Here is a 112,146-nt window from a genome sequence, read left to right as displayed (position 1 = left end):
TCGGCCCCCATGAAGTTGATGTAGGTGAAGGCGACGACGAGCAGGACTGCGAGCAGTTTGTCGACGACCCCCGGCGTGATGACCCCGAAGAAGGTGAATCCGTGGCTCAGGGACGTTCCGTAGATGATGAATTCGAGCAAGAAGGCGCCGAAGGTCACGGCGTACAGGGAGGCGGCGACCGCGTGCGCGAACCAGCTCATCCACCCGGCGAAGAAGCCGTTCGGGTCGACCAGCGCCTCCTTGACCCAGAGGTACCCGCCACCGGCCTCCGGAAAGGCCGCTCCGAGTTCCGCGTACGAGACGGCGGTGAATAGTGCCACGAACCCGTTCAGGGCGAACGCCAGCACGAGCGCTGGGCCGGCGATACCGGCCGCGAAACCGGTGAGCGCGAAGACCCCCGCACCGATCATCGCGCCGACACCGATGAAGGTGATGTCGAAGAGGCTCATGTCGCGGGAGAGCTCCGTCGACACGCCGCCCGACTCGTCCCCGGTCCCCGCCGACGACACCTCAGACACGCGGACGCCCCCAAGGTAGGTGAATCCCGGCCGCCGAATCTGCCATACGTCCAACGCTTTTGGCGACCGTGTTATCTCTTTGGGAGGGTCCCAGGGCCGCGACGCCCCGACCCCCGCGGTACCACGACTCAAGGAAGCCTTATCCCTCGGCCCCGTCTACGGGGTATTGTAATGGCAAAAGGTACGGTTGACTTCTTCCACGAGCGGAAGGGTTACGGCTTTATCGCTACGGACGACGCAGACGACGACGTTTTCTTCCACATGGAGGACATCGACGGCCCCGACCTCGAAGAGGGCCAGGACGTTGAATTCGACATCGACGACGCCCCCAAGGGCCCGCGCGCCACCAATCTGACGCGCCAGTAAGTTCGTTTCGTCACAGTACAGTTCTCAGACTTCCCACGCTCCCAAAGCGTTCGCTGTGGGAGCGACCACGTTTTCATACCCCCGACCCAAGGGACTGGCATGACCGACCTCGATCTGGACCAGCGCCAACTCGATCGATACGCCCGTCACATCATCATGGACGGGATGGGGCCATCCGGACAGAAGGCCCTCCTCGACGCCGAGGTACTGGTCGTGGGCGCCGGTGGACTCGGCTCCCCCGTCATCCAGTACCTCGCGGCGGCCGGCGTGGGCACGTTGCACATCGTGGACGACGACGTCGTCGAGCGGTCGAACCTCCAGCGCCAGACCATCCATCGCGACGCGGACCAGGGACGGTCGAAGGTCGAATCCGCCGCCGAGTTCGTTCGCGGCTTGAATCCGGACGTCGAGGTCGTCACCCACGACGTCGAGTTCACCCCGAAGAACGCCGAGGCGTTCGTCGCCGACAAAGACTACGTCGTCGATTGCTCCGACAACTTCCGAACCCGATACATCGTCAACGACGCGTGCACGCTCGCGGGAGTCCCGTTCTCCCACGGCGCGGTCTTCCGCTACGAGGGGCAGGTCACGACCTTCGACGGTGGCGACGATTCGCCCTGTTATCGATGTCTCTTCCCGGAAGCCCCACCCGAGGGCACCGTCCCCGACTGCGCGACCGCCGGCGTCCTGGGAGCGGTCCCCGGCACCATCGGCACCATTCAGGCGACCGAGGTGACCAAGGGGATCATGGACGTGGGCGAGCGCCTGGATGGCCGACTCCTCTTTTACGACGCCGAACGCATGGAGTTCGACGAGATCGAGATCAAGCGCAATCCCGACTGTCCGGTCTGTGGCGACGACCCGGCGATCGACTCGGTCGCCGACGTCGAGTACGTCGATAGCTGCGCCATCGAGTGACCTACCCGTCGAGCCAGCCGTGTGACACCTGCCAGCCGGCGGCCGTCGGGTCCACCGATTCGATGGTCGGCAGGTGGATGTCGCGTTCCTGTTTCGTGACGACCCTGGTGTCGTAGTTCGTCGCCTCGTAGCCCGGCGTCTCCTCGCAGTCGGCGACAAATTGACGGTGGGCGTCCAGTCGCTCGCGGCTCCGTTCGCTGGCGAGGTGGCACACGTCTGCCTGCTTCGGGTCGAAGCCCTCGACGAGGTCGGCTTCGACCTCGACGCCCACCGACTGGCGAGCACTCGCCATCGCCGCGAGCGTCGTCGTCCCCGTCCCCCAGAACGGGTCGAGGACGGTGTCCCCCTGCACCGAGTACATGTTGATCAGTCGGTACGGGATCGCGAAGGGGAACGCCCCCGTCCGATCCCGTGGGCCGATGTCGAGGGCCTGTCGCTCGCCACGGACCTCCCAGACGTCGGAGAACCAGCGATTGCGTTCCTCCCAGAAGTAACTACTCCGGCCGCGGCGGTCGCTGTCGGGACGGCGCAGCCCGCCCTTCCTGGCCAGCAGGATGTATTCGTGCTCCAGTGTGACGTAGGCGTTCGGCGGGATGGTCCCCGAGCCCATGAACTTCGCCGCGCTGTTCGCGGGTTTCCGCCAGAGGACGTCCGGCAGTGGCGAGAGGCCGACGTCCTGAAGCGAAGAGAGCACCGTGGCGTGGTTCGGATACAGCTGGAAGTCGCCGTTCACCGTCCGCGTCGCGTCGCCGACGTTGATGGCGGCGATGCCGCCGGGCGAGAGGACTCGGGCGACTTCCCGCCAGCCTGCATCGAGGACCTCGTGCATCAGGTCGTAGGCCTGGGCACCGTCTTCCGCCGCGAGAGCGTCTCGGATGGCCGGATCCAGCGCGGAGAAGGTCTCGTCCCACATCTCGATCATCGGATACGGCGGCGACGTGACGACTAGCGCCACCGACTCGTCGGCGAGCGGCAGGTCGCGGGCGTCCCCCGCGACGACGTGATGGTTCGTCTCCACGTCAGAACTGATCCATGTCGACGAGCCGATCGGCGATCCGATACGCCCCGATCGCCGCGGCCGCATCCGGCTCCGCGGGGGCAACGGCATCGACGTCCCGGCCCAGTTCCTCGCCGAGTCGGGTCGCGAACTCGTCGACGATCCCCGGGATACAGGCCATCCCACCGGTAAGAACGACCTCACGATCGAGGGCGTGCCGATAGATCTTGACGGTATCGTTGGCCAACTCCGTCAGGAACACGTTAGCCACGTGGTCGACGACCTCGTCCAGGTAGTCGTCGATAGCGTCCGGGACACTCGTTTCGATCGTGTACTCGTACGTGCCGCCGCCGGGTTGCTGGATCACGTCGTCGAACGGTTCGTACTCGTCGAAACTGGCGTGGGCTTCCTTGTACTCGCGAGCGGTCTGGAGGTCGATGTTGACCCGTCCCTGTGTCTCCTCCTCGACGTTCGCGGCGATGGCCCGATCGACGGCCGTCCCGGTGACGGCCCCCGTCGTGTAGGAGGCGAGTTGCTCACCGCGACGGAACGCAGACGCCTCCAGGTTGGTCGATCCCATGTTGATCGCGACGAACGTCTCGTTGATCGCCTCGAGGTCGTCACCGAGAGCGGGCACCGCCCCGCAGAGCGATTCCGGATAGCTTCGGAGGCCATCACGGCCGATCGGACCGTCCTCGATGGCGGCTTCGAGTCGGTCGAGACCGGCGGGGTTGTCTATCGTCGGGACCGCCAGGACCACGGCGCTGTTCTCGGGGAGCGCGTGTGACTCGGCGAACTCGCGGAGATAGGTGCTCGTCTGGTTCGTCCCCTCGTCGTCCTCCGGGAGGCCAGACCGGAGCATGTACGTTACGCGATCCGGGTATTCGGCGGCAGCTTCCTCGCCGAAGACGACTTCCGTCTCCCCCGTGAGGGCGTCTTCGTACGTCGCGAGACACGTCAAGGCCTGATGCACCGTCGGCTGCTGGCCACCGGCTTCCGCCACGACGGTTCGCGTACTGCCGACCTTCACGCCGAGCGGTTCGACCGTTGGTTCCGCCGTCCCAGTATCCACTGACTCCAAATCGTCTTCGGACATGGACGTCTCTACCAATGGATCGCCCTTAACTGTAGGCGGTCACTCCCGACGACGAACCTGATGTCCCGGATAGTCGCGTTCGAAGCGGTCCTTGAGTTCCTGCTCGGAGAATTCGATGATGACGGGACGGCCGTGTGGACAGGAGAAGGGATTCTCGCAGTCGTCCAGACGGGAGAGCAAGGCGACGACGTCCCCGTCGGACAGCGACGTATTGCCGGTGATCGACGGATAACAGGCGAGATCGGAGATAAGCGCGTCGGCCGCCGAGTCGACGAGGTCGCGCTCGTCCGCTTCGAGGAACGACGCCAGCACGTCCCTGAGCAGCGACGGATCGAGAGCATCCGATAGCACGGCCGGAACGGCCTCGACGACCGCGGTCCGGTCGTCGCGATGGGCTTCGAATCCCACCGCGCGCAGGTCGACCAGGGCCTCGTCGAAGACGCTCGCCTCGTGGGCGGTGAGTGCCACCTCGACGGGCGACACCAGCGTCTGGGAGTCCCGCCGGGTCGCCAGTCGCTTCGCGAGGCGTTCGTAGTTGATGCGCTCGTCCGCCGCGTGCTGGTCGACGAGCACCAGTCCGTCGGGGGACTCGGCCACGACGTACGTGTCGTGGACCTGGCCGAGCACGCGAAGTGGCGGGAGGGTCTCGAAGTCCGTGGTCGATTCGACGTCGGTCAGCCCCGGGTGCTCGAGCGGTCCAGCGAACTTGCGGTCCGCATCGGCATCGCTCGACGGTGGCGCTGGGGCGGTGTCGGTGTCCGTCGTCGGGCCGTCCGGGGAACGATCGGTGGCGTCACCTACCGGTTCTCCCGTGGAGTCGGCGGCCGCCGTCGGCTGCCCCGCCCCAGCGTCACTGCTCGACCGCGTGGGGCCCCCTGACGCCGTATCGGATTCTGACCCCGTGATTCCGTTCGGCGAATCGCCCTCCCTGACGACGTTCTCGGGGTCGGTCGCCCCCGCCGTCGCCTCATCCGCCAGGTCGCCATCGTGGTGACCTTCCGGTCCCACTGGCGTCTCGTCAGGGGCAGAGCGGCCACGCGGTGCGCTACTCCGAACGAGTCCGTGGTCGAGGAGAGCGTCCTCGACGGCGTCTTCGATCGTCCCGTAGACGGCCGTCTCGTCGTCGAATCTGACTTCCATCTTCCGGGGGTGGACGTTCACGTCGACCGTCTCGGGTGGAACGTCCACGAACAGCGTTGCGAAGGGGTACCGGTCGGCGGCGAGCTGTTTGCCGTACGCCGAGACGACCGCCCCACGCAGATCGCCGTCCCTGACATACCGACCGTTGACGTACGTCGAGACGTACTCTCTGGCGCTCCGGGTGGTCTCGGGGTCGCTGACGTACCCCTCCACGGTAGCGACGGTCGTCTCGTGATCGACGGGGATCATCGATTCGGCGACCTCGCGCCCGTAGACGGCGAGCATCGCTTCGCGGACGTCACCCTGGCCGGTCGTGGCGAAGACGCGGTTGCCGTCGTGGGAGAGCGACACGGCGACCGAGGGGTTCGCGAGCGCGTATCGCGTGACCACCCGGTTGACGTGCGCGAACTCGGTGGCGTCGGTCTTGAGGTACTTCTCCCGCGCGGGCGTGTTGAAGAACAGGTCCTCGACGGTGACTGTCGTTCCCGGTGGCCGGCCCGCGGGACTGACCGATTCGACCTCGCCGCCGACCATCCGGAGTTCGGTACCGATGTCTGCACCGTCCTGTGGTCTCGTCGTCACGGTCATCCGAGAGACGGCGCCGATGGTATGCAGCGCTTCGCCGCGGAATCCAAGCGTCCCGACCCCGGCAGCCAGGTCGTCGATGTCTCGGATCTTGCTCGTGGTGTGCTGCTCGACCGCAGCACGAACGTCGGCCTCGCTCATCCCGCGACCATCGTCAGCCACCTCGATGCGGTCGGTTCCGTTTCCGGTCACCGAGACGTCGATCCGGTCGGCCCCGGCGTCGAGGCTGTTCTCGACGAGTTCCTTGACGACCGAGGCTGGACGTTCGACCACCTCGCCGGCCGCGATACGTTCGATCGTCCGGTCGTCGAGTCGGGTGATGTACTCGCTCATTGGAGTCGTCTCTTGAGGTCCTGGACCCGGGAGAGCACCTCCACGGGCGTGAGTTCGTTGATCGGCAAGTCGGCGAGTTCTTCGAGAACGGCCTCGCGCTCGGGATCGAGATACTCGTCGGTCTCCTCGGCGTCGTTGTCGCTCCCGCCGTTCGCGCTGAACTCCCCGGAGCCGAGGTCGAAGACCGCTTGCACCGGTTCGCCGCCGCCGCTGCCCTTCGCCTCGATGGCGTTGTCGGCACGGAGGGACTCCAGGACGCCGGACGCACGGTCGACGACGGGGTCGGGGACGCCAGCGAGGTCGGCGACGTGGATGCCGTAACTGCGGTCGGTCGGTCCATCGCGGACGGTCCGGAGGAAGGTCACGTCGCCGCCGCGTTCGTCCGCGGCGACGTGGACGTTGGCGACGTCCTCGAGGTGGTCGGCGAGGCGGGTCAACTCGTGGTAGTGGGTCGCGAAGAGCGTCTTCGCGCGCACCTCGTTGTGGAGGTACTCCGTCGCCGCCCAGGCGATGGAGATGCCGTCGTAGGTGGCGGTGCCGCGTCCGACCTCGTCCAGGATGACCAGCGAGTCCTCGGTCGCCGAGTGGAGGATGTTCGAGAGCTCCTGCATCTCCACCATGAACGTCGAGCGACCCTGGGCCAGTTCGTCCAGCGCGCCCACGCGGGTGAAGATGCCGTCGACGATGCCGACCGTCGCCGACCGGGCCGGAACGTAGCTGCCGACCTGTGCGAGCAGGACGATCAGCGCGGTCTGGCGCAGGTACGTCGACTTGCCCGACATGTTGGGGCCGGTGACGATGAGGAACCGTCTCCCCGCCGTGAATCGGGCGTCGTTCGGGACGAATTCGGTCGTCTGCTCGACGACCGGGTGGCGACCCGCCTCGACGTCTAACTCGCCGTCGTCCGTGACCACGGGGCGCGTCCAGTCGTTCTCGACGGCGTGGGTGGCCAGGCCGGCCAGGGCGTCGAGTTCGGCGATGGCGCGTCCCGCGTCCTGGAGGACATCGGCGACGGTGGCCACCCGATCGCGGAGTTCCTCGAAGAGTTCGTACTCCAGGTCGGCCCGTTCGTCCTCGATGCGGAGGATCCGGCGCTCTCGCTCGTCGAGTTCGTCGGTCGTGAACCGCTTCGAGTTCTTCAACGTCTTTATCTCGCGGTACTCTTCGGGGGCCTGCTCCGCCTCCGACTTGCCGATCTGGATGTAGTAGCCGTCGGTCTGGTTGCGGTCCACCTGGAGGTGGGTGATGCCCAGCCGGGACTTCTCCCGCGGAGCGAGGGAATCGAGCCAGTCGGTTGCCTCCTCGAACCCGTCGATGAGGGCGTCCAGATCGTCGTCGTAGCCGCGTTTGAACAGCCCGCCCTGCCTGAGCGTCTTCGGCGGATCCTCGACGAGAGCGTCGGCCAGTTCGTCTCGGACGTCCGCGAGCGCATCTCGGTCCGGGCGGTCGACGATGGCCCCGATCGGCGAAGTGGCGAGACTGGGGGTCGATTCGACCGCCTTGGCCACCTCGGGGAGCGTCGCGAGCGTGTCTCGCACGTGGAGCAGGTCGGTCGCATCCGCACTTCCATGGGCGATCTTGCTCGCGAGACGTTCGAGGTCGTAGGTGTCCGCGAGCGTGTCTCTGATGGAATCTCGGGCTAGTGCCGCCTGGGTGAAGGCGGTCACGGCCTCCTGCCGTCGATCGATCTCGTCGAGTGAGCGGCGTGGTCGCTGGAGCCACTCGCGGAGCAGTCGACCCCCCGCGCTGGTGACGGTGTGGTCGAGGGTCGAAAAGAGCGACCCGGACGCGTCGCCGTGCATCGTCTCCGTGAGTTCGAGGTTGCGCTGGGTGGTCGCGTCCAGCTCCACGTGGTCGTCCGCGCGGTAGGGCTGGAGACGAGTGAACGAACGACTCACGCCCAGACCGGTCTCGGCGACGTAATCGAGGGCCGCGCCCGCCGCGCGGACGGCGGGGCTTCCTGGCTCGATGCCGAGGCTGTGGAGCGCTTCCTCGCCGAACTGCTGCTCAAGGCGGTGGGTGGCGGCCCCGGGGGCGAACGCGTTCGCCTCGTGGAGGGTCACGGTCGCGTCGGTCCGCGAGCGGAGTGTCGAGACGGCCTCATCGTCCCCGCGGAGCAGCGGCCCCGGAAGGACCTCGACGGGGTCGAAGCGGTAGAGTTCCGTGTAGGCGTCTCCCGCGGTGGCTACCTGAGTGACGTGGAATCGGCCGGTGGTGACGTCGATGAACGCGAGCCCCCAGGCGTCATCGTCGTCACGGACGACGGTGGCCAGGTACTGGGCGCTCGCAGCAGTGGTTTCCAGGAGCGTCCCCGGCGTGACGACCCTGGACACCTCGCGTTCGTGACCGCCGTCGACCTCGAACTGGTCGGCGACGGCCACGCGATAGCCGCGCTCGACGAGCGCCTTGAGATACGGCGTGAGTTCCGAGACCGGGACGCCGGCCATCGGATACGAGGAACCGTGACTCGACTTCGTCGATAGCTGGAGATCGAGTTCCTCGGCGACCGTCTCGGCGTCCTCGGCGAAGAACTCGTAGAAATCGCCCACCTGCATCGCGAGGAGGTCGGCCGCCGCGTCGGCCTTCAACGAGAGAAATTCGTCGACGATGCCGGTCACGGCGCCCACCCCCGAGTCGGCCGGCCCGTCGATTGGGTCATACACGCTCCGACGCCACCGGCGGATAAAATCCCTGTGCTATCGCCGTTCGGGGGCGCCGTATCGCTGGCGGGCCCGCTCGTAGGCGGGCCAGAAAGGGTCTCGGTCGGGGGCCTCGATGGCCGTGCCGTTCGCGACGACGTCGTCTCCTCCGGTGACCCTGCCGACTTCGGCAGCCCGGATTCCGACTGCGTCGAGAGCGTCGAGCACGGTGTCGACGCCGGACGGCTTGACGGCCATCAGGACGGACCCTTCGCTACTCGAGACCCACGGGTCGAGGTCGAAGTACTCGCATAGTTCCAGCACGCCGTCCCCGATGGGGAAGCGTTCGCGCTCGACCGCGAGACCGACGTCGCTCGCGCTGGCCAGTTCGACGAGTGCGTTGTCGATGCCGCCTTCGGTCGCGTCGTGCATGGCAGTTACCGGGCCGGCGGCCGCGGCGGTGAGCGCGTCCTCGACCGGTGACAGTTCGTCGAAGCGTGCGCGAGCAGCGTCGAGGGTCGAAGCTGGGAGATCGAGTGCGTCACCGAAGACGGTCGAGAGCACGCCCGTCGTCTCGACAGCGGGTCCCTTGGTGACGACGAGGCGGTCGCCTGCGGATGCGCCGGTGGGGAGGACGAGATCCTCGGGCCGACCGACGGCGAGGCCGGTCGCACCCCCGATGGTCGGAAACGCGGTCCCCGCGTAGGCGCCGGTGTGGCCAGTGGCGACGGAGATACCGAGATCACGCGCCTCCCGGTCGAAGACCGACCAGATGGTCGCGAACGTCTCCTCGTCGGTCGAGGGTGGGAGGTTGAAGTCGACACTGAGGTGGGTCGGTTGGATGCCCGAGAGGGCGACGTCGCTCACCACGATGTGGAAGGCGAACCACGCCGCCCGCTCGAGGCCCAGATCGCGAAGGACGAACAACGGGTCCGTGGCGAGGGCGAGAACGTGCCCGCCGACGTCTATCACGCCGAAATCCGCCCCATGCGTCGGGCCGAGTCTGACGTCGTCACGGTCGGCACCCAGCCGTGACCCGATGTATTCGTCGAAGAACGCACGGTCGACTTTCCCCGGTTCCATGCTCGGGACATACGGAGGGATAGACTTGAGTGGGCCGATTCAACCCCGCCAACACCGTCGCCCGTTCGGGTCACACAAACGCCCTCGATACTCGGCGGCTATCGAAATATTCTGTCACTCCCCCCGGCTGGAAATATTTGCCCGAAGGAAACTATTAATACCATGTTCATTGTGAACAAGTACGAACATGGTACGTGAAACCTGGGGAACCCGTGTCGGGTTCATCCTCGCGGCAGTCGGAAGCGCAGTGGGTCTTGGAAACATCTGGCGGTTCCCGTTCCTCACCGGCGAGTCCGGTGGCGCAGCGTTCCTGTTCGTGTATCTCGCGTTCGTCGTCTTCATCGGATTGCCGGTGCTGATAGTGGAGTTCGTGATCGGTCGGCGTTCGAACCGGAACGTCATCGGCGCGTTCAAAGAGCTGGATAACCCGAACTGGCAGTTCGCGGGTTTCGTCGGCGCACTCGCAGGGTTCATCATCCTCTCGTACTACAGCGTCGTGGGCGGCTGGGTGATCCAGTACTTCGTGTCCTCGTTCACGGGCGCGTACGCAGGCGACGCCGCCGCGTACTTCGGTCAGGCCGCCACGGGGACGAACGCCATCGTGGCCCACGCCATCTTCATGGGCCTGGTGGCAGGCATCGTCGCCTTCGGTGTCCGTGACGGGCTCGAACGGGCCGCGAAGTTGATGGTGCCGTCGATCATCGCGTTGCTCGTCATTCTGGCGGGCTACGGGGCCACACTCTCCGGTTCGAGCGAGGCGTACGCCTACTACCTCTCGCCGAACCTCGATACCATCCTCTCGAATCTCGGCTCCATCGCCCCGGCCGCAGCGGGACAGGCGTTCTTTACCCTCTCGCTGGGGATGGGTGTGATGGTCACCTACGCGTCGTACATCAGCGAGGACCGCAGTCTCCTGCAAGACGCGGGAACCATCGTCGTGGTCGACACCAGCATCGCGTTCCTCGCCGGGCTGGTCGTCTTCCCGTTCCTGTTCACCCAGGGCGTCGAACCGGGTGCTGGCGGTGCTGGTGCGGTATTCATCAGCCTGGCTGCGGCGTTCTCCTCGCTGCCGGCGGGAGGCCTCATCGGCGCCGTCTTCTTCTTCACCCTCGGCATCGCCGCGCTAACGAGCGCCTTCTCCATCCTCGAGGTCGTCGTCTCCTACGTCATCGACACCTTCGACGTCGAACGGCGTAACGCGACCCTGGTCCTGGCCGTCATCATCTTCGCGGTCGGTATCCCGACGGCCATCGACCTGACCTGGCTCGACGTCTACGACAAGTTCGCCAACAACATCCTGCTCATCCTCGGCGGCCTGCTGATGTCGCTGTTCATCGGCTGGGTCTACGCGGACCAGGGTGTCGACGAACTTACCAAGGGCGGGCCCAGCAAAGGTCTCGCGACCGGGTGGCTCTGGGTCGTCCGTGTCGTCATTCCGGTCGTCCTGGCGTACACGCTGTACCTCGGCGCGACGGAGTACTGGGCGTTCCTGATGGAGACGTTCTAGTCCCGACGCCGTAACCGTTTTCGAGTGTTTTCGCGGTGGCCTTCGTGACCAGTGCCAGAGCCATCTATCGGTTTGGCGGAGGGCGGCTCCGGCGCCCAAGTCGAAATCCTTTTTTCCATGCTCGGCTTCCGTCTGGATGCGCCGCCTTAGCTCAGACTGGGAGAGCACTCGACTGAAGATCGAGCTGTCCCCGGTTCAAATCCGGGAGGCGGCACTTCTGCTGTGAGCTAGCGAGAACGCAGCGACCGAACCGCGAGCAGCAGGAATACCCGCTGCGGAAAGGAAACGCTCAGTGCCGAAAGCCGCTTTGCGTAATGAAATTGTCCGTCCATGACTGCGATATGGGCATTTCCTCACCAGGTTTCTAGGGGGTATCGGCACTGAGGTCCTTCTCAGGGGCCAAGGTTTCCTAAGGAACGTCTGTGTGGTCACAATGGATATCTGTACGTCGACCAAAGTGATATCACAATGGCCGAAGATGAAGCGAACGAAGGGCGAACGCGGGCCGAGCAGCGGGCGATCAACCTCATCGCCCGTGAAAAAGGCAGGGAGTACGCGGAGGAACACGCCCAGTTAATTATCGCGCAAGCGAAGCTCGTCGGAGACGCCTGAACACCGAAGAGCCGCGAGCCGTTCAGACGTTCGTGATCCGACAAGCGGCGCGAACCGACCATTCACACGTCCAGGTTTGCCAGCACGTGGGCCGCTCCGAATGGTGAGAATTGGCGATCGATCGGGACCGGTTCCAGAAACGAGACGGCAGTCGATCAGCCGAAACCGTTGCTCGGGAGCGCTCTCGCGGAGTCGGTCGAGCGTCCCTGGGCGATCAATCCGTGGATCCAGTTCCTCTGGATCAGCCTCGCCGGTGTCTTCGGCGGCTTCCTGGGCTGGTTCAACATCCAGATCACGTTCCCCACCGCGGAAGGATCGGGGGTGGAGAAGGCGCCCTGGGAGTGGTTCGGCATCGTCGCCACCGTCGTAATCGCCGTCCTCCTGTTCGCCCGCTATCACCCCTGGACGAGTCTGATGCAGGGAACGCCGACGCAGTTCGCTGCCTTCGTCGTCGTCATCGCTGCAGTCGTTCTCGGCGTCGGGGGGCAGGCAATTCGAACGGCCTCCTGAGAGCCCGAATCGTCGGTCTCTCCCACGTTCATTTCTCGGTCACGTCGACCCGTGGTCGAACTGGTCGAGCCGATCGGGCGTCTCCGCGACATCGGAGCTTCCCCACCCCGCCGCCGTCGGTTCCAACAAAAGAGTTCGAATTGGTCCTCCTGTCCAGCGGACCGACGGAGATGCAGTCCGCGTTCAGGACCCGATCCACCGGAACGGCGCGAACGGGTTGTTCATCCCGTTCGGCAGTTCATCGTTCGGCCACCTTCCACGACGACCCCGTACCGACCGTCCCCAGCACCACGAGACCAGTCCACGAGCGCGTCGCAGAGAATCTGAGCACTATCGGGGTACCGCATGCACAGGCGTGAAGAACAGCGAGGAACCGTGGACTCGGAACCAGTGCTCCCGCCACAATACCGCGCCTACCAACTGTTTCTCACGGGGTCCCGACCGACGTCTCCCCCACACCAGCTATCGGAGGAACGCTAAGCGAATCATACCGAGCGGCAGGCCGGCGGCCACGAGGCGACCGCCGCTTTCCAAGGAATGGTGACCGGTTGCGGTCCGAATTGGGACTGTAAGAAATCGTTTCAAACCCATTATTCCCGGGATAGAAGTGCTCTAACCCGTGATTTTGGGCAAAACAACGGTCAGTGTTTATCACTCGTCCAGTCCTGTGAACAAGCGTCCCGTACCCCGGGACAGACGACCAATGTACGAGCAAATGCCAGGCCAGCAGCCACCGCTATCGGGATTCGAACAGTCGGGCACACAGCCGAACCCACAGCAGGTACCGCTCGGCCAACAGCCACCGACTCGAGAACAATCGCTCAGCCAGCAGACGCCCCAGTTCGCGACCCAGTCACCGCCGCAGCAACGAATGGTGTCGACACTGGAAGCGCGTCCCCAGCAGACCTCGACCGAATACCTCCCGCAACGACAATCGACGCCGACACAGCCGGCCGCTCAGCAAGCACCGATCCAGCGCCAGCAACCGTCCCGCCAGGCGTCGACGCAGTCACAGCTGCCCGACCAATGGGCGACGGCCCCCCAACAGCAGGAGCAAGCGTTTGGACCGCAGCAAGCACACCAAACCCCGGTGCAGGGCCAGCAGCCTATCCAGCAGGCGCCAGTGCAGGGCCAGCAGCCCATCCAGCAGGCGCCAGTAGTGGGATGGTCCGAACAAGGACACGCGAGTCAACAGCCATCCGCGATGAATCCGCAGTTCACACAGCGCCCGGGCGAGTTCGGTCAGTACGGGGCCGGCCAAGCGTTCGAACGGCAAGCCCAGCCACGGGCACAGGAGATGCCGACTCGCCAGGCCGTCGAAATGGCCGAGACGCCGGTCATCGCGGAGGTTCTCGCGAGGCGCCTCGGGATGACCGGTGACCAACTGGCGCAGTATCTCCCACAACTCGCCCCGTTCGTCGGCGGTCAACAGCTGTCGGCGACCGGACAGTGGAGTTCCCCGTTCCAGGCCACAAGACCGCAAATCGGCCAGCAACCCAGCACGCTCCAGCCAATCAGCCACCAATGACGTGGAATCCGAACTGGCAACAGGATCCACGGTATTCCGGCTACGAACAGACGGGAACGACGACCGCCCAATCGACATCGGCCATCGGACCGTCGATGGCGTCGACGACTCCCGGTACCGTCCAGCAACCGCGTTACGGTAGCGTGACGAGCGAATCCGCGACGGCCGAATCGGCGATGCAGTACGTCCCACCAGCAGTTCCGCTCGTGGACATCGTCGATTCCCCGGACGAACTCGTGGTGTACGTCGATACACCTGGCTTCGAGGAGAAACACCTGGAAATCCACGCCGACGGGAACACGTTACACGTGAGCGGCGACCGCCACGAAGAACCCGTCGGGGATACCAGCGACGAGCAACTGGTACTCTCCGAACGACCGCTCAGAGTGGAACGCACGATTCCGCTGCCGATGCAGATCGATCCGGAGCAGGTTGTAGCGAAACACGAAAACGGCGTCTGTAACATCATCATCCCGAAAGACGAGCAAAATCAGCGCCACGAGATCGGATTCCAGTAGCTGACCGCACCCCCCCCCCCGGTGACGAGTTCCCCATATTTTTTGCCGGTGAGTGATCGATCGCCGCTCCAGCACCGACCGTCGGATATCGGGAATCCCACGTTCCACAGCGAGCCTACGCACAATCCTTTGAGACGTCTCACGGGACCCACTCTTGGTGATGGGACGACAGTTTCGTGGGGTTTGGGGCCGAAACTGTCTTGGTAGCCAGTACCTTATCGAGCGCAACGGTCGGCCGCCCGGTGTGACCGACCGCAGTAACCCATGACTACCGATACATATCGGCTCGTCACGGAACTCGTTCGCCCCGGCGATCACTTCGACGTGCCAGCAGGCGTCCAACCGGTCGTAGAAGCGAGTCAGCGACCGGGATTCGTTCGCATCACGTATCCCAAGCAGATGCGGGCCGTCCCCTTCGAAGACGCCTCCTCAGTGACCTTCGGCTGATATCACGTTCATCGCCGTTCGTCTGGAGTGTCGCTCCCGACGCAGTGACGACAACGTACTGGCGTCTCATCAGGTGGTACGTCCACCCGCAGCGAACTGAGCAACAGTGACCGAGTCGGCGACTGTCACCAATCGCTTTCGTGCAGTGGTTCCCGACTGATCCTCGCCTGCAGGGTCGCGATATCCTCGCGGCGCATCGACGACGCCGCGTCGAGTACGGCGAACACCTCATTTCGGGTGATCTTTACTCCGGTACTCGTCAGTGCGTCCCGCGGACGTCTTTCGAGTTCCCGCAGGGTGGCGACCGCGAGCAGGTAGGGAACGGCCCACGCGGCGAGGGTGTTCCCGGACCGGAGCGGCATCGCCTCGAGGTACGCGAGGCCGTCGTCGAGATATCCCCGGGCACGGCCGACCACCCGCTCGATCACCCGACCGACCCCCTCCTCGTTCGAGGGGTCGAGTATCTCGTCGGGATCGACCCCCTCCTCGTGGAGCCATTCTGCGGGGAGATAGACGTTGTCCTCCGCGGCGGCGTCCGCGCCCACGTCCTTCGCGATGTTGACGAGCTGGAGCAATCGACCAAAGCCCTCGGCGGTCCGTTCCATCGTGTGCAGGTGATCGGGGGCGACCGCCGCCCCGCCGAGGAGGTTCGTGATGAGCGTCCCGACGGTGCCGGCGACGAAATGGGAATACCGCTCGAGTTCGGCGTACTGCTGGATGCGGATTCCAGGACGGTCGGCGTAGCGCTCGAGGAAGGTCTCCATCCCGACGACCATCTCGCGGACGGACGGGCGGATGGCCGCCTGGGTCGACGCCTCGAAGGATGCGAAGGTCGCGAAGACCGTCGGAGTTCGCGAGACGACCTCCCAGTCGTCGTTGCGTTCCGCTTCCGGGGGGAGCCACTCGTCGACCGCCTCGTCGAAGGCCCGAATCGTCGTGTCGTCGGTCGGGTCGAGGGCCGCATCGAACCGACGCAGCAGTGAGCGCTGGGTCTCGGTGGGGATGTGATTCGCGTCTTCGATGGTGTCCGCGACACGGCAGAGGAGATAGCCCACGCTGATGTAATCGTCCATCGGGGCGTCCAGTTGGTCGACCGTGAGCGCGAAGGTCCGCGAGACGCCGCGAATCGCCTCGTGACAGTACGCCAGGTCGGGATCGGCCTGTGTGATCGATTGATTGGTTACCATCGCAGTGAAGCAGAATACGGCTGGAGGGGGGTCGGATCTCGGCCCCTGTCTCTGCGGCCCACGCGCCCGAGGGTCCGGGTCTCGTCCCCGGGGGCGACGCCGTGGCTATCGCGGAGGTCGGCGACCGTCACCGCCGTGTCCGTTTCGTCGTGAATCATCGGTTCGAATCCGACCCGAGAGGTCCTGTATACACAGTATCCGAAAGTAGATAAATAATTGGTGAACTGCGGCGGGACTCGCCGCGACGACCGTCGCCCCCGTCGAGAGAGCGACGCGGAGGACGACGGCTCATCCGGTGGATCCCCGATCGATGACCTCGACGGCCACCTCGTTCCGCCGGAGGAACGGTGGCGTCCACGGATCGTTGTATCGGAGCAGGAATGGCTCCCCGCGGGTCTCCACCCCAGCATCGTCGAGGGTCGTCAGGAGTGACCGCTCCCGTCGCTCGACCCGCCAACCCGGTGCATACCAGGAGAACCGCGTCACCGCAAGCCTCCGCGGTGGCTCGCCGACGAGTCGAACCGTCGGGTCCGTCGGGGCCGGCGCCGTCTCCAGGCGGTACTCCTCCGGCAGGTAGAACGCCATCCGATACGTGTCCCCGTCCCCGTCACTCCCCGAGCGAACCGGGGCGGTCATCGAAAGGGTCTCTCCACCATTTGTCGCAACGGGCGCCGTCATCGCGATCGACGCCGTTCGTTCGTTCGCCCCCGAGATGTACCGAAAGAGCCGACGGAAGGCCGTGATCTGATCCGGAGCCGTCGTCTCCACACGGACCGTCGCCGGATATCGCCGGAGTTCCACGCCGTCGAGTGCGCGAATCCGTTCGTACTGGATCGATTCCGCCGATCGGATCGAGTAGAGACCCCAGGCGGTCCAGGCGGCGAGCACCGCACCACCGCCGAGGATGGCGGCCTTCGAGGACGTTCGCATAGGAGTTGTTGGGTTTTCGACTAGTTAAACTGAGCGACCGGCCGATCGATCCCCTCCTCCCCCCGGTGAGACGGCCGAGCACGCTGGCGACCCGGGTGCGCAACTGGCCCACGCACATTCAAATGCGCTCGGAGCGTCTGGCCGGCACGTGCGTCGATCGGTCGGACGGGAGCGAGTGTCCGACGGCGGCGGACGCGTATCGTACAATGAACTGGGAACGGCTCCTCGTCTGGACGGTCGGTACCCTCCTCGTCGCCGCCAGCCTCGGCGTCGGCGTCGTCGGAACACCCTACGCCGCGACGCCGGACGAATTGCAGACGGTCGAGAAGAATCCGGCGGTCACGGTCTCCTCGCTGGGGGATGGCTACGTGCTCTCACCTGGAGCGGGGGCCGTCGAGCGGGACGGGGACACACCGACTGCGCTCGTGTTCTATCCCGGGGGGCGCGTGCACCCGAATGCCTACGTTCCGGTGCTTGCACCGGTCGTCGAACGGACCGGGGTGACGATCTTCATTCCGAAGCCACCGCTGTACCTGGCGGTCTTCGACGTCGACATGGCTGGTCAGATCATCACCGACCACCCCGAGATCGAGCAGTGGTTCGTCGGCGGTCACTCGCTCGGCGGCGCGATGGCGTGTCGCTACGTCGCTCGCAGTCCCGGCCAGGTGTCTGGGCTCGTACTCTTTGGCTCGTACTGCGACCGAGACGTCGGAGCGGCCGACGTCAGGGTGCTCTCCGTCCGGGGCGAGCGTGATGGGATCCTCGATGCGGAGTCCGCCCGGAACAACCGGGAGAACCTCCCGGCGGACGGGACGATCGAGGTGACCATCGAGGGGATGAATCACTCGCAGTTTGGCGGCTACGGCGGTCAGGCCGGTGACGCCCGGGCGACGATCCCGGACGAGGGTGCCCACGAAGCGCTGCAGGATGCACTCGTCGAGTTCCTCCGATCGAACGACGGCGAGGCCGTCGCCGGGTTCGCCTTCGGGCCCCTGGGCCGGGCTGACGGCGAGGGCAACGAGAGATAGCGAGGCGCGGACGTCCCCCCCCCCCGCAACCCGACTGGCCGGCCCGACACACCTGTTCTCACGCTACCATTTTGGCCGAGAAAAGCGTACTCGCCGGTATGTCCACAGCGACGACGCTCTCCGCGTCCATCCGGCCGACGACCCTGCTCGCACCCCTCGGTGTCTGGCTCGTCCTGGCGGTGCTGGCGATCGCCAACGGAATTTTCCGCGAGGTCCTCATCATCCCACGCTTCGGCGAGTACCCAGGGCACGTCGCGAGCACGGCGATGCTGGTCACCGTCATCCTCGTCGTCTCGTGGCTGTTCTTCGGGTGGACCGGTGTCGGGTACACCCGAGCCGAACTCATCGTCATCGGGCTGGTCTGGGTCGTTTTAACGGTCGGTTTCGAGTTTCTAGTCGGCTACGTGGAGGGGACGCCCGTCTCGGTGACCCTCGGCCAGTATAACGTCCTCGCCGGGCAGGTCTGGATCGTCGTCCCGATTGCCCTCTTCGTCGCCCCGCTGTTGTTCGGACGGTAGCTGTCACAGCGTTGGGCCATCGGTGACTGCGAAACAGCTACCGTCCCTGGACCCGACCGTCGAGCCATGGCCGACGACGTCATCAGAGCACTCCTGGGCGGGAACGAGCGCCACGTCGCTTCGCTCCCCGAGGGGTACTTCTCGGCGGTCCAGACGGCACAGCAACCACCGGTCGTCTCCGTCTGCTGTTCGGACTCCCGGGTTTCCCAGGAGGGGATGTGGGCGGTCGACGAACCGGGCTGGTTGTTCACCCCGAGTACGATCGGCAATCAGGTGTGGGATCGATACGAGAATGAAACGGTCGTCGATGGCAGCGTCCTGTATCCGATGGCGTACACCGATACCGAGGTGGCCGTAGTGGTCGGACATACCGGCTGTGGAGCGGTGACGGCCGCACTCGAGGCCGTCGAGGAAGGGGACCTCGACGCGCCGCCCGGGGTAAGGAAGTGGGTCGAGATGCTCGTCCCGGTCGTCGAGGCGGGACTGGACGACGACCGCGTCGACCCGGACCGGGCGACGAGCCTCGTCGACCAACTCGTCGAGTACAACGTGGACAGACAGGTGGCCTTCCTCCGTGAGAGCGACGACGTCCCGGACGCGGTGACCGTACTTGGGTTCGTCTACGACTTCCAGCGCGTCTACGGGGACGACGAGGGGCGGACGTACCTCGTCAATCTGGACGGTGAGACGGACCCCGAAACGATCCGAACGGCGATCCCAGACGCGTTCACCGATAGCGTTCGGCGACTGCTGAAATAATCGTGGGCCACGAACGCGGCGGTCATGAGAGCCCGACGACTATCTCCGAGACCGTCACGTGTACGGCGTCGGACGTCACCTCACAGGTGACCGCGTCCGCCGTTTCGGTGCAGTCGAGATCGTCGTTCGAGGTGAAGTACTGCTTCCAGACCCCCGCTCGTGGCGACTCGACGGTGAGCGTGACGTCCTGTGTGGTCGTGTTCGCGAACACTGCGTTATCGTCGACGCCATCTGCCCTGACGCGGACCGTGGCACCCCCGACGTTCGCCCCGTCGTCGTTTCGAGTCTGCACGATCCGAAGGACAGTTCGCGCTTCGCTCAACACGAGGTCGGGCTCCCGGATCATGACGGCGCCATCCGGGTCCGCCCGGATGACCGCACCGGCGGTGTAGACCAGTCGTGACCCGTCCGGTCCCTGGTAGACGATTGGATGAACGGTGACCGATTCGGCACCGCCGCCAGCGACGGCGACGGTGATGGTGACCGGGTCACCGACGAACACCTGTGCCTCGTCGGCGACCATCTCGACCTGCCGACTGGGCGCCCCCTCGTAGGCGACGTCGTCGATACCGTTCGCGAGCACCGCGAAGGCCTGCTCGGCGTTGTGCGACCGCTCGTAGTCGCGGGCGTCCTGGAGACCACCGAATCCGGCCACCGACGCGAGCGAGACGGTGGAAACGACCAGGGCGAACACGAGGACGAATCCGATCACCTCCGATTGGCCACGGTCAGCCATCGGCCACCTCCAGTGCAGTGACGTTCCCATCCGTCACTGCGGCGCGGATCACGACGGGACCGCCTTCGACCGTCGTCTCGGCGACCGGCGTCCGACTTCTGAAGGGCACCGTGACGGTGACCGCCGGATCGCTCGACCGGAGGACGAGTTCCCCCCTGTCCGCGCCGGTGGGCTCTATCGTGATCCGATACGGACTCCCGGCGACACGCTCGGGGAGGTCGACGGCGGCTACGACCTGTCCGTCCCCGTCGGCCGATCGGGCCACCCGTTCCGTGTCCGATAGCTCCCCGGCCAGATCGTTGCCGACGTCCAGGAACTCCGCGCGGATCGCTGTCGACTGTTGACCCTGGACGTAGTCCGTCGCGGCGACGAACAGGCCCGTCCCGAGGAGGGTCACGATACCGAGGACCAGCACGTAGTTCACCACGGCCGAGACGGCACGATCAGTCATCGAACTCCCCCGGAGCGATCCGGTGTTCCAGCGTCGTGTCGATCGTTCGGGAGGCGTAGGTCGTCTCCACGGTCGAATCGTAGATGGCTTTCGTCGCGGTGGGACCGCCGGCATCGCCATCCGCGTGGAACCCGTCTGTATCGAGTTCGCTCGGCCGCCGGTCGACGACGAGCGAGTAGGTCCCGACGGCGCTGTCACCGTTGTCGAATTCCACGGTGTACGGCCCGTCGACGTCGGCGAGCGCTTCGAGTGGCTCGCAGTCGGTGTCCGAGACCGTGGCCGCGGTGAGGTCGATACCGAAACGACCGTCTGGCCCGACCGGAACGGCGCACGACCCCTCGAGGCTCCCGTCACCGCTGTCGACCGAGACGACTGCCGGGTCGTCGTCGGTCCGGTAGACGAACACGCGGGCCGATTGGTCGTCGCCGTGGAGGGTGACGGTGAAGACGTCCTCGTTCTCGAGCTGAGTGACGGTCGGCGACGGAGTCGTGACTTCGACGAGTGACTCGTTGGACGGCGCCAGGCGAATGGCCCGAACGCGGTCGGCATCGCTCACGACCGTCCAGGTCTCGTTCCCGTCCACGTTAGTGAGGGGGCGAGAGGCATTGGTCTGGGCCAGTCTCGTGCCGTCGGTGGTGTCGACGACGGTCGCCCGCACCCAGGTCCCGTCGCGAGCGGTGTGACGGACGGCGAGGTCACTCCACGCATCGACACGCTTCTCCAGTGCGTCTTCGAGGTCGGAATACGAATCCTCGGTCCCCTGGTTCACGTGGTCCATGGCCGTGCCGATAGCGACCGCTGCGTCGGCCTGGAATCGGAGCGCGTTCGAACTCGCGTCGGTCGCCGTCCCATCCGGCCCGACGCCACCGGTGTCGACGGTCGCGTTGAGGGTCGCCGAGAGGACGACCAGGAGGACCGCGAGGCCGATAGCCGTGACGAAGAGGAGCTGTCCTCGCCGTCCATCGGGGCCCCGACCGTCGCCAGCGAGGACGTCCCGTTCGATCAGGACCGCCATACGGTCACCTCCACGCGGATCACGTTGTAGAGATCGCTGTCGGTGTCCACATTGGGGGCGAAAAACGCCGTCTCGGAGACCGTGACGTTGCGCTCTCGCCCGTCGAGACGAGTGAGCCTATCGTCGTCGTGAAGCGTCACGGTTCGGGCGACGCGGGTCGCCCCATCGTTGGGGGTCCCCTGGTCGACGAGTGCCGTGGTTCGGTACTCCCCCTCCGGAGTGAGGTACACGAGGTCGACGTTGTAGGCGACGCTCTCGGCGGAAAGCGTCCGATGCATCGTCTCGCCGAAGGCGGTCGGCGGGTCGCCGGTTACGTAGTATCCCTCCTCGGTGGCCCCGACGAAGCCCCCACTCGATTCGTTCCAGGCCAGCAATGCGCGTTTGGCAGCCCCGTTCGCCACCGTCGTGTCGAGGGCACCCGCGGCGACCGAAGCGCGTTGCACCGCCTCGTTGGTCGTGGACTCGCTCGGGCTGACCGGCGTCACTGCCGTTGCCTGGAGGGCGAACGCCAGACTCGCGACGAGCAGCACCGCAGCCAGGACCGCCTCGAGCGTGAACGCCTGTGCTCTGTCGTCCATCACGACCACACCTGTACGTGAACGATGGCTATCTGGTCGTCGACTAGCACCGTTCGCCGAGCAGTTCCGATGGTCGTACTCGACGCCGGTACCGAATCGCCGATCTGCAGGGCCTCGCCACCAGCGCTACAGGAGTGGACGTCCCCGCTCTCTCCACAGAGCACCTGCAGATCATCCTCGCCGTCGACCGGGCGACCCAGCGACACGGTGATCCCGTACCGCGAGTCGACGCCGGCGCGGTCGGCGAGGTCGGCGGGACCGTCGAAGAACGCCACCGTCTTCGTCTCGTTCAGTTCGCCGGGCTCGTCCACGCCGTCGGTGAGGTCGTCGACGACGGCGTCGGCCACCCGATCCGCGACCTGTCCCTCGGCCTGGTCCTGCGTGAACGGATCGACCATCCCCGGGACGAAGCCGAAGACGAACGCGACGGCGACGATGAACACCCCGATGGCCAGGACGAAATCGAGCGTCGTCTGGCCACGGCGGCCGTCCGTCGCTCGGTCGTCGGCAGGGCGATGGCTCCCGGGCACGTCAGCTCACCACCGTCCACACCACGAGGGCGACCGTCGAGAGGGCGACGACGTACTTCGCGCCCGCGAGGAGGCTGTTGTTCCGGAGGTAGCCGGCGCTGATGCCCGTGAGGACGGCCTGCAGCGAGATGGCGTGGAAGAACAGCAACGAGAGTTGGCCCGTGTCCACCGCGCCACCGAAGCCCAGCGACCCTCGGCCGCTCCCGTCGGTCAGGCCGGCCATGACGTCGATGAACTGTGTCTTGAGAATGACGAGGACGCCGAGCATCGCCACGAAGGTCATCACGATGATGGCGACCTGCATCCGTGTCCGGGACCGGCGCTCGCGATCCAGGTCGTCCTGGTTCTCGCTGGCGGTCGCGGCGGTCCGCAACACCGTGGTGATCTGACTGGACGCCTCCTGGGACTTACTGATGAGTTTCACGGTCCGCGCCAGCCGCGGGATGCGGTACCGGTTGTTGAACTCGACGAGCGACTCGCGCAGACTCATCCCGTAGTTGACGTTGTCGTACATCCCCTGAAGCTCCCGGGCGAGTTTCCCAGAGGAGGTCCGACCGACCGTCCCGATGGATTCGAGCAGGGTCATCCCGGTGTCGTTCACGCTGGCCAGCTTCCGGAGGTCGTCCGTCAGTGTCTCGAGGACCGCGGTGCGTGAGCGGACGTTCCACTCGTGGAACACCGCGAGTGGGAGGGCGATCACGTACAGCGGGGCGAACAGGTAGACGAACGTCCCCCAGATCGGCTGCCGGACCAGGCCGTTCCACGTCGTTGGTACCGCGTTCGTCGCCAGGAGCCCGCCGACCAGTGCGATCGTGGCGGGCACCGTAACGGCGAGCGTGTACAGCGGGTTGTCGCGGAAGAAGTGATGCGGTCGTTTCGCCACCTGCACCACGTCGTAGATCCGTTCCCGCTCGGCGATCCGGCCGAAGATGCGGTAGGTGCCGACGAAGGCTTCGATCAGGCCGCGGTTCCAGACGCCCGTCTCCGTCTCGGCTTCGAGCCACGCGTTCTCGCCCTCGGTCGAGATGGTACCCGTGCCGAATTCGTCACGCGTGACGGTGGCGACGAGCCCCAAAAAGAGGACCGCCGTTATCGGAATCAGCCCGTAGACGGCTACGAACAGGAGCGACGTGGAGAGTTCGCCGAGCAGCACCATCACGACGAAGACGATGATCAAGAGCAACGGGAACAACGAGATGGTGAGGTACATCTCCGCGAACAGTTCGAGGGTCTCGAGGACGTCCTCCTGTTCCTGTCTGGCCGTCCGCATGTGTTTTTCTTTCTGTTCTTCGAGGAACTCCGTCATGTCACCACCACTGTTGATGATCGAGAGCATGTCGATCAGGAACGCCTGCAGGCCGTCGCTGGGCGAGCTGTTCGCCTGCTTCCTGATCGCCGACCGGTAGTCCGTATCGAAGTACTCGGTCTCCTGGACGATGCTCCGGAACTCACGGGAGACCTCGCCGTAGGTGTCGTCGGCCTTCGCCATCTCCTGGATGACCTCTAGCTGGTTCATGCCACCGACCGAGAGCGCGTACATGTACGAGACGGCGTCCGGCAACAGCATGTTGATCTGCCGACGGCGATTGTACGACACCGAGTAGGGGTACGCCAGGAGTGCGCCGAACCCGCCGGCGAAGCCGAGGGTCCCGAAGACGACGCCGGTCGTGAGCACGAGCAGCGGGGTTCGCACGTTCGCGAAGAATGCGAGCAGCCCCTCGTTCTGTATCGAGACGCCGATGAGCGGGCCGGACAGGACGTTCGCGACGACGAACGCGAGGTACCCGAGGAAGGTCCCCACGAGCCACAGCGAGACGCCGGCCAGCAGTCCGACCGCCAGCGACTTCGAGAGGTAGACCTCCACCGGTGTCGACAGGCGCGCTTCGGCGAGTTTCCGTTCGAACTCCTCGGGTGGCGAACGGCCGTCGAACAGGCGGCGGTACAGCGGGTACCCGATATCGGCGAGGCTATCGACGTCAAGGGTCAACGCGGCCACCGGGACCCGATCGAAGACGCTGCGGGCCATCGCCTATGCCCCGTCCGGTTCGGAATCCGCGCTCTCGGCCTTGGTCACCTCGTTCGATTCGGTAGCCGCGGAATCCCCGTTCGTCTCACCGGCCGATTCGGTGTCCTCGAAGATGAATCGACCGCCGTCGGTCACCGATTCGCCCCGCGTCGCCGTGTCCAGGTCCACCCCCTCGAGGGCGGCGACGAGCGCCTTGGTGCGCGATTCCACTATCGGTGCACCGGCCGCCTCGAGGACCGCGGTCAGGTTGTGTTCGTTGATCTCTTCGCCCGTCTCGTTCAGGATGAGTGCTGCGAGTGCGTATTCCATTGGTCTACCTCCGTGGGTCGCTGGTCGATTCGTCGTCCGAGGTCGTCCCGGACGACGGGTCGTTCGTCTCGTCGTCGAGCATGTCGTCGAGTCGGTCGCGGTCGTCGAGCAGGTCCGCGAACAGGTCGCTGTCGTTCATGGTAGTGGATTCGTGATCGTCCGAGGTGGCCTGCGATGGGGGCTCTGCGTCGCTCCCGTTGCCGGCCACTGGTTCTGGTTCCGCTGGGTCGGTACTCGGTTCGACGACGACGTCCTCGGCTGGTCGCACGTCAGAGAGCGCACTCACGAGTGGACTCGGTTCGACCGTCTCGTACGCCGCGAGGAAGCGCTCCTCCGCCTCGGCGAGGACCTCGCGGACCTGACGGCGCATCTCCTCGTCGGCGGTGGGTCGAGGCACCAGGGCCTCCTTCTCCGGCTGGACGTCGATGCCGATGCTCTCCATCTCGCGCAGGTTCTCGAGGCTCCGCTCGAGCGATCCGCGTGCCATTAGCGCCAGGACCGTGTCCGGGTCCTTCATGAAGGCCTGCAGGGTGGCGGCGACCTGTGCGTACTCCGTGAGGTCGTTCTCGATCAAGTACGCGAGGACCGCCTTCCGCTTGGCCCGTTCCTCGTCGAGTCGCGCGTCGCTCCACCCCTGGTCGAAGGTGATGTCGTCGAGGGTGTTCGGAACGCCGTTCTGTCGGTGGCTGTCGGACTCGGGATGCCACTTGTAGACGTCCTGGACGTTGATCTCGTCGTTCTCGGCGTCGTAGTGGTTCACCTCGGTGATGGTCTTCGCCCGGCGGACCTTCCGGCCCTGTACCCGGGTCTGAGTCTGCACACAGACCAGGTCCACGCCGGTGAACATGGTCTTCGAGACGTTGATCGGGTCGGTCGTGAACCGCTTGAGGACCTCGCCGATGGAGTCCGCGTGGAACGTCGTCACCGTGGTGTGGCCGGTCGACATGACCTGGAAGAGCGTCCGCCCCTCCTCGCCCCGGACCTCGCCCATGGCGATGTACTCGGGGCGCTGGCGGAGCGCGGTCTCCAGCAGGTCGAACTCGTCGACGTTACCGGTGTCGTCGTCCGTAAACGAGGGGCGAGTAATCGAGGCGATCCAGTTGCGCTGGGGCAGCTCCACCTCCCGCGTGTCCTCGATGGAGACGATCTTGGTGTTCGACGGGATGAACAGCGAGGCGGCGTTCAGCGTCGTGGTCTTCCCCGAGGCGGTCCCGCCCGCGAAGATGATGCTCTTGTTGTTCTCGATGGCCAGCCAGAGGAACGCCATCTGGTCGAGCGAGAACGTGTTCCAGTTGATCAGGTCGATGGGCGTGAAGGGGACGTCGTTGAACTGCCGGATGGTGTAGTTCGTCCCGTGGTCCGAGACCTCCTCGCCGAGGGTCAACTGGGCTCGCGAGCCGTCGGGCAGGGTGGCGTCGACCTGGGGTCGCCGCTTGCTGATCCCCTTCCCGGAGCGCTGGGCGAGTTTGATGACGAAGTTGTCGAGTTGCGTTCGCCCGTGGCGGACGTTGGTGATGAGGTTCTCGTACTCGGTGTGGTAGACGAACACCGGCTGGTCGTAGCCGTCACAGGAGATGTCCTCGACGTTCACGTCGTGTTTGATGCCGTCGATCCGCTCGTACCCGATGAAATCCCGTATCAGGACGTGCAGCAACTTCTGTACCTGATACGGCGTGAGCGTCTCCGAGTCCTCCTCGACGACGACCGGTTCCGGCCGTGCCGCGATGCCGTCGAGGGGATTCGGCGGTTCCGGCGCCGGTTCGTCCCCGTCCCCGAGAACCGATTCGATGCGCTCGCGTACGTCCGCGAGAATGGACGTGGATTCACTCCGAAGGTCGTACCGGTCGAGCAACCCCTCGATCTCCCGTTCGAGCACCGCAGCTCGCTCCTCGGGCGTCGTCGCGATGCCGACCGCCTCGTCTGCGTTTCTGATGACGGTCCGGAGTTTCCCCGAGAGAAAATCGACGAGGTCGGCTTCGATCTCGTTGAGGTACGGCGTGACGAGGTAGTACTTCTCCTCGTTCTCCTTCGCCGAGTGAAAGATGATGACGAAGGCGTGCGGTTCGTTCACCCAGTAGCGCTCGACCTCCGTGAACTCGAGTTTCCGGTCCATCGAGACGGCCTTCTCCAGGTCGTAGCGGTTGACCAGGGTGGTCTCGCCCTCGGCCGAGGAGAAGAAGTCGTCCTCGTCGATGTCGGGGTTGACGTCGACCGTCCGCCGGTCCTCGAGTTCGAGCGTGGCCTCGGCCCGGTCTGCGAGGTCGTCGAGTCGCGCCTCGATCGACGCGGGCTCGAAGCCCAGTGCCTCGGCGGGGTCGAACTCGATCAACGCTCCATTCTCGTCTCGCGGCAGTCGGCCGTCGTCCTCGTAGAAGTACTCCCACTTGTAGTGCTCCCAGGTGTACTCGTCTTTGGTGACCGGCGTGCGCCAGATCCACTCCGCGAAGGCCGTCCAGACGGCCCTGGCACTGGAGCCGGTCTCCTCGAGTCGACGCGCGGTCGCGTCGGGGTGGAATCCGAGGACGTCCGTCGGATCGAACGCGACGGCCTCCCACGCGTCCCCCTCGGGAACCGGCACGTCCGGCTGCTCGGCTCGTCTGCCCTCGAGCCATCCCGCGGGTTCGTCCCGTTCCGCGGCCGCGCTGTAGAGCGCCTCGATTTCGTCTTCGTGGCCGTGCTCGCGCATGTAGGCGGCCCAGGTGTACTCCCCCAGGACCGCCGGCGGCGTCTCGTCCACCGGTGGCAGCAACGTCGGTCCGTCGCCGCCGGAGACCGGTCGGTCGCTTTTAGCCACTGTCACCCCTCCGTTGGTGTGCCTGTGCGTCCCCCGACGCGTCCGGTTCGTCCCTGGACACGTCGTCCCCCGTGTCGGGTGGGTCGCTCCGGTCGAGTGAACCCCCCGAGTGTGTGCGTCGTTGCATGTGTTTCACCCCGATACACGCCGCGCCGTCGATTGCCGTCCAGCCGGACGAACCGACGGTCGCTTCGGCGTGTCTACCGCTCCTATGGCGATTGTCGGCTTTGTTATGGACAGTATTCGGTACGTAGCTGGCAGGTAGCAGGCTCCTAGCACCTCGACGCCGGCCGTCGATCACTCGTGTTCCCCCCCCCGTCAGATCTCGTAGTGGACGACCCCCGCCGAACAGCCGAACGGACACGCCGCGTCCGGTCCGTCGAGAGTCGTGCCACATCGCCGACACTCGTGGACGACGACCCGGCCGTCCCCCCACGCGAGCATCCGTCCGAAGGTCGCTAACATCGCTTCTCCCCCCGTCCATGGCGCGGTGAGCCGGTCGAATGGCCCGCAAGGGTACGCCGATCGGTGGCCATGGTGGCCCCGACCTCCTGGCCGTCGACCCGGCACCGCACGCGCGTTGTGGTCGTCATTCCAGTTCGACGTCGATGGTGTTCTCCGTGACGTGGAGATACGTGATTCGGCCCTCGCCGGGATACTCGATGTACCCCGAAGAGGCGTTCTCGTTCACCGTATCCGAGGACTTGTCGTCGACGACGATGTCGAAGTCCATCCCGAGCTGGGCGAGGTAGTACCCGGTCAGGTCGCCGACCGGGGCCGACTCGTCGCAGTCGGGATCGTCGCACGTGGCCGCGAAGGTCCCCGGATCGCCCGAGATCTCAGTACCCCCCGACGGCGAGAAGTGCGTCAGGTGACTGCTGGACAGTTCGGTCTGCTCCAGTCTGGTCTCGCCCGTCAGGTTCGCCACGAGGCGGGTCTCGTCCGCCACGCCATCCCCGTCCCGGTCGGTACATTCCGACGTGAACGCGTCGTCGGCGTGCCAACCCTCGTAGGTGTCTCCGCCGGTCTCGCTATAGTACACCGTCGCATCGACGGTCTGGGTCTTACACGCTCCCTCGCCGTGGGCCCGTTTTCCCTGCCTGAGATGGACCTCGAACTGCTGGTCACCCTCCTCGGCGTACATCGACCACTGCAGGTTGTCGAACTGTGCCGCATCGGTATCGTCGGGAGCGAGATCCACGCTGAAGTTCCCGAGCGTCTCGGCCCCCGCGTAGCCACGAACCTCGATGGCCTCCCCCTCGTCGGGCATCTGGAAGGACCCGAGCGTGCCGTACGCGTAGAGGTCCAGATCCGCGGTCCGGTTCGCGTGGTCGACGGAGACCCGTCCCGTGGTGTGTTCGCGCCAGTACCTGGCCCAGCCGTCGTAGTACTCACCCCCGACCGTGACCGTGACGTGGCCGTAGCGAAGCGTATTCTGGTAGGGAACCCCGCTCGCGTAGGTGGCCGTTTCGTTCGGGAACACCGGTACCGTCCGATAATCTCCGTCACGAACCACCGCCCGAACGGCCCCCATCGCACTGTCACTCCCCTGGACGCGAACGACCGGGAATGTGAGTGTCTGATCGCGGTAGTTCATCGCCGGCTTGCTCACCATCACCGTCCCCGCTCCGTCGCTGCGCCAGACGCCCCCTCCCTGGTAGGCCAGCGTCGTCTCCCCCCGCTGGAGCCTGACGGCCCCGAGCGTCTCGTCGTAGATGACCTCGTCGTCATCGCCGTTCGCGTCGTGGTGGACGATGGTCATCCGACCCGCGTTCTCCTGGACGTCGACCCGGAAACCCTTCGTGTCACCGAAATCCGATCGCGCCATGGTCGACTCCCCCAGCGATACCTCGTCCGCGCGGGCGTCGAACTGGACCAGCGACCGCTCGACGTACGTGTCCTCGGCGGACCGCTGTGTCGAGTCGATCACGGACGCCCCCGCGGCGACGAGGGCGACGCTGGCGATGACGGTCACACCGATCAGGATGACGACCCCGATCGTCTCGGTCTGCGCCCGAGCCGGCGCTCCCCCGTCGCCGGTTTGCCGTTCTCTCCTCCCAGTTTCCTGTTCTGTCATTGGTCTGCGTCGACGCGACCGCTCGCGTCCCCTGAACCGAACGGCAGCCTCTCGCGGCCAACCGTTCACGTTCGGAATGGCTGAAAATCGGTACCTCACTCGATGGATTTACTCACTCAGGCGTCCGGGCCGACCCACTTCCCGAGTTGGCTGGTCTTGTCGCTGTCAGGGCTTTCCCAGACGAGACGAACCTTATCGTCATCGTAGACATCACCAATATCGATCTCCGTTCCCGTGGAAACCGAATCATTCACCCTATCCGACACTTCTATCGTATCGGTATTGTTCCCAGACACCCTGACCTCGAGTTGATCAGCGGCAATGGTCGCACCTCCCTCGTGCGTGATGGTGACGTTTTTGTCCGTGTCGTCGTAGTCGAAGTCGAAGCTCGCCTGCGGCGCACTCTCCATCCCACTCCCCATTCCGGTCACGAACGAGGCCACGACGCCTCCGATGATCACCGTCGCCGTGAGCATGAGCACGACGCCGATGACCGGGGAGACCGCGCGATCCTCATCCGAACCGAGGAATTGTTTCAGTTGCATGGTTTCGTATTGTGTTGCGACCGAACGGCACCCCCCACCCCGTCGCACGGGCCGGCCCCGACTCGGGGGCACCCGTCTCCGACAGCGGGTTCAGCTCGGTTGGGTCGTTCGGCACACTCTGTTCAGTGCGCCCCGATGGGTATTGTTAATCACAATATTCCCGCCGGTTAGTCGCTCTATTCTGGTAACTACTCCGACAATGGCTGGGAGCCGTCCCGGCAGTGAGCGAAGCGCTCCGGGCCGGGTCCCCGAACGGACGGTCGACTCGCTCGACAACCGCCGGAGGGGCCGGCGGCCTGTCCTGGCGTTCGCGGTCACGGGGTGACGATAGCAGGAGCAATCGGGAGTCGTATACAGTACACTCACACACGCGAGCGAGGGGTAATACGCGCCATAACAATACGCCGACAGGGCCTTTCTCCCATCGAGACCAGATGGAACGAGTTGCGTCGCCGACCGAAGCCGCTCGCCGGGGGGACCGCCGCGAGCCAGTCGCCGGAGGGCAGGGTCCATGACATCGATGATCGACCGACTACCGACGGGTATCGATTCGCTCGACCGGTTGCTGGACGGTGGGATCCCGCGTGGCAGTCTGGTCAAACTCGCGGCGCCGCCGAACAGTCAGGCCGAGATACTCATCCACGAGATGGTCGCCGCACGCCCGACGGTCTACCTCACGACGATGCGTCCGGCCCCCGCCGTCCGCGATTCCCTGGACCGGGCCGGCGTCCCGCCCGATGGCGTCGCCGTGAAGGAGTTCGGTCCGGCGTCATCGGCGCAGGCGGCAGCGGGGGCGCCGTCGATGCTCCGGGAGGCGATTGCCCTCATCGACGAGATTCCCCCGGAGACGACCGTCGTCGTCGACCCCGTGGACGTCTTCGAGTGGGCGGAGACCGACGACTACCTGGGGTTTCTGAACGACCTTTCTGGAGTCCTGACCCGGACGAACAGCATCGGGGTGCTCCACTGTCTGGACGGGCAGGCGGTGCCCGACCACCGGGACGTCACCGACTACGTCGCGGACATCGCCTTCCAGCTATCGGCAGACGTCACCGACGACGGTATCGACACGCGACTCTCGGTGCCGAAGTTCCGCGGGCGAAGCGCGCCCCAGGAGACGGTCAAACTGGACCTCTCCGGTGGCATCACCGTCGACCTGAGTCGGAATATCGCCTAAAGGTTCTCGAGTTCCCACCCGACGAAGGGCGCCTCGAGGTCGACGGCCAGCGCGTCGAGGACGTGCGCGAGACCGAGGTAGAGCCCGGAGAGCATGCCGATGCCGACGATGGTCGCCTCGTCGTAGTGGGCGGCGAGGCGTTCGTGGGTCTCGTCGTCGACGTCCTTCGCGACGAAGTGTTCGACGTACTCGACCAGCCGTGCGTGTTCGGGGTCGAGTTCGTCAAGGCGATCCATCGAGACCGCGAGGATGGTCTCCGGGGAGATGCCCTCGTCGAGGGCCACGCGGACGTGCTGGTGCCACTCGTAGCGCATATCGGTGTGGTAGGAGGTGGCCAGAATGACGAGTTCGCGTTCGACCGGTTCGAGGTCGCTGCCGTGCCAGACGGCCCCGCCGAAGTCGCGGAAGCCCTCGAGGATGGGGAGGTTCCGTCCGAGCGCGCGGTAGACGTTGAGCGTCCCGCCCTCGAGGTCGTGGTCGACGACGGCGTCGTCGGCGTCCGACAGGGAGTCGAGCAGCGAGCGTTTCTCGGGGGGCAGATCCGCGGGGTCGGCGAGCGTGATGCGTGCCATACGACCACATGACACTCGCCGGATATGACTGTAGGGGGTCACCAGGAGTGGGGGTCGGGATTCATGATGGCCCGGGACGAACGATTGGATAGGTGACAGCTATGGCCCCGACGACCCAGGTGACGATACCAACGGACGACGTGACGCTTCCTGGCGATCTGACGGTTCCCGAGGATCCAATCGGGCTCGTCGTCTTCGCCCACGGCAGCGGGAGTAGCCGGAAGAGCCCGCGCAACCAGTTCGTCGCCGAGCAACTCGTCAACCGGGGCCTCGCGACGCTGCTGTTCGACCTGCTGACCGAAGCCGAGGACCGAGACCGCGAGAACCGGTTCGACATCGCGTTGTTGACCGACCGGCTGGTCGCCGCCTCGGAGTGGGTCGACGATCGCGAGGATATCGGCCACCTGCCGACTGGCTACTTCGGGTCGAGTACCGGGGCGGCCGCGGCGCTGCGCGCGGCGGCCAGGCGACCGGAACGGGTCCAGGCGGTGGTCTCCCGGGGCGGGCGAGTGGACCTCGCCGAGGCGGCATACGGTTCGGTGACGGCACCGACGCGACTCGTGGTCGGCGGGGCCGACCGACAGGTGCTCGATCTAAATCGCGAGGCCGCGACGGCCCTGGCGTGCGAGACGGAGGTGACGGTCGTCGAGGGGGCCGGCCATCTCTTCGAGGGGGAGAGAGAACTCGAGGCCGTCGCCGACCACGCGGGCGAGTGGTTCGTCGAGCATCTCAGGCCCGATTGACGGGCGTCGTCATGCAGTGAAGGCCGCCCGCCCCGTTCGTCAAGGGACCCGTCGGGAGCCCCACCCCGTCTGGTACGATCGTCACGCCACGCTCTTTCATCGCTTCAATCGTCGGGTTGTTCTCGGGGCGGTAATCGCCCGACTCGTCCGGTTCGTACAGCGGAACGACCACACCGTCGTCGATGGCGACGAAGTTGGTGGGCCACCGTTCGGGGTGCGAAGCGGCGATCACGTCGTAGCCCTTCCGGTCGAGATACGTAGCGAGGGAGACGGTCTCGCGACGTTCGTAGCCACCCTCGGTGCGCCCGAAGACGTCGACGTCTGCGGCCCTCGCCAGCGTGGGAAAGGTGACGGCGAGTCCCTCCGCGGCGACGTTGACCCAGCCGAGCAGGTGCATCAACCGGGACGGTGCGTCGTGCTCGGCGGCGAGTGCGCGGTCTGCCTCGATGGGTGCGCGCACGAGGCCGACCTCGTCGTAGCCGACGGCACCGGCATCGAGGAGGGCCCGTCCGGCAGCGTAGCTCGTCCGGATGACGTGCTCCTCGCCGTCGACGACCCCGGACACGCCGAGCAGGGCGAACTCGCCGAGCGGCAGGAACTCGCCGCCCTCGATGGGGCCCGTCGACGCCCGATGGACGACATCGGCGCCGATTCCCTCCCAGGCGCGGTCGACGATGGAGACCTCTGGCTGGCGGACCGGTGAACGCATGGTACAGAGGATGGGGCCGCGGTCACCCAGGATGGTCGTGTCCCGCTGGAAGAAGATATTCGAGATGGGGCGCTCGACGTGGAGACTGGCCGGCGCAGCATCGCCCGGGCCGATGCGGGCACGGGCGAGGGCCAACTGAAGTTTCTCGTGAGGGTCGAGGGTCGCGAGGGTCGCACCCAGGTCGACGGCAGACTCGACGGTCGCATACTCCGCGACCAGGTCGTCGAGGGCGTCTGCCGCCGCGAGGTCGCCGGCGAGCGTGTGGACCGTGACGCCGTTGGCCGCCAGGACGTCGACGTACCGACGGTGCTGGCGTCGGGCCTGGTCGGGGGCGACCGGCGATTCGAACAGGTGCGAGGCCGGGTCGATCGCACCGCTCCAGATCTCCAGGCCGGGCTCGTGAACGCGGACCGACTGAAGGCGATCGAATTCGGCGGACGCGGAGAATCGTGTGGTCATAGCCTAACGGCGGGGGCGACGACCAAGGCTGTACTGGCCGTCAGCGCTGTTGCCACCAGCGGACGCCGAAGAGCACCGCGATGAGGGCGACCCCGACGATGGCGAGCGGGATGTACTCACCCGGGATGTCGGGGAGGCCACCCACCTCCGTCGTCGAGGAATCCGTGGTCGTAGGCTCGGTCGTCGCCGTGGTCTCCGTCTGTTCGGTCGTCTCGTCGCCCGGGGAGACGCCAGTCACCGTCGTCGAGGCGGAGATGGCATCGCCCTTGCTGACCGTGAACTCCTGTTCGCCGGCCTCGTCGATGGAGATGGTGGCTTCGCCCTCGTCGTTCGTGCGGGCGACGACCGAGTCGTCGAGTCGCACCACGGCGTCGGCGACCGGGTCGCCGTACTCGTCGGTGACCGTCACGCGGACCGTCTCACCGACCACGATCTGCTGGTTCGAACGCTCGACGGAGAGCGCGAACTCGCGGTCGACGTCGAAGTGGATGGTCCGTTCGGACTCGCGGACGGTGATCGTGCGTTCGACGGTGACGTAGCCGTCCTTGGAGACGGTGACCGCGGGTTGGGAGTTGACGGGAACGCTGATCTGCTGGGTGCCGTCGGACTGGGTGATGACGCTCCCCGCGCCCTCCACCTCGACGGTCGCACCCGAGACGCCTCGCGGTGGCTCGAAGTAGTCGTCGGTCACGTTGACGGTGAGGGGGACGGTCCCGCGCTCGATGGTGACCGTGGTCGTGGTGTCGTTGGTGATCGCGAGCTCGGTCTCGGTGGTGTAGTACCCGTTCTTGGAGACGGTGAGGTCGTAGGTGCCCGCCTCGATGGTGTCGGTCTCGACGTCGCCCCCAGCGGTCTCCGCGTCGAGGACCGTCTCGCCGTCCATCTCGAGGACGACTCGGGCAGCCTCGACCGGTCCGTCGTCGTCCTCGACGGCGATGGTCGCGTTCGCCTTCGCGGCGACCGTGACGTCGACCTCGCGTTCGCTCGCGTCGGTCACCTCGTAGGGACTGTTACGGACGTAGTCCTCGTGGGCCACCTCGATGGTCACGTCGGCCCCGTCGGGGACGTCGACGAACGCCTTCCCATTCGAGGCGGTCGTGGCGGTCGTCGACCCGTCGTCCCAGGTGGCGGTGAGGTCGGCACCGTCGACCGCGGCCCCGTCCGCCGTGGTGACCGAGACGGTAAGTGTGACTGTCGACTGTGCGCTCGCGACCCCCGCTCCCCCCATCGCCACGACGCTCGTGGCAACCAGCAGCGAGAGAAAGACCCCGATATATCTCATAAGGGCGGGTTAGTCGGCTCCACACTTAGTGATTCCCTCCTTATCTCGCGACACGCCCCCGAAGGGGACACGAGATGGGGGGAAAACGGTCGTCGAGAAATGTGATTCACCATACATCTAAGCCGGTGGCTCCCGTCAGTCCCGGTATGTCCACCACACCCTCCGCGCTCCGCTTGCTCCGCCACGCCACCCTGGTCGTCAGATACGGTGGGGCGACCGTCCTCGTCGACCCCATGCTGGCCGACGAGGGGTCGACGCCGCCCATCGAAAACAGCCCGAACGAGAAGCGAAACCCGCTCGTCCCGCTGCCGACGGTCGATCTGCGGGCTATCGACGCCGTCGCGGTGACCCACACCCACCGCGATCACTTCGACGAGGTCGCGATGGAGACCCTCCCCTCCGACCTGCCGCTGTTCTGCCAGCCGCCGGACGAGGAGACCATCGAGAAAGCGGGGTTCACCGACGTCCGCCCCGTCGAGGACAGCGTCGAGTGGGAGGGCATCACCATCACCCGGACGGGCGGTCGACACGGCCACGACGACCTCGCCGAGAAGATGGGACCGGTCTCGGGGTTCGTCTTCACGGCCGACGAGGAACCGTCGCTGTACGTGGCGGGGGATACGCGCTGGTGTGCAGAACTCTGTAACGCCTTCGCGACGCACACGCCCGACGTCATCGTCGTGAACGCCGGCGGGGCACGGTTCGACGAGGGCAAACCCATCACGATGACCGCGGCGGACGTCGAGCGGGTCTGTCGGGCGCGCCCGAACGCGACCGTGATCCCGGTACATATGGACGCCATCAATCACTGCCTGGAGTCGCGGGCGGACCTGGAACAGGCGCTCACCGAGGCCGGCGTCATCTCCCAGGTTGTCATCCCCGAGGACGGCGAGTGGGTACCGCTCGAGTGACGATACGAACCGGCCGGTCCCCTCCTCGGTGTCGAAATGGGGGGACGGCCGAAGGGCGATGTGGGGGAGGAATGGGGAGGAAGGGTCGACTCGACCCTTCGAACCGTCCACACGTAGTAATTGTCACTTAACCTTATAGTAGTTTCGTCTGACAGCCAGACGGCAGGCTTATACCGATGGTAACTGATTGACCAGCTAACACATGACCGACGAACCGGCGGCGGTCCTCCTGACGTGGTTCGACACGAATCGACGTGGCACTGTCGACGACGTCCTGCGGGACCGCGAGTGCGACAGGGAGACGGCCCTGGCCGGCCTCGAGACGCTGGTCGACCTCGACCTCGTGGCGGCCGAACCTCGGCGAGGCACCTACCGACTGACCGGACGCGGGCGCCACGTCGCGAGCCGGCTCGAATCCGCAGACGGCGACGGCGTCAGGGAGGTCGCCGCCGACGTGGGCCCACGGGGATCGGTCGTGGACGCCACCGCCGGGCCCTGAGCGGATTCGTCGACGTTTTCGGTCGTTCGAGTACGATCATCCTACCCGCACAGTACCTACGGTAGGAACATCTTACTGACCGCTGGTGGCAGACATCTGGATATGAAACAGACCGTTCGGTGGTCACACGGTACTCGAACGGGGGCCGGATATCGGCCAGTCGGTGGCCGATCCGTGATCGAAGACCGGACGGGTGTTGACCGATCGGTGGCGATACGTTGACCGATCGATGACCGGATTTCGACCGGTCGTCGCATCGACACCGCGGAACGTCGACCATGGCCACATTTTATCTACCGGTAGCATATACCTGTAGTATGGGCGTCGGAACGGGTCGGGAACGGAACCACGGGACGACACTGGTATGAAACTGGTCTACCCTACCGACTTCGAGATCCTGGGCTTTCTGGCCGAGGAGGGGCGGAACAACGCCGTGAACATCGCGGTCGGCCTGGACCGCGACCGGTCGTACATCAACACGCGCCTGCGCACGCTCGCGGACAAGGACCTCGTCGAGCGGGTCGGCCCGGCCGAGCGAAGCGGCCTCTACGAGATCAGCGAGCGCGGCGAGGCGGCGGTCGAGTACGAGGAGGCCTACCGCGCGGAGGACGTGGATTTCGATGCGGTCATCGAAGACGCTGTTGACGGAGAATGAAGGCAGGCGAGCCGATCCGGGAGACTACAAGGAAACCCTCGTATCGATGACCTCCGGTCCGTTGACGTAGAGAGACACGTCGACCGGCCCGGAGACGTCCTGGACTGCTTCGGGCGGTTCGTTCACCGTGACCACCGACTCGTCGTTCTCGTCGAATCCGAGATAGAGCGTGTCACCATCGGTCAGCGACCGGTCGAGGCCGGCACTGCCCCGCCGGCGCCCAGCCATCCCGTAGGAGACGTGGAGATTGGGATGGGTGCCACCGTCACCGCCGCTGACATCGACGCGGACGAACGAGCCGTCCTCGCCCGGGGCGACGTCGAAGTCGAATCCGTCCTCGCGCGCGATGGACACCCAGTCCGGCGCAGCGACGGTGGTCTCGCCCACCGAGTGAACGCGAAAGGTCCACTCGGTCATCCCGGAGCCGCGTTCCGGGTCGACGTATTCGAACTCGACGTCGAATTCGGCGATACGACCCTCGGGCGTGAAGGTGAGCCGGCCCGTGTAGGACTCGATGGATTCGTACTGGTGGGCCAGCCGGTCGGTCAGGGTGGCCTCGGTGGCTTCGGCGACGATCAGGGTCTGACCGTCCTCCTCGACGGCCTCCACCGGCTGATAGTCGCCGGCCCGGAGCTGGTCTTCCATGCGGTGAAGGCGAGACAGTTCGGCCAGCGAAGCCTCCTGTGGCCCCTGGAAGTAGGTCTCTCCACCGGCGACACGGATGTACCCTTCACCGTCTTCGTTCCAGATATCCTGCTGGGGGCCGCGCCCGACCTCCGTCTGGAGGAACCTGCCGTCCTCGTATCGAACCGTCCGTTCGAGGAGATCGCCGTGCTCGAGACGGGTGACGTCGATGGTCTGGGAGACGTCTGCGACGGCGCGCTCGTGGACCGCGAGGAGGTTCGCGCTGACCGACTCCTCGCTCACGCCCATCGGGAGCTCGAGGTCCTCGAGCGACGGCGCCGGTTCCGTCGTGGGCGCCGTCGTCGTGGTCTCAGTCGTCGTCTCGGTCGGCTCGTCGGCGTCGTCCGCGGAGCCACTGCAGCCGGCGAGTGCCGCGATACCGCCCGCCGCACCCGCGAGGACTGCGCGTCGTCCCATCGTCGTCTCGTTGGTATCTACCATCGGTAGTTCGTACGACGAGCGACGCGACAAATAATTCTTACTAGACGACAGGAACAGGCAATGCCATCACTGGGTGCGAGAACGCCACCCGCTCGGGCGCGGGAATCGCTCGCTCACTCGTCGAACATACTCTCGAAGACGCTCGGGCCGCGGTCGGCCACCACGACCAGTCCCTCGTCGTCCGCCCCGTGGAAGTGGACGACCAGCGCGTCCTCGCGGATCTCGACGGTGGTCTCGCGAGCGCCGAGGGCGTCCTGGCTGCGCTCGGTTGGCTGTTCGTCGCGGCGGCGGGCGCGGGTCGCCACCTCGTCGACGTGTGGGACGAGGTCCCGGTCGAGGAGGTCGTCGCGGACGTGCGCGAGGGCGACGTGGTCGGCGTCGTAGTAGAAGGCGATGCGGGCGTCGTCGCCCCAGCGGGTGAGGAGTTCGTCGAGGAGGACGTCGTAGGGCCGATCGAGGTCGGCCAGGCGGGTTCGCGATGGCATCTGCATGGCTCGGGGAACGTGCTGGAGGGGCTCTGTTACCCGGGTGCTTCGGCGGTATCGCTGGCTGAGAAGTGGGTAGGCTAGTCTTATGGATCCGGTAAGCGATTCCTAACGAATCTTCAGTCGAGAGGATAGTTTTAAGGTCGTTGGCAGATACCGGTGGTATATGTGAGCGGTATCGAGTGGCGATGTCACTCGACGATGCGGTGGGCGGAGTGGACGAACGCCGCTCGCATGAGAACACAAACACGACACAAACTATGACAGGACACAATAGACGGGCAAAATACGGATCAGTACTCGCCGTGGCGTTAACCGCGGTGATGGTGCTGTCGGTGTTTGCGGCACCAGCTGCGGCCGCGGCGATAGGCGAGATCGACACGGCAAATGCAACTTATACAGCTGATGAAGTTGAGGGTGATTACACAGACTTTGTAGAAGCGGAATTCAATCTAAATGGAACATATAACGATGGAGATAACATTACAGTCGAAATAGAAGATGACGGTAATGAATTTGACATTGAATATGCCGAGGTGAAAAGTACAGATCTAAAAACAGAGGGTCTCACTGGCGCTTCCACGGCCGATCTATCTGACCACAAGGTCAATATTACATTGAACTTAGACAGTGAGACAGATCTGTCTTCTACCGATGACAATGTAACTGTTGAATTCGGCGTAGAAGTCTCTGACAGTGCGAAAGACCAAGCGGCGAAATATTCAGATAAGCCAATTGCAAACGTAACCGCATCCGATGGTTCCAATGAGGACTTCGTTGGTCAGCCAGCGATCAATGCAACTATTAATCCCGCCGAAGCTACGAAGGTGTCAGCTAATTCCAACGCTGACAGCATTAATTACGAAGGTGGGGAAGCAACAATCGATGCGACAATCCAAGATACATATGGAAATACAGTCGACGATTGGGAAGGTGAACTGACTTACACGTTGACTGATCAGGTTACTGAATCTGAGTGGGACACGAAGTCGGTTGATGTCACCAGTGATGATAACGGAGTGGTTGGTGTCGTCGTCAACGAGAGCGGTGACGATGCGCTCAAATCGGGTGTCGGGGACTTCGAGGTGGAAGTCGACAACAGTTCGCTTGAGGCAGGAACGGACACGTTAGAGGTCCAGCCGAATACCGTTGACTTCAGTATAGCAGAGGATGAAACGGATGCTGGAACACCATCGACAGCAACGTTACAATTATTGAACACCAGTAGTGAGCCCATTGCAGATGAAAACATTTCGACAGCGCCGTCCAAAATTTCATTGACTGAGGATCCCGACGACGTATTAGAACGCCCTACACTATCGAATGATAGCGTAGATATTACCGATTCCGACGCGGAGATAAATTCAACGTATGGTGCGCCAACATCAACATTAACCGCACACGTTGAAAGCGGCTCGACGACGTTCGAATTCAACGCAACAACGGCTGGGGATTATAAACTCGAAGCGAGTGAAGTATTGTCGAAAGATGTTGGCACGTCAGATACGGTTAAAGTCCTCCACGTAGATGCTGACGATATCAAACTCTCAACCGTAGGTGAGGACGGCGATGAGATGGCATACAACGGTGGCTCGATCACCGCTGATGCCCAGGTCGTTGACAAATATGAGAATCCCGTTGGCCAGCATGCAGAGGGAACAAATATTGACCTGAAATTCACGCTCGAGACCACGAACGTTGACGAGCGGTCAACCCAGGTCTACACGACTGACATCGCTGGAACTACTTCCATCACAATCGCGAACGAGACTGGCGATATCCAGCCTGCGGTAGGTGCTGATAGTATCCGCGCCGAAGTGGTCGATGCGCGTGATACCAATCTTAACGGCGATGAAGTTGACAGCACGAGTGTGACGATCAAACCGGATTACGTGAACTTCGGCTTCGATGGATCACCCGGCGATTACACGGCTGGAACGAACGAGGCGTTCACGCTTCAGCTCAACGAGAGCAGTACGAACAATATCCCTGAAGAGGATATCGACGAATTCGATACTACCTTCACCCTCAGTACCGCTCCAGATGATCTTGAAAACTATCAAGACCCGAAAATCATTGCTTCGGATGGTACTGAACTTCAATTCAAGGGTGGCGAAGGAGCGGCCATCAAGGTGAAAACGGTTAGTAACGTTACGACAGCTGACCTCCGGGTTTACGCCACGGATGGAGCAAGCAACGACGAGTACCAAATCAAGGTCGAGGCGGACGAATTCGACTCATCCCATTCGACGAACCCCAAGGAGTTCAATTCCGCGGAATACGATCAGCTGAAAATCAGTAACGTCGATAATGACCTGATTGGTGTAGTCAAACAGGACGGTAATTCTGATGTTACTGTAGAGGTCACGGACAAATATTCGAACCCGGTTGTGGAAAAAGTGGACGTGAAACTCGTCGACGAAGACGGCACAGTCGTCGCTGAAAGCAATGAGGAGGCAACTACCAACTCCGGATCTGCTTCGATTTCGATTACTAGTTTGACCAGTGCGACTACATCGACAGGCGAGGTCACATTCAACGTCAGTCTGAATGCGTCGGCAGACCACTATGATACCGAATCGATCCGTCTGGTCCATGAGGCGTATGACCTCAATGAGGGGTATCAGCGCATGTCGCTACCCCAACCCGCAGAGGTCTACAGCCAGAACACGAACGACATTACCCGGTACGAAAATGTTGAAAATGATACCGGCTGGACCGACGTGACTGAATTCTACGATGCTGGCGTTCAGGATCAAGATGAGCGTCTCCACAGTGGTCTCTACGTAAGTGGTGAAAATAGCGACGCCAGAGTTGGCTTTGATTTCGTTGAGGATGATGAGCAGACCGTTTCAGCCGGTTCTGCCGAGTTGAAGGAAGGATGGAACTTCGTTGGAACGAACTACGACATCAGCACCGAGACTGACGTTGCTCTCGCTGACGACCTCGAAACGGTCGACGACATCGATGCTGATCGTAGTTCACAGGAAATCGTGAAAACTGGCGATCTCTCTACCACACTTGATGCCTCTGCGGGTGGCGACAATACGTCGGATCTCGTTGACAGTGTCGGGAGTACCGATGGTGAATATGGCACCTACTGGGTCTACATCGAGAACCCCGATGACCTAACCTCGAATGACAGGTCGTTAGTCGGGGCGACCTACAATCCTAACGATCGTTCTTTCCCAGTAGAATAAAGTAAACCTCCCAACACTTTAATTTATGAGCATGAAACGAATATCAAACGTTGTGGTGCTCCTAGTGGTTATTATAGTCGGAGTTGCCATGGCGATGAGTGGTGCTGCTATCGCACAGTCCGACGAACCGGGTGCACCGATATCGTTCTACGGCGAGGCCAGCTTCGCTGACGGTTCGTCACTGCAAGAGGGTACGACGATTGTCGCAGTGGTTGACGACGAAGAGGTTGTAGATTCGATAACCGTCGGAAGTGATGGAGTCTACGCCACTGATGATCCGGACTCCGAAAAGCTCCGGACTGACACGAATGCCGGCGACACCGTCAACTTCCACATTGAAGGTGTCGACGGACCAGTCGCAGAGGAAACTCACGACATCGGTGAGTCTGGAGTATTCGAACAAGACCTGACCTTCGCGGCTGAAGATGTAGCCGAATCAATCAACCTCGAGGTCGGTGGCGAATCGGGCTCAGTGACCCTTGAAGAGGGAAGCACCACTGATGCGACGGTCACCGCGACGTTCGCCGACGGCAGTAGCGAGGACGTCACTGACCAAGTGACATTGACGAGTAGCGATACCGATGTGGTGAGCATCGACGGTAGCTCCGTGAACGCCGATTCGACCGGAGATGCGACAGTCTCCACCGAGTACCAGGGCATCTCCGATAGCATCGATGTCAACGTTGAGGCTGAGCCAGATACCGGCGGTGGCGGCGGAGGCGGTCAACCAGCCGACGACGATGACGGCGAAGCCACCGACGGACCTCCATCCAAGTCCATCGCTCTCGCTGGCACCAACCCGACGGTGCGCATCGACGCTGGTCAGTCGATCTCGATGATCGGCTTCGGGAGCCAGGTCGAACTCACCGACACGGTCACCGTGACCGAAGTCACCGAGTCGCCATCACCGGCACCGCAGGGTGCAACCTTCGTCACTGGGGCGGAGATCACCTTCGGCTCGTCGAACGGCGAGGACGTCGACACCGTCCAGATGGGCGTCCAACAGACCCGTCTTGACGAACTCGGCGTCTCGTCGAACCAGCTGGTGCTCCACCACCTGAACGAAGACGGCGAGTGGGAGGCACTCGAGACCGAGGTCGTGAGCGAGGACAAGTTCGAAGTCGTCCTCGAGGCCCCCTCCGCGGGCTTCTCGACTTACGCGGTCTTCGCCCAGGAGGACGTGACGACCACCACCCAACAACCGACGACCACAGAAGCACCGACCACGACAGCAGCACCGACTACGACCGAAGATCCGACCACGACCGAAGCACCCGGTGATGACGGCCCCGGCGCCCTCCTCATCGGCGGTATCATCGTGGTCGTACTGGCGTTGATCGCGGCCCTCTACCTGGCGTTCGGCCGCGAATAACGACGACCATCCATTTTTTCGCGCGCGCATCATCACCAGTGGTGTCGCTATCGCGTAGGCTAATCTGGCGAGCGCGCTTCCCTCCCCCGAGCGAAGCCATTAACTAGCGGCTGCAATATACCACTGGAATTTACATGGACCGGATGATGCATCAACCTCGACTGCAAAGGGGCGACTAACCGTATGGACCACCGACGCACGCTCGTCGCGACGATCGCCGTCCTCGTTCTCGCCGTCGTCGCAGGGTGTGCAGGGGGGCCGGTCTCCGACGGCACTGGCGACGAGACCACTACCGTACGACCGACGCCGACCACGGAAGCGACGACCACCATGCCCGACGCCCTCGATAGTACCCTCGCTGGACTGGTCCAGGCCGACGACCGCGACGCGTACGCCGAGACCCACGACCTTGACTACGACGATGGCCGGGTAGCGGTCGTCGTGGAACTTCAGCCAGATGCCGAACTTCCCGAGGGCTACGATCTGAATGTTACGGCCCGCCACGACGAGTTGGTGCAGGCCTGGGTTCAAGTCGAGGACCTGCCGTCGCTCGCGAGTGAGGAGGAGGTCCGGTTCGTCCGACCGCCGCATACGCCGGAGGCCGACGGTCAGTCGGGGGTAAGTGGCTGATGAAGTGGCGACAGGCGTTCCTCGCCGTTCTTCTGGCCACCCTCGTCATCGGGTCGGGGTTCGCGGGGGCGACCGCGCTCGGTGCTCCGGCCCCAGCAACCGACCAGCAGCCCGCGAGCGTTGAGCAGGCGGTCACATATCCGGCCTCGGAGAACGTGACGGAATCGGAAAACGAGTCCAATTCGTCCGGCCCACCGGTTGGTGAGGACTGGGCACCACCGGAGGAGAAGGGGTCGTCCAACGTATCGAGCCAACTCCGCCGGCAACTCGATACGAATCAGAGTGACACAACAGTCGGCACCGATAGCGTTGGCGGCGATGGCCCCCCGTCGACTGTCGAGATCGTCGTCGAAGCATCGCCAGGGCAGGGCGACCGAGCCAGCGACGTCGTCACCAGGGCAGGCGGTGACGTGACCGCGAGACACGGCGATCTCGTCCAGGTTCGCGTGCCCGAATCCGCCGTTCAGGGCATCGCCACGTCGCCGGCGATCGAGTTCGCTCGGCTGCCCATCCGACCGAGCACGAACGAAGTGACGAGCGAGGGCGTCGCGGCGATGAACGCCGACTGGGCGCACGACCGGAACGTCACGGGAGAGGACGTCACCGTGGCCGTCATCGACCTCGAGGGGTTCAACCTGAAGAACGACGAAATCGGAGATCAGGTCGTCGATCACAAGGACTTCACTGGGAAGGGAATCGGTAACGGCACGAGTGGGCGACACGGGACCGCGGTCGCAGAACTCGTCGCCGACACCGCGCCCGACGCATCGCTCGTCACCCTCCGAGCGAGTTCGCTCGTGCAGTGGTACAATGCCGTCGACTACGTCCGCGAAGAGACCGACACCGACGTGGTCGTGATGTCGATGAGCTACTACGGTGTCGGGCCGCTCGACGGCACCAGCGAGATGAATCAGGACATCTCCAGTCTTCGCGACGATGGAATCCTCTGGGTCAACTCCGCCGGGAACGCCGCGAATGGTGAACACTGGAACGGCACGTGGAGCGATCCGAATGGAGATGGCTGGATGAACTTCACTGAGGACGACCAGTGGCTCCGCCTCGATTCCGGTACAGAAGCCGACATCGTCGTGAACTGGAACGACTGGGAGAATACGAACGAAGACTACGACCTGTACATCCTGGATGACAACGGGAATGTCGTCGGTGAATCGACGAATGCACAGAACGACGACCAGGACAAACCTATCGAATGGTACGTCAATACCTCAGTTGACGGGCCGCTCTATGTGGGCATCTACAACGCCGCCGCGAGCGGCAATTCTGACTTCGACATCTGGTTCCGGGGTGACCTGTCGCCGGAGTACTGGACCGCCCAGCGTTCGGTGACGAATCCTGGCGTCGGTCCTGACGCGCTTACGGTCGGTGCGGTCTATTACAGCGATTCCGAGATCGAGGCGTTCTCATCGCGTGGCCCGACGCGGGATGGGCGGTTAAAGCCCGACCTCGTCGCACCCGATGGAGTCGAGACGACCGCCTACGACGGTGCTTTCAAGGGAACCTCCGCTGCGGCACCACACGCGGCGGGAGTCGCCGCACTCCTCGTGGACGTCAACGAGACGATGTCCCCGACCGACATCGAGCGGGCGCTCCTCGACACCGCCATCCACGTCAACGGAACCGAACCCGACACCACCTACGGCCACGGGCTCGCCGATGCCGAGGGTGCCATACAGACCCAGCCGCCGGTCGCGACCCTCTCCACGACTGACGTGGACTACGGAACGGTCCATCTGACACGGAACGAGTCACGAAACGTCTCGATAGTGAACGACGGCGGGAGACCGCTGAACATCACCCAGACCGCGATCAGTGGAACCAACCCATCTGCGTTCACCGTTATGAGCGGTGCCAACGGGACCGTTCAACAGGGAGAAACCCACGACATCCAAGTCGAGTTCAACGCCTCCAGTAGAGGAGGACAATCGGCGACGCTCACCATCGACCACAACGGCACCGGCGATCAGCACTCGGTTTCGCTCGCTGGCGAGACCGTCGCACCGGACGTCTCGGTCACTCCATCCGAGGAGCTCGATTTTGGCACGATCTCACTCCGGGATGGTGAGGCGAACGAATCGGTAACGGTCGAGAACACCGGCTCGGCACCACTGAACGTCACCGACACGTCGGTCAACGGACCGAACGCGAGCGTGTTCTCGATCGAAACGGGCGGTGCAGAGACGCCCAGTGTCCTCGCGCCGGGTGAGACCGAGACGTACCAGGCGACCGCAACCATCGATTCGACCGGGGCGAAGACCGCACATCTCGAACTCGGCCACAACGTCTCCGACGCAGAAACCGTAAATCGGACGTTGAACGCGACGGGTGCGGATCTGCATGCACCCATCGTCACGAACGCCACGGCCAACGGCACCGACGACGACCCATCCATCGGCCGGTCGGATTCGGTGGCGATCGCCGTCCAGGCAGAAGACGAGAGCGGAGTCGATACCGTGACGGTGGACGCATCGGCCCTCGGTGCGGGGACGGTAACGCTGGAGGCACAGGCGAACACCTGGTACAATGCCACCGTTCCGGTCGACTCCAAGAACGCGACTGAGGGAACCCAGACGCTCCCGATAACCGCCACGGACGGACACGGCAACGCGAACGAAACCCAGACTGGCGAGATCGTCGTCGACCTGACCAACGCGAGCCTCGCTATCGAGACCCCGACCACCGACGCCGCACAGAACGAGACGGCGATCAACGTCACCGGCACGGCGGACGATTCCCTCTCCGGTGTCGACAGCGTCTCCGTCCAGATCGATGACGGGGCCTGGACCACCGCGACCTTGACCGGGTCGAACTGGTACCAGAACCACACGTCCCTCTCCGAGGGCACCTACACCGTTTCGGTCCGGGCGACCGACGAGGCCGGCAACGTCGGACCGGTCAAAACGCGAACCCTCACCATCGACCGAACCGCCCCCGTCATCGACGGAGCCTCCCTCGAATCCACGACAGACCTGCTTCCCGACGACGGCGTCCCCGCCTCCGTCACCGCGAGTGACGACGCCCTGTCCGTCTCGTCGGTGACCGTCGACGGGTCGGCGCTCGCAAAGGAGACGGACGCCTGGAACGGCACCGTGACGACGCGACCCGCCCTGGGCAGTCATACCGTGCCCGTCACCGTGACCGACCGGGCCGGGAACGAAAACGAGACCACGGTCAGCTATTCGGTCGGGCGCAACACGACCCTCTCGGCCATCGACGAGTCACGCTATCGCGCCACGCCGGACGACCCCGGCCTCGGGAACGCGACGATCAACGCGACGGTCGACATCGCGGGCGAGAATCTCACCGTCGGAACGGCCAGGAGAAATCCCACGGCCGATTCGGCCCCGAACGACACCGCGCTGGCGTACCCACAGATCGAGACGCCCGTCTCGAACGACGACATCGAGAACGCGTCGGTGGAGCTTCTCGTGAACAAGTCGAGAATCGACGACCAGTACGTACTCCCCGAGACGATGAGCGTCTGGTTCCACAACGGGACTGCCTGGAACCGCTCACAGGCGACCCGGACCGGAGAGACCAGTTCGGCCGTCGTCTTCGAACTGCAGACCACCCACTTCTCGACGTTCGCGGTCACGGGTGACGTCGACGGGACACCGCCGACGATCAGCGGCCTGACGCCAAGTGATGGGGCGACGACTACGGACACGGAACCGACGATCAGTGCGAACTACGAGGACGACCGCGCGGGTATCGACGCCGACTCGGTCACGCTCGCCATCGATGGTACGGAAGTGACGAGCGGGCTGTCGGTCTCCTCGTCCTCGCTCTCACACACGCCGACACTCGAACCGGGCGAACACACGGTCACCCTCTCCGTCGCCGACGCCGCGGGGAACACCCGGGAGGAATCCTGGGCGTTCACCATCGAGGAGCCCGCCGACCAATCGTCCAGTAGTAGCAGCGGTGGCGGCGGTGGCGGAGGCGGCGGTGGCCAGTCCAGTGGGAGTGGCGCCATTGGCGCGAAAGGCGTCTCCACCAGCGTCTCGGGCACCCAGCCGACGATCACCATCAGCGGCGGCATGCCCGTCGAAACGGTCGGGTTCGTGAGCGAGGCCGGTCTCGACGCCGCCGTCTCGGTCGAGGAACTCGGCGGGGCGTCTCACGCCCCACCCGAGGGCAAGACCTTCGTCACCGGCGCCGACATCACCTTCGACACCGGCGACGAGGAGGACGTCACCCACGTCAGAATGGGAATCGAACAGGGCCGTCTGGACGAACTCGGCGTCGAGCCCGCCCAGCTGAGTCTCAACCACTACGAGAGTCAGTTCGCCGAGTGGGAGGAACTGGAGACGACGGTCGTGAGCACCGACGGCGGCGTGGTCGTCGTCGAAGCCCCCTCAGTGGGCTTCTCCGAGTACGTGGTCTTCGCGGAGGAGACCACCGACGAGACGACGACGTCGGCCGAACCGCTGACCACCACGACCGAGACGCCGACGACCACCGAAACGCCGACCACCACCGCAGCACCGAGTACGACGACCGAAGCACCGATCTCCACAGAGGGACCGACCGACGAGGGCGGGGCCGGCCCAGTCCTCATCGGTGGGATCTTCGTGATTGTGCTGGCGCTACTCGCGGCCCTCTACCTGACGTTCGGCCGCGAATAGTGAGATCCCGCCATTCACCCGCCCGAGTCGCGAAGGAAATCGTCGAGAACGTAGAGGCCAAAGGGAACGGTCCCGGCCACGATGGCGAACAGGAGCAACTCCACGCCCGCCTCGCCGAACTTGTCGATGTAGAGCGCGAGATTCCCGTCGAAGACGTACGCGATGAGGACGATAGAGATCAGTAGAAGCGTCGAAAACGCCCCGAGCATGACCGTGTACCACGCGATGAACCGGCGAAATCGGGTGGACCGCGTCGGCTGGGAATCCTGGAGGGACATCGGGAGTAGTGACTCGAATAGAGACAGGGTCGCGGGTCACTTCGTTACGAACAGCGAAAGCGACGGGGCCGACGCCTAAGCCGACCCAAACCGGAGTTTCGATCTGCTGTCTTTGATACGGCGGTAACCGACCGAAGAACCACCGCCACCTCGCTGACTCGACAGCCAGGTAAGTTCGGATTATGCAAACCACCGCGGATCGTTTCGAGAGTACGGCACAGTACGAAATGCACTGTGCCACTCAAGTGTCGTCCAGCTAAGCCTAACAACCGCCCCATCCAGATAAGATACACAATATGTCGGGTGGGGCTTCGAAAGGGGCCGACAGGGTGGTCGGCCTTGCCGACCACCTATAACGTGGCGGCTTCGCCGCCACGCAGGTCGCGTACGCCTCGGCGGGCCCTATCCTGAGCGTAGCGAGGCCGTCCAGAGGGAGGCCTCGAGAAATCGAACGGTGAACGAAGTGAACCGTGAGAAGCGAAGGATATCCCGGCGAGCGTGCGCGAGACGCGACCGTAGGGAGCGTCTCGGTATGAGCGAACGGCGAACGGAGTGAGCCGTGAGCCGCGAGCGGGAGGGGGCTTTCGGGAGTGGTATTGCAGGTTCGACTGACGGATGAACATCACAGCGCCCAAACAATTATACAACCACGACGATATACCGATAGTATACATGCCCGACACGCCCCCGTCCCCCACAGACAGCGACGCGACCGTCCCAGACGTCATGGCCGCCTACCAGCTGCTCCGGGCGGCCCAGGACGCCGAGTCCCGCGCCATGGAGACCATGCTGTTACACCAGGTAGACGGGCAGCGAAACGACATCACCACCGCCGAAAAGTCCCTCGACCGTGCCATCGCCCAGCACCAGGCCGCGAGCGAGGAACTGGCGGCACTCCGGGAGTTCCAGCAATCGCCAAACGACGAATAGACCGAAAACGGGCGATAACACCCCGCGACAGTGCAATCACGAAGGTGTAACCACTCGATGGCGTGATGGGTGTCAACGACTCCCCAAATGGGAACCATTAAGGAATCACCCTGACAAGTGACGGCCGCGATGGGCGATAGCACAGGGAGTGCTGAACAGATTCGTGGCGTACGGTTGGGCGAGGAACTCGACTCCGATCGGGAACTCTGGTGGACGGGCGTACGAGCGCTCCTCCAGGCGAACGAGGCGGAGCGCAGGGCCATCGAAGGGTATCTGCACCTGCTGCGGGCCGAGGACGAACGGAGCCTCGAGGACCGCGAAGTCGACGAACTCATCGACGCCGCGATAGAGAACCACCGCCGCGCGGTAGACGACCTCAAGCTGGCGAAACAGTCGGTCACCGAACTCACGGCGGACCGCTGAACGGGTCTACCGACGCGCCGAAACGAATCCCCCTTCCCGCAGTAGACGAACCCTTTTCCCTCTATTTCGGCCGATAGACGCGGAGTGGCGGCCACGTAGTGGTGGTACACGGCCCACATATCGGTACCTATTAATAGTCCCTATCGTCGAATACGAAACTGCGCGAATGAAACTCGCCAGGCCAACGGACGTCGAGATCCTCGAGGCACTCTCGGACGGGAAGCGCAACACCGCGGCGAATCTGGCGTACCACCTCGAGAAGGACCGCTCGTACATCAACACCCGACTGCCCGTCCTGGCGGACTACGACCTGCTGGACCGGGTGGGGCCGGCGCCCAACAGCGGCCTCTACGAGATCACCGAGAAGGGCAACCTCGTCCTCGAACACGTCGACCGGATGGACGAGGCGGACCTGGACTTCGACGCGTTCATCGACGACCAGCTGGACGGATAGCGAAGCGACGACCGGCTGGACGGATAGGGAAGCGACGACCGGCTGGACGGACAGGGAAGCGACGCCCCGCCATCGACCGGCGGAGAGCAGGCCTGGCGGTCTGTCGGTGCCAGCCCGGTGCTTCGAAGGTCTTATACCCGTTTGCTCCCTGAGCACACAGTAGTAACCATGTCCGATAATCCGGCCTCGATGTTTCGGGACATCGACAAGCCCGCCTACACCCGGCGGGACTACGTCACGGGCATCCCGGGCTCGAAGATCGCACAGCACAACATGGGCGACCTCGACTCGGACCCCGAGGACTGGCCCGTCCAGATCAGCCTCGTCCCCGAGGAGTCCGTCCAGATGCTCCACGGCGCCCTGGAGGCCGCGCGGCTGTCGGCCAACCGCCACCTCATCAAGGAACTCGGCGAGGGGACGTACAAGATGATGCTCCGCAAGTTCCCCCACCAGATCCTCCGGGAGAACAAGCAGGCGACCGGCGCGGGCGCGGACCGCGTCTCCGACGGCATGCGGCAAGCCTTCGGCGTCCCGGTCGGCACCGCCGCGCGCGTCCAGAAGGGCGACCCGCTCTTTACCGCCTACTGCACGGCCGACCAGGCGCCCGTCGTCAAGGACGCCTTCCGCCGTGCGTACAACAAACTGACCCCGCCGTGCAAGATCGACGTCGAGCGCGGCGAGGAACTGCTCACGAAGTAAGGCCGGATTCGATGGTTCGTCTGGCGGTCGCCACGAGAGCGCAGACCTTCGAGCGGATTCGAGGGCCGCTCGGCGACCGCGGTATCGACGTGGAATCGATCGCCACCAGCGAGCGCACCGTCTCCCTCGACGACCCGCCGTTCGACCCCGCCCGCTTCGACGTCGGCTTCGTCTTCCCGGGTCGGCTCATGGAGGGTGGCGTCCTCTCCGTGCTCCTCTCCGTCCCCTGGATCAACGACCGCGAGGCCGTCCTCCGCTCGCGGAACAAGGCGGAGACGCTCGCCCGACTGCAGGCCGCCGACGTCCCCGTCCCGAAGACCACGCTCGTCTCGAATCCCGTCGACGAGTCGGCGACCCTGGACGCGTTCGACAATTTCGATGGACCAGTCGTCGTCAAACCGAACTCCACGACCCGCGGGCGGGGCGTGGTCCGCGTCGACGACCCCGATTCCTTCCGCGGCGTCGTCGATTACCTCGAGTTGCTCCACGACAACCAGGCCGTGGGCGACCGCTCCTATCTGCTCCAGGAGTTCGTCCCCGAGGCGACCGATTACCGGGTGATGGTCGTCGACGGTGCGTACGCCGGTGCCGTCGAACGGACGATCCCCGACGCGGACCGCACGGCGGGCCGCTGGAAACACAACGTCCACCGTGGCGCGGTCGCCGAGACGGTCGACTTGCCAGCCGAGTTGCGGGCTATCGCGGAGCGAGTGGCGTCGGTGATGGACATCCCGCTTCTTGGCGTCGATCTGCTCGTCACCGATGACCGGGTGGTCGTGACCGAGACGAACGCTCGACCGACCGTCGATAGCGCGGAAAAATACGTTTCCGACTTCTACGACCGCCTGGCGCGGCTGATCAGGGAGACGGCAGACTAGTCACTCGACGTCGATGTCCGTCGCTTCCTCGACGCGGTCGAAGACGACCTCAAGAACGCCGTTGTTGTAGGTCGCCGACCCCGATTCCGGATCGACCCGGGCGGGCAGTTCGATGCGCTCGTCGTACTCGCGGACGTCGCTGGCCGCGCCGACGGTGAGGAACTCGCCGTCGCACTGCAGGGAGATGTCGGCTTTCGCGACGCCCGGCAGGTCGGCGACGACGCGGACCTCCTCGTCGGTCGCGTGGACGTCGACGTGGGTGTCGCTGCCGAACCCGGCCGGCCCCTGCTCGTAGCTGACGCCGCCGCGGCCGTCGCCCTGCATCATCTCGTCCATCATGCGCTCTATCTCGCGGAAGATATCGTCGAAGGGGTCGTCGCGGTCGTCGCGTCTCATACGAGTGGATTCGACGAGCAGGCGGAAAAGGATTCGGTTGGGGTCGACCGGCCTATTCGAGACCGAGGGCGTCGTCGGTCGTCGCCATGCTCTCGGCGGCGTCGGCGGTCCCGAGGACGGCCCGGATGGCGTCGACGTTCTCGGGGACGACGTCGGATTCCTGGTGGATGGCCTGGAAGAGATAGAGGTCCCGGCCCTCCACGGTGATAGACTCACTCCAGATGCCGTTCTCCCAGAGGTCGCCGCGGGGCCGACCCATGTCCAGGGCGTACTCCTTCAGCGCCCCGGTCCCCTCGATGTCGAGGTCCGCGTCGAGGAGGAGCAGCCGCGATTCACCCGAGAGGGTCTCGCGCACGTCGTCGGCCGTCGGTGCCGACTCCAGGGTGACGTTGATCGAGTGCATGTGCATCAGCGTCGCGGGCACCTTCAGGCCGAGGGTGTCGATGTCCAGGTCGGGGAAGATGGTGTTGACGTCGGGGCCGTGGTGGGAGGGGAGTGTCACCGGGTTCGGGAGGATGTCGTTGATCGGGCCGCGAGTGCTCTGGGCCGGGTCGCCGCCCCGGCGGACGAGCGTCGCCCGAACCTTCTCGATGCCGAACTGTTCGTCGAGTGGCGCGACGAGACGGGACAGCCCCGTCGTGTTACAGGAGACGACGCGCACGAACTGGGCGTCCCCGGCGTCCGCGAAGTTCGACCGCGCGTTGAAGGAGACGTCCACGAGGTCGTCGGATTCCCCGCCCTGGAAGAGCGCGGGGGTGTCGTACTCCTCGTAAAGTTCCTTGTTCTGCTCGCCGATACCCGAGGGGGTCGCGTCGACGACCACGTCGGCGGCCTCGACGAGGTCCTCGACGGTCCCGGCGGTCTCCAGGCCGGCGGCACCGAACTGATCGAGGCGGTCTTCGATCGCGGGATACAGGTCGTACCCGCGGCGACGGGCCTGTTCGGCCTCGAAGTTGGGTCGCGTCTTCGCGACGCCGACGACCGACATGTCCGGCTGGGCGGCGACCGCGTCGGCGACTCGTTTTCCGATGGTTCCGTAGCCGTTGATCCCGACCTGAATCATGTCTCGACGTCCGCCTGCGAACTGGTTAACGGTTTCGAGGACCGCCGGGCGGTGGCCAACAGGAAGCCGTGAGCAGGCCGTTCAAACGGGAAACAGGCCCGCGACCCAGGGCGATTGCCCGAGGCCAGGTGCGGCGACGAGAATGTAGAATATTCCCAGTTCGAAGGCCGTCACGGCCATCGTCACGACCGTCGCCCACGGGCTGTCGACGGTGACACCCACTGGGACGTCGTACTCTTCGGGCCAGGGGTAGAACAGGGCCATCCCCCGCACGTTCCCCAGCAGGTCCAGCATGTAGTGGGTCGCGACGCCGATCCAGACGAAATGTAGGTTGCCGAAGACGAACGGGAAAGCGGCGAAGGCACCGAGGGTGAGGAAATTGTGGAAGGTCTTGCGGTGCGAGCCGATGCTCGTGTCGATGTCGGGGACCATCGCACCGAGCAGGACCGGAAGGCCCACCATCGCGATCGTTCTCGCGGTCACCTCGTCGAAACTCGGCGCCAAAATGGCGCCCATGCCGATCGCCAACGCCACGGCGTTGAGGACGTGGTCGCGTTTGTTCACGAATCGACGGAGTGGCGGAACGAACAAGAACTGTTCGCCGACGTCTGACGGCCGTCGTGCGATTTCGGCGCTCGGGCCGAACACAAACGCTAACGGAACCGCGGTCCTTTCGGCGAGCATGAGTCTCCACGACGCGGCAGCGACCGCCGTGCACCAGTGTCTCGATCTCGAGGCGGGCGAGCGATGTCTCGTCGTCACCGACGACGAACGCCGACCCATCGGACAGGCTCTCTACGAGGTCGCCGCCGCGGTGACCGACGACGCGGTCATCGTCCAGTATCCGCCCGGCGACCAGCACGGCGAGGAGCCCTCGCCACCGGTGGCCGCGGCGATGCTCGAGGCCGACGCCTTCCTCGCGCCGACGACCAAGAGCCTGAGTCACACGCGCGCCCGCAGCGAGGCGAGCGCGGCTGGCGTCCGCGGAGCGACCCTTCCGGGAATCACCGAAGCAGTGTTCGTCACCGGCCTGGACGCGGATTACGAGGCCATCAGTCGCCACTGTGCGGCCGTCCTCGAGCAGGTCGCCGGCGCCGAAGAGATCCGGGTGACGGCGCCCAATGGAACCGACATCACCGTCCGTCCGGGCGAGCGGGAGTGGAACGAAGACACCGGGATGGTCGACGAGCCGGGCGCGTTCTCGAACCTGCCCGCTGGCGAGGTGTTCGTGAGCCCGGAGAGCGCCGACGGGACGTACGTCGTCGACGGCACCATGATGCCATACGGCCGACTCGACCCCGACCAGTCGCTCCGGTTCGAGGTCGAGGACGGACAGGTCACCCACATCTCGGACGACGAGATCAGCGCACAGGTCGAGACGGCCGCGGAATCGGTCGGCGAGGCCGCCTACAATCTCGCGGAACTGGGCATCGGGACCAACGTCTCGGTGACCGAGCTGGTGGGCTCGGTCCTCCTCGACGAGAAGGCTGCCGGGACGGTCCACCTCGCCATCGGCGACGACGCGGGCATCGGTGGCGACGTCAGCGCACCGCTACATCTCGACGGGATCATCACCGACCCCTCGGTCTTCGCCGACGGCGACCCGGTCGAACTGCCCGGCACGGAGTGACGACAGCGGATATTTACGCGTCGCCCGGCTATTCGCGGCCATGAGCCACCAACAGGACCGGGTCGGGATCGCCTGTCCGGCGTGTTCACCCGACCTCGAGACGGTCCACGAAGTCCTCTCCACCGGGGGCGGACGAGCGACCGTCCGCTGTACGGAGTGCGATCACGTCCACAAGACGGCCATCGAGCGAGAGCGCACGGTCGAACGCGACGTCGTCATCTCACAGGACGGCGAATCGCTCACGGCCAGCGTCGAGGTGCCGGTCGACGAGCGCGTCCGCGTGGGCGAGGAGTTCATCGTCGACACCGACGAGGCCATCATGCAGGTCCGCATCACCGACCTCGAGACCGGCCCCGAACAGCGGGCTACCTCGGCCAAGGGCGAGGCGGTTCAGACGTTCTGGACGCGGGCCGTCGACAACGTGAGCGTCGACATCACCCTCCACCCGCGAAACGGCGACCGTGACCGGACCCGTTCGATCACCGCCTACCTCCCCGGCGACTTCGAGTTCGTCATCGGCGAGACGATGACCCTCGAAGACGAAGAGTTCACGATCACGGACATCCACGTCCGCGAACCGGCCCAGGAACGCTATCCGTTCCCGAAGCTGGGCGAGGACGGCGACACCGTCGAGGCCAAGGACGTAAAGCGGATCTACGGCTACGACGAGTCCTCCGACGCCTGGTCTGCCTGGTAACGCACAGCGCTCGATTCAAGAGCATCCGGCGAGTTGTTTTCACATGGAATACGCCGCGCTCCGCGACGACATGGTCGCGAGCCTCCAGCACGACACCAAAGCGGTGGTCGACGCGGAGCCGGTCGGCCGAGCGATGCGGGCGGTTCCACGCCACGAGTTCGTCGACGAGGGGCACCGAGCGTACATGGACCAGGCGTTCGAACACCGCGGGACGACGGTCCTGGCGCCGACCATGGCGGGGCGGCTCCTGGAAGCGCTCGAGGTCGAGGCGACCGACTCGGTGCTGGTGGTCGGCGCCGGCGTCGGCTACACGGTCGCCGTCCTGGCGGAGATCGTCGGCCCGAAGCGGGTCCACGCGGTGGACATCACCCGCCAGCTCGTCTACGACGCCCGACGCAACCTCCGCGAGGCCGGCTACGACGCCGTGCTGGTCGACTGCCGGGACGGCGCGTCGGGGCTGCCGGAGTACGCTCCGTTCGACCGCATCCTCGTGGAGGCCGCAGCGATCCGACCGCCCGAAGCGCTGGTACGCCAGCTGTCACCCGACGGCCGCCTCGTCATGCCGATCGGAACGGCCGACCAGCGACTCCGCGCCTACGAGGGCGGCGAGGCGGCCGCCGACTTCGGACCCGTCGGCTTCTCGCCGCTCCTCGTCGACGGCGAGCAGACGGGTGCCGTCGAGCGGAATCGGACCCACCGTGAGGATGTCGAGCGGGCGGTGAAGGAGGCCGAGCGGCGCCACGGCTGGGAGCGCGAGTGGATCGACTGGGACCGGACGCTCTAGGCCCCGCGGATCACCAAAATCTCGGAGTTCTGCCGCCGGTCCATGTACTGCGACCCGGCCGGCGGTTTCACCTCGATGGTGAGCGTCCCCTCCGCCTGATTCGGGCCGAGCTGTGACTCGATGTCGACGGTGGCGACGCCGCCCGGCCCCGTCTTTGCGACGGCCACCGAGTCCAGCTGGGCGCTACCGCGTTTCACGACCACCGTCGCATCGGCGACCGGCGAGCCGTCGGCATCGATGGCGGTGATGTCGACGCTGTGGTGACCGGGCGTGACCACCTCGGGCGAGGGCTTCGCGTCGAGTTCTGAGACGCCGAACGACTGGACCCCGGAGATCATCGAGAGCATCACGCTGAGCGTCGCCACGCCGACGACGAACGCGATGACGAGGCGAATCGGCAGGCCTTCGATGGCGCGTTCGTCCTGTCGGAAGTCTGTGAACGGCATGGGTCTGGGTGGACCTCCCTTCGGTGATAAACCCTCTGCCGGCGATTGAAATACCGAGACAGATGAATCGGCGGTATGACCTCCGTCCTCGGTCGTTCGGCCGACTCCGGACAGATCGGTTCGCTCGGACACTACCTCGCCACGGATGGCAGTCGTGGGGCCCCGGTGGCCATCGACCTCGAAGGCCCCCACGTCGGACTGGTCGTCGGCAAACGTGGCTCGGGGAAGTCCTACACCCTCGGGGTGCTCGCAGAGGAAATCGGCACTACTGCTGGCGTCTCGGGCATCGTCGTCGACCCGATGGGGGCGTTCTCCGGCCTGGCGGCGGCCCCCTTCGCCCGCACCGTCACCCAGCCGACGATCCGTGCGGACGCGGTGCCTCCGGCGGGCTGGTGTCAGCTCCTCGATCTGGATCCGGCGGCGGGACCGGGGGCGTTGCTCTGGCGAGCCGCCGCCACCGCCGACACCCTCCGGGAGATGCGAGCCGTCGTGGATACCGCGGGCGTTCCTGCAGAGACGAGACGAGCGGTCCTCAACCATCTCGAACTGGCGGCGAGCTGGGAGACCTTCGACCCCTCGGGCCTGACGGCCGCCGACCTGCAGACCCAGGGCGTCACCGTCCTGGAGACGAGTGGGACGCCCACCGCCGCGCAGGCCGCGATCGTCTTCGCCGTCGCCCGCGGCGTCTACGACCGCGCGTTACGGACGGACGACGAACCACTGCCGTGGCTCCTCGTCGACGAGGCCCACGCCGTCACCGATACGGTCGCCGGCCGCGCCATCCGGACGCTCCTGACGCGGGGTCGTCATCCCGGGGTGAGCCTCGTCCTCGCGACACAGCGCCCCGCCGCCCTCCCCGCGGTCGCCATCTCCCAGGCCGACCTCGTCGTCAGCCACCGACTCACTGCTGGTCCCGACATCGACGCCCTCTCGCGCACCAATCCGACGTATCTCGACGGTGACCTCGCCACACAGCTCCCCCAGGGTGTCGGGGAGGCCCTCGTCGTCGACGACGCGACCGAATCTGCGGTCACGATCACCATCCGCGAACGACGGACCCCTCACGAGGGAGAGACGCCCCAGGCATCAAAGCGACGAACCGACCGCTCTCCCCGACCCGACGACCACGTCACCCCGGACGAGGTCGTCGCACCCGGCACCCGGAGTCCGTAACTTTTTGTCGCGGTGCGTGATGAATCACTGTATGGCATCCGGCGACATCCGTGTCCTCCTCGTTTTGAACTTCGTCCTCTCGGCATTCTACGCGACGATCATCGTCTGGGGACTCTCCTATCTGGACCTGGCCGCGTACACCCTCGAGAACATCGCCATCGGTACGGCGATCGTCGCCTTACTGACCTACCTCGTCGTCCTGCGACCGAGGTGACGAACGGCGGGCGCGCTGCGCCGTCGACGTGCTCACCGCCGGCAGGTTTTCGATGAAAGATGGCGACAGAAACCGCAAGACGGCGTGACGTTTGGCGGGGATTTTTACAGTAACTCTTATTACGTACTTATCGGATTGTAACCCGTGACTTCGTGGCAAGCGCGTTCGACGTTGCAGAATAGATGGCGGAATCGTTGGAACGGATCGAGCAGGGTGTTTCGGTAGCCGATGACCGGGCGCGGACGGCGGGTCCTGGCAGTAGCGGTAGCGATAGCGCTGGTGGCCAGCACGCCGATATCGTTCTTGGGCGTCGCGAACGGGACGCAGGTGACGGCGACCGACGGGTCGGGAGAGAAATCGGTGTATCCGGGACAGACGGTATCCGTGGTGAACGTGAGTGTGGGGAGTGAAGATAATATTTTTTCAACAACAGAAAATCCCGAGTTCGGTCAAACTGGTGAAGGATTTTCTGCCCCGACATCTACAACTCCTGAAATGTATATCGATACAGGGGATGAGTCAAACAAATTTGACCTCAATGATACCGTGATAAGATTTCGGAAGTACACTAATGCGGATGAGGACCCTTCGGGTGATGTATTACGCCAACTACCAGATAGTACAGTCTATATTGATTCGGATAATTCCGACACACTCACCGAAGAAAACCCCATAATCAAAGACAACACTAATGATGAGTTACTAACGGAATCAGACGATATAATTTTCGGAGGCGATCTACCATTAATTTCATTCTCCGAAACCTCTGAAACGGAAATTTTTCTGGACAGTGAGGACGGTAATGATGGGGTACTTGATGTAAATGAACCCGTCTTAGTTTCAAACGATCTTGGTGAACTGACAACTGGACCACTTGATGAGGGAGATACGGAATTACTCCGGAAAGGCAAAGCCCCGATATACGGTTTTGACTCAGTAGACGGAGATTCTTACTATATAAATCAAATCGGAGATTCGAATTCTCCAGATTACGAAAATGGTGAGGCCATAATAATTGATGATGGAGATGGATCAATAGATGAAGGAAAATTGTCGGATCAAGACCGGGTGGTCAAAAATGGAAATGCTAACCTTGAATCAATTTCAGAAGGGGAAGTGTATTTTATTGATGAAATTGAAAGCGATTCGGACCAATACAATCCATCCGAAGCGATAATTGATGACGTCGGAGATGAGGAGGGAAGATTGGATAGTGATGATGAAATCCTATTCAGTGGTGAAGGACACGTAACAGGGATTGGTTCAAGTATCGCCACTTTTGGAGAGGGAAACGTATATATTGGAAACAGTAAAGATGCAATTTACGAGGATTCTGAGTTTTTATTCGTAGAAAGCGGGCAGAATCCAGGATATAATGCTGGGGAAGATCTAGTTCTTTCAGCAAAGGGAAGTCCAAACTTAACAAATGATACGGATTCGGCCACAAAGGTAACTAGTGGTTCATACACTAACATTGGATTTTTAGATTTAAATGGCAACGGCAGGCTTGACACAGTATCTGAGGAAGAGTCAAATCCCGGGTCTGAACCTATTGTGAAATTCGAAAGGTGGACCACGTCCCCAGAAGATGAAATGATCTACCCAAGTACAAATATTCTTCAGCCTTATGAAGATCATTCGAGTGTTCTGGAGATTCAAGGAACGCTATTAGAAGGAGCAAAATATCAAGATATCGCCAATTCTGAAGGTCCATTCGAAGGAGGTGAGATTCTATACTCTGATCAAAAGAATAGTAGAATTGGGAAATTGGACACAGGAGAACTTCTCATCGAAAAATCGACTTCTGGTAACAAATTAACGAGCGAGGATTATGTTATTCGCTTTACAGATATTGATAGTATTGATGCAAATCTGATACCAAATGATATTGAGTTCATTGATTCAAATAATAACGGAAACTTTGACGAAGGTGACCAAATAATCGAATCAGCAATTCCAGACGATAATACTTTAACAAAATATGACAGGATTATCGACAAAGGTTCGGGGGGACCAGTTAATCACATTGGGCACGACTTTGAGTTCATTGATAATGATGGGGATGAGAAATATAGCACGGATGAGACGATAATTCTCTCGGATTCAGTGGGTGATGATTCATTAGATCCAACCGATTCCATTTATATGTCTCAAATTGCACCAGGAAGAGCGGATATCGGAAAGATTGAAGCCGAATTCGCCGCAGATGATTTTGCGGAAGCCTATATTGATTCGGGGACATCGGATGGGGAACTAGATGAAAATGACGTTATAATAGGTGCCACTCTACCGCATACCGGAAATTATGAAAGTTCAATATTTGGAAATGAAGTGAATAAATTTCATGATGAAGTGTCATATGTAGAAGGTTCAGAAGATGGGAAATACACCGAGGGCGATACAATATATACCGAAAAGGACGTATCAGGTTCACCCAAAACCCTTGGCGACCGTCTAACAGCACTGACCGTCCAGAACCGGGGCACCCTCTCCGCAGACGCGATCGAATCGGTCTCCCTGCACCAGGATGGCTCCAGGATCGCTTCGACCACGACCAGCCACGACGGGGTCTGGACGCTCGAACCCGGCCCGGACGAAGGGGTCATCCCGACCGGGGACGCGGCGACGAATCTCTCCGTGACCGCGACACTCTCGCCGGACGCACCGACCGACGCGACCCTGGACTTCGAAATTTCCCCGGTCGAGGACGACGGTCTCGGTGACGAGTTCGACACCGGCGACCGCGGCATGTTCTTCGCGGACGGCTCACCGGTCGGCGGAATCGATAGCGGCCCGACCTACGCGGTGGCCGACCCCGCTGCCATCACCGCCGACGCCACTGCGTTCCAGAACCCCGACCGCGACGGCGCGACCGCCGTCGAACTCGCATTTACCGACGCCATCGACCCCGAGACGACGACGCCAGACGCGTTCGCCGTCGAGACGGTCGCCGAGGAGCCGGCGAACGTGACCGAAGTCGTCGACGACGGTGACGGGCGGGTGGTCCTCGTGATGGAATCCAGTGTGTCGCCATCGGCTGTCGAGTCGGTGTCGCTGGCGAGTGACGAGCTAGCGGTGAAATCGGGGGCCGCGGTCCCCGAGCAGACGCTCGCGGTCGAGTCCACGAGTGTGACCGTCGCCGAGGCCGACGAGCGCCCGCACGTGGTCTACCAGGGGGAGCGGGTCGCGGTGCTCGCCAACGAGGGCGGTGGAGGCGAGAACGACGTCCCGAACCGCGACGAGTCGGTTCGGATCGAGGCGGACACGACCGACGACGGGGACGTGGACGAGTTGTGGGGGCTTACCTCGACCGGCGAATCGAGTCTGCTGACGGGCCTCGATACGAACGAGTCGAACGCATCGGCCTACCGGGTAACCTTCCAGAGCGAGGACGGCGACGAAGGGGAAACCGTCAGGGTCCCGGTCGAGGAACTCTCGCTTTCCGTGACCGCCAACCGGACCAACACGACGGACGTCGCCGGACCGATCGGGGCGACGGTATCGGCTTCGGGTGGGGATCGGGCGATCCGGGCCGAACTGCTCGAAGCGGACAACCAGACCGTCCTGGATAGCCAGACGGTAACACTCGACAGCGAGGGTGACGGCGTCGTCGAGTTCGAGCCACGAGTGGCGAACGTGTCGATTCGGGTGACCGACCTCGGGACGGGCGTCACCAATCGAACCGAGACCGTCGCCGTCCGCAAGGGGTATCCGGGAGCCAGCTTCGACCGATCAGTGTTCGAAGAGGAACGCGGGGACGTGGCTGCCATCGGGATCCGGCTGGTCGATACCGAGAACGCGACCGTCTCGATCGGAAGCGAGGCGGTCAACTATCACGAACGCATCGCGGTGGTCGATCGGGACGGCAACGGCCACGCCGACCTCCAGGTGAACACCCACCGGGCCGGGGCCGGAGCACCTGGACGGGGGATCGGTCTGGCCGGAAACGAGAACCACTCCCTCCCGAACGACCGTGTCGTCGACGTTCGGCGCACGGCCCCCGCAGCGAAGGGGCTCTCGGACCCCCTGGAGACCGGGAACTACACCCTCGAGGCCACCGTCGATGGCGAGGTGACCGACGTTGCGTTGCTACGGATCGTCGAGCGATCGACGGCCGGTGCCTCGACGCTCGTCGCGCCAGCGGGGGTGGACCTCGACGACCCCGAGGACATCGAGAACTGGACGACGCCACGCGAGACGGTCGCGGTAGGCGACCAGGCGGTCATCGCGGTCGACGCGACCGGCATCGACGGGTTCCTGAACGACAGCACTGACCTCCGGCGAGGGTCCGCTGCCGCTGCGCGCACGGGTGCCTACGTCGACATTCGACGGGCGAATCCCCCACAGAATCAACCGGCACGTGGGCTGAACGTCTCGAACGCCTCGACGCTCGTCGACGGCGAGCGAGATGGGCTGTACGTCGTCGTTCCCTCCGAAGGCGGTCCGTACGCGATCGAGGACGGTGAGGAGTTCGACGCCGCCTTCGTGTTGAACGAGAGTTCACCGTACGTCCCTGGCGGGTCGGGGTCGGACGATAGTGAGCCGGAGTCCGCCGAGACGGTGGTCGCCTTCGAAGCCCCCGACGGCCGCTTCACCGGTCTGGACGAAAACGAGACGCTCGACCTGCAGGCGACCGCGAACGCGACGATAGCCGGCGAGACGAACGTCGCGCCGGGGACCACCGTCACGATCACGGTTCGGTCGGACGACGACAACGTCACCTTCCAGCAATCTGACGAGGAGGTCGTCTCGGATGACGGCACCTTCGACGGTTCGGTCGACCTCGAGGACTATCAGGAAGGGACCGAGTACACGGTGGTCGCGACGGCCAACGACGACGAACTCACGGCGGTCCGCACGGGCAGCGTCGTCGAGGAACCGATCACGGTCGCGCCAGCTAAGGATACCGGCTCGTCGGGGCAGTCCGCGGGTGGAGGTGGTGACGACCCGGAGGACGAAGTGACGACGGCGGAGCCGACGACTACGAGCACCCAACCGACGACCGAACCGGATTCGGGGGGTTCCGTCGAAGAACGGGCGGCCACGTTCGTCACCGAAGACGTCCCCGAGTTCATCAGAACGCAGGAGACGAACATCGTCATCGTGCTCGGTATCGTGGCGTTCCTCTACGGACTCCTCGGCCTCCGCCGATTGACGAGATAATCCGGGACCGACACCACTATCTGGCGGACGCCCTCACAGTCGGTTGGAATGTCGGCACTGACTGACGTGCTCGCGTGGGTCGTCGTCGCGGGGTTCCTGGCGAGTGCGTTCTTCCAGCGACGTGAGGAACACGGCGGCGTCGGAACCTGGTTGGCGACGGGTTCGTGGGTCACCTTCGGTATCTTCTGGGCACTGCTGGTCCCCCACTTCGCGTTCGTGCAGAAGAGTCCCATCGAGGGCGTGCTCAGTGCTATCGCAGTCCCGGCCTCCGCATACGTGGCGTATCTCATCTGGACCGACAAACGGGACTTCGAGACGCTGACCCGTGCCGTGGCCATCATGGGCATCCTCTATCTCCCCTTCGAGATGAGCGCGGTGCTCCAGCGCACCGCCATCGAGACGGTGACGGTCCACGTCGAGATGCTCATGACCTCGGTCGGGTACGACCCGAACGTCGTGGCGGGGCCGGATGGCCATCGGAGTACGTTCCGGTTCATGGGCGAGAGCGGCCACGTCTTCCTCACTACCGTCGTTCTCGCGTGTACGGGCGTCGGGAGCAGTGCGACCGTCAGCGGCCTCGTCCTGGCCCTCGATGCCCCGCTTCGGCGACGACTCCTCGGCGTGGCCATCGCCGTCCCGGTCATCTACGGACTGAACCTGATCCGAGTCGCGTTCATCGCCCTGGCCCACGGCTACCAGTGGTTCGACGGGTTCCGGGACCCGGTCTTCCTCCTGTTCGGCACGGACAATCCCTACATGGTCTCCTACCTCGTCGCGGACAGGGTACTGGCCCAGTCGCTGTCCGTCGTCGCGCTCGTCGGGTTGACGCTGGCCCTCATGCGACTGCTCCCCGAGATATCGACCATCATCGAAGACGTGCTCTACCTCCTGACCGGCGAGTCCTACGACGTCCGCTCGCTGTTCTGAGGGCGAATTTCGACCGTCCCCCGGAACAGATTCCCCGGCACTGCCCTAGTTATCTCCACGATACGGGCGATTTGCGGGGGACCGTTCGAGGGGCCAACGGTGTTGACCGGTCAGACGAGTCGGGAGTGGGCACCTTTCCGGGAACGGGACGTTCTTGGCCCCGGCCACCCACGTGCGGACGTGAACCGTCAGGAGTCGTTCGTCCACGGTGCCCGCGACGTCGCGCCGGCGCTGGTCGGCAACGTCCCGTTCGGGGTCATCGTGGGGGTGACTGCGGTGAAGACCGGATTCGACCCGGTCGCGGCCGTCGCGATGTCCGGGCTGATGTTCGCCGGAGCCGCCCAACTCGCCATGATGGAGCTGCTGCGCGATGCCGCCCCACTGGCCATCGTCGTGCTGACGGGACTCGTCGTGAACCTCAGGTACGTGATGTACAGTGCGACCTTCAGTCAGTACCTCACCGACTACGGTCCACGGTGGCGCGGTGCGATCGCGACGTTGCTGATCGATATCACGTTCGCGATGTCGGTCACCAAAGTCGACGAGGAACCCGCCATCGATACGGCAGGCTACTACATGGGGGTGGGGATTCCGCTGTGGGCCACCTGGGTTTCGGCGACGGCGGCCGGCGCGATACTCGGTGCCGGCGTTCCGGCCAGCTGGCACCTCGAGTTCGCGGTCCCGCTCGTCTTCCTCGCCCTGCTCGCGCCGGCGGTCAAGGATTCCTCGACGGCCGTCGCCGGTGGCGTGGGTGGCTTCGTCGCCATCGCCCTCACGGGGATTCCCTTCAACGCGGGCCTGCTTGGTGGCGCCCTCGCCGGCGTCGTGGCCGGAGCGGTCGCCGGGAGGTGGCGGCACTGATGGCGACGCTCTCGACGACTACCGTCTGGTTGGCGATCGCCGGTGGCGCCATCGGCTCGTACCTCTTGCGCGTGTCCTTCATCGCCATCTTCGGTCGGGTCGACTCGGTCCCCTCGCGGGTAACCTACGTCCTCGGGTTCGTCCCGGCCGCCGTCCTCGCCGCGCTCGTGTTCCCGCCCATACTGGCTCCGGACGGGGCACTCGCCGTGTCGATCGGAAACGAGCGGCTCCTCGCCGGTGGCCTCGCCGCGGTCGTCGCCTGGCGGACCGAGAGCATCCTCGCCACCATCGCGGTGGGTATGGGTGTACTCTGGGTGCTGACGTTCGTGGTGTGAGATCCACGACGGCCGCTATCTGGTACGCGGGGCATACCACACCACCGCTCGTGGTAGGAACGGTCTCCCTCGTCTATGCTGTCCATTACTTCCTCGCTGGTAGACGATCGGCTACTCATGGGAGACAACGAATTGCCGGCGGTACGACGTCGTGGCGTCCTGCGAATGATCGGCGTCGGTGCACTGATGGGAGCGGGCGGCATCGGGGCGTTCGCCGGGAGTGCAGCGGCGTGGGAACGCAACGACGTTGAATTCAAGGGCTGTTCGGCGGTCTGGATCATCGTCGAGCCCGAAGACGTCCACTGGAATCCGCCGCCGGTCGTCGCCCGTATCATCTTCGCGCTACCGGATGGAACCACTGCGTGTCGAGACGTCGAATTGACGCCGGACAACACGGCGCCCATCCCGGGCCAGTACGGTGATGCACCCGTCCGAAAGGTCCGTGCTGACCACGGCGAGAAGGTCCTCGGCGTCATCATCTTCCGACACGATGGAGTCGATCCGAAGGCCTCGCCGGCGTATATATTCAGCAATACCCATCGGTGTGCGAAGACGCCGGATACCCCGTCGATCGAGGAGGCCGATTGCTACCAGGAAGCCAAAGAAAACGGTGGCTGGGACGCATCGAGCCTCTCGGACGAAGCTGACGACAACCACGGTCGCGGACCGGCATCCAAAGACAAGAACGAGCGGGGAAAAGACCCGAAGAAGTGAGAAGCGCAGACACCACCAGTCTCGCACAGTGAAACGGTCGACGTGGTTCGACTGGCTCCTTACCAGCGGTCGGGAATCAAGGTCCCGTCGTGGTGCTGGAGTGCCAGGGACGCGACGATGCCGACGAGGAACGCCACGCCGAGGTTGACTGCCACACCGAGCACGCCAATGGCGACGACCAGCACCGTGGCGTCCGCCTCCCGGATGCTCGTCCGGCCCAGTTGCACTGCGATGAGGACCAGGATGACGCCGAGCATCGCGGTCGGGTAGGCGGCGACGAGACCCACCGCGAACACCGAGAGGGCGAGATAGACGATTCCAAGGACGACGTTCGCCCCGGCGGTCCGCGCTCCGAAGGCGTACTTGCCGGCGATGCCACCACTCCCGTGACACATCGGAAAGGCCCCGAACGGGAGGGCGGCGAGGTTCATGACGCCCATGCTGTTCGAGAGGGCGTCCGCCGAGATATCCCGGTCGAAGTAATCCTGCAGGAGGACCGACGCAGCCAGCGCCGCGTTTCCGACGGTCATGGCCAACTGGGCGAGGGCAGCCTCGACGGTGGGCATCGTCGGGGTGACCCCACCGACGAGCATGACGCTACCGAGGGCTGGGAGCGTCGGTTCCGGAACCCCCACCTGGACGCCGGCGACGACACCGCCGACGGCCAGTACGGCGAGTGCCGTGAGATTGTAGTACCCGAGGGCGACGAGGAGGAACGCGACGCCACCGGCGAGGGTCGCCAATCCGAGGTCGGCGACGCTCAGACGCACGCCGGTCTCGAGGAGGACCAGCGCCACGCCGAACTGGACGCCACGGACGACGGGGCGTCCGATGTACCGCTCGATACGGGAGAGCGTCCCCGTCGATCCGATACCGAGGAGGACGACGCCCAACAGCAGTCCGGCGAGCAGCAGTTCCCCGGTCGATATCGCACCCGCGAGGACGAGCGCGGCGAGTGCCTTCATCGGTTCGACCGAGACCGGGACGCCGTAGTAGAGCCCCCAGACGATCTGGAAGACGCCGAACCAGACGAGCATCAGTCCGAGCGAGAGGTCGGTTAGGACGGCGACGCCGACGAGGATGGGGAGGACAGTAACCGAATCCCCTATCGCACCGGTGACCTCGTTCCAGGCGATATCGAGAGTAGTATCCGCCCGATACGACACGGAGAGCCCCATTAACCGACAAATTGACCCCCGGAGTAATGTATCTGGCGAGTAACTGATATCAGTTGCGCCCCTGTCCCACTGGGGTGGCCTCAATTCACCCGAAGATGGAGCGAGGAGATCATTCCCCCTCCACCCGGACGGCGATCAGTCCTCGACGACTTCGATGCCCCGATTGTTGACCGCGTTCGGGTCGAGGCCGACCTCCTCGAGGAAGTTGCGGTACTCGCGTTCGGCCTGTTCGGCCGCCTTCTGGCGCTCGCTCGCCCGGTCGCAGAGTTCGACGAGGGTTTCCGGAACGTCGTTCTGGTAGACGATCCAGTGATTGATTAAATCACTCATCCGCCGGATGGGGCTCGTGAAGTGCCCGTAGATCTCGAAGTTGAGCGCGTGGTGGCCTCCGAATGGGTCGTTCATGTACTTCGCGCGCGGCATGACCTTCATCACGGCCCACTGGATCTTCCCCAGCTGGCGCTCGGGGGCCTGTTCCAGGGTCGCGTTGACCGCCTTTCGGGGGTCGTCCCAGGAGTCGCCCGGGATGGATACGCCCTCGAGTTCCTGGATCTCCCTGAGCGCCTCGTCCCACTCGTCGGGGGTGGGCTGGGGGTGAACGCGGTAAACCGCCTCCACACCGCGGGACCACATCAACTCGTGGGTGACCGCTTTGTTCGCTTTGAGCATCGACTCCTCGATGATCGTGTGCGCGCGGTCGCGACGCGGGTTGAGCACGAGCGACCCGTCCTCCTTTCTGATCTCGTGCAGTCTGTCGGCGACCTCCCAGATCAGTTCGATCTCGTCGTGCAGCGGTGCATCGGGATCGTCGAGGCGGTCTTCTGCCTGCTTGTAGGTCAGTCGCTCGTCGCTTCTGATGACCGACTTGTAGATGTCGATGGTGTCGAACGAGAGGGTCTCCTTGTCGAGGTGCATCTCGACGGTGTGCGCGAGTCGGTCCTCCTCGGCCACCAGCGAACACACCGTCTCCGCCAGCACGGGCGGGAGCATGTGGATGGTGTACGCCGGCAGATAGACCGTGTTGCCACGTCTGATGGCCTCGTCCCACATCGACGTCTCGGGCGTGACGTAGTGCGTGACGTCGGCGATGTGGACCCAGAGAACGAACTCCTCGTCGCGCTCCTCGATGGAGATGGCGTCGTCGAAGTCCTGGGCGTCGACCGGGTCGGTCGTCCAGGTCGTCATCTCCCGGAGGTCGGCACGCTCTTCGGCTTCCGCCTGGATGTCCGCCTCCACGTCGGCGGTCGCCGCTTCGGCCTCCTCCAGGACCTCGGCGGGAAAGCCGTCGCTGATCTCGAACTTCTCGAAGAGGTCCTCGCGTTTGTTCTCGAGTTGTCTCGCGAGGTCCTCGTGGACCTCGACCGGCCCCTGAGCCTCCGCAGTGCCGGCTTCCGCCTGGGCGTCGTTCGACATACCGCTTCGTACTTGGGTGAGCCAGTTAGTCGTATCGGCGTCGCTCGCAGTCTTCGTCGTCGGGTTCGACGTGATCTGCGAACCGCCGCAGGAAGGTCTCGTCGGCGACGCGACCGGCCCCCGCTCGCTCGAGGAGGGACTCGAGACCCTGGCGGTGCTGTTTGATCAGCCCGCGGAAACACGGTTTACAGAGGTACTCGAAGGATTTGCCCTCCCGATCCCAGCGGTCCCCGTATTTGTCGTATTCACGGGCCGCAGCACGCTCTACCCGATCACCGCAGGCGACGCAAGTGACCTCGACGTCGGGCAGATCGTGTCCCATAGTGACACGGTTTGCGTCTGCGCACTTAACCGTTTGCCGTGCCCCGCGAACAATCGTTTTAAGCGCCGAGCGACCGTCGATTGCCGTATGAAGATCGCGACTCGCCATCACCTTCGAAGCGACCAGGTGGACGCCCTCCACGAGATGCTCAGGACGGATCTCGGCGTCGAACTCGACGCCGACACCTACGAACTCGTGGAGTTCGCAGACGAGGACTTCGACGTGGTGCTCGTCGACGGCGAACCACTCATCTGGTACCCGGCGGGAGAGCCGTTCGTGACGGTCAAGGGCGCGAACGTGGCCCAACCGGAACGACACGTGGTGACCGTCGACGCCGGGGCCATCTCCTTCGTCAGCGACGGGGCCGACGTGATGCGACCGGGTATCGAGGAGGCCGACGGGGACATCGACGAGGGGGACCTGGTCGTCATCGTCGAGGAGACCCACGGGAAGGCGCTCGCGGTCGGTCGGGCGCTGACCGACGGGGAGGACATGGTCGGCGAGCAGGGGAAAGTCGTCGAGTCGTTGCACTACGTCGGCGACGACCTGTACGAGTTCGAGGCCTGAACGCCCCCAGCGGTCGGCGTCTGGCTGTCGAAGGGGCAAGAACTATGATTACCGCGGAGTGTTCTCTCCCCTATGGGATTCATGGACCGCATCCTCGGGGGGAAATCCCAGACGACCGAGGATTACGTGGAGTTGGACCTCGACGACGTGGACACGCAGACCGACGCCCGCCTGCAAGTCCACATCGCCGAGATCAACGGCCAGGAAGACGTCATTGCGATCAAGGATGCCGTCTACGACGGTGACATCGTCATCGCCGATATCACCCGGCTGCGCATCGAAGACCGAACCACCGAGCACGTCATCGACGAACTCCGGCAGACGGCCAAGGAGGTCGGCGGCGACATCGTCCAGAAGGGCGACGACCAGATCATCGTGACGCCGAGCGGCGTTGGCATCAGTCGCGAGAAACTCAACCGGTAGGCGAGTCGTCCGGTATCCGCGCGTCTCAGACGTTATCGGGGACGTCGTCTTTCTCGACATCCCGCTTCAACGATTCGCGACGGGACTTCGCGTCGCGACCGGTTGCCTCAAGCAGGAAGTCGTTTTTCACGTCGACGGCGTCCGCCGCAGCGTCGGCATTGCCTTCCTCGATGACCTGTTCGGCCGGTTTCTCCTCGAAGTGGACGGCGAGTTTGTCCTTCTTCGAGCCGTAGGTGGCGGCACCGACGAGGATTCGCTCGAAGACGGGATTGTCGGGTTCGCCGACGACGAACATCTCGACGCCGTCCATTTCCTCGGTGCCGGTGATCGGGCCGAAGTACTCCTCGACCGTTCCCTCGAGGTCTGGGACGCGCTCTTCGAGATATTCCCCCCGGCGCATCTTGTACTCCTTCATGCTCCGGGAAAGCAGTGGGAAGGCTATAACCCCTTCGTCACCGGCCTGGAGTCCCTGTCGGTCGATCGTGAAAACGAAAACCGTGATCGGCGATTCCGGGTAGCCTCAGCGTTGTTCGGCGAGGTAGCCGGCGTGACAGTCCGGACAGATGTCGCCCGCGCGATTTGACGACCGGGCGATGGCCACCGAGTAGCCACAGGCCGGACAGTGGAGGATACCGTCCAGACTCCCGTCGGGCGGACCGGTGAGATCGATCGGGCCGGCGCTTTTGATCCCCGAGGAGGGATCGGTTCGCGACCCGTCTATCTCGTCGCCCCCCGACGATTCCTCGAACTGGAATCCGGCTCCCGTCGGTGATTCGGCCGCTTCCGACGCCGAACGGTCCCTGTCCGCTTCGGAGTCGGGGTGGTCTGGCCATTGCTCCGGCCCCGAACTCGGTTCGGGGTCCGGGTCGCGGTCCGACGAATCGGCTGGCCACTCCTCGCCAGTCGTACTCGGCGTCCCCGTCGCCTGCCCACCGTCGCTGTTCTCGGCGTCGTCCGCTGCGACGAGCGAATCGTCCGTGGACTCCTCGGTGTCGGGTCTGCGATCCATCGCGTCGTCGGTGGCGCGTTCCCGTTCGGCCGCGCTGGCCGCTGGATCCGTGTCCACCGTCCCGTCGCTTAGATCGTCGGCTTCCGCCGCCGATTGGGTGTCCGCTGCTGGTTTCCCGGCTGTGTCCGGCCGGTCCTGGGTGGGTTCCGGTCGCTCTTCGGTGGTATCCGGCCGGTCCTGGGTGGGTTCCGGTCGCTCTTCGGTGGTATCCGGCCGGTCCTGGGTGGGTTCCGGTCGCTCTTCGGTGGTATCCGGCCGGTCCTGGGTGGGTTCCGGTCGGTCTTCGGTGGTATCCGGTCGAGACTCGGCGGCCTCCGCTCGAGACTCGGAACCGCTATCCGGAGACACGACAGCATCGGCGGAGGAGTCATCGAGGATGATCGCGTCTTCGTTGGCGCGTTCCCGTTCGGCCACGCTGGCCTCGGCCTCCTCGACGCCACTCGCTGGGTTCTCTGCCTCCTCGACGAGGCGCTCAGGATCGTCGGCCGCGGCGTCGGTCGCTTCGTCGGCTGTCGACTCGCCCGCCGCCAGTCGGTCGTCCTCGGGGCGGCGACGTCGGACCTCGGTGTTCTCGCTGACGATGGACTCGGCACTACAGCGGCGACACTCCCGGAGTTCGCGGACGGTAACGACGATCTCCGAGCCTCGTTCGTCCTGCTCGCGTTCGACGACGACGTCGCCGTAATCGTGTCCCAGCAGAGAGCACCTCAGACCCATTCACACGGGATTTTCAGGTGCATCCGCAAAAGGCTACCGCTCGGGGGTACCGATAAATCCCCTCGGGTGGTATCGACGGCTATGAGCATTCGGCGGGAATTCCGCCAGCGGGATACGATCGAGGTCACCATCCTCCACGCACTGGCCGACCGGCGGGAGGAGGGCATGACCGTCTTCGAACTTCGCTCGCACGTCGATAGGGACATCGACGACATCGAGCGCGCCCTCGCGAACCTGAAAGCCGACGGCCTCATCGACGCCGAGGAGAACGGTCACCGGACGGTCATCCTCGTGGACGATCGAGTGATCCCGGACGAGCCGATCGACGAGGACGACGAGTCGATACTCGATTCCATCCTCGACCGATTCGGCCTCTGATCAGCGAAAGAGCGCTTTGAGTTGCTCCACGGAGAACAGCGAGGTCGGTTCGTCCATGTGGACGCCGATCTCGCCGGCGAACGTGGCCAGACCGGCGCGCTGTACGGGTCGAGGCGCCGAATATCCTCGTCGGAGCAGTTTTCCGAGCGAGATCTCTCTGCCGAGTTCGTCCCGCCAGGCCCGCTCGTAGTTCGCAAGCGTCCCGGGGACGTCTGGGTCGACCGTCCGCGCCGCCGCGTCGGCCGCCCGCAACCCGTAGAGGATCCCACCACCCGTGAATGGTTTCGTCTGTCCGGCCGCGTCACCGACGAGGAGGGCCCGGTCGGTCGTCACACGGTCCGGCGGCCCGATGGGTATCGCACCGGCGTGGCGGTCGTCGATGGTCGCTCCGTAGTCGGCGACGAATTCCTCGAAGGCCCCGGTGGCGTCGTAGTCGGCCGGCGCGGCGAGGCCGTACTCGACCCCCGCGTCGCCACGCGGGATGCGCCAGGCGAAGAAGGTCGGCACCATGAGGTGGACGTCGACGAAGTCGCCGTCGTCGGGGTTCGGGTCGAAGCCGAGGACGCCGTGGAGGAACTCGGTCGGTTCCGGCACGTCGAGCGACCGGCGGACGCGAGACCGGGGACCGTCGGCCCCGACGACGACCTTCGTCTCGACGGTCTCGGGTCCCTCTGGAGTTCGAACCGAGATCGCCACCCGGTCGGCATGCTCCTCGACGTCGACGACGGTGTGATCGTCGCGGACGTCCGCGCCCGCCTCGCCGGCGAGGGTGGCGAGTCGTTTGTCGAGTCCCACCCGGTCGATGACGTTCGAGACGGGTTCTCGCTTGTAGAATCGGTACGGGGTGGCCTCGGGGCCGCCCAGTCGGAACCGGGCGCCGTAGACCTCGTTCTGGAGGAGGGCAGGACGCGCGTCGTCGGGGAGATAGGACCAGAGGTCGCGGCTGACGTGACCGGAGCAGGCGAGCGGGGGGCCGATCTCACCGCGTTCGAGGGCGAGCACGTCGTATCCGTTCTCGGCAGCGCGACGGGCGAATCGTGCACCGGGCGGGCCGACGCCGACCACGGCGAAATCGTACATCGACCGGGACAACGGGCTGGACCGGCAAACCGGTTTCTCTCGCGGAAGTGTCTGGCTCGCGGGTCGTTCTGGTCTCGCGGGTCGTTCCTCCCCGCTCGACGTTTCCGTGGACCTCCGGTCCGCGCACTCCCCGCTCGCTCATCCGGTGGCTCTCTTCGGTCGCCACCCGGCTCACGCATCGCTCGTCCCTCGCTCCGCGTTCGCTCATCTGGCGGTGCCTACCGGCACCGCCCGTCACTCGTCGATGGTCCCACCCTCGAGGTAGTACTCGATGGAGTCTCTGGTCTTGTCGGTGACCTTCACGAACTCGACGACGCGCTGGTCGTCGACCGTCCGATCGGCCTCGATCTCGAGTCTGATGCCCTGGGCTCTGATGTGGTCCAGCGTCGCCTCGACCGTCTCCGCACTCCCCCGGATGGTGTGTCGTTCGCCTACCAGCTCCCTGGCCTCGACCTCGCGGATCGTCTTCACCATCGGGTAGAGGAGCGCCTCGCCGAGACGATGGGCGCGCTCTTCGAGGTCCGCTGCAGACTCGTCCCACTCGACGGCCTGGAATCCCTCGCGGATGAGCCGAGAGAAGGAGAAGTCCCGACCGTAATCGAACGGGAGCGAGAACGCGAAGGCGAGGTCGTCCGCGTGCTGGGTGCCCGTCGTGTACTTGAGGAGGTCGCGACCGTCCGCCGATTGCATCACGACGCCCTCGCGACCCCGGTCGTCGAGGTCGTCGACGATCTCGCGGATTGCCGAGGGGGCAGACTCGGGCTCGAGGGTCGCAAAGCGGTCTGGCTGGGGAAAGTCGTACTCGGCGAGCAGGTCCCGACGTTCCTGAACCGGCAGCGGTCGGCCGGTCTGCCGGTCGCGCACGTCGAAGACTCGTACGTCGAGGGTGTCGATGTCGGGGTACTCGTGGGGCGTATACGGGTTCTCCGGGCCGACGAACTCGGCGCAGAGCATCTTCTCGGGGTGGTCGGCGAAGAAGGGCTCGAGGTCCAGCAACGCCCGGGCCTTGGGCGTCGAGAACGGACAGGCGATCCCACCCCGGGTGAAGGCGACGGGGTCGCCCACGTCGACGATGCGAACGTTGTAGCCGTTGAACTTCTCCTCGACCGCCAGCGGGCCGGAGAAGAAGGTGGGAACACCGGTCTCCAGGACGAGCACCCGCGGGATGCTCGGGAACCCGCGGACGATGGTGTCCTCGAAGATGACCGTCCCTCGCTCGACGCCGCGCCGGGCGTCGGAGAGCCGACGATAGGTCGTCCCCTGGAAGGTGTCACGCTCGAAGTGCTCGAGCAGCGCGTCCGCCTCGTCCGGTGGCACGCCGAGGAGGGCTGGAACGTCCATATCCGAGTAGTTGGACCGCAGTTGACAAAAACGTGGCCCGGGTGTAGTTCTTTAAGCGAGCCAGTCCTATCCTCACTCATGTCGGTCCCGGAACACCCGCTCAAACAGCGCTTCGTCCTCGACACCTCGGTGTTCATCACCGACGAGATCCGACGGGGAGACGAGGACGTGGAGGCCGCCGTTTTGCGCCTCTTGGACCTCATCGCCGACGCGAAACTCCAGCTGGGCATCTCCTGTTATCTCCCGCCATCCATCCACGCGGAGCTGACCGGGATGCTCGAGGACCGCGAGGTGAGTGATACGGTCTACGAGAAGCTCAACACCTGGGTCATCCGCAAGAACCCGGCCCACTTCGAGGTCATGATCCCCGCGGACGTCGTCTACCAGTTCGTCCACGAGATGTCCGACCGGGTGAATCGGGGCCTGCGCCTCTCCGAACGGGCCGTCCGGGAGGCCCAGGAGCTCGACGACACAACCCTCGAGAACCACGACTACAAGACCGAGGTCGACAAACTGATCGGGGATCTGCGGAACAAGTACCGGCGGACGCTCCGCCAGGGCATCCTCGACTCGAAAGAGGACTTCGACCTGCTGGTGCTCGCCAGGGAACTCGAGGCCGGCGTCGTCACCGAGGATCAGGGAATCATCAACTGGGCCGAGGACTTCGGCCTCCGCTACATGTACGGCCGCGAGTTCCCCGCGCTGCTCGAGGAGTATCTCGATGCGGGACAACGCAGTGCGTACTACACGGAGACGGAGGAGTAGCGAGGCGGGTATCACAGAAGCTGCTCAGGGGACGACGGCCAGCCCGCTGACCGTCTGCGACTCGAGGTCCTCCGGGAGGGCCACGTCGAGTCGATCCCACGAGTCGCCCGCGTCGGGCGTTCGGAACAGCCCCACGTTGCTCGCCGCGAAGAGCTCCCCGTATCCGCCGCCCGGCGCGAGGTCGTATCTGAGCACCCCCGCACCCGTGGGCAGGTCACCCGCGAGTTGCGTCCAGGGATCGTCACCGCGTTTGCGGAAGACGAAGGACTCGGCACGAGCGCTGCGGTGGGCGGTGATGGGACCGGCCGCCGCGGAGAGGAGGACGGTGTCGGGGTCGCCTGGGTCCACCGCGACGCTCCAGCAGTATCCCTTCGAGAGCCCGTCCTCCGGATGGGACCAGGTGTCGCCACCGTCGGTCGATTCGGCGTAGCCGTCACCGGCGGCGGCCCAGAGGTGGGCAGGTGCATCCGGGTGCGTCGCGAGGGAGTGAACGTCCCACCTGGCAGAAGGGACCGTGTCCGTCCAGGTCTCGCCGGCGTCGAACGACCGGACGAGCGCCCCGGCTTCGATGCTCACGTGGAGTCGGCCAGGGTCGTGAGGGGCGACCTCGATCCAGCGAACGTGGTGGGTGTGCGGTCGAGGCGGGAAGGACCACCGTCGGGACGACCGGAGGTCCGTCAGGCCGTCACGGTGCTCCCACGACTCGCCGGCGTCGGTCGAGCGGTAGACGCGACTGGGTTCGGTTCCGGCGTAGACGACACCGGCATCGGACGGGTCGACGGCCACCGCCGTGATGGTGTCCGGATTGATCCCCTCGCGGCCCACACGCTCCCAGGTATCGCCGCCGTCCGTGCTCCGCTGGAGCCCCCTGTCGAAGGTTCCACAGAAGACACGCGATGGCGCCGCCGGGTGGACGGCCACCGCCTCGATGTCCTGCTCAGCGAGGACCGTTTCGGCCCACCACGACCCGTCATCGCGCTCCTCGACGCGCACGAGGCGGTCCTCGAAGGCCACGAAGAGCCGCGTCATAGCAGTGAGTAGGGGTGCGGGGGCAATAAGGCCGACTGGGAATCGCCGCCAGTTAGAGGTCGAAGAACTCGGCCGCCTGCTCCATGTCCTTGTCACCGCGCCCGGAGAGGTTCACCAGGATGGTCTCGTGCTCGCCCTCGGCGGCGAGTTGTTTGGCGTGGGCGATGGCGTGACTCGACTCCAGCGCGGGGATGATGCCCTCGGCCTCGCTGAGTTCGCGGAACGCGGCGATGGCCGCCTCGTCGGTGACGGCGGTGTACTCGGCGCGTCCCAGTTCTCGGAACCGCGCGTGCTCGGGACCGACACCCGGATAGTCGAGCCCGGCGGAGACGGAGTGGACTTCCACGTCATCGCCGATGACCCGGGTCTGCATCCCGTGGATGACGTCGTCCTCGCCGGCGGCGAGTGGTGCGGCGTGGCGGGTGGAGTCGCCCCCCTCGCCGCCGCCCTCCGCACCGAAGAACTCGACCTCCTCGTCGTCGCGGAAGGCGTGGAAGAGCCCCATCGCGTTCGACCCGCCGCCGACGCAGGCGACCGCTGCGTCCGGGAGGTCGCCCGTCTTCTCGCGGAACTGCTCTCGCGCCTCCATCCCGATGACGCTCTGGAAGTCCCTGACCATGCGCGGGAACGGGTCGGGCCCGACCACGCTCCCCACGAGGTAGTGGGTGTCGTCGATGTTCGTCGCGAGGTCCTCGAGGGCCACGTCCACCGCGTCGGCGAGGCCGGCGTCGCCCCGGGTGACCTCGTTGACGGTCGCGCCCATCAGGCGCATGCGGAAGACGTTCATCTTCTGGCGCTCGACGTCCTTTTTGCCCATGTAGATCTCCGTATCGAGGTCAAAGAGCGCGCCCACCATCGCGGTCGCGGTGCCGTGCTGGCCGGCCCCGGTCTCGGCGATGAGCCGTTCCTTGCCGGCCTTCTTCGCCAGGAGTGCCTGCCCGAGCGTGTTGTTGATCTTGTGGGCACCGCCGTGGAGGAGGTCCTCGCGCTTGAGGTAGATGTCGGCACCGTAGGCCTCGCTCAGGTTCTCGGCGTGGTAGAGAGGCGTCGGCCGGCCCGCATAGTCCTCCAGGAGCCCGTGGAACTCCCGCGAAAATTCCTCGGTGCTGGCCACGTCGTCGTAGGCGTTCGCCAACTGTTCGAGGGCGTCGTCGAGTGCCGGTGGTACGTGCCGTCCGCCGTAGGAGCCGAAGTCGCCGCTCATACTATCCCAGCGGTCCCGGAGCTGCATAAGAGTAGCCGTCAATGTCCAGTACTGTACAGCAGGGGCCGGAACCGCCCCTCAGTCGCCGCTCGCGGGAGCGACCTCGCGGTTTTCACGCGGTCCCTCAGCCTCGACGTCCGGCAGCTTATCGCGGAGGTACCGTCCGGTGTGAGAGTCCTCGACCTGTGCGACCTCCTCGGGCGTTCCGGTCGCGACGACCCGGCCGCCGCGTTCGCCACCCTCGGGGCCGAGGTCGATGATGTGGTCGGCGTTCTTGACCAGGTCGAGTTCGTGCTCGATGACGGCGATGGTGTTGCCCCGGTCGGTCAGTCGCTGGAGGACGTCGATGAGTTTGCGCTCGTCGGCCTTGTGCAGGCCCGTCGTCGGTTCGTCGAGGAGATAAAGCGTGTCACCGGAGTCCTTTTTGCCCAGTTCCTCGGCGAGTTTCACGCGCTGGGCCTCGCCGCCCGAGAGCGTAGTCGAGGGCTGCCCGAGTTTCATGTAGTCCAGCCCGACGTCCACGAGGAGTTCGAGGCGGCGACGGATGCGCTGGTCGGCCTCGAAGAAGTCGTAGGCCTCCTCGACGGTCATCTCTAGTACGTCGGCGATGGTCTTCCCCTTGAGCGTCACGTCGAGGGTCTCGTCGTTGTACCGATCTCCACCGCACTCCTCGCAGGGGACGTGGACGTCCGAGAGGAAGTTCATCTCGATCTTGACCGTCCCCTGGCCGCCACAGGCCTCACAGCGACCGCCCTTGACGTTGAACGAGAAGCGGCCCCGGTCGTACCCGCGCTGTTTGGCGAGTTTGACGTCGGCGAATCGCTCGCGGATGTAATCGAAGACGCCGGTGTACGTCGCCGGATTCGACCGGGGCGTCCGGCCGATGGGCGACTGGTCGATGAGGCGGACCGATTCGATCCCCTCGATGCCCTCGATGGCGTCGTGCTCGCCCGGATCGACGGAGGTGTTGTCGTTCATCCGGCGGGCGAGGCCCTTGTAGAGGATGTCGTGGATGAGCGTCGACTTGCCCGACCCGGAGACGCCCGTGATCGCGGTGAACGCGCCGATGGGCAGTTCGACGTCCTCGTCGTCGAGGTTGTGCTGGCGGGCGCCACGGATGGTGATCGCGTCCGTCCAGTCGCGCCGGTCGGTCGGCACGGGGATCTCTTTGCGGCCGGCGAGGTAATCGCCGGTGATCGAGTCTGCCGACGCCATGATCTCCTCGACGGGACCCTGGGCGACGACCTCGCCGCCATGGCGACCTGGTCCTGGTCCGAGGTCGACGACCTCGTCAGCGCGGCGCATCGTCGCCTCGTCGTGTTCGACCACGATGAGGGTGTTGCCGAGGTCCCGGAGGTCCTCGAGCGTGTTCAGCAGGCGGTCGTTGTCGCGCTGGTGGAGGCCGATGGACGGTTCGTCGAGGACGTACAGCACGCCCACGAGACCGGAGCCGATCTGCGTGGCGAGGCGAATGCGCTGGCTCTCCCCGCCGGAGAGCGTCGACGCCTCGCGGTCGAGCGTGAGGTAGTCCAGGCCGACTTCGACCATGAATCCCAGACGCGCACGGATTTCCTTCAGAATCTCCTCGGCGATCGTCCGATTGCGGTCGGAGAAACGCGTTTCCATCCCCTCGAAATGCTCGAGGGCGTCGGCGATACTCATCCGGTTGACCTCGGTGATGGCGGTGCCATCGACGAGGACGGCGCGACTCTCGGCCTTCAGCCGGGTTCCGTCACACACGGGGCAGGTCGTCACCGACATGTACTCCTCGATGTGATCGCGCACGCGGTCGGAGTCCGTCTCCACGAAGCGGCGCTCCAGGTTCGGGATGACGCCCTCGAAGCGCTCGGTCTTGTGCCGGACGCCGTTCTTGGTCCGCTTCTCGAAGTGGACCTCCTCGTCGGTCCCCCAGAGGAACGCCTCCTGGACGTCCGCGTCGAGCTCCTCGAAGGGCGTCTCGACGCTCACGCCGAAGTGCTCGGCGACGTTGTCCAGCTGAGTCCGGTAGTACGACCGGTTGTAACTCCAGGGCTCGAAGACGTGTTTGATCGGCTTCGACGGATCGACGACGACCAGGTCCTCGCTGACCTCCTTGGCCTGACCGATGCCCTCGCACTCGGGACAGGCGCCGTGCGGGCTGTTGAACGAGAACGATCGGGTCTCGATCTCCGGGAGGTCGATGCCGCAGTGGGTGCAGGCGAGTTCCTCGGAGAACTCGACGGCGAGCGCGTCGCCCTCGGCGTCGTCGGCGAGATCGCCCGTCGAACGGGCCTTCGACCCGAGTTCGACGCCTTCCGGCGGGTCCGGAAGGATGACCTTCAACACGCCACCGGCCTCCTCGAGGGCCGTCTCGACGCTGTCCGTGATACGCGAGCGCGCCCCCTCGGATATCTGCACGCGGTCGACGACCACGTCGATGGTGTGGTCGTAGTTCTCGTCCAGGTCCGGGCGGTCGTAGGCCAGGTCGAACGACTCGCCGTCGACCTCGACCCGGGAGTATCCCTCGCCGACGAGTTCGTCGAAGGTGTCCTCGAACGCGCCCTTCTGGTCGCGAACGATGGGGGCTGCGATCTTCGCCTTCGTTCCCTCCGGGAGTTCCAGGATACGGCGGACCATCTGCTGGGCCGACTGTTCGCCGACCTCACGGCCACACTCCGGGCAGTGGGGCGTCCCGACGCGGGCGTAGAGCAATCGGAGGTAGTCGTGCAGTTCGGTCACCGTGCCCACGGTCGAGCGCGGGTTGTTCGCCGCGTTCTTCTGATCGATGGAGATGGCCGGTGAGAGCCCTTCCACCGACTCGACCTGGGGTTTGTCCATCTGCCCGAGGAAGTTGCGAGCGTACGCCGACAGCGACTCGATGTATCGGCGCTGTCCCTCGGCGTAGATGGTCTCGAACGCCAGCGACGACTTGCCGGACCCGGAGAGTCCGGTCACCACGGTGAACGATTCGCGGGGGATCGTGACGTCGAGGTCCTTGAGGTTGTGTTCCTGGGCCCCTCGGACCTCGATGACGTCCTCGCTCATGCCCCACACTCCCGTTCGACCGCGACGGTTCCGTACCGACTCATTGGTGTGTTCCAGTTGCTGGTCGCACTTACTCACGTCGGTCGGGGACCGACCACGCCCGGCGGCTCCCGGGTCAGACCGAGACCTGGACCGGCGTGGCGTCGGCCAGCTCCCGAAGGTGGTCGGGGCCGACTGGCCAGACGGTGTCCGGGGTCCCCGCTGCCGCCCAGACGGTGTCGAAGTCGAGGAGGGTCTCGTCGAAGAGCACGGGAACGTCGCTCTCGTGGCAGATGGGCGGGACGCCGCCGATGCTCCACCCGGTCGCCTCGCTGGCCTCCTCGGGCGTCGCCATGCGGACCGAATCGGCCTGCAGCGCGTCGGCAACCTGGTCCTCGTCGACGTGGTTCGCGCCGCTCGTCACGACCACGACGACCCGATCGTCGGCCACCATGACGATGCTGCTGGCGATCTGGGCGACATCACAGCCGATAGCATCGGCGGCGTCGGCGGCGGTCTTCGTTCCCTCGTCGAAGGATTCGGCCTCGGGCCGGAGTCCATACCGGTCTTCGACCTCTGCGACGAACTCCCGGGCGGTCGGGTGCATGTGACCGTGTTGGCTCGGCCTCATTGATAAAGGCTCACTGCTGCCTCGGCTCGGCAGCGCGCTCGAGGCGAACTCGTCGCCCGACGATTGGGGGGATCACGGTCGGGTCGAACGGTCACCGCCCCATCCGGTTCTCGAGCATCGTCGCCAGTCCAGGCGTCCCGAATCGCCGACGGTACTCGCGCTCCAGTTGTCCCGCCACGAGTGGGAGGAGGCTCATCCCGAACACGACCAACCAGCCCGTTCGTCCGATCGGGGTCGTCTGGAGCGCCAGTGAGACGCCCGGCAGGTAGACTACACCGACGAGGATCAGCGTCGAGAGCGCCAGCGCACCCCAGACGAATGGGTTCTTCGTGACCTCGTTGACGGCGATACCCGAAGTAATGTCTCGCACGTTGAACACGTTCCACAGCTGTGCGAACGCCAGCGTGAGAAACGAGACGGTGACAGCTTCATTGGTGTTCAGACCGCCGGCGTACAGCCCACCGGCGATCACGAATGCGCCGATGGTCGCGGCGGCGATGAACAGCCCGTAGAGTCCCAATTCGGCCCACTGCGTGCGCCCCATGATCGGTTCGTCCGGGTCCCGTGGTGGCCGCTCCATGATGTCCTCGGTGCCCCCGGTCGCCCCGAGTGCGAACGCCGGGAAGATGTCCGTGACGACGTTCAAAAAGAGGATCTGGAGGGGGAGCAAGGGGAGGGGGAACCCGAGCAGGGACGCGATCAGGATGGCCAGGAGTTCGCTCAGGTTACACGACATGAGATAGAGCACGAACTTCCGAATGTTGGCGAAGATGATGCGGCCCTCCCTGACCGCGTGGTAGATGCTCTCGAAGTTGTCGTCCTGCAAGATCATGTCCGAGGCCTCCTGGGCGACCTGTGTGCCTCGCTGGCCCATGGCGACCCCGATGTCGGCGCGCTTCAGCGCCGGGGCATCGTTGACGCCGTCGCCGGTCATGGCGACGATGGAGCCGACGGACTGGTGGAGGTCGACGAGGTCGAGTTTGGCGGTCGGGTCGACCCGCGCGAACACCGACGCGGCCGCGAACCGGTCCCTGTCCGCCCGGGAGATGGCATCCGGGTCGTCGAGTCGCTCGCCGAGGACGACGTCGACGTCGTCCTCGTCGACGAGACCTACGCTCCGTGCGATGTTGACGGCCGTTCCCGCGTGATCCCCGGTCACCATGACCACGCGCATCCCCGCGTCCTGGCACCGCTGGATCGTCTCCCGCACCTCCTCGCGTGGTGGGTCGATGAACCCGACCAACCCGAGCAGCGACAGGTCCTCGTACGGTTGAGTCGCCGTGTCGTCCACCGTCTTCCTGGCGACCGCGAGGACGCGCAACCCGTCGTCCGCGAGTCGTTCGCTCTTCTCGATCCACCGGTCGCGCTCCGCCGACGAGAGCGATTCGACGCCGTCGTCCGTCACCACGTTCGACGATGCGTCGAGGACCGCCTCCGGCGCCCCCTTGACGGCCACGAGATAGCCGTCGTCGACGTCGTGGTAGGTCGCCATCATCTTGACCGACGGATCGAAGGCCACCTCGTGGGCCTCCGGCCGGGACTCGAGCAGGTCCTGGCGGTCGATGCCGGCCGTCGCCCCGGCGACCAGCAGCGCGACCTCCATGGGGTCGCCCGTTCCCGCCAGCTCGTCGCCGTCCTCCGTGATCGAAGCGTTGTTACAGAGGACGCCGATGGAAAGCGCCTCCGTCGCGACAGGATCCTCGAGGCCGCCAGACACGTCTTCGCTGGCCGGGGCTCCGTCTTCGGTGTCGGTCTCGGTGAGCGCGACCGACCCCCCGGGTATCTCGAGGACGGAGACCGTCATCTCGTTCTCGGTCAGCGTCCCCGTCTTGTCGGTGCAGATGACGGTGGTGGACCCGAGGGTCTCCACGGAGGCGAGGTTGGTGATGAGCGCGTTTCGGTCGGCCATGCGCCACATCCCCCGGGCGAGGACGAGCGTGGCGACGATGGGGAGCCCCTCCGGGACCGTAGCGATGGCGAGCGCGATGGCCGTTTCGACCATCAAGAACAGATCCTGGCCCCTGACCCAGCCGGAGATAAGGACGATGGTGGCGACGACGAGCAGGAACGGGACCAGCGTCCGGCCGAGGTCGTCCATCTTCTCCTGGAGCGGGGTCTGTTCGTCCGCCGTCGCCTGCAAGGACGCCGAGATCTGCCCCAGTTCCGTCTCCGGGCCGGTGTCCACGACGACGGCCTCGACGCTGCCACGGGTCAGGTACGTCCCCTTGTAGAGCATGTTCTCCCGGTCGGCCAGTGGGACGTCCTCGTCGAGCGCTTCGCCTGTCTTCCCGACGGGAACCGATTCACCCGTGAGCGCGGACTCGTCGACCTGGAGTCTCGAGGGTTCGACCACTCGGAGGTCGGCCGGGACGATGTCCCCCGCTTCGAGGACGACGATATCACCCGGAACCAAATCCTCTGCGGGGATTGCACGGACCTCCCCCGCCCGCCGGACCCGGGTCTCGATTTCCGTCATCTCCTGGAGGCTCTCCATCGAACTGATCGCCCGCATCTCGGTGACGAACCCGATGATACCGTTGATGGCGAGGACGGCACCGATGGCGACGGCCTCGATGGTGTCGCCGAGTGCGAAGGCACCCACTGCCGCGACCGCGAGCAAGAGCACGATGACGCTCGTGAACTGGTCCACGAGCACCGAGAGCCAGCCTCGTCGCTCGGCCTCGTGTAACTCGTTCGGGCCGAACTGTGCTCGGCGCTGCTCGACCGCGTCCACCGACAGCCCTGCGGCTTGCGAGACGTCTGCGCGCTCGAGGACGTCTTCGACCGACTGGGACCACGGCGGTCGACGGTCGCGACTGTCTCCTCCCATCGATCGGCTCCCATGAGAGTTCCACCGCCGACACCAAATGGTTACCTCTTTGAGATCTCCACCCGTCGCCGACCGGAACGACTACGTGCCAATCCCGCCACTGCCGGACCATGCGGGCGGAGGTACGCAACGGCGATACGCACCCGACCCTCGTGATCGGTCTCGGCAGCGGCGACGCCATCACCGCCGAGGCGGGAACGATGATGATCGTCGGCGACGGCGTGACGATGCAACGGCCCGAGGAGGGGGGTGTCCTCGACTCGATCCGGAAGCGGCTCTCCGACCGGACGCCCATCCGGGTCGTCCGGTACGTCGCCGAGACGGCGGGCGAGGTGACCCTCGCGCCACCCCTGCCCGGCGAGATCGTGCGCATCCCGGTGACCGACGACCCGCTGTACGTCGTCCAGGCCGGGTCCTTCATCGCCGCTCACGACAACGTCTCGCTCCGGTCGACCGCCGACAGCGAGCACACCCTCCGGGGAGAGGAACTCTCCTTCCTCCAGCTCGTGGGTTCCGGTCCGGCGTTTCTCGCGGGATACGGCGCGGTCGAACAGCGGACACTCAACCGTGGCGACCGTCTGACGGTCGACGCGGGCCACGTCATCGCGTTCACGGGGGTCGCCCACGAACTCGAGACGGTCGAAGGGGTGAAATCCGCGGTTTTCGACGACGAGGGGGTCGTCTCCCGCTTCACCGGTCCGGGTCGCGTCTGGCTACAGACGCGGAGTCACGACGCCCTGCTCGCGTGGTTGCAGCCACAGCTCGAGGAGCTGACCTGAGTCCCACAGCCGGCAGTCACCACGTCGAGCGGAACGCTTTCACGCTTCGCCGCGCTACTACTGGTAATGAGCGACGACGCCACCGAGTTGCGCGAGCGCATCGAATCGTGGCTCTCCGTCCAGATGCCGATCATCCAGATGCACGGCGGGGAGAGCGCCGTCAAGTCGGTCGACCCCGAATCGGGGCGAGTGGCCGTCGAACTCGGTGGCACCTGTGCCCACTGTGGCATCAGCCCGCGGACCGCCGAGCGCGTCCGCGAGAACCTCGCCGAGGAGTTCGACGACGTGACCGAGGTCGAGGTCGTCTTCCTGGACGACACCGAGGCCCTGGGCGTCGACCAGGCCGAGAGCATCATGGGCATCGACCGGACCCAGGGCGGTCGCGGTGGCGAGGGGAAAGGACACCTCCCGCCGGAGAACTACTTCTAGCCGGCGTCGCCCGACCGGTTACTCCTCGAGGGCATTCGCGACCTGCGAAGCGACGTCCATCGCCTTCTCGGCGAGCGGTTCCGAGACGGTGCCGGCGTCCACCGACGCAGCGAGTTCCGCTTCGTCCACGACCTCCACCGTCCCGTCCGCCCGTTTGATGACGTCCACGTGGAGGTCGACGTATCGGATCACGTCGGGAAAGACCTCGACCGGCGTCGAGACGTTGACGTAGGTGCCACGACGCTCGCCGTCCTCGCTGCGGTAGACCGTTGGATACCACCAGCGTCCCTCGGTGAACCGGGTCGTGGCGACGTCGCCGTCGACCCGTGGCACCCCCAGTGCGTCGTAGGTCCCGCCGCCGGTCATCGCCCGCTCGACGGTGACCCGTTGTGTCTCCGGGTCGACGGCTGTAACCGCCCCCCGGCCGAGCTCCACGTAGCGACCGTCCGGCTTGCCGTGGCCGATGGCGACGCGGTCACCCTCCGTGGGCCCGAACGACGCGGTGACCGCCTCGAACGGAAACTCGTTCGCCTGGACGCCGAGGTGTTCGGCGAAGTCGACGGCACCGCTCGCCCGTTCGTCCCCAGCCTTGGTTCGGTGGTGACCGGGCATCGTCGCGGTCACGTCCCGACGGAGGGCGTCGAGGGCGAACCGCGACGACCGACCGAACCAGGACCAGACGAGGTGCGTGGGTGTCGCGAGCTTCCCTTCACCTGCCGCGGTATCGAGGGCTTCGTCGAAGTCGTTCGCGCGCTCGACGGCGGCTGCCAGTGCGGCGTCCAGGTCGGCGACGGCGAGGTCCTCGGCCCCCCGTTCCCACACCACTCCCCAGTCGTCCGGGACCGTCGTCGAGAGGAGTTCGGTCGTCCGGACCAGTTCGTGGGTCGGTGTCCCATCGGGGGTACCAGCGACGAGCGAGTCGACGCCCGCTTCGAGGGTCACGACGTCCCCCGGAATCCGGAGGGCCGTGTCCAGGACGGGGCGGCCGCGGTCCCACGGGGCATGGGGTTCGGTCACCTGGACTCTGATCTCGTCGTCGACGTCCACGTATCCGTCCGCGTTTCCGAAGGGCAGAAACCCCTCCCGGTCGTCCGCGAGCGAGACGATGGCGCCACCACCGTTCGTGTCCGTGACGGTGCCCGAGAAGACCGCCCCTGGGGCGGCGACGTCCGACCAGGTGAACGTGTCGATGGCGAGGTCGTCGACGGCGGCGCGGAGATCGGCGACGGCCGACGGATCGCCAGCTATCTGGAGGCCGTGACGGTCCCGGGTCATCTCGACGGTCACGTCGGCCGGTTCGGCGGGAAACTCCCGGTCGAACCGCCGCTCGATAGGGGGTGACGCCTGGACCACGTCGAACGGCGGGTCGCTCGAGAGGAGGTGGTTCGTGAGTGCGGTGGCGTAGATTCCCCGCACCCGGGCCCGCGGTCGCGGATCGGCACCAGCGTCGGTCGACGCCGACGGCGGGGGTGTCATACGAAGGCGTTACGACCCCGGGGCTTTCACGATTGTCGATCCTGTCCGGGAAAGGGCTTAGTCCGTTCCAACGCTATCACGTCGTATGGACGACCGGAATCGGCCCGACCCGGTGCAATGGGCCGCCGATGAGGGGACGGACCTCTACGATGTAGTCACCTGGGAGGAGCGCAGTCGGCTCGATTCGGTCTCCCGATCGGTGTACGGGGCCCTCGTCGCGAGTTCGCGAGCGATGGTCGTCAGCGTCGCCCTTCTCATCGTCCTCAGTCAGGCCGCGCTGACCGTCGCCGCACTGCAACGCGACCCGATCGTCGGCGCCTACATCGTCGCCTCCATCGTCCCCGCGCTGGTCATCGCCTTCTACGTCTGGCGCTCGGACGTGACGATGGCCCAGCCGCTGGACTCACTCGCCATCACGTTCCTGCTTGGCATCCTCTTCGCCAGTTTCGCGGCCGTCGCGAACTCCTCCCTGGAGGGTACTTTCGCGGCGTTCGGCTCGATCGGACTGGTCCTCTTTTTCTATCTCGTGGTCGCGCCGGTCGAGGAGACGGTGAAGCTGCTCGCGGTCAGAATGTACGGCTATCGCCAGACGGAGTTCGCCGCGGTCGTCGACGGTGCCGTCTACGGCGCCGTCGCGGGCCTCGGCTTCGCAGCCATCGAGAACACCCTCTACATCACCCAGCAGTACTTCCAGACCGCGGCGATCGGGGGCGAGACGCCACTCGTCGCCACCCTCCAGACGGCCGCCGTCCGAACCTTCGCGGGTCCTGGCCACGTCATCTACTCCGCCATCGCGGGCTACTACCTGGGCCTGGCGAAGTTCAACCCGGCGAACCGTGGGCCCATCGTCGTGAAGGGGCTGCTGATCGCGGCGTTCATCCACGGAACGTACAACGTTCTCGTCTCGAATCTGGGGACTGGTCTCGCGGTACTCTCCCCGGTCGTCGCCATCCCGCCGGCTATCGGGTTCATCGCCTTCGTCGTCGTCTTCGACGCCGTCGTCCTGTTCGCGCTCGTCGTGAAACTCCGGTCGTACGCCCGAGCGTTCCGAGAGACGGGTGCCGCGGCCTTCTACGGACGGTTCGACGGTTCCACCGCCGATGCCGCGGCGGCCACCGGCGGCGGGACGTCGACCGAGGGGTCCACGGCCGGGGAACAGTCGTCGAGGGAAGGTTCCTCGGCCGGCGAACCGACGGCCATAGATAGATCCATCGTCGGCGAACCACGGTCGATAGAAAGCGAACGGGCCAGCGAACCGCCGTCGACTGACGAATCGGACTGAGAGCCGCGTGGTGTCGGCCTACGCGACCTCGGCCATTCGTTCGACGTACTTCGCGATGACGTCCACCTCGACGTTGACCGCCTCGCCCGGGTCTCGCTCGCCGAGGGTCGTCTCCTCGTACGTCGTCGGAATGATGGCGACGGAGAAGGTGCCGGCGTCGTCGTCGAGGTCGGCGACGGTCAGGCTGATGCCGTCGAGAGCCACCGAGCCCTTTGGCGCGAGGTAGCGCTCGTAGCCCTCTGGGAGCGCGAACGTGAACGTCCAGTCCTCGCCGACGGACTCCACGTCCACGACCTCGGTCGTGGTGTCGACGTGGCCCTGGACGATGTGACCGTCGAAGCGGCCGTCGGCCGGCATCGGTCGTTCCAGGTTGACGCCATCACCCTCCTGTACCTGGTCGAGGGTCGTCTTCGCCAGCGTCTCCGCCGCCGTGAACACGGAGAACCAGCGGTCGCCGGACTCCTCGACGGTGAGACAGACGCCGCTGACGCCGACGCTCTCGCCGGCTTCGAAGTCGGTCATCCCCTCGGTCGCGATGCGGAGTCGTCGTCCGCCCTCGTCGTCCGTCACTGACTCGACGATGCCGGTCTCCTCGACGATGCCGGTGAACATACGCTCGACTACCGGGCGACCGCGCAAAGACGTACCGGATTTCTCGTTGACGGGACTACTGCAGGATGGTGACGCTCTCTTCGCCGGCCAGGGACTCCTCGAGGGTGTTCCCGGTGGGTTTGCCGTAGAGCAGGACGTCGATGGGGAGGGTCGGGGCGCCGTCGATGAGGTTCTGGAGCAACACGAGACGCTCGCGGGCGCGACTCATCCCGACGTAGAAGACCCGGCGTTCGTTGTCGGTGAGGACGGGGACCGGGGAGGACTGGCGGGTGAACTCGACGCCCGCGGGAATCTCGCGGTCGGTCGCCGTCGCGACCATCTGCTCGACGACCTTCTCGGTGAGGTCGGTCGCCAGAAAGACGTGGTCGGCCTCGCGGCCCTTGGCGCTGTGGATGGTGCCCACGCGAACCCGGTCCGGGTCGACGTGCTGGTAGTCGCCGCGGAAGTAGGCGTCCACGCTCCGCCGCTGGTACCGGGTCACCTTCCGGAGCATGTCCGCCGCCGACGCCGGTGCCGGGACGAAGGGGGCGTACTCGCGGATCGTTTCGGGGTCGACCTCGATCTCGGTGAGGTCGACGTCCTCGCCGGCGGCCTCTTCGCGGTCGTCGAGATAGTCGCGGAACGCCGACCGCTCGTTCGTCCCGAAGGCGGAGGACTGCAGCATGTCGACGAGTCGGCGCGTCTCGAGACCGTCGATGGGTTCGTCCCGGTCGAGGGCTTCGACGGCCGAGATGTACTGCTGGAGGCGGTCGGTCCACAACCGCTGGTCGGTGAGTGCCTTGAACGGGATTCCCTCGCCGATGAACTCGTCGACGAACTCGAAGAGCTGATACCGGGCCCGGAAGAGCACCATCACCGAGTCGTCTTCGGAATCGCGGATCGTACTCCGCACGTTCCGAACGAGGTCGAGGACCGAAGGGCTCTCGACCGCCTCGACGGCCCCGCCCTCCTTGCGCGGACGGAGATCCTTGTCCTGGCGTTCCTCGATGTGGGCGACCTCGCGGTTGACGACGTCGAGCACGTGGGAGGGGAGCCGGTAGGAGTTCTCGAGGATGACGTCCTCGTCGGTCACCTCGTCGAGGAGGAGTTTCGGGTCGGCACCCTGCCAGGCGTAGACGACCTGGTCGTCGTCGCCCGCGATGAACACCGTCTCCATGTGTGGTTTCCACTCGTCGTAGACCGCGTACTGCAGCTGGGTGATGTCCTGGAATTCGTCGATGACCAGGTGGTCGACCCGGGGGACGAGTGAACGTTGCTGTACCCGCTCGAGCATGTCGGCGAAGCCGACGAGGCCGTGTTGGCCCTTGTAGGAGCGCCACCCACGGATGGCCTCGGGGATGTCGAAACGGTCGTCGCTGGTCGGCCAGGTGGGCGTGTACTTGTTCCCGACCTGGGCGTTCTCGTCGATCTCCGGTGGGAGGCGAACCTCCTCGTCGTTCCAGCGGAACGGGACGTCGTACCAGTCGGCGACGTCGCGCTGGGTCCGCTGGAGCCACTGGCTCGTCGCGATGATCTTGTTCCCAAGGGTCGTCGAACGGGCCGTGCGGCGGGATCCGGATGCATACTCGTCCTCGTAGGGCAGGCCGAACTCCTCGCAGAACTCCTCCTTGTCGTTCTCCCCCACCACGTCGCCCCGCGAGAGGTTGAGCAGGTCGTAGGCCTTCGCGTGCATCGTCGAGACGTTCCCGCGAAGCGCTCGCGGGTTCATGTCGAGACGGTCTGCGAGCCGCTCGCGGACCTCGGCCGCGGCCGCCCGGGTGTACGAGACGACGAGGATGTCCTCGACCGCGACGTCGTCCCGTTCGAGGAGTTGGTCGACTCGGTCCAGCAGTGCTGTCGTCTTCCCGCTCCCTGGTCCCCCGAAGAGGCGCGTAACCTCCGGGTCCGTTTCAGTCATTGTCCAGTTACTGGGGCCGAAACCCTATAAACAACCTGAAAAGCCAGCGCTAGGGGTTCGACGCGGATCCAGCCCCGTCCTCGCCGGGCCGTCGCGTCGAACGCCGCCCGGGACGAGCGACTGGAATCGACGGATCGTCGGTCAGGACCGCCGCGTCGAACGTGCCTCCCGCACGTCCGCCCCGTCGCGGATCTTGTCCTCGCAGTTCGGACATACCCGCGGTTGGGTCACCCCGTCCGGCGTGAAGACCCGGACGTACGCATCGGTTACAAAAGAGCCACAGTTTTGGCACTCCGGCATGCGTTCGTCTGGCCGTTTGATGCCATCCATCTTAGATGTGCCGGATGCGTCAATCGAGAAGACTATGGGGTCGTCGGGCACACCGACCACGCATGACCGCCGCCACCATCTACGCGCTCGCACTTCTCCCGGCCGTCATCTGGGGGTTCACCCCGATCCTCTCGAAACGCGGCATGGCCGGTGGCGGATCGTCCTTACAGGCCTCCCTGGTCGTCGTCGCCGTGGACACGACGCTGTACCTCCTCGTCCTCCTGGCCACCCGGGGCACCGAGATATTCGTCGACCTGCCACTCGCGGCCATCGCCCTATTCGTCCTGGCAGGCGTCGTCGGGACCGCCCTCGGCCGCCTCGCGATCTTCACGGGGGTCGACCGGGTTGGGGCCGCGATCAACACCGCGGCCGTCTCCATCCGGCCACTCTTTGCCACCATCCTCGCCGTCTTCTTGCTGGGTGAGAGCGTCGGTCTCCACACCGCCATCGGTATCCTGGTCGTGGTCACCGGGCTGGTGGCCCTCACCCTCTCGAAGGGTGGCGATATCACGGGCTGGGAACGAGCGGATCTGCTCTACCCGCTGCTCGCAGCGCTCTTATTCGCCATCGGGAACGTGGCCCGGCGGTACGGGCTGGTGAGCTTTCCCGACGTCAGCCTGCTGGAGGCCGTGGCGCTGAACGAGTTCGGCGGGATGGTCGCACTGGGGACGTTCGCGGTGGTCGCCGGTCGCCGGGACGTCCTGTACGCACCGCGAAAGACCTACGCGTACTTCGCGGGCAGCGGAACGCTCACGGCCGTCGCGTTGCTCTCGCTGTTCGCCGCACTCCAGGCCGAGCGGGTCGCCATCGTCGATCCGCTGTCGGCGACGGCGCCGCTGTTCACCACGCTCTTCGCGGCGGTCCTCCTGCGGGACCTCGAACAGGTCACTCGCCAGGTGGTCCTGGGAGCCGCCCTCATCGTTTTCGGCGTCGTCGTCATTACCGCATTCTGAGCCGCGACACGCTCCTGGCTGCCGGACGCGTCGCTTTCGGGGGAGTCTGTGAAAAAACGGGGAGAGTCCCCGAACGCTGTATCGGTCCTACGGCGACCAGCCACAGACCGAACAGCGCATGGCGTCTACGTCGTGGATTCCGCCACACTCCGGACACTGCTTTTTGTTATAGCTTCGGTCCCATGCTGCAGTCGTGTGGCCGTTGTTCTCGAGGAACTGGTCCAGGACAGCGTCGTCCGAAGTGTCTGCAGTCGCCATACGGGCTATGGTATTACGTGGCACACTATATTCCTTCCGGTACGACAGCCCCTCACATGGTAAGCGATCGGTAGCCACCTCGGAGCCAGGATCGTTACAGATCGTACAGCTCGCCGTACTTCTCGGTGACGTACGCGAGGAAGTGATCGGCCGCGTACGACTCGCCGGTCGCCGATTTCACGAGGTCGTCGGTGGTCATGCGCGAACCGTGTCGGTGAACCTGGGTGGTGAGCCAGTCCCCCAGCGGTTCGAACTCGCCGGCGGCGAGGTGCTCATCGAGGTCGTCGATGGCTTCGTCCGCGGCCGCGTACAGCTGGGCGGAGAGGACACTTCCCATCGAGTACGTCGGGAAGTACCCGAAGTTGCCGTGACTCCAGTGGATGTCCTGCAGGGCGCCCTCGCTGTCCGTCTCGGGTCTGACGCCGAGGTACTCCGCCATCTTGTCGTTCCACACCTGCGGAACGTCCTCGACGGCCAGGTTGCCCGCGATCAGGTCGCGCTCGATCTCGAAGCGGAGGACGATGTGCATGTGGTAGGTCAGTTCGTCCGCCTCCACGCGGATGACGTTGTCCGGGTCCACCCGGTTGGCGGCGGCGTAGAGATCGTCGACGTCGACCCCCGCCAGATCCGGGAACCGATCGACGAGGGCCGGCAGGAAATGCGCCCAGAAGGCCCGCGAGCGGCCGACGTGGTTCTCCCACAGCCTGGATTGTGACTCGTGGACGGTCATGTCCCGGGGCTGGCCCAGCGGCGTCCCGTACTGGTCCTGGGGCAGTCCGAGGGTGTACCTCGCGTGTCCGAACTCGTGGATGGTGCTGTACAGCGAGTCGAGCGGGTCGTCCGGTGAGAACCGCGTCGTCACCCGGGCGTCGAACTGGGTGCCCATCGAGAAGGGGTGTGTCGAGGTATCGAGTCGGCCACGCTCCCAGTCGTAGCCGAGGGCGTCGAGGACGTCGCGGGCCAGGTCCTCCTGGGTCGCCGGATCGAACTCGCCCGCGAACGGCCTCGGGAGGTCCACGTCGCTCTCGCGGATATCGTCGATGAGCGGGGGGAGTTCCGCCGCGAGTTGTCCGAGGATTCGCTCGGCGGTCTCGAGGCCGAGATACGGTTCGTAGTCCTCGAAGAGGACGGCATACGGGTCACGGTCCGGGTCGATGTGGGCGGCGTACTCCCGCTTGAGTTCGATGAGGTCCTCGAGCGCCGGCGCGAAGGCGTCCCAGTCGTCCTCGGCCCGGGCGGACTCCCAGACCGGGAGCGCCTCGCTCGCCGCCTCCGAGATGCGTTCGACGAGGTCGCGGGGGACGCGCGTCTCGCGTCGGTACTCGCGGCGTATCTCTCGGACCGCACCCGCCTGCTCGACGGTGAGGTCCGCGTCCTCGAGGTCGTCGAGGAGTTCGCCGACGCGGTCGTCGGTCAGGAGGTCGTGGGAGAGCGAAGAGAGCGTCGAGAGCTGTTTCGAGCGGGCCGGCGTCCCGCCCTCGGGCATCATCACTTGCTGGTCCCAGCTCAATAGACCGCGCGCATTCCCGACGTTGACGATCCGTTCGTATCGGTCGAGCAATTCGTCGTAGGCGGCGGGTGGGTCGTCGGGCATACGTCTCACTCGGGGCGCTCCACCCATCAACCCTCGCGTTTTTCGTCCCGGCCGGACCGTCACCCGTCCTCGGCCGGCCAGGACGTCGCGACGGTCTCGTAGCACCGACGAACGCGGTCCAGCACCGCGAGCGAGACGCTCTCCGCTTCGGTGTGCGCCTCCCCCGGTTCGGCCGGGCCACAGACCACCGTGCTCGTTCCGGCCGCCGCCAGCCACCCCGCGTCGGTCGCGTGGGGTTTGACGACCGCCTCGGGCGTCGATTCCTGGACGTCGTCGGCCGCCGAGACGACCGCCGCCGCGAAGTCCGAATCGTCACACCGCATGGGTGGCAGGTCCTGGTCGACGCGCCACTCGACGCCGGGAATCTCCTCGACCTGCTCCAGGGGGGCTCTGTCACCCGGCACGGTCCGCTCGTCGACGGTGACCTCGCAGGCGTCCGGTATCACGTTCCACGCAGTCCCACCCTCGATACCGGTGACCGCCAGACTGCCGGTGGTTGTCTCCCCCATGACGGTCGTCTCGGGGGCCGAGAGGTCGCGGATGACGGCGACCGCATCGGTCGCCCGGTAGACGGCGTTCTCGCCCGTCTCCGGCTCGGAGGCGTGGGCCGAGGTTCCGCTGGCTACGACCGTGCTCCCACGGCGCCCCTTGTGAGCGACGGCTACGTCGAGAACACCAGGGGCCGAATAGCCCATCGATCCCTCCCCGACGACAGCATAGTCGGGGGCGAACCCGGCGTCGATGGCGGCCCGGGCACCGACGCCGCCGTCCTCCTCGCCGACGAAACTCGCGAAGACGAGTTCGCCCGCTGGCTCGGCGTCCCGGAAGGCCAGGAGCATCGCAGCCAGCGCGCCTTTCATGTCCGCGGTTCCGCGACCGTAGAGCCGACCGTCGCGCTCCTCGACGACGTACTCGTCGCCGTCCACCTGGGAATCCGCCGGTGGAACGACGTCGTGATGCCCGACGAGCGCGAGGGACGGGCCGGTCCCGCGTCTCGCGATGACGTTGCCGGCGTCGTCGCTCGTCACTCGCGCGTCGGTCTCCGCGCGAAGCCACGATGCGATGGCGTCGCCGGCGGCGGTCGCGTCCTCGTGGCTCGGAATCGAGACGAGGGTGGCGGTCAGGTCGCGGAGGTCGGTCATGACTGAGGAGTCCGCCCGTGACCCCGTAAAACCGGTGGGACCGCAACCCCACCTGCCAGAAATACGTCCACGACGGGGCGGGGTGAACACCCTTTTTTAGTGGCCGTCCGTAGTGTATCGTATGAAGATCGTCCCGGACACGAGCGTGGTCGTCGACGGCCGCATCTCCGAGAAGGTGGTCGACGGCGAGTACGCCGGGGCCACCATCTACCTCCCCGAGGCAGTCATCGGCGAGATCGAATCGCAGGCCAACCGGGGACGCGACATCGGGTGGGACGGCATCGAGGAGCTACAGCGTCTCGCCGACCTGGACGCCGACGGGGAGATCGAGGTCGAGTACGTCGGTGGACGGGCCAGCGAAGCAGAGATCCAGCGGGCGAGCGAGGGGGCCATCGACGCGGTCATCCGCGAGGTGGCGGTCGAGTACGACGCCACCTTCGTCACGAGCGACATCGTCCAGGCCGAGGTCGGTCGCGGGAAAGGACTGACCGTCGAGTACCTCGAGCCGAAGGACCGCGAACGCGGTCGCCTCGGCATCGAGGACTTCTTCGACGACACGACGATGTCCGTCCACCTCAAAGTCGGCGTCGTCCCGATGGCCAAACGCGGCGACGTCGGGAACATCTCCTACGAGGCCATCGGCGACGAACCCCTGGACGCGGACCGACTGAAGGAGTTCGCCTCCGAGATCATCGACACCGGCAAACGCGGCGAGGACGCTTTCATCGAGTTGCGCGAGGAGGGGATGATCATCGCCCAGATCCGCGACATGCGGATCGCCATCGCGGAACCGCCCTTCTCCGACGGCATCGAGATCACGGCGGTCCGCCCCATCGTCAAGACGACGATGGACGACTACGACCACGTCGAGGAGCTCCAGTCCCGGCTGAAAGAGCGCGACCGGGGGGTGCTCGTCGCCGGGGCACCGGGCGCGGGGAAGTCGACGTTCGCCCAGGCCGTCGCCGAGTTCCTCGACGACGCCGGCAACGTCGTGAAGACCATGGAGAAACCGCGCGACCTCCAGGTCGGCCCGGAGATCACCCAGTACACCGAACTCGCGGGCACCATGGAGAAGACCGCCGACTCGCTGTTGATGGTCCGCCCCGATTACACCATCTACGACGAGGTGCGCAAGACCGACGACTTCGAGGTCTTCGCCGACATGCGCCTCGCCGGCGTCGGCATGGTCGGTGTCGTCCACGCGACCCGGCCCATCGACGCCCTCCAGCGACTGGTCGGTCGTGTCGAACTCGGGATGATCCCCCAGATCGTCGATACCGTCGTCTTCATCGAGGCCGGCCAGGTCCAGACCATCTACGACGTCGTCACCGAGGTGAAGGTCCCCGAGGGACTCATGGAACAGGACCTCGCCCGACCGGTCATCGTGGTCCGGGACTTCGAGACCCAGCGCCCGGCCTACGAGATATACACGTTCAACCGCCAGGTCGTCACGGTCCCCCTGGAGGAGACCGGTGACGCCACCGAGGAGAGTGGCGTAGATAGACTCGCGAAGAACGAGGTCGAACGCGAGATACAGGCCGCGACGCGGGGGCCCGTCGAGGTCGAGATCCGGAATCCGAATCAGGCGGTCGTCTACGTCAGCGAGGACGACATCTCCCACGTCATCGGGAAGGGGGGCGGCCGGATCAGCGACATCGAGGACCGACTGGGGATCACCATCGACGTCAGGACCCTCGACGAACATCCCGCCTACGGGAGCGGCGGGGGTCCGTCGGGTGGCGGTGGGGGCGGTGGAACCGGCGGCGCCGGTGGCGAGATCGTCACGCCGGAGATCACCTCGCGGCACGTCATCATCCCGGTCGACGGGTCCCGCGCCGGCGAGACCGTCGAGGTCCAGGCCGACGGCGAGTACCTCTTCACCGCGACGGTGGGCCGTGGCGGCGACATCAAGGTCTCGCGCGGGAGCGCCATCGCCGAGGAACTCGAGCGAGCGATCGACAGAGAGACGATGATCACCGTCGAGTGAGCCGAGACGGCGATGACGAACGAATGACGACGATCGGTCAGACGGCGTCGGCTTCGTGTGTCTGTCCGTCGTCGTCCGAGGCGTCGCCCTCCTCCTGGTCGTCCTCGGACGGAGTAGCACAGGACAGTTCGTAGAGGCTCTGGCGGGCATCCGCGAAGTAGATCCCCTCTTCGACGCTGCCGCAGTCTTGGAGTCGCTCCAGGGCATAACGGACGGTTCGGGCGGAGAGCATCGTCTCTTCGACGAGCTGCTTCTGGGTGAGTGGGCCGTCGTACTGCAACACCTTGTAGACGAGTTTGGCGCTGGGCGGCAGTTCCGACAGGCAATCGTTTCCGTCCATCGTTACGAAACGAGACAGTGCACGGGCATAAAACGTGTGGGAACGACAGACGAGCCGGGACGACGGCTGTCGGCGGAACGAACGGCTTTTGCCCGACCACCACAGAAACGTCCGTATGGCTACTGAGACAGCGAACCGGATGGCCGGCCACACGCGGAGCGTGGCGGTCACGACCATCGCGTCCCTGGGTGGCGTGGGGGCCGGCGTGGCCGCCGCGATGCTCGCGAGCGGTCCGACGGACTCCCTGGGCCTGGTCATCGTGTTCGCCGCGTCGGTCGTCGAACTCGGCGTGATGCGGGTCGTCGGCATCGACGTGAGCGAGTTCGGCGCGAAAGACCACATCTACGTCATCTTCATGACGTTCGCCCTGTGGTTCGTCACGTGGGGCATCCTGCTCACCAGCGGCGTGTGATAGGATGGCCGACGACAGCATCGCCGTAGTCGACCTGGACCGCTGTCAGCCCGACCGGTGTAACTACGAGTGCGTGAACTTCTGTCCCCCGAATCGCACCGGCAAGGACTGCATCGTCACTCGCGATGAACACTACGAGGACGAGGAACCCTTCGAGGGCGAACCCGACCAGGTTCGCATCTCCGAGGAGATCTGCCTGGGCGAGACCTGTGGCATCTGCGTCGAGAAGTGCCCCTTCGACGCCATCGAGATCATCAACCTGCCCCAGGAACTCGAGGAGGACCCGACCCATCGCTACGGCGACAACTCCTTCGCGCTCTACGGGCTACCGATCCCCGAGACTGGCAAGGTCACGGGCTTTCTGGGGCCGAACGGCATCGGGAAGTCGACCGCGGTCCACGCCCTCGCGGGCGAGATGGTCCCCAACCTGGGCCAGCACGCCGACCCGCCCTCCTGGGAGGAGGTCATCGACGAGTACCGCGGGACCGAACTCCAGGACTACCTCGAGGGCGTCCGCGACGGCGACATCACGGTCGCCCGCAAACCGCAGTACGTCGACCAGATCCCCGCCCAGTTCGACGGCACGACCCGCGAGCTGCTGGCCAGTACCGACGAACGGGGCGCCCTCGAGGACATCGTCACGCGACTCGGCATCGATCCGGTGATGGACCAGGCCATCGAGAACCTGTCGGGTGGGGAACTCCAGCGAGTCGCCCTGGCGGCCGCGTTGGCCAGGGACGCGGACTTCTACTTCCTCGACGAGGTGACCCCCTACCTGGACATCAGTCAGCGAGTCACCGCCGCCCGTCTCATCCGCGAACTGGCCGTCGAGGAGGATCGCGCGATGCTCGTCGTCGAACACGACCTCGCCATCCTCGACCTGCTCGCCGACTCGCTGCACGTCGGCTACGGGCAGCCCTCGGTCTTCGGCGTCGTCACGCCGCCGAAGTCGGTCAGGGTCGGTATCAACGAGTACCTCGAGGGATACCTCACCGCGGAGAACATGCGCATCCGTCCCGAGGCCATCCAGTTCGAGGCGCACGCGCCGCGCCCCATCGAGAACGCCGACGTCCTCGTCGAGTACCCGGACATGTCGAAGTCCTACGGCGAGGGGGAGTTCTCCCTGACCGTCGACGGCGGCGCGGTCCATCGCAACGAGGTTCTGGGCATCGTCGGGCCGAACGGCATCGGGAAGTCCACCTTCGCGAAGTTGCTCGCGGGCCAGCTCGAACCCGACGGCGGCGAACTCGGGATGGACCTCGAGATCGCCTACAAACCACAGTACGTCGAGGCCGACGAACACGTCCCGGTGGCCGGCTTCCTCAACCGGATCGCCGACGACTTCGGGACGTCGTACTGGAACACCGAGATCGCCCAGCCCCTCCAGTTGGAGCGCATCATGGACCAGTTGCTCACCGACCTCTCCGGCGGGGAACGCCAGCGCGTCGCCATCGCCGCAACGCTCTCCCGCGACGCGGACCTCTATCTCCTCGACGAACCGTCCGCGCATCTCGACGTCGAACAGCGGGTGCTCGCGACCCGCGCCATCCGCCGGTACGCCGAGAACCACGAGACCACCGTCATGGTCATCGACCACGACATCTACGTCGTCGACCTGCTCGCCGACCGGCTGCTGGTCTTCGACGGCGAACCCGCCGCCCACGGGCACGCCAGCCGACCGCAGTCGATGCGCTCCGGGATGAACGAGTTCCTGGCGAACCTCGACGTCACCTTCCGTCGCGACGAACGCCTCGGTCGGCCCCGGATCAACAAGCCGGGGAGCCAGCTTGATCGCCAACAGAAACGCGACGGCGAGTACTACTACACCGGCTGACCGCCGTGGGGCTCGGCCGGCGATAGTGGGCGGAATTCGCCGTAATAGGTCCCTCATTCGGCTGAATCCGGGTGAACGAACGCGACGATTAATCACCCCTGGGTTCCTTGCATACCCCGATGACAATGCTCACTCGACGGGCGATGCTCGGTGGCGTCGCCGCAGGGCTGACCGCGACCGCCGGCTGTGTCGGCGTCCTCACTGGCGACGAACCGCTGGAATTTACGGCTGAACCGGCATCCGTTGGGGAATCGGCACTCGAATCGACGGGCTACGAGCTGGTGACCGAGGAGTCGCCGTCGGTGAACGAGGAGTTCACCGTTGCGGGACAGACCCGGGAGGTTTCGGTCACCAACCATCTCAGAGCCTACGAGAAGGACGTCGACTTCGGGCCGCTGGGTTCGATACGAGCGGCGATGTTCGCGGTGTTCACCACCCCACAGATCGAGTTCGCGGGCCGGACCGTCAATCCCGTCGGCGAAATGTCGAACAGAGAACTCCTCCGGCAGCTGGCCTCCAGATACGACGGGATGTCTGTCGGCGAGAGTATGAGTTCGACGGAAGTACAGACGCTCGGAAAGACCGTCACCGTCGACCGCTACGAGGCGACGACGACCGTCCAGAACCAGGACGTTCCAATCTACCTCCTTCTCGCCCGCTTCCAGCACGCAGGAGATTTCATCGTCACGGTCGGTGGGTATCCGCGTAGACTCACGGACGAGGAGTCGAATCAGTATACGCTCATCGAGAGCGTCCAGCACTGAGCAGGGGACGGCGCCCGCTGCTCGACGGTGCCAGGACGGTCGTGGGCAGTGCCGAATCAGTCCTGGACCTGTCGGCGGATATCCTCGGGGACGCTCGGGTCGCGCAGCGTGGTCGTGTTCCCGAGCTGTTCGTCGTTCGAGATGTCCTCCAGGAGGCGACGCATGATCTTCCCCGAGCGGGTCTTGGGTAGTTCGTCGACGAACCAGACGTTGGCCGGACGAGCGAACGTCCCGATCTCTGCTTCGATGGCACCGACGACGCGATCCCGGACGTCCTCGCCAGGGTCGACGCCTTCGCGGAGCGTCACGTAGATGTCCGGAACGGTCCCCTTCTCCGGGTCGTCGCGGCCGGCGACGGCCGCCTCCGCCACGTCGCTCACCTCGGCGACGGCGCTCTCCAGTTCCATCGTCCCCAGGCGGTGTCCGGCGACGTTCATCACGTCGTCGAGGCGCCCGAGGATCCGCCAGTAGCCATCGCGCTCGTGGACGGCACCGTCGCCAGCCCTGTAGACCCAGTCCTCGGGGTCGTCACTGGACGTATCGGAGAAGGCACGCCAGTACTCGTCGATGAACCGCTCGTCGTTCCCGTAGACCGTCTGGAGCATCCCGGGCCAGGGCTTCGTGATGACGAGATTGCCGGCCTGTCCGGTCGCCGGGTCGATCTCGTTGCCCTGGTCGTCGAGGATGGCCGGTTCGATACCCGGTACCGCGAACCCCGCACTACCGGGTTTCATGTCTTTCAACGCCGGGAGGTTGGTGATGAGATGACCACCGGTCTCGGTCTGCCACCAGGTGTCGACGATGACCGCGTCGCCCCCGCCGATGTGTTCGTAGTACCAGAGCCAGGCCTCCGGCTGGATCGGCTCGCCGACGGTGGTCAGATGGCGGAAGTCGAAGTCGTACTGCCGGGGGATCTCCTCGCCCCACTTCATGAACATCCGCACGGCGGTCGGCGAGGTGTGGAAGATGTCGACGTCGTACTTCTCGGCCATCTCCCAGAGACGACCCTTGTGCGGGAAGTCCGGCGCCCCTTCGTACATCACGGTCGTCGTGCCGAGCGAGAGCGGCCCGTAGACGATGTAGGAGTGGCCCGTGATCCACCCGATGTCGGCCGAACACCAGTAGGTGTCCGCCGGTTCGATGTCGAGGACGTACTTCGAGGTGGCCGTGACGTAGGCCATGTACCCCCCGGTCCGATGCTGGGTTCCCTTCGGCTGTCCCGTCGTCCCGGACGTGTACATCAAAAATAGCGGGTCCTCGGCGTCACGAGCGACCGGTTCGACCGAGACACCCTGCTTGTCCTGGAGGACCTCGTCGACCAGGACGTACGGGTCGTCGCTGTCGATGGAGACGTCCTCGTGGAGTTCGTCCTCGCGCGTGAACAACAGGACCGTCTCGGGGTCCGACTCGGCGAGTTCGAGCGCCTTGTCGGCCTTCTCCTTGTGGTCGAGGAACTCGCCGCGACGGTAGTAGCCATCGATGGTGACGACGACGTCCGATCCGGCGTCGTCGATGCGGTCGGCGAGCGCCTGCGCGGAGAAGCCGGCGAACACCTCGGAGTGCGGTGCACCGATGCGGGCCGCGGCCAGCATCGAGATGGGGAGGCCCGGCACCATCGGCATGTGCATCGTGACGATGTCGTCCTCGGCGACCCCCACCTCCCGGAAGACGGCGGCCATTTCGTTGACCCGTCGATAGAGGTCCTGGTAGGCGATGCGCTCGGTGGTGCCGTGTTCTCCCTCCCAGAGGATGGCCGTCTGGTCCTTTCGCTCCGGGAGATGACGGTCCACCGCCTGGTACGACGCGTTCAGTTTCCCACCGGTGAACCACTCGTAGAAGGGCGGGTTCGAGTCGTCGAGGACCTGGTCCCAGCGTTCGGCCCAGTCCAGTAACTCGGCGAACTCCTCGTACGCCGCCGGCCAGTTCTCCTCGAACCGGTCGTAGATGGACGAGTCAGTGACGTTCGCCTGCCCGACGAACTCCGGCGGTGGTCGGAAGTACTCCTGCTCGGTGAGACGGGACTCGATGGACCCGCCATCACCCGTCGTATGGTGGTTTGTCATCGTTATCCGTGATAGTAGAAGGCGGAAGGCCCCTTAATTCCCAGGTGCCAGGTGGGACACTCGCCGACGGCCCATCGGCTATGGTCTGGAATCATCCATTGCCCGTGGAGTGACGGCCGCCATTGCTGGACAGGTCCGAGGGGGCCGTCAGAAGACGCGGCGCTGGCAGGTGCCACACAGGTGCTGTTCTTTGCGGTCGACCTCCCGCACGGTCGGCGAGAAGTTCATCGCACAGCGGTTGTTATCGCAGTGTTCGAGGCCCAGGGTGTGGCCCACCTCGTGGACGACCTCCTTGCGGACGCGGTCCGCGAAGACGTCGCTCGCCGAGCGGTCGGAGAAACCACCGTCGGAGGACGTCTGCAACCGATACGTCGAGACGACACAGCTGCGACCGTCGAGGTAGGCGAGCCCGAAGACGTAGTTGCGGCGACGGTAGTAGAGATCCTTCGGCGTGATGGCGACGGATTTCTCCCCCCGTCCCGCCGAGGAGGCCACTTCGATGAACTCCTCTGCGAGGTACTGGTCGCGCCCGGCGTCGTACGCCGATTCGGGGACCGGCTGGGCATCCACGACCGTCACGTCACCCTCGTAGACGGAGCGAATGGCCGTCGACGCCTCCCGCTTGACGCGAGGTGCGACGTCCCCGACGGGGACGATGTCGATCCGCATGAGCAGCACTTACTTCCCGTCGGCAATAAACATCCCGCCGTGGAACCAGCAGACCCGCCAGCCACCGTCGACGTGCTCGCCGACTACGAGCGCGTCGTGGAGGTCGGCATCGGGAACCGAACCGACGTCGCCCGCGATCTCGCCGGGCGGGGTGTCACCGTCCTCGCGACCGACGTCGTCCAGCGGGACGTCCCCGCGGGGGTCACCTTCGTCCTCGACGACGTCACCGCACCCGACACTGAAGACTACGAGGACGCCGACGCCATCTACGCCCTGCGACTCCCCCCGGAACTCCAGCGACACGTCTGGCGGGTGGCGAGGACGGTCGAGGCGGACCTGCTGTTCACGACGCTGGGCGGGGACCCCGCGCTCGTCCCCGCCGAGCCGCGGTCCGTGGCCGAGGGCACGCTGTTCGTCGCGAGCCACAACTGATTAGACCAGTCTGGGCGTTTCTTCTGGTATGCAGGTCGATGCCGTCGTCCTCGACGTCGACGGGGTGCTCGTGGACGTCGCGGACTCCTATCGCCGGACCATCGTCGAGAGCGTCGAGACCGTCTACGGCGAGACCATCCCGAAGGCCGGGGTCCAGGCGTTCAAGGACGCCGGCGGCTTCAACAACGACTGGACGTTGACGGACGCCGCCACGCTCTTCGTGCTCGCCCGGCGAGCGGGACTCTCCCTCGACCTCGAGGAGTTCACCAGTGCCATCGCCGACGCCGGTGGCGGATTGGACGGGGCGAAGACCGTCGTCCGTGAGGAACTCGAAGCGGGGGCCGCCGAGCGCGTCCTCGGACAGTGGGACCCAGACCGCCTGCGCGAGGTCTTCCAGCAGTTCTACCTGGGAAGCGATCGATACGAGGAGATCGAAGGCGAACCGGCGACGATGGAAACGCGGGGCTACATCGACGACGAACCCGTCCTGGTCGAGGCGGCGACCATCGATGTGCTCACCGAGGCGTTCCCCGTCGCCGTCTTGACCGGTCGGCCCGAGGCGGAGGCGCTGCTGGCGCTCGACCGCGTCGGCCTCGACGTTCCCCCCGATTTGCGGTTCACGATGGACGACTGGGAGGCGGGAAAACCGCACCCGCGGGCGCTCGTTACCCTCGCAGAGCGGTGTGACGCCCAGCGAGTCGCGTTCGTCGGCGACACGCTGGACGACGTCCGGACGGCGACGAACGCGAACGAGGCCGACCCGGACCGGACCTACTACGGCGTGGGCGTGCTGACCGGCGGACTGACCGGCGAGGCCGGCCGTCGGAAGTACGAGGAGGCCGGCGCCGACGCCGTCGTCGACTCGGTGAACGATTTGCCGGCACTCCTGGCCCTGGACTGATCCGCGGACATCGAGGACCAGGCACCGACGACGGGCAACACGTCGCAGGGTAACAACGCTTATTTCGCCGCCGACGCAGGTTCGGCGTATGCGAATCTCCCTGCTCGGCGGCACCGGCGACATCGGTGGCGGCCTCGCACTACGATGGGCGTACGACACTCACCACGAGGTCGTGATCGGATCCCGAGACCCCGAGCGCGCACGGACCAAGGCCGAAGAGTACGAGACCGAACTCGCCAGTCGCGACGTCGACCGGAAGGTGACCGGCTTCGCCAACGAGATGGCGGCCGACCGGGGCGACGTCGTCGTCCTGGCGGTCCCCCCGTACCACGTCGCCGACCTGGTCGAGACCGTCGCCGACGTCCTCGAGGACACCATCCTCGTCTCCCCCGCGGTGGGCATGTCACGGGACGAAGCGGGACTCCACTACAACCCGCCGGACGTGGGGAGTGTCACCCAGCTCGTCGAGGCCGTCGCGCCAGACGACGTCCCCGTCGTCGGGGCCTATCACAACCTCTCGGCCGACCGGTTGGCCAACCTCGACCTCGAGATCGACCTGGACACGGTACTCGTCGGGGACGACCTGGACGCCAAAGAACAGATATCCCAGCTGACCGCGGGCATCGACGGACTCCGTCCGCTGGACGGCGGTGGGCTGGCGAACGCGCCCGAGGTCGAGGGCATCACGCCACTGCTAGTCAACCTCGGAGCGTTCAACGACGACCTCCACGACGTGGGAGTAAAATTCCAGTAAGACGGGTGCGGAGATCAGGCGCCGGCCTTCTCGAGTGCGTCCTCGAGCGTATCGCGCTGTGTCACACCGACGAAGCGGTCGACGAGTTGCTCTTCGTTCTTGACGATGATCGTCGGAATCGAGCGGACCTGGTACTCGTTGGCGACGTCGGGTTCCTCGTCGACGTCGACGTACTCGAAGGTCACCGCGTCTCCGTAGTCCTCCTCCAGTTCCTCGATGATCGGATCCTGGGTCTTACACGGGCCGCACCAGTCGGCGTGGAAATCCATGAGGGTAACGTCCGTCATTAGTCTACTGGCGATAGTTACGGCCCGCGCATAAGAGTTTCCTCACGTATCGGCACGCCCCGCCGTCACCCAGTCCCCGGGACGGCGGTCGGGACGTCGAAAGGTTTACGCGCGAGCGTGAGCGAGAGGTACTCATGAGCTCCGGTCAGAACTCCGGTGGGCTGATGTCGAGTGCGGGCCTCGTCCGCTATTTCGACGCCGAGAACCAGAACACCATCAAGATCGACCCGAAGACGATCCTGGGTTTCGGCGTCTTCTTCGGCATCCTGGTGCGGCTGCTCACCATCACCGTGTAGGTTCGATCCGACGCCGACAAGGCAACCTTTTGAAGTGCGGGCCCGACGCCTACGTATGAACGCGACCATCGACGCCGTCCGGGTGGCGGGCACGCCGGACGGACCGACGCCGGTCGTCCTGCTCGACGTCGGGGACGCCGACGACGTGCTGCCGATTTTCATCGGATTCGAGGAGGCAGTGAGCATCGCCCGTGGCTTGGACGCCGCGGACATCGGTCGCCCCCTCACGCACGACCTGACCCTCGACATCGTCGAGGAACTCGGCGGGCGGGTCGACCGGATCGTCGTGAACGAAGTCCGTGATGGGACCTTTATCGCCGATCTTCATCTCAATACGCCACGCGAAGACGTGGTCGTCGACGCCCGACCGAGCGATTCGCTCGCACTCGCTGCGCGAACGGGCGCCCGCATCGAGGTCGCCGAGGCGGTCTTCGAGGACGCGCGTCGCGACAGAGCGGACTTCGAGGACCTGGAGGACATCAGGGAGGTCGTGGGGCAATGAGCGATATCCTCGAAGAACTATTCGCCGTGATCGAGGAGCGCAAGGAAACGCTTCCGGAGAGCTCCTACACCGCCTCGTTGTTCGACCACGAGAAGGGACAGAACGCCGTCCTGGAGAAACTGGGCGAGGAGACGACCGAGGTCGTGCTGGCCGCCAAAGACGGCGAGCGTGACGAACTCGCCCACGAATCCGCCGACCTGGTCTACCACCTGCTCGTCCTGCTCTCGATGCACGACATGAGCCTGGAGGACCTCCTCGCCGAGCTCGAAACCCGGCGATGACCGACCGACGCCGGGCGACGAGCGGAGATACGTGCGCTTTTCCGTCGTGGTCTCCTACCCGAGTCCATGATATTCGAAGGCCTCCCGACGACCCCGACGTCGGAGGAACTCCTCGATAAGGCCTTCTCGCGAGCGGCCCGCGCCGGTCGTGCCAAACACGGCGTCGAGGCCCAGGAGTCGATGCTCCAGACCGCCTCGAACATCCTCTCGGACAACCTGGAGAACGTCGTGACCGCCTGGCCCGACTTCGAGACCGTCGACCCCTTTTATTACGAGCTCGCGGACGCCATCGTCGACGTCGACGCGTTGCGCCAGCACCTCTCCCAGGTGAGCTGGGCGAGCCGGAAGACCCACGACCTCGGCCGGGAGTACATGCGGAAGTTGCCCCGCGGCGACACCGACCACGCCATCAAGATTCGTAAACAGGGGTTCGCCCGGATGGGCTCGGTGCTGAACCAGGTCGAAGACGACCTGGCCGTCATCTCCGAGGCCCGCGACGCGCTCAAGACCCTCCCCGATATCCGCCCCGATCAGCCGACCATCGTGGTGGCCGGCTATCCAAACGTGGGGAAGACGGCGTTCGTCAACGCCCTCACGAACGCGCGCAACGAGACGGCCGCCTACCCGTTCACGACGAAGGGCGTCCGTATCGGCCACGTGGAACGCGACCACGTCCGATACCAGCTCGTCGACACGCCGGGGCTCCTCGACCGCCCCGCCGAGGACCGCAACGACATCGAATCGCAGGCGGTGAGTGCGCTCACCCACCTCGCAGACGTGGTGCTCTACGTCTACGACGCGAGTGAGACCTGCGGCTACGAACTGACCGATCAGCAGGCGCTCCACGAGGAACTCACGGCGCGATTCGACGTCCCCGTCCTGACCGTCTGCAACAAGGCCGACCTCTCGACGGCGGTGGACGCCGACCTGTCCATGACCATCCCCGAGCACGCGGACGGCGAGAAAACGGGCGACGGCATCGATGCCGTGCTCGACGCACTCGTCGAGGCCATCGGATACGAACCGGAACTGCCCTTCGACGGATAAGCCGGTCACTGCGAGACGACCGTCCGGACGATCCTGACCTCGACGGTCACGTCGTGTTCGAGGGAGCGATCGATCCGGTCGTCGAGTCGGTCGGCGAGGTCGGGCGGGTCCATCCCCGGGGGAACGCCGACCGTCACAGTTACGCGCTCGGGTTCGCTAAAGATGACCCGCTCGGTCTGGCGAACCGAGACGTCGAGCAACACAACCTCCTCGAACGCTGGTTCGTCGAGCACCGCGTCGATGTCGGCGTGGATCTGGCGCTCGATTTCGGCACTCGAGACCGAGTCGTAGGTGACCGCACCGAGAAACAGCGACAGGATGGCGATGGCGGCGACGAGGACCCCCACTCGTTTGACCGTCTTGGAATACGCCTCCTCCCGGCGGAGGAAGTTGTGCGGCCGGTAGCCAGCGTACCAGAAGACGATCAGCGCCGCCAGATTGATGGAGAGGACGTTGACGAGGGTCAAGACCCCCGAGGAGAGCGCGACGACCGGGAGCCCATACGCGATGCCGATGCCCATCGTCGCGGCCGGCGGGATCAACGCCACGGCGATCATGACGCCGACGAGCGCCGAGGAAACGCCGGCGGTTAGACTCATCGCTCCCGCGACACCCGCACCGAGGGCGACGACCAGCGAGAGGAAGTCGGGGGCCAAACGCGCCTCGACCTGCCCGATGGTGGTGGGGTCGAGGCCCGGCGGCACCAGCGAGGTGACCCTGATGAACAGGGCGAAGAGGGCGGCGGCGACCACAGCCAGCACGAGGCCCAGCACCTGTAGTTTGATGCCGCGGTCGACGAGGTCTGCATCGTCCACGACGGTACCGACGCTGGCGGACATTGCCGGGCCGATGAGTGGCGCGATGACCATCGAGCCGACGACGACCGCCGGCGAGTCGAGAAGGAGGCCCACCGTCGCGATGACCGCACTGACCACCGTGAGGATGACGTAGGTCGGCACCGACCGGACGAGGTCCTCGGCGGTAGCTCGAAGCTCCTCGCGGGCGACCTGCTCGCCGTTGTCTTCGTCCTCCTCGTACCGTTTCTGTAACTTGTCGAATTTCCGGGAGACGACCGTCTCGGCAGCCATGACGACCGTGTACGCTTCGTCGGAGAGCCCGGCGTCCTGGAGGTCGTCGAGGACGTCCTGGACGGCCGCCGAGGGAAGCGGGAAGTAGACGATGGCGGTGTAGCCGCGGTGGCTCGTCTCCTCGGTGACGACGTAGTCGATCTCGTAGTCCTCCAGCACCCGTAACACCGTCTCCCGTTTGCCGGTGGGGATCGTGACTTGGAGGAGTCGCACTCCTGTCCGTTCACAGCACGACCCCAAAAACGTTCAGGCGCGAGGGGGCATGGCGGAGCGCTCGGCGTCACTGGCGAACAGACGACACTAACGGCGGCGACGGGTCGCTGTGTCGCCGATTTCGCTCGGGCGACCCGCCGTCTCGGTCACGTCACGGTCCGGGGTGGGCCGGCCATGCTATTTGAACCCTCGTCTGCAGAGTGGGTCGAACCGTCGCGAAACCCGTAAAGTCGCTGGGCGGATACGACCGGTATGTTCGAGACGCGCCCGGACCGCGAGGCGGAGGTGGTCCTCGTCGGCAGGTCGAACGTCGGCAAGTCCACGCTCATGCGGGAGTTGACGGGCCACTCGTTCGACGCGGGTCGGAAACCAGGGGTGACCCGCGAGCCCAATCACTACGACTGGGCGAGCGAGGACTTCGTCATCACCGACCTCCCGGGCTTCGGGTTCATGTCGGGCGTTCCGGAGGAGCGCCGCGAGCAGATCAAGACCGACGTCGTCCGATACCTGGAGCGGTACGCCGAGAACATCCTCGTCGGCGTGATCGTTCTCGACGGGAAGAGCGCGGTGGACATCATCGATCGTCACTCCGGGGAGGACGAGATCCCCCACGACGTAGAGTTCTACTACCTGCTCAGGGACCTGGACATCCCGCCGGTGATCGCCGTCAACAAGATGGACAAGGTCGACGACCGCGACGAGCGCCTGAACGAGATCGCGGACCGCTTCGGCCTGCTCCCACCCTGGACCCAGTGGCGTGACACCATCGCTCCCATGACCGCCAAACGTGGCCAGATCACGTCCCTCGAGGCGGCCGTCAACGACCACCTCGACGCCGCGAAGCGGGACGACCTGAAGAAGTTCTTCTCGGACTGACCCGACGCCCGACGGGGCCAGGGTTATGCTGTTGGAATGCCAACAGTTAGGCGGCGATACCGATGTCAGAATCCCTGCCGACCTACGAGGTGTACCTCGACACCGAGGGATTGCCCCTCGACCTCACCTCGCCGGTTCACACGGCCGATATCATGTACTACGACACCGGCATCTGGATCGAACGCGAGCAGGACCGCCTGTTCGTCCCCTATCGTCGGGTGCAGGTCATCCGAGAACTCACGGACCGATCCGCAGCAGTCGCCGAAGGAACCGAACCCGAGGCGGAGACCGTGGAAACTGGGGAGACGGAACCGACGGAGACGGATCCCGACGGGCGGACGACTGAACCACCGAGCGATCCGGTCGAGTGATCGGAATCCGGATCAGACTATACGGTTGACCGGGCCCTCGTCCGCGCCGATCAGTCGGAGATTCTCCCGGACGAGGCGAGCGATGTCCTCGTAGTACCCACGCTTCCGGGCGGCGACGTGTGGGGTGACGAGCACCTCGTCCATGTCCCAGAGCGGCGACTCGCGGGGAAGCGGCTCCTCCTCGAAGACGTCGAGTGCGGCACCCGCTATGTTCCCCGCCTCGAGTGCCTCGACGAGGGCGTCCTCCTGGACGACCGACCCGCGGGCGACGTTGACCAGATAGGCGTCCTCGCGCATCGCCTCGAACTCCTCGGGGCCGAACATGCCCGCCGTCGCATCCGTGAGGGGGACGGTCAGGACGACGAACCGGGCGTCCTCGATGGCCTCGTGGAGTTCGCTCGGCGTGTAGACCTCTGGAACGTGGGAGACCCGGGTCGGCGTCCGCCGGACGCCGGTGACGTCCATGTCGAAGCCGGCCGCTCGCTGGGCGACCCCTTGCCCGAGGGTCCCCAGGCCGACCACACAGACCGCCTCGCCGAAGAGGGTGAATGGCTCGTCCCAGGGCGGTGCATCCCACTCGTTGTCGGACTGCGCTTCGACGTAAGTGAACAGACGCCGCGCGATGGATGCCATGAGCCCCACCACGGTCTCGCCGACCGCCTCGCCGTGGATGCCGGTACTGTTCGTCAAGAGTACGTCGTTCTCGCGGAGGTCGTCGAGCGGGAAGCGGTCGTAGCCCGCCTGGATCGAGTGGATCCAGTCGAGGTGCTCGACGTACGCGTCGAGATGGGCGAAGGTGACCACCGCCTCGAGGTCTGCGATCTCGTCGTCACCGACGACGGAGACGGTCGGGCCGGTATCGGCGAGGTCCTGCATCAGTACTTCGGGTGGGAAGACCGCAGAGACGCTCTCGTGGATGCCCAGGTGCTCGATGTCGGGAGCCATGGCGCCCCGTACTCAGCGCTCCCGATTGAAGATTGTGGCAGCGGAAGATGGGGCGACTCGGGGAAAATCCCTCGTCACACGGGGCTCGGTGGGGGTAACGCTTCGTCACCGTCGCCCCGTCGAGTCTACCCGCCCGGTCGCCAAATGGGTTACTCCTCGGACGGGGCATCGAGCGACCATCGCGAGCGAGCGGCGTGGACGGTCGCCATCGACTCGATCTGGCCGGCATCGAGGACGCCCGCCTCGGTCACGACGCCATCGAGCAATCGCTCCGGAACGCGTTCGAAGGTAGGATTCGCCACGGTCACGGGGGCGTCTCCCTCGTACAGGGTCGCTGGATCCGCGGGCTCGATACCGACGCGCTCGTCGGGAGCGATCTTGTCGCTCGAACAGACGGCGAGACAGGGGACCCCGGAATCCCTGGCCGCCAGTGCGAGCGCTCGGCTCCCGACCTTGTTCACGACCGCGCCGTCCGGGAGGACGGTATCGGCGCCGAACAGACACAGGGTCGCATCGTCGACCACGCCCGGGAGATTGGCGTCGGTCGTAAGCGTGACCTCGTGGCCCGCCGCGGCGAGTTCCTCGGCGACCGAGACGCCCTCCCCACCCGGCCGAGATTCCGCGACGGTGAC

At 65.1% G+C, this 112,146-nt stretch carries 111 protein-coding genes and 1 tRNA gene (2 of these 112 running past the window's edge); 57 read left to right on the top strand and 55 right to left on the bottom strand.

Annotated elements, in window-relative coordinates; all coding sequences use genetic code 11:
- Positions 1-449 carry the 5' portion of an amino acid permease gene (locus tag HSRCO_RS03535; RefSeq protein WP_259519769.1) on the bottom strand. It extends 1,894 nt beyond the left edge of the window, so only the first 449 of its 2,343 coding nucleotides appear in the window; it begins with the start codon at positions 447-449; its stop codon lies off the left edge, out of view.
- A 240-nt stretch (positions 450-689) separates the two neighbouring features.
- On the opposite strand from HSRCO_RS03535, the gene HSRCO_RS03530 reads away from it, so the two are divergent.
- Entirely contained in the window at positions 690-884 is a 195-nt protein-coding gene (locus HSRCO_RS03530) for a cold-shock protein (protein WP_259519024.1), read from the top strand.
- A gap of 99 nt (positions 885-983) precedes the next feature.
- Positions 984-1,802, top strand: coding sequence for an SAMP-activating enzyme E1 (locus HSRCO_RS03525; protein WP_259519023.1), 819 nt, complete (start codon positions 984-986; stop codon positions 1,800-1,802).
- Position 1,803: 1 nt separating this feature from the next.
- Here the strand turns inward: HSRCO_RS03525 and HSRCO_RS03520 are convergent, their stop codons facing one another.
- The 5 genes from HSRCO_RS03520 to HSRCO_RS03500 all read right to left on the bottom strand — a co-directional run bounded on the left by HSRCO_RS03520 (position 1,804) and on the right by HSRCO_RS03500 (position 9,675).
- Positions 1,804-2,820: a site-specific DNA-methyltransferase gene (locus tag HSRCO_RS03520; protein ID WP_259519022.1), complete on the bottom strand. Its 1,017-nt coding sequence runs from the start codon at positions 2,818-2,820 to the stop codon at positions 1,804-1,806.
- 1 nt (position 2,821) lies between these two features.
- Positions 2,822-3,895, bottom strand: a complete 1,074-nt coding sequence (locus tag HSRCO_RS03515; protein WP_259519021.1) for a hypothetical protein — start codon at positions 3,893-3,895, stop codon at positions 2,822-2,824.
- 39 nt (positions 3,896-3,934) lie between these two features.
- Positions 3,935-5,953 (bottom strand): DNA mismatch repair endonuclease MutL, encoded by a 2,019-nt coding sequence (mutL, locus tag HSRCO_RS03510; RefSeq protein WP_259519020.1) that lies wholly within the window; start codon positions 5,951-5,953, stop codon positions 3,935-3,937.
- Positions 5,950-8,580, bottom strand: coding sequence for a DNA mismatch repair protein MutS (gene mutS / locus HSRCO_RS03505; RefSeq protein ID WP_259519768.1), 2,631 nt, complete (start codon positions 8,578-8,580; stop codon positions 5,950-5,952). Before mutS ends, mutL begins: the two co-directional genes overlap by 4 nt.
- A gap of 69 nt (positions 8,581-8,649) precedes the next feature.
- On the bottom strand, positions 8,650-9,675 hold the full coding sequence (locus HSRCO_RS03500; RefSeq protein ID WP_259519019.1) for an AIR synthase family protein: 1,026 nt from the start codon (positions 9,673-9,675) through the stop codon (positions 8,650-8,652).
- A gap of 187 nt (positions 9,676-9,862) precedes the next feature.
- Between HSRCO_RS03500 and HSRCO_RS03495 the strand changes: the two genes are divergently transcribed.
- The 7 genes from HSRCO_RS03495 to HSRCO_RS03465 all read left to right on the top strand — a co-directional run bounded on the left by HSRCO_RS03495 (position 9,863) and on the right by HSRCO_RS03465 (position 14,797).
- Entirely contained in the window at positions 9,863-11,182 is a 1,320-nt protein-coding gene (locus tag HSRCO_RS03495) for a sodium-dependent transporter (RefSeq protein ID WP_259519018.1), read from the top strand.
- 140 nt (positions 11,183-11,322) lie between these two features.
- A tRNA-Phe gene (locus HSRCO_RS03490) sits at positions 11,323-11,396 on the top strand.
- A gap of 254 nt (positions 11,397-11,650) precedes the next feature.
- Entirely contained in the window at positions 11,651-11,794 is a 144-nt protein-coding gene (locus tag HSRCO_RS03485) for a hypothetical protein (RefSeq protein ID WP_259519017.1), read from the top strand.
- A gap of 168 nt (positions 11,795-11,962) precedes the next feature.
- Entirely contained in the window at positions 11,963-12,304 is a 342-nt protein-coding gene (locus tag HSRCO_RS03480) for a hypothetical protein (protein ID WP_259519016.1), read from the top strand.
- A gap of 703 nt (positions 12,305-13,007) precedes the next feature.
- Positions 13,008-13,832 (top strand): hypothetical protein, encoded by an 825-nt coding sequence (locus HSRCO_RS03475; protein WP_259519015.1) that lies wholly within the window; start codon positions 13,008-13,010, stop codon positions 13,830-13,832.
- Positions 13,829-14,350, top strand: coding sequence for an Hsp20/alpha crystallin family protein (locus tag HSRCO_RS03470; RefSeq protein WP_259519014.1), 522 nt, complete (start codon positions 13,829-13,831; stop codon positions 14,348-14,350). The genes HSRCO_RS03475 and HSRCO_RS03470 overlap by 4 nt, the downstream gene beginning before the upstream one ends.
- A gap of 264 nt (positions 14,351-14,614) precedes the next feature.
- The gene (locus tag HSRCO_RS03465) at positions 14,615-14,797 is read left to right on the top strand and encodes a hypothetical protein (protein WP_259519013.1); all 183 of its coding nucleotides are present in this window, start codon (positions 14,615-14,617) and stop codon (positions 14,795-14,797) included.
- Between the two features lie 125 nt (positions 14,798-14,922).
- Here HSRCO_RS03465 and HSRCO_RS03460 read toward each other — a convergent pair whose 3' ends face one another.
- From HSRCO_RS03460 to HSRCO_RS03450, 3 genes are all read right to left on the bottom strand, one after another.
- Complete coding sequence (locus tag HSRCO_RS03460; protein ID WP_259519012.1) at positions 14,923-15,984, bottom strand: phytoene/squalene synthase family protein; 1,062 nt, start codon at positions 15,982-15,984, stop codon at positions 14,923-14,925.
- Complete coding sequence (locus tag HSRCO_RS03455) at positions 15,978-16,142, bottom strand: hypothetical protein (protein ID WP_259519011.1); 165 nt, start codon at positions 16,140-16,142, stop codon at positions 15,978-15,980. The genes HSRCO_RS03460 and HSRCO_RS03455 overlap by 7 nt, the downstream gene beginning before the upstream one ends.
- A gap of 130 nt (positions 16,143-16,272) precedes the next feature.
- Positions 16,273-16,914, bottom strand: coding sequence for a heme-binding protein (locus HSRCO_RS03450; protein ID WP_259519010.1), 642 nt, complete (start codon positions 16,912-16,914; stop codon positions 16,273-16,275).
- Positions 16,915-17,120: 206 nt separating this feature from the next.
- On the opposite strand from HSRCO_RS03450, the gene HSRCO_RS03445 reads away from it, so the two are divergent.
- The 3 genes from HSRCO_RS03445 to HSRCO_RS03435 all read left to right on the top strand — a co-directional run bounded on the left by HSRCO_RS03445 (position 17,121) and on the right by HSRCO_RS03435 (position 19,219).
- Positions 17,121-17,942 (top strand): alpha/beta hydrolase, encoded by an 822-nt coding sequence (locus tag HSRCO_RS03445; RefSeq protein WP_259519009.1) that lies wholly within the window; start codon positions 17,121-17,123, stop codon positions 17,940-17,942.
- A 98-nt stretch (positions 17,943-18,040) separates the two neighbouring features.
- Positions 18,041-18,460 (top strand): hypothetical protein, encoded by a 420-nt coding sequence (locus HSRCO_RS03440; protein WP_259519008.1) that lies wholly within the window; start codon positions 18,041-18,043, stop codon positions 18,458-18,460.
- 66 nt (positions 18,461-18,526) lie between these two features.
- Entirely contained in the window at positions 18,527-19,219 is a 693-nt protein-coding gene (locus tag HSRCO_RS03435; RefSeq protein WP_259519007.1) for a carbonic anhydrase, read from the top strand.
- A gap of 22 nt (positions 19,220-19,241) precedes the next feature.
- Here the strand turns inward: HSRCO_RS03435 and HSRCO_RS03430 are convergent, their stop codons facing one another.
- The 11 genes from HSRCO_RS03430 to HSRCO_RS03380 all read right to left on the bottom strand — a co-directional run bounded on the left by HSRCO_RS03430 (position 19,242) and on the right by HSRCO_RS03380 (position 30,280).
- Positions 19,242-19,955 carry a hypothetical protein gene (locus HSRCO_RS03430; RefSeq protein WP_259519006.1) on the bottom strand — a complete coding sequence of 238 codons (714 nt, stop codon included), beginning with the start codon at positions 19,953-19,955 and terminating at the stop codon, positions 19,242-19,244.
- The gene (locus HSRCO_RS03425; RefSeq protein ID WP_259519005.1) at positions 19,948-20,406 is read right to left on the bottom strand and encodes a hypothetical protein; all 459 of its coding nucleotides are present in this window, start codon (positions 20,404-20,406) and stop codon (positions 19,948-19,950) included. Before HSRCO_RS03425 ends, HSRCO_RS03430 begins: the two co-directional genes overlap by 8 nt.
- Complete coding sequence (locus HSRCO_RS03420) at positions 20,399-21,421, bottom strand: hypothetical protein (RefSeq protein WP_259519004.1); 1,023 nt, start codon at positions 21,419-21,421, stop codon at positions 20,399-20,401. Before HSRCO_RS03420 ends, HSRCO_RS03425 begins: the two co-directional genes overlap by 8 nt.
- Positions 21,409-21,999: a hypothetical protein gene (locus HSRCO_RS03415; RefSeq protein ID WP_259519003.1), complete on the bottom strand. Its 591-nt coding sequence runs from the start codon at positions 21,997-21,999 to the stop codon at positions 21,409-21,411. The genes HSRCO_RS03420 and HSRCO_RS03415 overlap by 13 nt, the downstream gene beginning before the upstream one ends.
- Positions 21,999-22,529 carry a hypothetical protein gene (locus HSRCO_RS03410; RefSeq protein WP_259519002.1) on the bottom strand — a complete coding sequence of 177 codons (531 nt, stop codon included), beginning with the start codon at positions 22,527-22,529 and terminating at the stop codon, positions 21,999-22,001. The genes HSRCO_RS03415 and HSRCO_RS03410 overlap by 1 nt, the downstream gene beginning before the upstream one ends.
- Before the next feature lies 1 nt (position 22,530).
- Complete coding sequence (locus HSRCO_RS03405; RefSeq protein ID WP_259519001.1) at positions 22,531-24,555, bottom strand: type II secretion system F family protein; 2,025 nt, start codon at positions 24,553-24,555, stop codon at positions 22,531-22,533.
- A gap of 3 nt (positions 24,556-24,558) precedes the next feature.
- Positions 24,559-24,864, bottom strand: a complete 306-nt coding sequence (locus HSRCO_RS14530) for a 50S ribosomal protein P1 (RefSeq protein WP_310795445.1) — start codon at positions 24,862-24,864, stop codon at positions 24,559-24,561.
- A gap of 4 nt (positions 24,865-24,868) precedes the next feature.
- Positions 24,869-27,658 carry a type II/IV secretion system ATPase subunit gene (locus tag HSRCO_RS03395; protein WP_396266408.1) on the bottom strand — a complete coding sequence of 930 codons (2,790 nt, stop codon included), beginning with the start codon at positions 27,656-27,658 and terminating at the stop codon, positions 24,869-24,871.
- Positions 27,659-27,976: 318 nt separating this feature from the next.
- Positions 27,977-28,123 (bottom strand): hypothetical protein, encoded by a 147-nt coding sequence (locus tag HSRCO_RS03390; RefSeq protein WP_259519000.1) that lies wholly within the window; start codon positions 28,121-28,123, stop codon positions 27,977-27,979.
- Positions 28,124-28,247: 124 nt separating this feature from the next.
- Positions 28,248-29,735, bottom strand: coding sequence for an archaellin/type IV pilin N-terminal domain-containing protein (locus HSRCO_RS03385; RefSeq protein ID WP_259518999.1), 1,488 nt, complete (start codon positions 29,733-29,735; stop codon positions 28,248-28,250).
- Between the two features lie 116 nt (positions 29,736-29,851).
- Positions 29,852-30,280, bottom strand: coding sequence for a type IV pilin N-terminal domain-containing protein (locus tag HSRCO_RS03380; protein WP_259518998.1), 429 nt, complete (start codon positions 30,278-30,280; stop codon positions 29,852-29,854).
- Positions 30,281-30,791: 511 nt separating this feature from the next.
- On the opposite strand from HSRCO_RS03380, the gene HSRCO_RS03375 reads away from it, so the two are divergent.
- A complete protein-coding gene (locus tag HSRCO_RS03375) occupies positions 30,792-31,457 on the top strand; it encodes an ATPase domain-containing protein (RefSeq protein ID WP_259518997.1) in 666 nt (221 codons plus the stop codon).
- Here HSRCO_RS03375 and HSRCO_RS03370 read toward each other — a convergent pair.
- The gene (locus HSRCO_RS03370; protein WP_259518996.1) at positions 31,454-32,029 is read right to left on the bottom strand and encodes a carboxymuconolactone decarboxylase family protein; all 576 of its coding nucleotides are present in this window, start codon (positions 32,027-32,029) and stop codon (positions 31,454-31,456) included. The two genes, HSRCO_RS03375 and HSRCO_RS03370, sit on opposite strands and share 4 nt — an antisense overlap.
- 101 nt (positions 32,030-32,130) lie before the next feature.
- Between HSRCO_RS03370 and HSRCO_RS14525 the strand changes: the two genes are divergently transcribed.
- Complete coding sequence (locus HSRCO_RS14525) at positions 32,131-32,772, top strand: dienelactone hydrolase family protein (protein WP_310795450.1); 642 nt, start codon at positions 32,131-32,133, stop codon at positions 32,770-32,772.
- Here the strand turns inward: HSRCO_RS14525 and HSRCO_RS03360 are convergent.
- Together HSRCO_RS03360 and HSRCO_RS03355 are read right to left on the bottom strand one after the other, a co-directional pair.
- Positions 32,759-33,940: an arginine deiminase family protein gene (locus HSRCO_RS03360; protein ID WP_259518995.1), complete on the bottom strand. Its 1,182-nt coding sequence runs from the start codon at positions 33,938-33,940 to the stop codon at positions 32,759-32,761. The two genes, HSRCO_RS14525 and HSRCO_RS03360, sit on opposite strands and share 14 nt — an antisense overlap.
- A 40-nt stretch (positions 33,941-33,980) precedes the next feature.
- Positions 33,981-35,222: a PEGA domain-containing protein gene (locus HSRCO_RS03355; protein ID WP_259518994.1), complete on the bottom strand. Its 1,242-nt coding sequence runs from the start codon at positions 35,220-35,222 to the stop codon at positions 33,981-33,983.
- A 146-nt stretch (positions 35,223-35,368) separates the two neighbouring features.
- On the opposite strand from HSRCO_RS03355, the gene HSRCO_RS03350 reads away from it, so the two are divergent.
- The 3 genes from HSRCO_RS03350 (at position 35,369) to HSRCO_RS03340 (ending at position 37,287) form a co-directional block, all read left to right on the top strand.
- Positions 35,369-36,133, top strand: coding sequence for an MBL fold metallo-hydrolase (locus HSRCO_RS03350; RefSeq protein ID WP_259518993.1), 765 nt, complete (start codon positions 35,369-35,371; stop codon positions 36,131-36,133).
- 202 nt (positions 36,134-36,335) lie between these two features.
- On the top strand, positions 36,336-36,632 hold the full coding sequence (locus HSRCO_RS03345) for a hypothetical protein (protein ID WP_259518992.1): 297 nt from the start codon (positions 36,336-36,338) through the stop codon (positions 36,630-36,632).
- 364 nt (positions 36,633-36,996) lie between these two features.
- Positions 36,997-37,287, top strand: a complete 291-nt coding sequence (locus HSRCO_RS03340; protein ID WP_259518991.1) for a winged helix-turn-helix transcriptional regulator — start codon at positions 36,997-36,999, stop codon at positions 37,285-37,287.
- A 24-nt stretch (positions 37,288-37,311) separates the two neighbouring features.
- Here the strand turns inward: HSRCO_RS03340 and HSRCO_RS03335 are convergent, their stop codons facing one another.
- Together HSRCO_RS03335 and HSRCO_RS03330 are read right to left on the bottom strand one after the other, a co-directional pair.
- The gene (locus HSRCO_RS03335; RefSeq protein ID WP_259518990.1) at positions 37,312-38,412 is read right to left on the bottom strand and encodes a hypothetical protein; all 1,101 of its coding nucleotides are present in this window, start codon (positions 38,410-38,412) and stop codon (positions 37,312-37,314) included.
- 113 nt (positions 38,413-38,525) lie between these two features.
- Positions 38,526-38,897, bottom strand: coding sequence for a hypothetical protein (locus HSRCO_RS03330; RefSeq protein ID WP_259518989.1), 372 nt, complete (start codon positions 38,895-38,897; stop codon positions 38,526-38,528).
- A 188-nt stretch (positions 38,898-39,085) separates the two neighbouring features.
- On the opposite strand from HSRCO_RS03330, the gene HSRCO_RS03325 reads away from it, so the two are divergent.
- The 4 genes from HSRCO_RS03325 (at position 39,086) to HSRCO_RS03310 (ending at position 48,745) form a co-directional block, all read left to right on the top strand.
- A complete protein-coding gene (locus tag HSRCO_RS03325; RefSeq protein ID WP_259518988.1) occupies positions 39,086-42,097 on the top strand; it encodes a hypothetical protein in 3,012 nt (1,003 codons plus the stop codon).
- A gap of 94 nt (positions 42,098-42,191) precedes the next feature.
- On the top strand, positions 42,192-43,469 hold the full coding sequence (locus HSRCO_RS03320; protein WP_259518987.1) for a PGF-pre-PGF domain-containing protein: 1,278 nt from the start codon (positions 42,192-42,194) through the stop codon (positions 43,467-43,469).
- 183 nt (positions 43,470-43,652) lie between these two features.
- A complete protein-coding gene (locus tag HSRCO_RS03315) occupies positions 43,653-44,099 on the top strand; it encodes a hypothetical protein (protein WP_259518986.1) in 447 nt (148 codons plus the stop codon).
- Entirely contained in the window at positions 44,099-48,745 is a 4,647-nt protein-coding gene (locus tag HSRCO_RS03310) for a choice-of-anchor D domain-containing protein (protein WP_259518985.1), read from the top strand. Before HSRCO_RS03315 ends, HSRCO_RS03310 begins: the two co-directional genes overlap by 1 nt.
- Before the next feature lie 14 nt (positions 48,746-48,759).
- On the opposite strand, the gene HSRCO_RS03305 is transcribed toward HSRCO_RS03310, so the two are convergent.
- The gene (locus tag HSRCO_RS03305; protein ID WP_259518984.1) at positions 48,760-49,023 is read right to left on the bottom strand and encodes a hypothetical protein; all 264 of its coding nucleotides are present in this window, start codon (positions 49,021-49,023) and stop codon (positions 48,760-48,762) included.
- Positions 49,024-49,695: 672 nt separating this feature from the next.
- On the opposite strand from HSRCO_RS03305, the gene HSRCO_RS03300 reads away from it, so the two are divergent.
- From HSRCO_RS03300 to HSRCO_RS03280, 5 genes are all read left to right on the top strand, one after another.
- Positions 49,696-49,953 carry a hypothetical protein gene (locus HSRCO_RS03300; RefSeq protein WP_259518983.1) on the top strand — a complete coding sequence of 86 codons (258 nt, stop codon included), beginning with the start codon at positions 49,696-49,698 and terminating at the stop codon, positions 49,951-49,953.
- Between the two features lie 129 nt (positions 49,954-50,082).
- Positions 50,083-50,376: a hypothetical protein gene (locus HSRCO_RS03295; RefSeq protein WP_259518982.1), complete on the top strand. Its 294-nt coding sequence runs from the start codon at positions 50,083-50,085 to the stop codon at positions 50,374-50,376.
- A 166-nt stretch (positions 50,377-50,542) separates the two neighbouring features.
- A complete protein-coding gene (locus HSRCO_RS03290) occupies positions 50,543-50,830 on the top strand; it encodes a winged helix-turn-helix domain-containing protein (RefSeq protein WP_259518981.1) in 288 nt (95 codons plus the stop codon).
- Between the two features lie 168 nt (positions 50,831-50,998).
- Entirely contained in the window at positions 50,999-51,529 is a 531-nt protein-coding gene (locus HSRCO_RS03285; protein WP_259518980.1) for a 50S ribosomal protein L16, read from the top strand.
- Between the two features lie 11 nt (positions 51,530-51,540).
- Complete coding sequence (locus tag HSRCO_RS03280) at positions 51,541-52,407, top strand: RimK family alpha-L-glutamate ligase (RefSeq protein ID WP_259518979.1); 867 nt, start codon at positions 51,541-51,543, stop codon at positions 52,405-52,407.
- Here HSRCO_RS03280 and HSRCO_RS03275 read toward each other — a convergent pair whose 3' ends face one another.
- The 3 genes from HSRCO_RS03275 to HSRCO_RS03265 form a co-directional block, all read right to left on the bottom strand.
- The gene (locus tag HSRCO_RS03275; protein WP_259518978.1) at positions 52,408-52,803 is read right to left on the bottom strand and encodes an Hsp20/alpha crystallin family protein; all 396 of its coding nucleotides are present in this window, start codon (positions 52,801-52,803) and stop codon (positions 52,408-52,410) included.
- A 52-nt stretch (positions 52,804-52,855) separates the two neighbouring features.
- Positions 52,856-53,866 carry a type II glyceraldehyde-3-phosphate dehydrogenase gene (locus HSRCO_RS03270; RefSeq protein WP_259518977.1) on the bottom strand — a complete coding sequence of 337 codons (1,011 nt, stop codon included), beginning with the start codon at positions 53,864-53,866 and terminating at the stop codon, positions 52,856-52,858.
- 81 nt (positions 53,867-53,947) lie between these two features.
- Positions 53,948-54,430: a metal-dependent hydrolase gene (locus tag HSRCO_RS03265; RefSeq protein ID WP_259518976.1), complete on the bottom strand. Its 483-nt coding sequence runs from the start codon at positions 54,428-54,430 to the stop codon at positions 53,948-53,950.
- Between the two features lie 118 nt (positions 54,431-54,548).
- On the opposite strand from HSRCO_RS03265, the gene HSRCO_RS03260 reads away from it, so the two are divergent.
- The 3 genes from HSRCO_RS03260 to HSRCO_RS03250 are packed head-to-tail and all read left to right on the top strand — an operon-like array spanning position 54,549 to position 56,977.
- Entirely contained in the window at positions 54,549-55,496 is a 948-nt protein-coding gene (locus HSRCO_RS03260) for an aminopeptidase (protein ID WP_259518975.1), read from the top strand.
- 40 nt (positions 55,497-55,536) lie between these two features.
- Positions 55,537-56,193, top strand: coding sequence for an HVO_0476 family zinc finger protein (locus HSRCO_RS03255; protein ID WP_259518974.1), 657 nt, complete (start codon positions 55,537-55,539; stop codon positions 56,191-56,193).
- 43 nt (positions 56,194-56,236) lie between these two features.
- Positions 56,237-56,977, top strand: a complete 741-nt coding sequence (locus tag HSRCO_RS03250) for a protein-L-isoaspartate O-methyltransferase (protein WP_259518973.1) — start codon at positions 56,237-56,239, stop codon at positions 56,975-56,977.
- Here HSRCO_RS03250 and HSRCO_RS03245 read toward each other — a convergent pair.
- A complete protein-coding gene (locus HSRCO_RS03245) occupies positions 56,974-57,423 on the bottom strand; it encodes a carboxypeptidase regulatory-like domain-containing protein (RefSeq protein ID WP_259518972.1) in 450 nt (149 codons plus the stop codon). The two genes, HSRCO_RS03250 and HSRCO_RS03245, sit on opposite strands and share 4 nt — an antisense overlap.
- A 75-nt stretch (positions 57,424-57,498) precedes the next feature.
- On the opposite strand from HSRCO_RS03245, the gene HSRCO_RS03240 reads away from it, so the two are divergent.
- The 7 genes from HSRCO_RS03240 to HSRCO_RS03210 all read left to right on the top strand — a co-directional run bounded on the left by HSRCO_RS03240 (position 57,499) and on the right by HSRCO_RS03210 (position 66,810).
- Positions 57,499-58,596, top strand: coding sequence for an ATP-binding protein (locus HSRCO_RS03240; RefSeq protein WP_259518971.1), 1,098 nt, complete (start codon positions 57,499-57,501; stop codon positions 58,594-58,596).
- A gap of 31 nt (positions 58,597-58,627) precedes the next feature.
- The gene (locus HSRCO_RS03235; RefSeq protein ID WP_259518970.1) at positions 58,628-58,810 is read left to right on the top strand and encodes a hypothetical protein; all 183 of its coding nucleotides are present in this window, start codon (positions 58,628-58,630) and stop codon (positions 58,808-58,810) included.
- A gap of 2,352 nt (positions 58,811-61,162) precedes the next feature.
- Entirely contained in the window at positions 61,163-63,973 is a 2,811-nt protein-coding gene (locus tag HSRCO_RS03230; protein WP_259518969.1) for a BGTF surface domain-containing protein, read from the top strand.
- A 48-nt stretch (positions 63,974-64,021) separates the two neighbouring features.
- Positions 64,022-64,900: an archaeosortase A gene (gene artA, locus HSRCO_RS03225; protein WP_259518968.1), complete on the top strand. Its 879-nt coding sequence runs from the start codon at positions 64,022-64,024 to the stop codon at positions 64,898-64,900.
- A 180-nt stretch (positions 64,901-65,080) separates the two neighbouring features.
- On the top strand, positions 65,081-65,761 hold the full coding sequence (locus HSRCO_RS03220) for an AzlC family ABC transporter permease (protein ID WP_259518967.1): 681 nt from the start codon (positions 65,081-65,083) through the stop codon (positions 65,759-65,761).
- The gene (locus HSRCO_RS03215) at positions 65,761-66,096 is read left to right on the top strand and encodes an AzlD domain-containing protein (RefSeq protein WP_259518966.1); all 336 of its coding nucleotides are present in this window, start codon (positions 65,761-65,763) and stop codon (positions 66,094-66,096) included. Before HSRCO_RS03220 ends, HSRCO_RS03215 begins: the two co-directional genes overlap by 1 nt.
- 75 nt (positions 66,097-66,171) lie before the next feature.
- Entirely contained in the window at positions 66,172-66,810 is a 639-nt protein-coding gene (locus HSRCO_RS03210; protein ID WP_259518965.1) for a hypothetical protein, read from the top strand.
- Between the two features lie 59 nt (positions 66,811-66,869).
- Here HSRCO_RS03210 and HSRCO_RS03205 read toward each other — a convergent pair whose 3' ends face one another.
- From HSRCO_RS03205 to HSRCO_RS03195, 3 genes are all read right to left on the bottom strand, one after another.
- A complete protein-coding gene (locus tag HSRCO_RS03205; RefSeq protein WP_259518964.1) occupies positions 66,870-67,988 on the bottom strand; it encodes a putative sulfate/molybdate transporter in 1,119 nt (372 codons plus the stop codon).
- A gap of 135 nt (positions 67,989-68,123) precedes the next feature.
- On the bottom strand, positions 68,124-69,401 hold the full coding sequence (locus tag HSRCO_RS03200; protein WP_259518963.1) for a ribonuclease catalytic domain-containing protein: 1,278 nt from the start codon (positions 69,399-69,401) through the stop codon (positions 68,124-68,126).
- 25 nt (positions 69,402-69,426) lie between these two features.
- A complete protein-coding gene (locus tag HSRCO_RS03195; protein ID WP_259518962.1) occupies positions 69,427-69,723 on the bottom strand; it encodes a hypothetical protein in 297 nt (98 codons plus the stop codon).
- Positions 69,724-69,810: 87 nt separating this feature from the next.
- Between HSRCO_RS03195 and HSRCO_RS03190 the strand changes: the two genes are divergently transcribed.
- Both HSRCO_RS03190 and sepF read left to right on the top strand, forming a co-directional pair.
- Positions 69,811-70,290 (top strand): RNA-binding protein, encoded by a 480-nt coding sequence (locus HSRCO_RS03190; protein ID WP_259518961.1) that lies wholly within the window; start codon positions 69,811-69,813, stop codon positions 70,288-70,290.
- Between the two features lie 72 nt (positions 70,291-70,362).
- Positions 70,363-70,713, top strand: a complete 351-nt coding sequence (gene sepF, locus HSRCO_RS03185) for a cell division protein SepF (RefSeq protein WP_259518960.1) — start codon at positions 70,363-70,365, stop codon at positions 70,711-70,713.
- Positions 70,714-70,738: 25 nt separating this feature from the next.
- Here sepF and HSRCO_RS03180 read toward each other — a convergent pair whose 3' ends face one another.
- Positions 70,739-71,128: a DUF5611 family protein gene (locus HSRCO_RS03180; RefSeq protein ID WP_259518959.1), complete on the bottom strand. Its 390-nt coding sequence runs from the start codon at positions 71,126-71,128 to the stop codon at positions 70,739-70,741.
- Between the two features lie 105 nt (positions 71,129-71,233).
- On the bottom strand, positions 71,234-72,439 hold the full coding sequence (locus tag HSRCO_RS03175) for a hypothetical protein (RefSeq protein ID WP_259518958.1): 1,206 nt from the start codon (positions 72,437-72,439) through the stop codon (positions 71,234-71,236).
- Positions 72,440-72,520: 81 nt separating this feature from the next.
- On the opposite strand from HSRCO_RS03175, the gene HSRCO_RS03170 reads away from it, so the two are divergent.
- Positions 72,521-72,817 (top strand): DUF6432 family protein, encoded by a 297-nt coding sequence (locus HSRCO_RS03170; protein WP_259518957.1) that lies wholly within the window; start codon positions 72,521-72,523, stop codon positions 72,815-72,817.
- On the opposite strand, the gene HSRCO_RS03165 is transcribed toward HSRCO_RS03170, so the two are convergent.
- Together HSRCO_RS03165 and HSRCO_RS03160 are read right to left on the bottom strand one after the other, a co-directional pair.
- Positions 72,818-73,897, bottom strand: a complete 1,080-nt coding sequence (locus tag HSRCO_RS03165) for a geranylgeranyl reductase family protein (RefSeq protein WP_259518956.1) — start codon at positions 73,895-73,897, stop codon at positions 72,818-72,820.
- 234 nt (positions 73,898-74,131) lie between these two features.
- Entirely contained in the window at positions 74,132-75,238 is a 1,107-nt protein-coding gene (locus HSRCO_RS03160; protein ID WP_259518955.1) for an RNA ligase, read from the bottom strand.
- A 78-nt stretch (positions 75,239-75,316) separates the two neighbouring features.
- On the opposite strand from HSRCO_RS03160, the gene HSRCO_RS03155 reads away from it, so the two are divergent.
- Complete coding sequence (locus tag HSRCO_RS03155; RefSeq protein WP_259518954.1) at positions 75,317-76,003, top strand: RNA ligase partner protein; 687 nt, start codon at positions 75,317-75,319, stop codon at positions 76,001-76,003.
- A 24-nt stretch (positions 76,004-76,027) separates the two neighbouring features.
- Here HSRCO_RS03155 and HSRCO_RS03150 read toward each other — a convergent pair whose 3' ends face one another.
- The 5 genes from HSRCO_RS03150 to HSRCO_RS03130 form a co-directional block, all read right to left on the bottom strand.
- A complete protein-coding gene (locus HSRCO_RS03150; protein ID WP_259518953.1) occupies positions 76,028-77,032 on the bottom strand; it encodes a hypothetical protein in 1,005 nt (334 codons plus the stop codon).
- A 52-nt stretch (positions 77,033-77,084) separates the two neighbouring features.
- Positions 77,085-78,236, bottom strand: a complete 1,152-nt coding sequence (gene trpB / locus HSRCO_RS03145; RefSeq protein WP_259518952.1) for a tryptophan synthase subunit beta — start codon at positions 78,234-78,236, stop codon at positions 77,085-77,087.
- A 78-nt stretch (positions 78,237-78,314) separates the two neighbouring features.
- A complete protein-coding gene (gene uvrA / locus HSRCO_RS03140; protein WP_259518951.1) occupies positions 78,315-81,260 on the bottom strand; it encodes an excinuclease ABC subunit UvrA in 2,946 nt (981 codons plus the stop codon).
- A gap of 115 nt (positions 81,261-81,375) precedes the next feature.
- On the bottom strand, positions 81,376-81,846 hold the full coding sequence (locus HSRCO_RS03135; RefSeq protein WP_259518950.1) for a YbaK/EbsC family protein: 471 nt from the start codon (positions 81,844-81,846) through the stop codon (positions 81,376-81,378).
- A gap of 115 nt (positions 81,847-81,961) precedes the next feature.
- On the bottom strand, positions 81,962-84,700 hold the full coding sequence (locus tag HSRCO_RS03130) for an HAD-IC family P-type ATPase (RefSeq protein ID WP_259518949.1): 2,739 nt from the start codon (positions 84,698-84,700) through the stop codon (positions 81,962-81,964).
- A gap of 110 nt (positions 84,701-84,810) precedes the next feature.
- Between HSRCO_RS03130 and HSRCO_RS03125 the strand changes: the two genes are divergently transcribed.
- Together HSRCO_RS03125 and HSRCO_RS03120 are read left to right on the top strand one after the other, a co-directional pair.
- The gene (locus tag HSRCO_RS03125; RefSeq protein WP_259518948.1) at positions 84,811-85,479 is read left to right on the top strand and encodes a TIGR00266 family protein; all 669 of its coding nucleotides are present in this window, start codon (positions 84,811-84,813) and stop codon (positions 85,477-85,479) included.
- Positions 85,480-85,545: 66 nt separating this feature from the next.
- A complete protein-coding gene (locus tag HSRCO_RS03120) occupies positions 85,546-85,908 on the top strand; it encodes a NifU family protein (RefSeq protein WP_259518946.1) in 363 nt (120 codons plus the stop codon).
- An 18-nt stretch (positions 85,909-85,926) separates the two neighbouring features.
- On the opposite strand, the gene HSRCO_RS03115 is transcribed toward HSRCO_RS03120, so the two are convergent.
- On the bottom strand, positions 85,927-87,384 hold the full coding sequence (locus HSRCO_RS03115) for a DUF402 domain-containing protein (RefSeq protein WP_259518945.1): 1,458 nt from the start codon (positions 87,382-87,384) through the stop codon (positions 85,927-85,929).
- A gap of 85 nt (positions 87,385-87,469) precedes the next feature.
- Here HSRCO_RS03115 and HSRCO_RS03110 point away from each other — a divergent pair, with 85 nt between their 5' ends.
- Complete coding sequence (locus HSRCO_RS03110) at positions 87,470-88,666, top strand: PrsW family intramembrane metalloprotease (RefSeq protein WP_259518944.1); 1,197 nt, start codon at positions 87,470-87,472, stop codon at positions 88,664-88,666.
- An 18-nt stretch (positions 88,667-88,684) separates the two neighbouring features.
- Here HSRCO_RS03110 and HSRCO_RS03105 read toward each other — a convergent pair whose 3' ends face one another.
- Positions 88,685-89,278, bottom strand: a complete 594-nt coding sequence (locus HSRCO_RS03105) for a riboflavin synthase (RefSeq protein WP_259518942.1) — start codon at positions 89,276-89,278, stop codon at positions 88,685-88,687.
- 55 nt (positions 89,279-89,333) lie between these two features.
- On the bottom strand, positions 89,334-91,175 hold the full coding sequence (locus tag HSRCO_RS03100) for a UvrD-helicase domain-containing protein (protein WP_259518941.1): 1,842 nt from the start codon (positions 91,173-91,175) through the stop codon (positions 89,334-89,336).
- A gap of 392 nt (positions 91,176-91,567) precedes the next feature.
- Here HSRCO_RS03100 and HSRCO_RS03095 point away from each other — a divergent pair, with 392 nt between their 5' ends.
- Entirely contained in the window at positions 91,568-92,458 is an 891-nt protein-coding gene (locus tag HSRCO_RS03095; protein ID WP_259518940.1) for a DMT family transporter, read from the top strand.
- 87 nt (positions 92,459-92,545) lie between these two features.
- Here HSRCO_RS03095 and HSRCO_RS03090 read toward each other — a convergent pair whose 3' ends face one another.
- From HSRCO_RS03090 to HSRCO_RS03080, 3 genes are all read right to left on the bottom strand, one after another.
- Positions 92,546-92,716 (bottom strand): HVO_0416 family zinc finger protein, encoded by a 171-nt coding sequence (locus HSRCO_RS03090; RefSeq protein ID WP_259518939.1) that lies wholly within the window; start codon positions 92,714-92,716, stop codon positions 92,546-92,548.
- Between the two features lie 94 nt (positions 92,717-92,810).
- A complete protein-coding gene (locus HSRCO_RS03085) occupies positions 92,811-94,310 on the bottom strand; it encodes a carboxypeptidase M32 (protein ID WP_259518938.1) in 1,500 nt (499 codons plus the stop codon).
- Positions 94,311-94,369: 59 nt separating this feature from the next.
- The gene (locus tag HSRCO_RS03080) at positions 94,370-95,452 is read right to left on the bottom strand and encodes a M20 family metallopeptidase (RefSeq protein ID WP_259518937.1); all 1,083 of its coding nucleotides are present in this window, start codon (positions 95,450-95,452) and stop codon (positions 94,370-94,372) included.
- Positions 95,453-95,573: 121 nt separating this feature from the next.
- Here HSRCO_RS03080 and HSRCO_RS03075 point away from each other — a divergent pair, with 121 nt between their 5' ends.
- The gene (locus HSRCO_RS03075) at positions 95,574-97,439 is read left to right on the top strand and encodes a PINc/VapC family ATPase (protein ID WP_259518936.1); all 1,866 of its coding nucleotides are present in this window, start codon (positions 95,574-95,576) and stop codon (positions 97,437-97,439) included.
- A 37-nt stretch (positions 97,440-97,476) separates the two neighbouring features.
- On the opposite strand, the gene HSRCO_RS03070 is transcribed toward HSRCO_RS03075, so the two are convergent.
- Positions 97,477-97,779 (bottom strand): helix-turn-helix domain-containing protein, encoded by a 303-nt coding sequence (locus HSRCO_RS03070; RefSeq protein ID WP_259518935.1) that lies wholly within the window; start codon positions 97,777-97,779, stop codon positions 97,477-97,479.
- Between the two features lie 115 nt (positions 97,780-97,894).
- On the opposite strand from HSRCO_RS03070, the gene HSRCO_RS03065 reads away from it, so the two are divergent.
- The 3 genes from HSRCO_RS03065 (at position 97,895) to HSRCO_RS03055 (ending at position 100,789) form a co-directional block, all read left to right on the top strand.
- Positions 97,895-98,191 carry a hypothetical protein gene (locus HSRCO_RS03065; RefSeq protein WP_259518934.1) on the top strand — a complete coding sequence of 99 codons (297 nt, stop codon included), beginning with the start codon at positions 97,895-97,897 and terminating at the stop codon, positions 98,189-98,191.
- A 4-nt stretch (positions 98,192-98,195) separates the two neighbouring features.
- Positions 98,196-100,025, top strand: a complete 1,830-nt coding sequence (locus tag HSRCO_RS03060; RefSeq protein WP_259518933.1) for a ribosome biogenesis/translation initiation ATPase RLI — start codon at positions 98,196-98,198, stop codon at positions 100,023-100,025.
- Between the two features lie 119 nt (positions 100,026-100,144).
- On the top strand, positions 100,145-100,789 hold the full coding sequence (locus tag HSRCO_RS03055; RefSeq protein ID WP_259518932.1) for a DUF6517 family protein: 645 nt from the start codon (positions 100,145-100,147) through the stop codon (positions 100,787-100,789).
- 56 nt (positions 100,790-100,845) lie between these two features.
- On the opposite strand, the gene acs is transcribed toward HSRCO_RS03055, so the two are convergent.
- Together acs and HSRCO_RS03045 are read right to left on the bottom strand one after the other, a co-directional pair.
- The gene (acs, locus tag HSRCO_RS03050) at positions 100,846-102,852 is read right to left on the bottom strand and encodes an acetate--CoA ligase (protein WP_259518931.1); all 2,007 of its coding nucleotides are present in this window, start codon (positions 102,850-102,852) and stop codon (positions 100,846-100,848) included.
- Positions 102,853-102,999: 147 nt separating this feature from the next.
- The gene (locus HSRCO_RS03045) at positions 103,000-103,521 is read right to left on the bottom strand and encodes an archaemetzincin family Zn-dependent metalloprotease (RefSeq protein WP_259518930.1); all 522 of its coding nucleotides are present in this window, start codon (positions 103,519-103,521) and stop codon (positions 103,000-103,002) included.
- Positions 103,522-103,560: 39 nt separating this feature from the next.
- On the opposite strand from HSRCO_RS03045, the gene HSRCO_RS03040 reads away from it, so the two are divergent.
- The 3 genes from HSRCO_RS03040 to npdG all read left to right on the top strand — a co-directional run bounded on the left by HSRCO_RS03040 (position 103,561) and on the right by npdG (position 105,608).
- Positions 103,561-103,953, top strand: coding sequence for a UPF0146 family protein (locus HSRCO_RS03040; protein WP_259518929.1), 393 nt, complete (start codon positions 103,561-103,563; stop codon positions 103,951-103,953).
- Between the two features lie 28 nt (positions 103,954-103,981).
- Entirely contained in the window at positions 103,982-104,854 is an 873-nt protein-coding gene (locus HSRCO_RS03035) for a TIGR01548 family HAD-type hydrolase (protein ID WP_259518927.1), read from the top strand.
- A gap of 88 nt (positions 104,855-104,942) precedes the next feature.
- Positions 104,943-105,608, top strand: coding sequence for an NADPH-dependent F420 reductase (npdG, locus tag HSRCO_RS03030; protein ID WP_259518926.1), 666 nt, complete (start codon positions 104,943-104,945; stop codon positions 105,606-105,608).
- Between the two features lie 14 nt (positions 105,609-105,622).
- Here npdG and trxA read toward each other — a convergent pair whose 3' ends face one another.
- Positions 105,623-105,895, bottom strand: coding sequence for a thioredoxin (gene trxA / locus HSRCO_RS03025; protein ID WP_259518925.1), 273 nt, complete (start codon positions 105,893-105,895; stop codon positions 105,623-105,625).
- A gap of 134 nt (positions 105,896-106,029) precedes the next feature.
- On the opposite strand from trxA, the gene HSRCO_RS03020 reads away from it, so the two are divergent.
- The 4 genes from HSRCO_RS03020 (at position 106,030) to HSRCO_RS03005 (ending at position 108,021) form a co-directional block, all read left to right on the top strand.
- On the top strand, positions 106,030-106,191 hold the full coding sequence (locus HSRCO_RS03020; protein WP_259518924.1) for a preprotein translocase subunit Sec61beta: 162 nt from the start codon (positions 106,030-106,032) through the stop codon (positions 106,189-106,191).
- Between the two features lie 55 nt (positions 106,192-106,246).
- Positions 106,247-106,693, top strand: coding sequence for a bifunctional nuclease family protein (locus tag HSRCO_RS03015; protein ID WP_259518923.1), 447 nt, complete (start codon positions 106,247-106,249; stop codon positions 106,691-106,693).
- Positions 106,690-106,974 (top strand): phosphoribosyl-ATP diphosphatase, encoded by a 285-nt coding sequence (locus HSRCO_RS03010; RefSeq protein ID WP_259518922.1) that lies wholly within the window; start codon positions 106,690-106,692, stop codon positions 106,972-106,974. Before HSRCO_RS03015 ends, HSRCO_RS03010 begins: the two co-directional genes overlap by 4 nt.
- Before the next feature lie 66 nt (positions 106,975-107,040).
- Complete coding sequence (locus HSRCO_RS03005; protein WP_259518921.1) at positions 107,041-108,021, top strand: NOG1 family protein; 981 nt, start codon at positions 107,041-107,043, stop codon at positions 108,019-108,021.
- A gap of 5 nt (positions 108,022-108,026) precedes the next feature.
- On the opposite strand, the gene HSRCO_RS03000 is transcribed toward HSRCO_RS03005, so the two are convergent.
- Positions 108,027-109,322, bottom strand: a complete 1,296-nt coding sequence (locus HSRCO_RS03000) for a TIGR00341 family protein (protein ID WP_259518920.1) — start codon at positions 109,320-109,322, stop codon at positions 108,027-108,029.
- Positions 109,323-109,574: 252 nt separating this feature from the next.
- Here HSRCO_RS03000 and engB point away from each other — a divergent pair, with 252 nt between their 5' ends.
- Entirely contained in the window at positions 109,575-110,198 is a 624-nt protein-coding gene (gene engB / locus HSRCO_RS02995; RefSeq protein WP_259518919.1) for a GTP-binding protein EngB, read from the top strand.
- Between the two features lie 62 nt (positions 110,199-110,260).
- Positions 110,261-110,569 carry a hypothetical protein gene (locus tag HSRCO_RS02990; RefSeq protein ID WP_259518918.1) on the top strand — a complete coding sequence of 103 codons (309 nt, stop codon included), beginning with the start codon at positions 110,261-110,263 and terminating at the stop codon, positions 110,567-110,569.
- 12 nt (positions 110,570-110,581) lie between these two features.
- On the opposite strand, the gene ddh is transcribed toward HSRCO_RS02990, so the two are convergent.
- Entirely contained in the window at positions 110,582-111,514 is a 933-nt protein-coding gene (ddh, locus tag HSRCO_RS02985) for a D-2-hydroxyacid dehydrogenase (protein WP_259518917.1), read from the bottom strand.
- Positions 111,515-111,663: 149 nt separating this feature from the next.
- On the bottom strand, positions 111,664-112,146 hold the 3' end of the coding sequence (locus HSRCO_RS02980) for an NUDIX domain-containing protein (protein ID WP_259518916.1). 786 nt of this gene lie beyond the right edge of the window; 483 of the gene's 1,269 nt are visible here — the last part of the coding sequence; its start codon lies beyond the right edge, outside the window; the stop codon is at positions 111,664-111,666.

It is taken from the genome of Halanaeroarchaeum sp. HSR-CO (assembly GCF_024972755.1).
Classification (GTDB): Archaea; Halobacteriota; Halobacteria; order Halobacteriales; family Halobacteriaceae; genus Halanaeroarchaeum.
Note: the sequence above shows the minus strand (reverse complement) of the source record. Positions and strands in the feature narration are given on the sequence as shown.

Excerpts from the sequence above, each read along its gene's own strand:
- ddh (WP_259518917.1), bottom strand. The coding sequence starts at position 111,514 with ATGGCTCCCGACATCGAGCACCTGGGCATCCACGAGAGCGTCTCTGCG.
- HSRCO_RS03320 (WP_259518987.1), top strand. The coding sequence starts at position 42,192 with ATGAGTGGTGCTGCTATCGCACAGTCCGACGAACCGGGTGCACCGATA.
- HSRCO_RS03330 (WP_259518989.1), bottom strand. The coding sequence starts at position 38,897 with ATGCCATCGCGAACCCGCCTGGCCGACCTCGATCGGCCCTACGACGTC.
- HSRCO_RS03335 (WP_259518990.1), bottom strand. The coding sequence starts at position 38,412 with ATGGTAGATACCAACGAGACGACGATGGGACGACGCGCAGTCCTCGCG.
- HSRCO_RS03470 (WP_259519014.1), top strand. The coding sequence starts at position 13,829 with ATGACGTGGAATCCGAACTGGCAACAGGATCCACGGTATTCCGGCTAC.
- HSRCO_RS03070 (WP_259518935.1), bottom strand. The coding sequence starts at position 97,779 with ATGGACGGAAACGATTGCCTGTCGGAACTGCCGCCCAGCGCCAAACTC.
- acs (WP_259518931.1), bottom strand. The coding sequence starts at position 102,852 with ATGACAAACCACCATACGACGGGTGATGGCGGGTCCATCGAGTCCCGT.
- HSRCO_RS03285 (WP_259518980.1), top strand. The coding sequence starts at position 50,999 with ATGTCCGATAATCCGGCCTCGATGTTTCGGGACATCGACAAGCCCGCC.
- HSRCO_RS03010 (WP_259518922.1), top strand. The coding sequence starts at position 106,690 with ATGAGCGATATCCTCGAAGAACTATTCGCCGTGATCGAGGAGCGCAAG.
- HSRCO_RS03110 (WP_259518944.1), top strand. The coding sequence starts at position 87,470 with ATGGACGACCGGAATCGGCCCGACCCGGTGCAATGGGCCGCCGATGAG.
- HSRCO_RS03385 (WP_259518999.1), bottom strand. The coding sequence starts at position 29,735 with ATGACAGAACAGGAAACTGGGAGGAGAGAACGGCAAACCGGCGACGGG.
- HSRCO_RS03420 (WP_259519004.1), bottom strand. The coding sequence starts at position 21,421 with ATGGCGGTCCTGATCGAACGGGACGTCCTCGCTGGCGACGGTCGGGGC.
- HSRCO_RS03130 (WP_259518949.1), bottom strand. The coding sequence starts at position 84,700 with ATGGGAGGAGACAGTCGCGACCGTCGACCGCCGTGGTCCCAGTCGGTC.
- HSRCO_RS03035 (WP_259518927.1), top strand. The coding sequence starts at position 103,982 with ATGCAGGTCGATGCCGTCGTCCTCGACGTCGACGGGGTGCTCGTGGAC.
- uvrA (WP_259518951.1), bottom strand. The coding sequence starts at position 81,260 with ATGAGCGAGGACGTCATCGAGGTCCGAGGGGCCCAGGAACACAACCTC.
- HSRCO_RS03340 (WP_259518991.1), top strand. The coding sequence starts at position 36,997 with ATGAAACTGGTCTACCCTACCGACTTCGAGATCCTGGGCTTTCTGGCC.
- HSRCO_RS03015 (WP_259518923.1), top strand. The coding sequence starts at position 106,247 with ATGAACGCGACCATCGACGCCGTCCGGGTGGCGGGCACGCCGGACGGA.
- HSRCO_RS03305 (WP_259518984.1), bottom strand. The coding sequence starts at position 49,023 with ATGTCCCTCCAGGATTCCCAGCCGACGCGGTCCACCCGATTTCGCCGG.
- HSRCO_RS03200 (WP_259518963.1), bottom strand. The coding sequence starts at position 69,401 with ATGTCGAACGACGCCCAGGCGGAAGCCGGCACTGCGGAGGCTCAGGGG.
- HSRCO_RS03355 (WP_259518994.1), bottom strand. The coding sequence starts at position 35,222 with ATGAGATATATCGGGGTCTTTCTCTCGCTGCTGGTTGCCACGAGCGTC.
- HSRCO_RS03415 (WP_259519003.1), bottom strand. The coding sequence starts at position 21,999 with ATGGACGACAGAGCACAGGCGTTCACGCTCGAGGCGGTCCTGGCTGCG.
- HSRCO_RS03405 (WP_259519001.1), bottom strand. The coding sequence starts at position 24,555 with ATGGCCCGCAGCGTCTTCGATCGGGTCCCGGTGGCCGCGTTGACCCTT.
- HSRCO_RS03440 (WP_259519008.1), top strand. The coding sequence starts at position 18,041 with ATGTCCACAGCGACGACGCTCTCCGCGTCCATCCGGCCGACGACCCTG.
- HSRCO_RS03295 (WP_259518982.1), top strand. The coding sequence starts at position 50,083 with ATGGGCGATAGCACAGGGAGTGCTGAACAGATTCGTGGCGTACGGTTG.
- HSRCO_RS03175 (WP_259518958.1), bottom strand. The coding sequence starts at position 72,439 with ATGGGTCTGAGGTGCTCTCTGCTGGGACACGATTACGGCGACGTCGTC.
- HSRCO_RS03120 (WP_259518946.1), top strand. The coding sequence starts at position 85,546 with ATGAGCGACGACGCCACCGAGTTGCGCGAGCGCATCGAATCGTGGCTC.
- HSRCO_RS03360 (WP_259518995.1), bottom strand. The coding sequence starts at position 33,940 with ATGACCACACGATTCTCCGCGTCCGCCGAATTCGATCGCCTTCAGTCG.
- HSRCO_RS03180 (WP_259518959.1), bottom strand. The coding sequence starts at position 71,128 with ATGAAGGAGTACAAGATGCGCCGGGGGGAATATCTCGAAGAGCGCGTC.
- HSRCO_RS03150 (WP_259518953.1), bottom strand. The coding sequence starts at position 77,032 with ATGACGCGGCTCTTCGTGGCCTTCGAGGACCGCCTCGTGCGCGTCGAG.
- HSRCO_RS03260 (WP_259518975.1), top strand. The coding sequence starts at position 54,549 with ATGAGTCTCCACGACGCGGCAGCGACCGCCGTGCACCAGTGTCTCGAT.
- HSRCO_RS03500 (WP_259519019.1), bottom strand. The coding sequence starts at position 9,675 with ATGGAACCGGGGAAAGTCGACCGTGCGTTCTTCGACGAATACATCGGG.
- npdG (WP_259518926.1), top strand. The coding sequence starts at position 104,943 with ATGCGAATCTCCCTGCTCGGCGGCACCGGCGACATCGGTGGCGGCCTC.
- HSRCO_RS03235 (WP_259518970.1), top strand. The coding sequence starts at position 58,628 with ATGGCATCCGGCGACATCCGTGTCCTCCTCGTTTTGAACTTCGTCCTC.
- HSRCO_RS03020 (WP_259518924.1), top strand. The coding sequence starts at position 106,030 with ATGAGCTCCGGTCAGAACTCCGGTGGGCTGATGTCGAGTGCGGGCCTC.
- HSRCO_RS03215 (WP_259518966.1), top strand. The coding sequence starts at position 65,761 with ATGGCGACGCTCTCGACGACTACCGTCTGGTTGGCGATCGCCGGTGGC.
- HSRCO_RS03465 (WP_259519013.1), top strand. The coding sequence starts at position 14,615 with ATGACTACCGATACATATCGGCTCGTCACGGAACTCGTTCGCCCCGGC.
- HSRCO_RS03095 (WP_259518940.1), top strand. The coding sequence starts at position 91,568 with ATGACCGCCGCCACCATCTACGCGCTCGCACTTCTCCCGGCCGTCATC.
- HSRCO_RS03160 (WP_259518955.1), bottom strand. The coding sequence starts at position 75,238 with ATGGACGTTCCAGCCCTCCTCGGCGTGCCACCGGACGAGGCGGACGCG.
- HSRCO_RS03375 (WP_259518997.1), top strand. The coding sequence starts at position 30,792 with ATGACATCGATGATCGACCGACTACCGACGGGTATCGATTCGCTCGAC.
- HSRCO_RS03255 (WP_259518974.1), top strand. The coding sequence starts at position 55,537 with ATGAGCCACCAACAGGACCGGGTCGGGATCGCCTGTCCGGCGTGTTCA.
- HSRCO_RS03190 (WP_259518961.1), top strand. The coding sequence starts at position 69,811 with ATGAAGATCGCGACTCGCCATCACCTTCGAAGCGACCAGGTGGACGCC.
- HSRCO_RS03075 (WP_259518936.1), top strand. The coding sequence starts at position 95,574 with ATGAAGATCGTCCCGGACACGAGCGTGGTCGTCGACGGCCGCATCTCC.
- HSRCO_RS03205 (WP_259518964.1), bottom strand. The coding sequence starts at position 67,988 with ATGGGGCTCTCCGTGTCGTATCGGGCGGATACTACTCTCGATATCGCC.
- HSRCO_RS03345 (WP_259518992.1), top strand. The coding sequence starts at position 36,336 with ATGACCGACGAACCGGCGGCGGTCCTCCTGACGTGGTTCGACACGAAT.
- HSRCO_RS02990 (WP_259518918.1), top strand. The coding sequence starts at position 110,261 with ATGTCAGAATCCCTGCCGACCTACGAGGTGTACCTCGACACCGAGGGA.
- engB (WP_259518919.1), top strand. The coding sequence starts at position 109,575 with ATGTTCGAGACGCGCCCGGACCGCGAGGCGGAGGTGGTCCTCGTCGGC.
- mutL (WP_259519020.1), bottom strand. The coding sequence starts at position 5,953 with ATGAGCGAGTACATCACCCGACTCGACGACCGGACGATCGAACGTATC.
- HSRCO_RS03085 (WP_259518938.1), bottom strand. The coding sequence starts at position 94,310 with ATGCCCGACGACCCACCCGCCGCCTACGACGAATTGCTCGACCGATAC.
- HSRCO_RS03485 (WP_259519017.1), top strand. The coding sequence starts at position 11,651 with ATGGCCGAAGATGAAGCGAACGAAGGGCGAACGCGGGCCGAGCAGCGG.
- HSRCO_RS03055 (WP_259518932.1), top strand. The coding sequence starts at position 100,145 with ATGACAATGCTCACTCGACGGGCGATGCTCGGTGGCGTCGCCGCAGGG.
- HSRCO_RS03280 (WP_259518979.1), top strand. The coding sequence starts at position 51,541 with ATGGTTCGTCTGGCGGTCGCCACGAGAGCGCAGACCTTCGAGCGGATT.
- HSRCO_RS03495 (WP_259519018.1), top strand. The coding sequence starts at position 9,863 with ATGGTACGTGAAACCTGGGGAACCCGTGTCGGGTTCATCCTCGCGGCA.
- HSRCO_RS03005 (WP_259518921.1), top strand. The coding sequence starts at position 107,041 with ATGATATTCGAAGGCCTCCCGACGACCCCGACGTCGGAGGAACTCCTC.
- artA (WP_259518968.1), top strand. The coding sequence starts at position 64,022 with ATGTCGGCACTGACTGACGTGCTCGCGTGGGTCGTCGTCGCGGGGTTC.
- HSRCO_RS03380 (WP_259518998.1), bottom strand. The coding sequence starts at position 30,280 with ATGCAACTGAAACAATTCCTCGGTTCGGATGAGGATCGCGCGGTCTCC.
- trxA (WP_259518925.1), bottom strand. The coding sequence starts at position 105,895 with ATGACGGACGTTACCCTCATGGATTTCCACGCCGACTGGTGCGGCCCG.
- HSRCO_RS03135 (WP_259518950.1), bottom strand. The coding sequence starts at position 81,846 with ATGCACCCGACCGCCCGGGAGTTCGTCGCAGAGGTCGAAGACCGGTAT.
- HSRCO_RS03270 (WP_259518977.1), bottom strand. The coding sequence starts at position 53,866 with ATGATTCAGGTCGGGATCAACGGCTACGGAACCATCGGAAAACGAGTC.
- HSRCO_RS03390 (WP_259519000.1), bottom strand. The coding sequence starts at position 28,123 with ATGTTAGCGACCTTCGGACGGATGCTCGCGTGGGGGGACGGCCGGGTC.
- HSRCO_RS03155 (WP_259518954.1), top strand. The coding sequence starts at position 75,317 with ATGTCGGTCCCGGAACACCCGCTCAAACAGCGCTTCGTCCTCGACACC.
- HSRCO_RS03290 (WP_259518981.1), top strand. The coding sequence starts at position 50,543 with ATGAAACTCGCCAGGCCAACGGACGTCGAGATCCTCGAGGCACTCTCG.
- HSRCO_RS03195 (WP_259518962.1), bottom strand. The coding sequence starts at position 69,723 with ATGGGACACGATCTGCCCGACGTCGAGGTCACTTGCGTCGCCTGCGGT.
- HSRCO_RS03310 (WP_259518985.1), top strand. The coding sequence starts at position 44,099 with ATGAAGTGGCGACAGGCGTTCCTCGCCGTTCTTCTGGCCACCCTCGTC.
- trpB (WP_259518952.1), bottom strand. The coding sequence starts at position 78,236 with ATGAGCGGCGACTTCGGCTCCTACGGCGGACGGCACGTACCACCGGCA.
- HSRCO_RS03445 (WP_259519009.1), top strand. The coding sequence starts at position 17,121 with ATGAACTGGGAACGGCTCCTCGTCTGGACGGTCGGTACCCTCCTCGTC.
- HSRCO_RS03530 (WP_259519024.1), top strand. The coding sequence starts at position 690 with ATGGCAAAAGGTACGGTTGACTTCTTCCACGAGCGGAAGGGTTACGGC.
- HSRCO_RS03100 (WP_259518941.1), bottom strand. The coding sequence starts at position 91,175 with ATGACTGAAACGGACCCGGAGGTTACGCGCCTCTTCGGGGGACCAGGG.
- HSRCO_RS03370 (WP_259518996.1), bottom strand. The coding sequence starts at position 32,029 with ATGGCACGCATCACGCTCGCCGACCCCGCGGATCTGCCCCCCGAGAAA.
- HSRCO_RS03125 (WP_259518948.1), top strand. The coding sequence starts at position 84,811 with ATGCGGGCGGAGGTACGCAACGGCGATACGCACCCGACCCTCGTGATC.
- HSRCO_RS03275 (WP_259518978.1), bottom strand. The coding sequence starts at position 52,803 with ATGAGACGCGACGACCGCGACGACCCCTTCGACGATATCTTCCGCGAG.
- HSRCO_RS14525 (WP_310795450.1), top strand. The coding sequence starts at position 32,131 with ATGGCCCCGACGACCCAGGTGACGATACCAACGGACGACGTGACGCTT.
- HSRCO_RS03325 (WP_259518988.1), top strand. The coding sequence starts at position 39,086 with ATGTCACTCGACGATGCGGTGGGCGGAGTGGACGAACGCCGCTCGCAT.
- HSRCO_RS03080 (WP_259518937.1), bottom strand. The coding sequence starts at position 95,452 with ATGACCGACCTCCGCGACCTGACCGCCACCCTCGTCTCGATTCCGAGC.
- HSRCO_RS03300 (WP_259518983.1), top strand. The coding sequence starts at position 49,696 with ATGCCCGACACGCCCCCGTCCCCCACAGACAGCGACGCGACCGTCCCA.
- HSRCO_RS03425 (WP_259519005.1), bottom strand. The coding sequence starts at position 20,406 with ATGACTGATCGTGCCGTCTCGGCCGTGGTGAACTACGTGCTGGTCCTC.
- HSRCO_RS03065 (WP_259518934.1), top strand. The coding sequence starts at position 97,895 with ATGGCTACTGAGACAGCGAACCGGATGGCCGGCCACACGCGGAGCGTG.
- HSRCO_RS03090 (WP_259518939.1), bottom strand. The coding sequence starts at position 92,716 with ATGGCGACTGCAGACACTTCGGACGACGCTGTCCTGGACCAGTTCCTC.
- HSRCO_RS14530 (WP_310795445.1), bottom strand. The coding sequence starts at position 24,864 with ATGGAATACGCACTCGCAGCACTCATCCTGAACGAGACGGGCGAAGAG.
- HSRCO_RS03515 (WP_259519021.1), bottom strand. The coding sequence starts at position 3,895 with ATGTCCGAAGACGATTTGGAGTCAGTGGATACTGGGACGGCGGAACCA.
- HSRCO_RS03460 (WP_259519012.1), bottom strand. The coding sequence starts at position 15,984 with ATGGTAACCAATCAATCGATCACACAGGCCGATCCCGACCTGGCGTAC.
- HSRCO_RS03210 (WP_259518965.1), top strand. The coding sequence starts at position 66,172 with ATGCTGTCCATTACTTCCTCGCTGGTAGACGATCGGCTACTCATGGGA.
- HSRCO_RS03350 (WP_259518993.1), top strand. The coding sequence starts at position 35,369 with ATGTCCACCACACCCTCCGCGCTCCGCTTGCTCCGCCACGCCACCCTG.
- HSRCO_RS03450 (WP_259519010.1), bottom strand. The coding sequence starts at position 16,914 with ATGCGAACGTCCTCGAAGGCCGCCATCCTCGGCGGTGGTGCGGTGCTC.
- HSRCO_RS03045 (WP_259518930.1), bottom strand. The coding sequence starts at position 103,521 with ATGCGGATCGACATCGTCCCCGTCGGGGACGTCGCACCTCGCGTCAAG.
- HSRCO_RS03430 (WP_259519006.1), bottom strand. The coding sequence starts at position 19,955 with ATGGCTGACCGTGGCCAATCGGAGGTGATCGGATTCGTCCTCGTGTTC.
- HSRCO_RS03455 (WP_259519011.1), bottom strand. The coding sequence starts at position 16,142 with ATGATTCACGACGAAACGGACACGGCGGTGACGGTCGCCGACCTCCGC.
- HSRCO_RS03170 (WP_259518957.1), top strand. The coding sequence starts at position 72,521 with ATGAGCATTCGGCGGGAATTCCGCCAGCGGGATACGATCGAGGTCACC.
- HSRCO_RS03475 (WP_259519015.1), top strand. The coding sequence starts at position 13,008 with ATGTACGAGCAAATGCCAGGCCAGCAGCCACCGCTATCGGGATTCGAA.
- HSRCO_RS03250 (WP_259518973.1), top strand. The coding sequence starts at position 56,237 with ATGGAATACGCCGCGCTCCGCGACGACATGGTCGCGAGCCTCCAGCAC.
- HSRCO_RS03525 (WP_259519023.1), top strand. The coding sequence starts at position 984 with ATGACCGACCTCGATCTGGACCAGCGCCAACTCGATCGATACGCCCGT.
- HSRCO_RS03165 (WP_259518956.1), bottom strand. The coding sequence starts at position 73,897 with ATGTACGATTTCGCCGTGGTCGGCGTCGGCCCGCCCGGTGCACGATTC.
- HSRCO_RS03435 (WP_259519007.1), top strand. The coding sequence starts at position 18,527 with ATGGCCGACGACGTCATCAGAGCACTCCTGGGCGGGAACGAGCGCCAC.
- HSRCO_RS03245 (WP_259518972.1), bottom strand. The coding sequence starts at position 57,423 with ATGCCGTTCACAGACTTCCGACAGGACGAACGCGCCATCGAAGGCCTG.
- HSRCO_RS03240 (WP_259518971.1), top strand. The coding sequence starts at position 57,499 with ATGACCTCCGTCCTCGGTCGTTCGGCCGACTCCGGACAGATCGGTTCG.
- HSRCO_RS03060 (WP_259518933.1), top strand. The coding sequence starts at position 98,196 with ATGGCCGACGACAGCATCGCCGTAGTCGACCTGGACCGCTGTCAGCCC.
- HSRCO_RS03105 (WP_259518942.1), bottom strand. The coding sequence starts at position 89,278 with ATGTTCACCGGCATCGTCGAGGAGACCGGCATCGTCGAGTCAGTGACG.
- sepF (WP_259518960.1), top strand. The coding sequence starts at position 70,363 with ATGGGATTCATGGACCGCATCCTCGGGGGGAAATCCCAGACGACCGAG.
- HSRCO_RS03115 (WP_259518945.1), bottom strand. The coding sequence starts at position 87,384 with ATGACACCCCCGCCGTCGGCGTCGACCGACGCTGGTGCCGATCCGCGA.
- HSRCO_RS03315 (WP_259518986.1), top strand. The coding sequence starts at position 43,653 with ATGGACCACCGACGCACGCTCGTCGCGACGATCGCCGTCCTCGTTCTC.